This window comes from Bacillus sp. V26 (assembly GCF_034296245.1).
GTDB lineage: Bacteria > Bacillota > Bacilli > Bacillales > Bacillaceae > Bacillus > Bacillus halotolerans.
In genome coordinates this window covers 171,737-287,079 of sequence record NZ_JAXKQF010000001.1, presented here as the reverse complement: position 1 = coordinate 287,079, position 115,343 = coordinate 171,737, and the positions used below count along the sequence as shown (strand labels likewise).

Annotated in this window: 108 protein-coding genes, 1 tRNA gene, 2 pseudogenes, 1 riboswitch and 2 other annotated features (2 of these 114 running past the window's edge); of the genes and pseudogenes, 17 read left to right on the top strand and 94 right to left on the bottom strand. The window is 45.1% G+C overall.

Features of this window, described 5'->3' with window-relative positions:
- Window positions 1-144 carry the 3' portion of a hypothetical protein gene (locus tag UJ203_RS01490; RefSeq protein ID WP_024122364.1) on the top strand. 48 nt of this gene lie to the left of the window's left edge, so only the last 144 of its 192 coding nucleotides appear in the window; the start codon falls outside the window, past its left edge; it ends in the stop codon at window positions 142-144.
- 19 nt (window positions 145-163) lie between these two features.
- Here UJ203_RS01490 and cotN read toward each other — a convergent pair whose 3' ends face one another.
- From cotN to hemA, 8 genes are all read right to left on the bottom strand, one after another.
- Window positions 164-1,189: a spore coat protein CotN gene (gene cotN, locus UJ203_RS01485; RefSeq protein WP_322008459.1), complete on the bottom strand. Its 1,026-nt coding sequence runs from the start codon at window positions 1,187-1,189 to the stop codon at window positions 164-166.
- 32 nt (window positions 1,190-1,221) lie between these two features.
- A complete protein-coding gene (locus UJ203_RS01480) occupies window positions 1,222-3,426 on the bottom strand; it encodes a LysM peptidoglycan-binding domain-containing protein (protein WP_322008458.1) in 2,205 nt (734 codons plus the stop codon).
- Window positions 3,427-3,564: 138 nt separating this feature from the next.
- Window positions 3,565-4,857, bottom strand: coding sequence for a glutamate-1-semialdehyde 2,1-aminomutase (gene hemL, locus UJ203_RS01475; protein ID WP_059293481.1), 1,293 nt, complete (start codon window positions 4,855-4,857; stop codon window positions 3,565-3,567).
- Window positions 4,858-4,886: 29 nt separating this feature from the next.
- Complete coding sequence (gene hemB, locus UJ203_RS01470; protein ID WP_322008457.1) at window positions 4,887-5,861, bottom strand: porphobilinogen synthase; 975 nt, start codon at window positions 5,859-5,861, stop codon at window positions 4,887-4,889.
- Window positions 5,858-6,646, bottom strand: coding sequence for a uroporphyrinogen-III synthase (gene hemD, locus UJ203_RS01465; RefSeq protein ID WP_322008456.1), 789 nt, complete (start codon window positions 6,644-6,646; stop codon window positions 5,858-5,860). The genes hemB and hemD overlap by 4 nt, the downstream gene beginning before the upstream one ends.
- Window positions 6,636-7,577 (bottom strand): hydroxymethylbilane synthase, encoded by a 942-nt coding sequence (hemC, locus tag UJ203_RS01460; protein WP_095714283.1) that lies wholly within the window; start codon window positions 7,575-7,577, stop codon window positions 6,636-6,638. The genes hemD and hemC overlap by 11 nt, the downstream gene beginning before the upstream one ends.
- A 36-nt stretch (window positions 7,578-7,613) precedes the next feature.
- On the bottom strand, window positions 7,614-8,444 hold the full coding sequence (locus UJ203_RS01455) for a cytochrome c biogenesis protein (RefSeq protein WP_010335178.1): 831 nt from the start codon (window positions 8,442-8,444) through the stop codon (window positions 7,614-7,616).
- Window positions 8,445-8,451: 7 nt separating this feature from the next.
- Entirely contained in the window at window positions 8,452-9,819 is a 1,368-nt protein-coding gene (hemA, locus tag UJ203_RS01450) for a glutamyl-tRNA reductase (RefSeq protein ID WP_101863439.1), read from the bottom strand.
- A 230-nt stretch (window positions 9,820-10,049) separates the two neighbouring features.
- Between hemA and UJ203_RS01445 the strand changes: the two genes are divergently transcribed.
- Window positions 10,050-10,547: a hypothetical protein gene (locus UJ203_RS01445; protein ID WP_105953476.1), complete on the top strand. Its 498-nt coding sequence runs from the start codon at window positions 10,050-10,052 to the stop codon at window positions 10,545-10,547.
- Between the two features lie 23 nt (window positions 10,548-10,570).
- Here the strand turns inward: UJ203_RS01445 and yihA are convergent, their stop codons facing one another.
- The 13 genes from yihA to ilvB all read right to left on the bottom strand — a co-directional run bounded on the left by yihA (window position 10,571) and on the right by ilvB (window position 27,665).
- Window positions 10,571-11,158, bottom strand: a complete 588-nt coding sequence (gene yihA, locus UJ203_RS01440; protein ID WP_010335181.1) for a ribosome biogenesis GTP-binding protein YihA/YsxC — start codon at window positions 11,156-11,158, stop codon at window positions 10,571-10,573.
- Window positions 11,155-13,479 (bottom strand): endopeptidase La, encoded by a 2,325-nt coding sequence (gene lon, locus UJ203_RS01435; protein WP_322008455.1) that lies wholly within the window; start codon window positions 13,477-13,479, stop codon window positions 11,155-11,157. Before lon ends, yihA begins: the two co-directional genes overlap by 4 nt.
- Before the next feature lie 179 nt (window positions 13,480-13,658).
- Window positions 13,659-15,317 carry an ATP-dependent protease LonB gene (gene lonB, locus UJ203_RS01430; protein ID WP_268509628.1) on the bottom strand — a complete coding sequence of 553 codons (1,659 nt, stop codon included), beginning with the start codon at window positions 15,315-15,317 and terminating at the stop codon, window positions 13,659-13,661.
- A 151-nt stretch (window positions 15,318-15,468) separates the two neighbouring features.
- Window positions 15,469-16,731, bottom strand: a complete 1,263-nt coding sequence (clpX, locus tag UJ203_RS01425; RefSeq protein WP_024122377.1) for an ATP-dependent protease ATP-binding subunit ClpX — start codon at window positions 16,729-16,731, stop codon at window positions 15,469-15,471.
- A 271-nt stretch (window positions 16,732-17,002) separates the two neighbouring features.
- Window positions 17,003-18,277: a trigger factor gene (gene tig, locus UJ203_RS01420; RefSeq protein WP_059293478.1), complete on the bottom strand. Its 1,275-nt coding sequence runs from the start codon at window positions 18,275-18,277 to the stop codon at window positions 17,003-17,005.
- Window positions 18,278-18,504: 227 nt separating this feature from the next.
- Window positions 18,505-19,509 carry a DNA damage checkpoint antagonist DdcA gene (gene ddcA / locus UJ203_RS01415; protein ID WP_322008454.1) on the bottom strand — a complete coding sequence of 335 codons (1,005 nt, stop codon included), beginning with the start codon at window positions 19,507-19,509 and terminating at the stop codon, window positions 18,505-18,507.
- Between the two features lie 121 nt (window positions 19,510-19,630).
- Window positions 19,631-20,230: a 3-isopropylmalate dehydratase small subunit gene (gene leuD / locus UJ203_RS01410; RefSeq protein WP_101861315.1), complete on the bottom strand. Its 600-nt coding sequence runs from the start codon at window positions 20,228-20,230 to the stop codon at window positions 19,631-19,633.
- A gap of 12 nt (window positions 20,231-20,242) precedes the next feature.
- Window positions 20,243-21,661: a 3-isopropylmalate dehydratase large subunit gene (gene leuC, locus UJ203_RS01405; protein ID WP_202853728.1), complete on the bottom strand. Its 1,419-nt coding sequence runs from the start codon at window positions 21,659-21,661 to the stop codon at window positions 20,243-20,245.
- A 51-nt stretch (window positions 21,662-21,712) separates the two neighbouring features.
- A complete protein-coding gene (gene leuB, locus UJ203_RS01400) occupies window positions 21,713-22,810 on the bottom strand; it encodes a 3-isopropylmalate dehydrogenase (protein WP_024122382.1) in 1,098 nt (365 codons plus the stop codon).
- A 20-nt stretch (window positions 22,811-22,830) separates the two neighbouring features.
- The gene (locus tag UJ203_RS01395; RefSeq protein ID WP_024122383.1) at window positions 22,831-24,387 is read right to left on the bottom strand and encodes a 2-isopropylmalate synthase; all 1,557 of its coding nucleotides are present in this window, start codon (window positions 24,385-24,387) and stop codon (window positions 22,831-22,833) included.
- On the bottom strand, window positions 24,374-25,402 hold the full coding sequence (ilvC, locus tag UJ203_RS01390; protein WP_024122384.1) for a ketol-acid reductoisomerase: 1,029 nt from the start codon (window positions 25,400-25,402) through the stop codon (window positions 24,374-24,376). Before ilvC ends, UJ203_RS01395 begins: the two co-directional genes overlap by 14 nt.
- Before the next feature lie 23 nt (window positions 25,403-25,425).
- A complete protein-coding gene (gene ilvN / locus UJ203_RS01385; RefSeq protein ID WP_024122385.1) occupies window positions 25,426-25,944 on the bottom strand; it encodes an acetolactate synthase small subunit in 519 nt (172 codons plus the stop codon).
- Entirely contained in the window at window positions 25,941-27,665 is a 1,725-nt protein-coding gene (gene ilvB / locus UJ203_RS01380; protein ID WP_105990267.1) for an acetolactate synthase large subunit, read from the bottom strand. Before ilvB ends, ilvN begins: the two co-directional genes overlap by 4 nt.
- 121 nt (window positions 27,666-27,786) lie before the next feature.
- Window positions 27,787-28,036: a binding site (T-box leader), on the bottom strand.
- 450 nt (window positions 28,037-28,486) lie between these two features.
- Here ilvB and cotQ point away from each other — a divergent pair.
- From cotQ to UJ203_RS01365, 3 genes are all read left to right on the top strand, one after another.
- Window positions 28,487-28,813: an inner spore coat protein CotQ gene (gene cotQ / locus UJ203_RS01375; RefSeq protein WP_106022193.1), complete on the top strand. Its 327-nt coding sequence runs from the start codon at window positions 28,487-28,489 to the stop codon at window positions 28,811-28,813.
- A gap of 169 nt (window positions 28,814-28,982) precedes the next feature.
- Window positions 28,983-29,438, top strand: a complete 456-nt coding sequence (locus UJ203_RS01370; RefSeq protein WP_248337246.1) for a GNAT family N-acetyltransferase — start codon at window positions 28,983-28,985, stop codon at window positions 29,436-29,438.
- Window positions 29,439-29,624: 186 nt separating this feature from the next.
- Window positions 29,625-30,449 carry a YsnF/AvaK domain-containing protein gene (locus tag UJ203_RS01365; protein WP_322008453.1) on the top strand — a complete coding sequence of 275 codons (825 nt, stop codon included), beginning with the start codon at window positions 29,625-29,627 and terminating at the stop codon, window positions 30,447-30,449.
- A gap of 57 nt (window positions 30,450-30,506) precedes the next feature.
- Here the strand turns inward: UJ203_RS01365 and UJ203_RS01360 are convergent.
- The 12 genes from UJ203_RS01360 to sdhC all read right to left on the bottom strand — a co-directional run bounded on the left by UJ203_RS01360 (window position 30,507) and on the right by sdhC (window position 39,421).
- A tRNA-Arg gene (locus UJ203_RS01360) sits at window positions 30,507-30,580 on the bottom strand.
- Window positions 30,581-30,710: 130 nt separating this feature from the next.
- A complete protein-coding gene (locus UJ203_RS01355; protein ID WP_305934549.1) occupies window positions 30,711-31,220 on the bottom strand; it encodes a YfcE family phosphodiesterase in 510 nt (169 codons plus the stop codon).
- A 14-nt stretch (window positions 31,221-31,234) separates the two neighbouring features.
- Complete coding sequence (locus UJ203_RS01350) at window positions 31,235-31,831, bottom strand: XTP/dITP diphosphatase (RefSeq protein WP_101863450.1); 597 nt, start codon at window positions 31,829-31,831, stop codon at window positions 31,235-31,237.
- A 12-nt stretch (window positions 31,832-31,843) separates the two neighbouring features.
- A complete protein-coding gene (rph, locus tag UJ203_RS01345) occupies window positions 31,844-32,581 on the bottom strand; it encodes a ribonuclease PH (RefSeq protein ID WP_044154054.1) in 738 nt (245 codons plus the stop codon).
- A 110-nt stretch (window positions 32,582-32,691) separates the two neighbouring features.
- Entirely contained in the window at window positions 32,692-33,792 is a 1,101-nt protein-coding gene (locus UJ203_RS01340) for a GerMN domain-containing protein (RefSeq protein ID WP_024122394.1), read from the bottom strand.
- 114 nt (window positions 33,793-33,906) lie between these two features.
- On the bottom strand, window positions 33,907-34,725 hold the full coding sequence (gene racE, locus UJ203_RS01335; RefSeq protein WP_101863452.1) for a glutamate racemase: 819 nt from the start codon (window positions 34,723-34,725) through the stop codon (window positions 33,907-33,909).
- Window positions 34,726-34,732: 7 nt separating this feature from the next.
- Window positions 34,733-35,173 (bottom strand): MarR family winged helix-turn-helix transcriptional regulator, encoded by a 441-nt coding sequence (locus UJ203_RS01330; protein ID WP_003222521.1) that lies wholly within the window; start codon window positions 35,171-35,173, stop codon window positions 34,733-34,735.
- A gap of 239 nt (window positions 35,174-35,412) precedes the next feature.
- Window positions 35,413-35,637, bottom strand: coding sequence for a spore germination transcription factor GerE (gene gerE / locus UJ203_RS01325; RefSeq protein WP_003184172.1), 225 nt, complete (start codon window positions 35,635-35,637; stop codon window positions 35,413-35,415).
- 115 nt (window positions 35,638-35,752) lie between these two features.
- Entirely contained in the window at window positions 35,753-36,196 is a 444-nt protein-coding gene (locus UJ203_RS01320; RefSeq protein WP_305934552.1) for an acyl-CoA thioesterase, read from the bottom strand.
- A 58-nt stretch (window positions 36,197-36,254) separates the two neighbouring features.
- Complete coding sequence (gene sdhB / locus UJ203_RS01315; RefSeq protein ID WP_024122397.1) at window positions 36,255-37,016, bottom strand: succinate dehydrogenase iron-sulfur subunit; 762 nt, start codon at window positions 37,014-37,016, stop codon at window positions 36,255-36,257.
- A 2-nt stretch (window positions 37,017-37,018) separates the two neighbouring features.
- Window positions 37,019-38,779: a succinate dehydrogenase flavoprotein subunit gene (gene sdhA, locus UJ203_RS01310; protein ID WP_305934554.1), complete on the bottom strand. Its 1,761-nt coding sequence runs from the start codon at window positions 38,777-38,779 to the stop codon at window positions 37,019-37,021.
- Between the two features lie 33 nt (window positions 38,780-38,812).
- Window positions 38,813-39,421: a succinate dehydrogenase cytochrome B558 gene (gene sdhC / locus UJ203_RS01305; protein ID WP_003237652.1), complete on the bottom strand. Its 609-nt coding sequence runs from the start codon at window positions 39,419-39,421 to the stop codon at window positions 38,813-38,815.
- Window positions 39,422-39,713: 292 nt separating this feature from the next.
- On the opposite strand from sdhC, the gene UJ203_RS01300 reads away from it, so the two are divergent.
- Window positions 39,714-40,160: a YslB family protein gene (locus UJ203_RS01300; protein ID WP_059293467.1), complete on the top strand. Its 447-nt coding sequence runs from the start codon at window positions 39,714-39,716 to the stop codon at window positions 40,158-40,160.
- A 44-nt stretch (window positions 40,161-40,204) separates the two neighbouring features.
- Here UJ203_RS01300 and UJ203_RS01295 read toward each other — a convergent pair whose 3' ends face one another.
- The 14 genes from UJ203_RS01295 to zapA form a co-directional block, all read right to left on the bottom strand.
- Window positions 40,205-41,434 carry an aspartate kinase gene (locus tag UJ203_RS01295; protein ID WP_322008452.1) on the bottom strand — a complete coding sequence of 410 codons (1,230 nt, stop codon included), beginning with the start codon at window positions 41,432-41,434 and terminating at the stop codon, window positions 40,205-40,207.
- Between the two features lie 125 nt (window positions 41,435-41,559).
- Window positions 41,560-41,739: riboswitch (Lysine riboswitch) on the bottom strand.
- Between the two features lie 64 nt (window positions 41,740-41,803).
- The gene (gene uvrC / locus UJ203_RS01290; protein ID WP_024122401.1) at window positions 41,804-43,576 is read right to left on the bottom strand and encodes an excinuclease ABC subunit UvrC; all 1,773 of its coding nucleotides are present in this window, start codon (window positions 43,574-43,576) and stop codon (window positions 41,804-41,806) included.
- A 135-nt stretch (window positions 43,577-43,711) separates the two neighbouring features.
- Complete coding sequence (gene trxA, locus UJ203_RS01285; protein ID WP_003222500.1) at window positions 43,712-44,026, bottom strand: thioredoxin; 315 nt, start codon at window positions 44,024-44,026, stop codon at window positions 43,712-43,714.
- A gap of 305 nt (window positions 44,027-44,331) precedes the next feature.
- Window positions 44,332-45,819 carry an alpha-N-arabinofuranosidase gene (locus tag UJ203_RS01280; RefSeq protein WP_322008451.1) on the bottom strand — a complete coding sequence of 496 codons (1,488 nt, stop codon included), beginning with the start codon at window positions 45,817-45,819 and terminating at the stop codon, window positions 44,332-44,334.
- A 205-nt stretch (window positions 45,820-46,024) separates the two neighbouring features.
- Complete coding sequence (locus UJ203_RS01275; RefSeq protein ID WP_322008450.1) at window positions 46,025-47,002, bottom strand: electron transfer flavoprotein subunit alpha/FixB family protein; 978 nt, start codon at window positions 47,000-47,002, stop codon at window positions 46,025-46,027.
- Window positions 47,003-47,037: 35 nt separating this feature from the next.
- Window positions 47,038-47,811 carry an electron transfer flavoprotein subunit beta gene (gene etfB / locus UJ203_RS01270; protein ID WP_322008449.1) on the bottom strand — a complete coding sequence of 258 codons (774 nt, stop codon included), beginning with the start codon at window positions 47,809-47,811 and terminating at the stop codon, window positions 47,038-47,040.
- Window positions 47,812-47,825: 14 nt separating this feature from the next.
- A complete protein-coding gene (locus tag UJ203_RS01265) occupies window positions 47,826-48,602 on the bottom strand; it encodes an enoyl-CoA hydratase (RefSeq protein ID WP_322008448.1) in 777 nt (258 codons plus the stop codon).
- A gap of 14 nt (window positions 48,603-48,616) precedes the next feature.
- Complete coding sequence (fadR, locus tag UJ203_RS01260; protein WP_014477593.1) at window positions 48,617-49,201, bottom strand: fatty acid metabolism transcriptional regulator FadR; 585 nt, start codon at window positions 49,199-49,201, stop codon at window positions 48,617-48,619.
- Window positions 49,202-49,319: 118 nt separating this feature from the next.
- Entirely contained in the window at window positions 49,320-51,002 is a 1,683-nt protein-coding gene (locus tag UJ203_RS01255) for an AMP-binding protein (RefSeq protein WP_322008447.1), read from the bottom strand.
- Between the two features lie 187 nt (window positions 51,003-51,189).
- Window positions 51,190-51,594 carry a DUF350 domain-containing protein gene (locus UJ203_RS01250; protein WP_010335217.1) on the bottom strand — a complete coding sequence of 135 codons (405 nt, stop codon included), beginning with the start codon at window positions 51,592-51,594 and terminating at the stop codon, window positions 51,190-51,192.
- A 14-nt stretch (window positions 51,595-51,608) separates the two neighbouring features.
- Window positions 51,609-53,966 (bottom strand): endonuclease MutS2, encoded by a 2,358-nt coding sequence (locus UJ203_RS01245; RefSeq protein ID WP_322008446.1) that lies wholly within the window; start codon window positions 53,964-53,966, stop codon window positions 51,609-51,611.
- A 20-nt stretch (window positions 53,967-53,986) separates the two neighbouring features.
- On the bottom strand, window positions 53,987-55,699 hold the full coding sequence (polX, locus tag UJ203_RS01240; protein ID WP_105953454.1) for a DNA polymerase/3'-5' exonuclease PolX: 1,713 nt from the start codon (window positions 55,697-55,699) through the stop codon (window positions 53,987-53,989).
- A gap of 72 nt (window positions 55,700-55,771) precedes the next feature.
- Window positions 55,772-56,305 (bottom strand): CvpA family protein, encoded by a 534-nt coding sequence (locus UJ203_RS01235; protein WP_024122409.1) that lies wholly within the window; start codon window positions 56,303-56,305, stop codon window positions 55,772-55,774.
- Window positions 56,306-56,311: 6 nt separating this feature from the next.
- A complete protein-coding gene (gene zapA / locus UJ203_RS01230) occupies window positions 56,312-56,569 on the bottom strand; it encodes a cell division protein ZapA (RefSeq protein ID WP_322008445.1) in 258 nt (85 codons plus the stop codon).
- A gap of 133 nt (window positions 56,570-56,702) precedes the next feature.
- Here zapA and rnhC point away from each other — a divergent pair, with 133 nt between their 5' ends.
- Window positions 56,703-57,644 carry a ribonuclease HIII gene (gene rnhC / locus UJ203_RS01225; RefSeq protein ID WP_322008444.1) on the top strand — a complete coding sequence of 314 codons (942 nt, stop codon included), beginning with the start codon at window positions 56,703-56,705 and terminating at the stop codon, window positions 57,642-57,644.
- Between the two features lie 36 nt (window positions 57,645-57,680).
- Here rnhC and pheT read toward each other — a convergent pair whose 3' ends face one another.
- On the bottom strand, window positions 57,681-60,095 hold the full coding sequence (gene pheT / locus UJ203_RS01220) for a phenylalanine--tRNA ligase subunit beta (protein WP_322008443.1): 2,415 nt from the start codon (window positions 60,093-60,095) through the stop codon (window positions 57,681-57,683).
- A 15-nt stretch (window positions 60,096-60,110) separates the two neighbouring features.
- On the bottom strand, window positions 60,111-61,145 hold the full coding sequence (gene pheS, locus UJ203_RS01215; RefSeq protein ID WP_059335559.1) for a phenylalanine--tRNA ligase subunit alpha: 1,035 nt from the start codon (window positions 61,143-61,145) through the stop codon (window positions 60,111-60,113).
- Window positions 61,146-61,228: 83 nt separating this feature from the next.
- On the opposite strand from pheS, the gene UJ203_RS01210 reads away from it, so the two are divergent.
- Complete coding sequence (locus tag UJ203_RS01210) at window positions 61,229-61,477, top strand: hypothetical protein (RefSeq protein ID WP_322008442.1); 249 nt, start codon at window positions 61,229-61,231, stop codon at window positions 61,475-61,477.
- A gap of 24 nt (window positions 61,478-61,501) precedes the next feature.
- Here the strand turns inward: UJ203_RS01210 and UJ203_RS01205 are convergent, their stop codons facing one another.
- Window positions 61,502-62,248, bottom strand: coding sequence for an RNA methyltransferase (locus tag UJ203_RS01205; protein ID WP_322008441.1), 747 nt, complete (start codon window positions 62,246-62,248; stop codon window positions 61,502-61,504).
- 120 nt (window positions 62,249-62,368) lie between these two features.
- On the opposite strand from UJ203_RS01205, the gene sspI reads away from it, so the two are divergent.
- The 4 genes from sspI to UJ203_RS01185 all read left to right on the top strand — a co-directional run bounded on the left by sspI (window position 62,369) and on the right by UJ203_RS01185 (window position 66,607).
- Complete coding sequence (gene sspI, locus UJ203_RS01200) at window positions 62,369-62,584, top strand: small acid-soluble spore protein SspI (RefSeq protein ID WP_010335228.1); 216 nt, start codon at window positions 62,369-62,371, stop codon at window positions 62,582-62,584.
- Window positions 62,585-62,653: 69 nt separating this feature from the next.
- Window positions 62,654-63,760 (top strand): CdaR family transcriptional regulator, encoded by a 1,107-nt coding sequence (locus UJ203_RS01195; RefSeq protein WP_322008440.1) that lies wholly within the window; start codon window positions 62,654-62,656, stop codon window positions 63,758-63,760.
- Window positions 63,761-63,863: 103 nt separating this feature from the next.
- Window positions 63,864-65,276, top strand: coding sequence for a glycolate oxidase subunit GlcD (gene glcD / locus UJ203_RS01190; RefSeq protein ID WP_322008439.1), 1,413 nt, complete (start codon window positions 63,864-63,866; stop codon window positions 65,274-65,276).
- On the top strand, window positions 65,273-66,607 hold the full coding sequence (locus UJ203_RS01185; RefSeq protein WP_322008438.1) for a (Fe-S)-binding protein: 1,335 nt from the start codon (window positions 65,273-65,275) through the stop codon (window positions 66,605-66,607). The genes glcD and UJ203_RS01185 overlap by 4 nt, the downstream gene beginning before the upstream one ends.
- A gap of 37 nt (window positions 66,608-66,644) precedes the next feature.
- Here the strand turns inward: UJ203_RS01185 and UJ203_RS01180 are convergent, their stop codons facing one another.
- The 16 genes from UJ203_RS01180 to UJ203_RS01105 all read right to left on the bottom strand — a co-directional run bounded on the left by UJ203_RS01180 (window position 66,645) and on the right by UJ203_RS01105 (window position 83,867).
- A complete protein-coding gene (locus UJ203_RS01180; RefSeq protein ID WP_322008437.1) occupies window positions 66,645-67,028 on the bottom strand; it encodes a VOC family protein in 384 nt (127 codons plus the stop codon).
- Between the two features lie 33 nt (window positions 67,029-67,061).
- On the bottom strand, window positions 67,062-68,858 hold the full coding sequence (gene cstA / locus UJ203_RS01175; RefSeq protein WP_322008436.1) for a carbon starvation protein CstA: 1,797 nt from the start codon (window positions 68,856-68,858) through the stop codon (window positions 67,062-67,064).
- A gap of 111 nt (window positions 68,859-68,969) precedes the next feature.
- Window positions 68,970-69,860, bottom strand: a complete 891-nt coding sequence (locus UJ203_RS01170) for a DUF4097 family beta strand repeat-containing protein (protein WP_322008435.1) — start codon at window positions 69,858-69,860, stop codon at window positions 68,970-68,972.
- Complete coding sequence (locus UJ203_RS01165; protein ID WP_322008434.1) at window positions 69,857-70,411, bottom strand: HAAS signaling domain-containing protein; 555 nt, start codon at window positions 70,409-70,411, stop codon at window positions 69,857-69,859. The genes UJ203_RS01170 and UJ203_RS01165 overlap by 4 nt, the downstream gene beginning before the upstream one ends.
- Window positions 70,408-70,734 carry a PadR family transcriptional regulator gene (locus tag UJ203_RS01160; RefSeq protein ID WP_322008433.1) on the bottom strand — a complete coding sequence of 109 codons (327 nt, stop codon included), beginning with the start codon at window positions 70,732-70,734 and terminating at the stop codon, window positions 70,408-70,410. The genes UJ203_RS01165 and UJ203_RS01160 overlap by 4 nt, the downstream gene beginning before the upstream one ends.
- Before the next feature lie 150 nt (window positions 70,735-70,884).
- Window positions 70,885-72,387: an alpha-L-arabinofuranosidase AbfA gene (gene abfA, locus UJ203_RS01155; protein ID WP_105990242.1), complete on the bottom strand. Its 1,503-nt coding sequence runs from the start codon at window positions 72,385-72,387 to the stop codon at window positions 70,885-70,887.
- An 18-nt stretch (window positions 72,388-72,405) separates the two neighbouring features.
- The gene (gene araQ / locus UJ203_RS01150; RefSeq protein ID WP_026014752.1) at window positions 72,406-73,251 is read right to left on the bottom strand and encodes an arabinose ABC transporter permease AraQ; all 846 of its coding nucleotides are present in this window, start codon (window positions 73,249-73,251) and stop codon (window positions 72,406-72,408) included.
- A complete protein-coding gene (locus UJ203_RS01145) occupies window positions 73,252-74,193 on the bottom strand; it encodes a sugar ABC transporter permease (RefSeq protein WP_322008432.1) in 942 nt (313 codons plus the stop codon).
- Between the two features lie 35 nt (window positions 74,194-74,228).
- Complete coding sequence (locus UJ203_RS01140) at window positions 74,229-75,530, bottom strand: ABC transporter substrate-binding protein (protein WP_322008431.1); 1,302 nt, start codon at window positions 75,528-75,530, stop codon at window positions 74,229-74,231.
- Window positions 75,531-75,560: 30 nt separating this feature from the next.
- Window positions 75,561-76,745 carry a sn-glycerol-1-phosphate dehydrogenase gene (gene egsA / locus UJ203_RS01135; RefSeq protein ID WP_227598017.1) on the bottom strand — a complete coding sequence of 395 codons (1,185 nt, stop codon included), beginning with the start codon at window positions 76,743-76,745 and terminating at the stop codon, window positions 75,561-75,563.
- The gene (locus UJ203_RS01130; RefSeq protein WP_322008430.1) at window positions 76,742-77,560 is read right to left on the bottom strand and encodes an HAD-IIA family hydrolase; all 819 of its coding nucleotides are present in this window, start codon (window positions 77,558-77,560) and stop codon (window positions 76,742-76,744) included. Before UJ203_RS01130 ends, egsA begins: the two co-directional genes overlap by 4 nt.
- On the bottom strand, window positions 77,538-78,227 hold the full coding sequence (gene araD, locus UJ203_RS01125; protein ID WP_322008429.1) for an L-ribulose-5-phosphate 4-epimerase: 690 nt from the start codon (window positions 78,225-78,227) through the stop codon (window positions 77,538-77,540). Before araD ends, UJ203_RS01130 begins: the two co-directional genes overlap by 23 nt.
- A 12-nt stretch (window positions 78,228-78,239) precedes the next feature.
- Window positions 78,240-79,925 (bottom strand): ribulokinase, encoded by a 1,686-nt coding sequence (gene araB, locus UJ203_RS01120; RefSeq protein WP_322008428.1) that lies wholly within the window; start codon window positions 79,923-79,925, stop codon window positions 78,240-78,242.
- A 15-nt stretch (window positions 79,926-79,940) separates the two neighbouring features.
- Window positions 79,941-81,431: an L-arabinose isomerase gene (araA, locus tag UJ203_RS01115; protein WP_227598020.1), complete on the bottom strand. Its 1,491-nt coding sequence runs from the start codon at window positions 81,429-81,431 to the stop codon at window positions 79,941-79,943.
- Between the two features lie 181 nt (window positions 81,432-81,612).
- Complete coding sequence (gene abnA / locus UJ203_RS01110; RefSeq protein WP_105953437.1) at window positions 81,613-82,584, bottom strand: arabinan endo-1,5-alpha-L-arabinosidase AbnA; 972 nt, start codon at window positions 82,582-82,584, stop codon at window positions 81,613-81,615.
- 197 nt (window positions 82,585-82,781) lie between these two features.
- Window positions 82,782-83,867 (bottom strand): M42 family metallopeptidase, encoded by a 1,086-nt coding sequence (locus UJ203_RS01105; protein WP_024122431.1) that lies wholly within the window; start codon window positions 83,865-83,867, stop codon window positions 82,782-82,784.
- Window positions 83,868-84,054: 187 nt separating this feature from the next.
- On the opposite strand from UJ203_RS01105, the gene ysdB reads away from it, so the two are divergent.
- Entirely contained in the window at window positions 84,055-84,447 is a 393-nt protein-coding gene (gene ysdB, locus UJ203_RS01100; RefSeq protein ID WP_024122432.1) for a sigma W pathway protein YsdB, read from the top strand.
- Between the two features lie 16 nt (window positions 84,448-84,463).
- Here ysdB and UJ203_RS01095 read toward each other — a convergent pair whose 3' ends face one another.
- From UJ203_RS01095 to UJ203_RS01075, 5 genes are all read right to left on the bottom strand, one after another.
- Window positions 84,464-84,733: a DUF1294 domain-containing protein gene (locus tag UJ203_RS01095; RefSeq protein WP_105953435.1), complete on the bottom strand. Its 270-nt coding sequence runs from the start codon at window positions 84,731-84,733 to the stop codon at window positions 84,464-84,466.
- Window positions 84,734-84,786: 53 nt separating this feature from the next.
- Window positions 84,787-85,146: a 50S ribosomal protein L20 gene (gene rplT, locus UJ203_RS01090; protein ID WP_003222420.1), complete on the bottom strand. Its 360-nt coding sequence runs from the start codon at window positions 85,144-85,146 to the stop codon at window positions 84,787-84,789.
- A 31-nt stretch (window positions 85,147-85,177) separates the two neighbouring features.
- The gene (gene rpmI / locus UJ203_RS01085; protein ID WP_003222418.1) at window positions 85,178-85,378 is read right to left on the bottom strand and encodes a 50S ribosomal protein L35; all 201 of its coding nucleotides are present in this window, start codon (window positions 85,376-85,378) and stop codon (window positions 85,178-85,180) included.
- 12 nt (window positions 85,379-85,390) lie between these two features.
- The gene (gene infC, locus UJ203_RS01080; protein ID WP_071543361.1) at window positions 85,391-85,912 is read right to left on the bottom strand and encodes a translation initiation factor IF-3; all 522 of its coding nucleotides are present in this window, start codon (window positions 85,910-85,912) and stop codon (window positions 85,391-85,393) included.
- 57 nt (window positions 85,913-85,969) lie between these two features.
- Window positions 85,970-86,100 (bottom strand) — a sequence feature (ribosomal protein L20 leader region).
- A gap of 266 nt (window positions 86,101-86,366) precedes the next feature.
- Window positions 86,367-86,552: a hypothetical protein gene (locus UJ203_RS01075; RefSeq protein ID WP_322009495.1), complete on the bottom strand. Its 186-nt coding sequence runs from the start codon at window positions 86,550-86,552 to the stop codon at window positions 86,367-86,369.
- Window positions 86,553-86,578: 26 nt separating this feature from the next.
- Between UJ203_RS01075 and UJ203_RS01070 the strand changes: the two are divergent.
- Window positions 86,579-86,853: pseudogene (locus tag UJ203_RS01070) on the top strand (hypothetical protein); the annotation flags it as partial.
- Between the two features lie 30 nt (window positions 86,854-86,883).
- Here UJ203_RS01070 and lrgB read toward each other — a convergent pair.
- The 4 genes from lrgB to lytS all read right to left on the bottom strand — a co-directional run bounded on the left by lrgB (window position 86,884) and on the right by lytS (window position 90,660).
- Complete coding sequence (lrgB, locus tag UJ203_RS01065; protein WP_322008427.1) at window positions 86,884-87,579, bottom strand: antiholin-like protein LrgB; 696 nt, start codon at window positions 87,577-87,579, stop codon at window positions 86,884-86,886.
- Window positions 87,580-87,600: 21 nt separating this feature from the next.
- Window positions 87,601-88,041: an antiholin-like murein hydrolase modulator LrgA gene (gene lrgA, locus UJ203_RS01060; RefSeq protein WP_322008426.1), complete on the bottom strand. Its 441-nt coding sequence runs from the start codon at window positions 88,039-88,041 to the stop codon at window positions 87,601-87,603.
- Window positions 88,042-88,175: 134 nt separating this feature from the next.
- Window positions 88,176-88,901, bottom strand: a complete 726-nt coding sequence (locus tag UJ203_RS01055) for a LytR/AlgR family response regulator transcription factor (RefSeq protein WP_105990235.1) — start codon at window positions 88,899-88,901, stop codon at window positions 88,176-88,178.
- Complete coding sequence (lytS, locus tag UJ203_RS01050) at window positions 88,879-90,660, bottom strand: two-component system sensor histidine kinase LytS (protein ID WP_322008425.1); 1,782 nt, start codon at window positions 90,658-90,660, stop codon at window positions 88,879-88,881. The genes UJ203_RS01055 and lytS overlap by 23 nt, the downstream gene beginning before the upstream one ends.
- Window positions 90,661-90,833: 173 nt before the next feature.
- Between lytS and UJ203_RS01045 the strand changes: the two genes are divergently transcribed.
- Window positions 90,834-91,619: an HAD family hydrolase gene (locus tag UJ203_RS01045; RefSeq protein ID WP_044153932.1), complete on the top strand. Its 786-nt coding sequence runs from the start codon at window positions 90,834-90,836 to the stop codon at window positions 91,617-91,619.
- 39 nt (window positions 91,620-91,658) lie between these two features.
- Here UJ203_RS01045 and thrS read toward each other — a convergent pair whose 3' ends face one another.
- The 9 genes from thrS to UJ203_RS01000 all read right to left on the bottom strand — a co-directional run bounded on the left by thrS (window position 91,659) and on the right by UJ203_RS01000 (window position 101,043).
- Window positions 91,659-93,590, bottom strand: coding sequence for a threonine--tRNA ligase (gene thrS, locus UJ203_RS01040; RefSeq protein WP_010335257.1), 1,932 nt, complete (start codon window positions 93,588-93,590; stop codon window positions 91,659-91,661).
- A 396-nt stretch (window positions 93,591-93,986) separates the two neighbouring features.
- The gene (gene ytxC / locus UJ203_RS01035) at window positions 93,987-94,832 is read right to left on the bottom strand and encodes a putative sporulation protein YtxC (RefSeq protein WP_322008424.1); all 846 of its coding nucleotides are present in this window, start codon (window positions 94,830-94,832) and stop codon (window positions 93,987-93,989) included.
- 78 nt (window positions 94,833-94,910) lie between these two features.
- Window positions 94,911-95,552 (bottom strand): TVP38/TMEM64 family protein, encoded by a 642-nt coding sequence (locus UJ203_RS01030; protein ID WP_202852742.1) that lies wholly within the window; start codon window positions 95,550-95,552, stop codon window positions 94,911-94,913.
- 36 nt (window positions 95,553-95,588) lie between these two features.
- The gene (gene dnaI, locus UJ203_RS01025; protein ID WP_024122442.1) at window positions 95,589-96,521 is read right to left on the bottom strand and encodes a primosomal protein DnaI; all 933 of its coding nucleotides are present in this window, start codon (window positions 96,519-96,521) and stop codon (window positions 95,589-95,591) included.
- Window positions 96,522-96,548: 27 nt separating this feature from the next.
- The gene (gene dnaB / locus UJ203_RS01020) at window positions 96,549-97,970 is read right to left on the bottom strand and encodes a replication initiation membrane attachment protein DnaB (protein WP_322008423.1); all 1,422 of its coding nucleotides are present in this window, start codon (window positions 97,968-97,970) and stop codon (window positions 96,549-96,551) included.
- Between the two features lie 113 nt (window positions 97,971-98,083).
- Window positions 98,084-98,542 (bottom strand): transcriptional regulator NrdR, encoded by a 459-nt coding sequence (gene nrdR / locus UJ203_RS01015; RefSeq protein ID WP_010335260.1) that lies wholly within the window; start codon window positions 98,540-98,542, stop codon window positions 98,084-98,086.
- A 273-nt stretch (window positions 98,543-98,815) separates the two neighbouring features.
- Entirely contained in the window at window positions 98,816-99,196 is a 381-nt protein-coding gene (speD, locus tag UJ203_RS01010) for an adenosylmethionine decarboxylase (protein ID WP_003223584.1), read from the bottom strand.
- 237 nt (window positions 99,197-99,433) lie between these two features.
- Window positions 99,434-100,456: a glyceraldehyde-3-phosphate dehydrogenase gene (locus UJ203_RS01005; protein WP_059293437.1), complete on the bottom strand. Its 1,023-nt coding sequence runs from the start codon at window positions 100,454-100,456 to the stop codon at window positions 99,434-99,436.
- Between the two features lie 206 nt (window positions 100,457-100,662).
- On the bottom strand, window positions 100,663-101,043 hold the full coding sequence (locus UJ203_RS01000) for a winged helix-turn-helix transcriptional regulator (protein ID WP_024122445.1): 381 nt from the start codon (window positions 101,041-101,043) through the stop codon (window positions 100,663-100,665).
- A gap of 183 nt (window positions 101,044-101,226) precedes the next feature.
- Between UJ203_RS01000 and UJ203_RS00995 the strand changes: the two genes are divergently transcribed.
- Entirely contained in the window at window positions 101,227-102,417 is a 1,191-nt protein-coding gene (locus UJ203_RS00995) for an MFS transporter (RefSeq protein ID WP_322008422.1), read from the top strand.
- Window positions 102,418-102,441: 24 nt separating this feature from the next.
- Window positions 102,442-103,284, top strand: coding sequence for an aldo/keto reductase (locus tag UJ203_RS00990; RefSeq protein WP_322008421.1), 843 nt, complete (start codon window positions 102,442-102,444; stop codon window positions 103,282-103,284).
- 35 nt (window positions 103,285-103,319) lie between these two features.
- Here UJ203_RS00990 and coaE read toward each other — a convergent pair whose 3' ends face one another.
- The 10 genes and pseudogenes from coaE to UJ203_RS00940 all read right to left on the bottom strand — a co-directional run.
- Complete coding sequence (coaE, locus tag UJ203_RS00985; protein ID WP_095714231.1) at window positions 103,320-103,913, bottom strand: dephospho-CoA kinase; 594 nt, start codon at window positions 103,911-103,913, stop codon at window positions 103,320-103,322.
- Between the two features lie 15 nt (window positions 103,914-103,928).
- Window positions 103,929-104,579 (bottom strand): annotated as a pseudogene (gene ytaF, locus UJ203_RS00980) (sporulation membrane protein YtaF); the annotation flags it as partial.
- Window positions 104,580-104,732: 153 nt separating this feature from the next.
- Window positions 104,733-105,560 carry a DNA-formamidopyrimidine glycosylase gene (gene mutM / locus UJ203_RS00975; RefSeq protein ID WP_322008420.1) on the bottom strand — a complete coding sequence of 276 codons (828 nt, stop codon included), beginning with the start codon at window positions 105,558-105,560 and terminating at the stop codon, window positions 104,733-104,735.
- Between the two features lie 24 nt (window positions 105,561-105,584).
- Entirely contained in the window at window positions 105,585-108,227 is a 2,643-nt protein-coding gene (gene polA, locus UJ203_RS00970; protein WP_322008419.1) for a DNA polymerase I, read from the bottom strand.
- 243 nt (window positions 108,228-108,470) lie between these two features.
- Window positions 108,471-110,210, bottom strand: coding sequence for a two-component system histidine kinase PnpS (pnpS, locus tag UJ203_RS00965; protein ID WP_305934578.1), 1,740 nt, complete (start codon window positions 110,208-110,210; stop codon window positions 108,471-108,473).
- Window positions 110,203-110,925, bottom strand: coding sequence for a two-component system response regulator PhoP (gene phoP, locus UJ203_RS00960; protein WP_010335269.1), 723 nt, complete (start codon window positions 110,923-110,925; stop codon window positions 110,203-110,205). Before phoP ends, pnpS begins: the two co-directional genes overlap by 8 nt.
- Window positions 110,926-111,141: 216 nt before the next feature.
- Entirely contained in the window at window positions 111,142-112,080 is a 939-nt protein-coding gene (gene mdh / locus UJ203_RS00955) for a malate dehydrogenase (RefSeq protein ID WP_322008418.1), read from the bottom strand.
- Window positions 112,081-112,123: 43 nt separating this feature from the next.
- Window positions 112,124-113,395, bottom strand: a complete 1,272-nt coding sequence (gene icd / locus UJ203_RS00950; protein ID WP_024122455.1) for an NADP-dependent isocitrate dehydrogenase — start codon at window positions 113,393-113,395, stop codon at window positions 112,124-112,126.
- Window positions 113,396-113,555: 160 nt separating this feature from the next.
- Window positions 113,556-114,674, bottom strand: a complete 1,119-nt coding sequence (citZ, locus tag UJ203_RS00945) for a citrate synthase (RefSeq protein ID WP_010335272.1) — start codon at window positions 114,672-114,674, stop codon at window positions 113,556-113,558.
- Between the two features lie 330 nt (window positions 114,675-115,004).
- On the bottom strand, window positions 115,005-115,343 hold the 3' portion of the coding sequence (locus UJ203_RS00940) for a DUF441 domain-containing protein (protein WP_010335274.1). It continues 126 nt past the right edge of the window; the window shows 339 of its 465 coding nt (coding positions 127-465); its start codon lies off the right edge, out of view; its stop codon occupies window positions 115,005-115,007.

The window sequence follows — 115,343 nt, the reverse complement described above, 5'->3', positions numbered from 1 at the left end:
ATTCGGCTTGTATCCGCGCAAGTGATTATCCCGATTACGATTTTCCAAGGTATCAGAACCATTTTCTTTCCGACAACTTTTGATGTCTTGCTGCTCGCAATATTGATTCTGTTAGCCTGTGCGCTTCATTTAGAATGGATATAAACAAACAAGTCCGCGCCAATTAAGACGTGGACTCGTTTTCCGCCTGAAATTTTTTCTCTTGTTCAATTTGATGGATTTTCATCACAAACGGCTCAATATTTTTCATTTGCCAGTATGCCTTTAATAAGTGTGTACATTCATCTTTTTCACGCTGTCTTTTCCCGGTCTGATAGCGGTTCAGCACTTTGTACACTGCTGCCGGATAAGCCATGTAACTGAGAAAAAGACTGATTTCAGCCTCATGCAGAGGAAATGCTTTCGTATATGCATAAAACCAATCGACACACTCCGGACAAGCTTTTGGAAAACCGCTGAACATTCGTGTGTAAAAGCCGAGCAAGTCGTTATGCGGCGGCCCCACAGACGCTCTCTCAAAATTCGTAAAGTATCCGGTCCCTGCATCATTATACAGAAAATGGTGAATAGACAGGCTGCCGTGGGTAATGACAACCCTTGAGGAGCCTTTTTCTTTTGCCGCTTCATACCAGTCCTTAATCCGCTCAAGCGCAAAGTTTACGGCAGAAATGGTTTCTGAATAATAGGTTACAGCCTGCAATTCAAAGGGGGAAAGGTACCATTCTTTCTCAGCTCTTTCTACAAACTGTTCATAAATGATCTTTTCATTTTCCCATTTTTTTCTCGTTTGTTCATAGTGGCGTTCAATGTCTTCACGCCTGACCTTGATTTCCTGCGCAGTTCTCTCGTGAAGGCGGGCTGTTTCTCTAAATAGATAGGCATGTTTCTGATCCTGCTCTTCCTCTTGGTCAAATTGGAGCCAAGGCATTAAGTAAAAGGAGTCTCCAGTTTGTACGCCCCCGGAGAAAAACTCTCCCCCAATTGTTCTGTAAATGGGAACAAAGGAATGAAAGCCTTTTTCCTCAATTGCCACCATTTGATCTGTAAAATGTTTGCCGCGAACCGATTTCATTTTTTTCAGCGCAAATACCCCATAATCTGAATACACTTTCCACACACGAGAACTGACTGGCTCAATAAATTGAGCCGTCAGTCCGTATTCCTGAAGAACCGATTGGACATCTTCCATTCCATTCACCACATTTTCCGATCGCTTACGGCTTACGCATGGCTGCTGTTGTATTGAGGGATATAAAGAATCTGCCCTGCTTTCAATTCATCATCCAGCGCCAAAGAATTCATCCTGATCAGCTGCTGGGAGGTAATGTCGTACCGTTCGCATAAACGTTCAATGGTATCTTCCTGCTGAACAATACAGATTTTCATTCTAGAAAACTCATCTTCTTCTCTTGTAAAGAGTTTTGTTAAATAAAGAGAATTATGATTTTCCTTTGTTTCAGTTTCCTTTGTTTGAGCAGCAGGAACAGCCCCGGCAACAGCATCTGTTTCCTTCCTTTCAGGTTCGGAAGTGTCTGGCAGCTGGTAAGAATGAAAAGACGCCTCTTCCTCAGGTTCTTCAGGTGAAGGTGTTTTTCTCACTTCAATTTCAAAGCTTTCTTTCTTCTGCTCTTCTTCCTCCAGCAGCTTAGGCGCTGAATAAAAGGAATGCTCTTCTGAATCTTGTTCCGGCAGGAAGGTACGGTAGGCCGGCGTAAGCTCTTCTTCCTGAGATTCCCCTTCAGCACTTATCTTTTGATTAAAATGCAGGGTTGGAGCTGCTGCTTCTTCCTTTAAAAGTGCAGCTGGCGCTTCTTCCTGCTCTCTGCTTCCTTCTAAAGAAACAACGTCTTCACGTATAGTTTCCTGGACTTCCTCCAGTTGTTCTGCATCATGTCGGGGTGCAGGCTCTATGTGATCCGATAGCTCCGATTCTGTTTTTTGGGATTCTTGACGCAGAGCATGCTCAAGATTAGGAGAATCTGGATTTTCTGTTTTTTCTTCACCACGCTCAGCCTCTTGCTGAAGCTCAGCTTCTACAGCAGGTGATATTTCCGCCGCTGAAACAAGCGGTTCTGACAGTTCAGCCTGCTCTTCTTCCGTCTCTGCTTTTTCGCGGATCTCTATTCCTGAAGCAGCCTTTGGGGAATCTGCTTCTATTGTTTCCGCTTCCTCACGAAGCCTTGCCTCTGAAAGAATAAGCTCCGGCGGCTTCGCTTCTTCCGCATTTATATCTTTGCTGCCCTCTGGTTCTAAAGCAGCTGATTCTGATCGTACAGTTTCTTTCTCTTCATTCGCCTGCTCTTCACGAAGCCTCGCTTCCGAGACAACAAGCTCTGACGGCTCGGCTGGCGCTTCTTCCGCCTTTATATCTTCGCTGTCCTCTGCTTTTAAAGCCAATGGCTCTGACCGCTCAGCTTCTTCCTCTTCATCTGCTTGCTCTTCACGAAGCCCCGCTTCCGAGACAACAAGCTCTGGCGGCTCAACTGACGTTTCTTCTGCTTTTATACCGCCGCTTTCCTCTGCTTTTAAAGCCAATGGCTCTGACCGCTCAGCTTCTTCCTCTTCATTTTCCTGCTCTTCACGAAGCCTCGCTTCCGAGACAACAAGCTCTGGCGGCTCAGCTGGCGCTTCTTCCGCCTTTATACCTTCGCTGTCCTCTGCTTTTAAAGCCAATGGCTCTGACCGCTCAGCTTCTTCCTCTTCATTTTCCTGCTCTTCACGAAGCCCTGCTTCCGAGACAACAAGCTCCGGCGGCTCAGCTGACGCTTCTTCCGCTTTTATACCTTCGCTGTCCTCTGCTTTTAAAGCCAATGGCTCTGACCGCTCAGCTTCTTCCTCTTCATTTTCCTGCTCTTCACGAAGCCCTGCTTCCGAGACCAGAAGCTCCGGCGGCTCGGCTGGCGCTTCTTCTTCGCTGTCCTCTGCTTCTAAAGCAAATAGCTCTGGCGGCTCAGAAAAACCTTCATCAGGAGATTCATAGAAAGGAATGTCTTGCTCCCTGTCTGCTGTGTCATCAAGAAGGCCTTCTATTGCTAAATCAGCCTGGATCGTCAGGATGCGCGAGTCTGTTAGTTGATAGTCAAATGCATCAATAAACACAAAAACTTCATGTAGATGACTGACTTTATTTTTCGGGATGGTAATATCGACAGGGAAACAATGAGTCAGTTCCGCAGTTCCATCCTCTCTCGTTCTGACCTCTTCGACAAACCGCTTATCGGTATAAAACTCTTCAGTATTTTTGCTCTGATCTATGTTGTACTCACCTGTAAGTTCAAGCGATCCTCTGATTGAAACGTAATCATTTACTTCCTGAACCCTAATATCAGGATCTAATGAAATGGAAAGCAGTTCAGAAACTTCCTGTCCTTTTTGGAAACAGATCGATTCTTCTACAGAAAATTGCAATCGATGATTTTGCGGCAAGTTCATATCCTCCTTTCATCTAATCCTTAAAATTAGATGTCACTAAAGGTGTATGTATGAAATGGAGAAAATATGAATGGGGAAGCATAGAAAAACCGGTACAAGGATGTCCTTGATACCGGTTTTTATCGTACGTACTTATCCGCGGCTGATCTCAGCGAATACGTTCTCAGCTGCCTGAATTGTTTTTTCGATATCTTCATCAGTATGAGCCGTCGAGAGGAAAAGCCCTTCAAATTGAGACGGCGGAAGGAACACACCTTCGTTTGCCATTCCTTTATAATACTTGGCAAACAACTTCAAATCCGATGCTTTGGCTGTTTCATAATTGATGACAGGTTCATTTGTAAAGAAGAAACCGATCATTGAACCTGCGCGGTTAAAGGTATGCGGAATACCGTGCGCCTCTGCCGCTTTTGAAATGCCTTCTTCCAGCCTGTCGCCTTTTTTCATAAAGGTCTTGTATGATTCAGGCGTGAGCTGCTTTAATGTTTCGAGTCCAGCCGTCATCGCAAGCGGGTTGCCTGACAGCGTACCTGCCTGATAAATCGGACCGCTCGGAGCGATCCGCTCCATAATTTCGGCTTTACCGCCATAAGCGCCGACAGGCAGTCCGCCCCCGATCACTTTTCCTAAGCAAGTCAGATCAGGCGTTACGCCGAAATAGCCTTGGGCGCATTTGTAATCGACCCGGAAACCAGTCATGACTTCATCGAAAATCAGCAGCGTGCCGTACTGTTCAGTAATATCACGCAATCCTTGCAGGAAGCCTTCTTGCGGCGGAACTACTCCCATGTTTCCGGCAACCGGTTCTACGATGACGCCTGCAATATCTTCACCGAACTGTTGGAATGCAAGCTTTACACTTTCTAAATCATTGTACGGAACGGTGATGGTGTTTTTCGCTATTCCTTCAGGTACGCCCGGACTGTCAGGCAGACCGAGTGTTGCCACTCCTGAACCCGCTTTAATCAGCAGAGAATCTCCGTGTCCATGGTAACAGCCCTCAAATTTTAAAATCTTATTGCGGCCTGTATATCCTCTTGCCAAACGAAGCGCGCTCATGGTCGCCTCGGTTCCTGAGCTGACCATCCGTACAATTTCTACTGACGGCACTCGGTCAATGACGAGCTTCGCCAATTCATTTTCCACCTCAGTCGGAGCCCCGAAGCTTGTCCCGTATTCAGCCACTTTTTTGAGGCTCTCTACAACGCGGTCATTTGTGTGTCCTAAAATTAAAGGCCCCCATGACAAGACGTAATCAATATACTCATTTCCATCAATATCATAGATTTTAGAGCCTTTTCCGCGCTCCATAAAAATCGGGTCCATGTCTACCGATTTAAAGGCGCGAACGGGGCTGTTTACACCGCCCGGCATGAGTTTTTGCGCTTCTTTAAAAGCCGCTTTTGATTTTTCATAGCTTCTCATCTGCCTCAACTCCTGTCAACTGAATAAAATTACTCCGCAAGCCATTTTGCTGCGTCTTTTGCATGATACGTGATAATCAGGTCGGCACCCGCACGCTTCATGCTTGTCAAAATTTCTAAGACAATCTCTTTTTCCTTGATCCAGCCGTTCTGAGCTGCAGCCTTCACCATAGAATACTCTCCGCTTACATTATAAGCCACAAGCGGCAATGTAAACTCATTTTTCACATCCCGCATGATATCCATATAAGAAAGTGAAGGTTTCACAATCAGGAAGTCCGCGCCTTCCTCAACATCTGATTGGGCTTCACGGAGTGCCTCAAGACGGTTGGCAGGGTCCATTTGATACGTTTTGCGGTCGCCAAATTGAGGCGTGCTGTTTGCTGCATCACGGAACGGACCGTAAAACTCACTTGAATATTTCACAGCGTAAGACATGATCGGAATATTGATGAAGCCTTCTTTATCTAACGCTTCTCTGATAACCGTCACAAATCCGTCCATCATGTTAGAAGGCGCAATGATATCCGCTCCGGCTTTTGCTTGGCTGACAGCTGTCTGTGCCAATAGCTCCAAGGATTCATCATTCAAGATCTGTCCGTCTTTGACGAGACCGCAATGTCCGTGATCTGTATATTCACATAGGCATGTATCAGCGACGACAACCATCTCAGGGAAGTGCTTTTTAATTTCGGCAATTGCTTCTTGCACAATCCCATGGTCATGGTAAGCTTGCGTTCCGCAATCATCTTTTTCTTCAGGTATGCCGAAAACAATGACGGATTGAATTCCGAGACTGACCAGCTCAGCCACTTCATCCTTTAATAGATCTAAAGATACATGATAAACATCAGGCATTGAAGGAACAGCTTTTTTTCCTTCTAAACCTTCAACGACAAAGATCGGATAAATAAAATCAGATGGATGCAGACGAGTTTCTTTCACCATCTCTCTCATTGCTATTGATGACCGCAAACGGCGGTGTCTGTTAAATGATTGACTCATATTCTATCTTCCTTTCTAGACATGCGGCACATTAAATCAAGCATGCCGTCAATTGTAAATGTATCAGGCATATACGACGTGATTCCGTACGACAGCAGAGCGTCCCTCGTTAGCGGTCCGATGCTGATGCAGGCCGTCTGGTGTGCCGGCCATTTTTTTATTCCTTCTCCCAGAACATGCATAAATGTATGTACGGTTGATGAGCTTGTAAATGTCACATAATCAAATGAATACTGATTCGCGGCATTTTTTAATTCCTCGATGCCATCTTCATCAGGAACAGTTTTATATACGACCCATTCCTGCACTTCAAAGCCAAGAGGCGTAAGCTCTTTTTTTATCACATCGCGAGATAAATTGCCTTTTATGACTGAAATCCGTTCTGACGGTTCGGCATGCTGCTTAAGAGCGTCCGCCAATTGTTCTGCAATATAGTCATGAGGCATTACATCAACCGATACGTTGTACGATTCTAAACGGTGTGCGGTTTTTTCACCAACAGCCGCAATTTTTTTATGACCGGGAACAATAAGCTGATTTTCTTTCAGATAAGAAAAAAAGAAATCCGCTCCATTTACACTCGTAAACACAAGCCAGCCGGGTATGGTTAGATCTATTCGCACCTGTTCTGCCAGATCATTCGGCAGAGCTCGGCGAAACGTGATCAATGAAGCCAATACCGCTTTTCCACCAAGCTGCTCCACTTTCTGCCGAAACGATTTTGCCTGCGTCTTATTTCGGGTGACAAGCACTGTTTTTCCTTTCAAAGGAAAATCATTTACCATCCTCATCCAGCTCCCGTTTTACGCGATCAATTAAATCTTTAGCGCCTTTATCAGTCATGAGAGCCGCACAGCGCTTTCCGACTTCCTCCGGATCGTTTCCGGTGACGGTTTCTTTGAAAATGATTTTTCCATCAGGCGAAGCCACAAGCCCTGTCAGTTCAATTTCATCCTGGCCGTTTATCACCGAGTAGCCGGCGATCGGCACCTGACAGCCGCCCTCCATCGCGTTTAAGTAGGCACGTTCTGCCAGTACAGTCCGTTTTGTGTACTCATCCGTAAACTGAGAAAATAACGTTAAAAGCTCTCGATCGGATTCGCGGCACTCAATTGCAAGAGCGCCTTGGCCAACAGCCGGAAGACAGCGCTCAGGCTCAAGAAATTCAGTTACGACATCCTGCTTCCAGCCCATTCTGGAAAGCCCTGCTGCAGCTAAAATAATTGCGTCATAATCTTCGTTTTCCAGCTTTTGAAGTCTCGTATCTATATTACCTCTAATCCATTTAATTGTAATGTCAGGACGCTCAATCAAAAGCTGCGCGCTTCTTCTTAAACTGCTTGTGCCGATTACAGCACCTTCCTTCAATTCAGAAAGCTTTACACGATTCTTTGAAATAAGAGCGTCACGAGGATCTTCCCGTTCAGGAATACAGCCGATCACAAGGCCTTCAGGCAAAACGGCAGGCATATCCTTCATGCTGTGAACCGCCATATCAATGTCTTCGTTTAAAAGCGCTTGTTCGATTTCTTTGACAAACAGCCCTTTCCCTCCCACTTTTGACAGGGTAACATCAACAATCCGGTCACCCTTTGTGACGATTTCTTTTATGTCAAAAGCAAAAGAAGGATTGATTTCCTTCAGTTTGCGAATCACCCATTTTGTTTGGGTCATAGCGAGTTTGCTCCGTCTGGAACCTACTTTTATCGTTCTCATTTTTTCTTTCCTCCCGAATCTGCTTGGGCACATTATTTAACTGAACCAATGGAATTGAGACAGGCTTCCGAGCAGGAAATAATTGATCATCAGCACGAGAAAACAAGCCGTATTCCACAGTGCGGCGACCTTCCCCTGAAGCTCTTTAATCAGCCTGATATAGAGATAATAGCTGTAGAGAAGCAGGACGACAAACGAACCAAGCACTTTGGCGTCGAACCAATACAGCGTTTCTAGAGACACATACGCCCAAATGACGCCAAGAATCAAACTCAGCAAAAGCATCGGAACTCCGATGACATTCAGAACATACGCCATATAATCAAGCTTAGACAAATCTTCTATTCTCAACAGCCACTTTCCCCATTTTTTCTTTTTTAACAGATGATATTGAAACAAATAGAGCACAGAAAATACAAAAGAAAGGGAAAAAGCGCCGTAAGAAAGAATCGCCATTGTAATATGAATCACTAACAGCTCCGATACGAGCTGACCCGAAAAAGCCGCTGACTGCTGCTCCGTCGGTGAAAATGTATGAATGGCGATCATAGCAAACCCTATTACATTTGTAAAAAACACAATAAAATCAACACGCAGCAGCTTTGTCAGTACAAGTGACAGTGTGACAAGCACCCAAGCATAAAAATAAAGCGCCTCCGTCACATTTAATACCGGAAACCGCCCCGTCACCCACATAAAGTAGGCTAAATACACGGTTTGCAGAGTCCAGACAATAGAAAGCAACCAGAAGGCCATTTTCCCAGCCTTCCGGTTGTGTTGAAGAAAATCTATAAAATAAAAGAGTACACTTAATGCGTAAATGACGATTGTCCCTTCATTAAGTCTTGCCATTGCAGTATCAATCATTCAGCTTTCACTCACTTACAAGTGGGGCAAACCCCGCTCTTGATTCAGCCTTCTTATAAGAATGGACCTTTTGGCTGCCTTCAACGCTTTTGATCATTTGCCGGCCCGCAGCTTCTTCTATATCAAAAATCTGCATAAACAAAGCCAGCTTTTCTTCAGAATCAGCCTCTGCCGCAAGTTCTTTCACCTTTAATATCGGGTCGCGGAGCATTTGATTAATGATACTTTTCGTATGTTTATTCAAAAGTTTTTTCTCTCTTGTCGTCAAATGAGGCAGCTTCCGTTCGATGCTGTCCATCGTTTCAGACTGGATTGCCAGCGCCTTTTCACGCAATGCGGAAATGACGGGCACTACACCGAGTGTATTCAGCCATTGTTTAAATTCAACAATGGTTTCTTCAATTAACAGTTCAACCTTCTCAGCGGTTTCTCTCCGCTCTTTCAGGTTCGCTTCTACGATCCCTTCAAGATCGTCTATATCATAAAGGAAGACGCCTTCTAGATCGTTCAAAGCGGGATCCAAGTCTCTTGGCACGGCGATGTCCACCATAAATAAAGGACGGCCCTTGCGAAGCTTGTTCGCGTTTTCCATCATTTCTTTAGACACAACAAAATCACTCGCACCGGTAGAGCTGATTAAAATATCGGCTTCTGCAAGCGCGCTTTCAAGCTGATTTAAGCTTCGCGCTTCACCGGAGAAACGGTCTGCAAGTTCTTTCGCTTTCAAGTATGTTCTGTTAATGACGGTCACTTTTCCGATTCCCTGTCCGTGCAGATTTTCGGCTGCAAGCTCGCCCATCTTTCCTGCACCAAGGATCAATATATGCTTGCTTGAAAGGTTTCCGAAGATTTTTTTCGCAAGCTCAACGGCCGCATAGCTAACAGACACTGCATTAGAGCCAATGTCTGTTTCGGCATGAGTCCGTTTACCCACTGTAACCGCCTGCTTAAACAACTCATTAAAAATCGTGCCGATCGTTTTTTCTTGCTGAGCTGTTTTGAAGCTGTCGCGCACCTGGCCGAGAATTTGCGTTTCACCGATCACCATAGAATCCAATCCGCAGGCTACACGGAACAAATGCTCAACAGCCGCATCGCTTTCATAAAATCTTAAAAACGGCGACAGGTCTTCTTTGCTTAAGTGAAACCAGTCAGCTAAAAATTTCTTTATATAATAACGGCCGGTATGGAGCTGGTCGACTACCGCATAAATTTCAGTGCGGTTGCAGGTAGATACGATGATATTTTCGAGAATGCTTTTCTCTGCTTTTAGCTGCACCATCGCTTCTGCAAGCTCATTCGGCTGAAAACTTACTTTTTCACGTATCTCAATAGGGGCGGATTTATAATCTACTCCCACAACAAGTATATGCATAGCTTTCCTTACACCCCCAACACCCAAACTTTAATTTATAATCATTCTAACATAGAATTCATTATTTATAATAATTATAACATAGTTTCTTTCGCAAAATGTGAACAGATTTCAAAAATCTTGTGCTATATTAGAAAAAGCTTCACGAACAAAATATGTTCCTATTGACAATACCAAAAACAGCAGAAAATTACTCAAAATCAGCTCTAGAAAACAAGAAGGTGATATGCATGAAACAAAAATCAATTTTATTTCCTTGTCTGCTGCTCGCCGCATCCGTTTACGCATGGCTTGAAAGCGGCCAAGCCGAACTGTTTTCAGGACAGGATCAATGGCCTGTTCTTCTTATGCTGTTAGGCGCAGCCTTTATATACCAAGGAAAAAAAGAAGCTGTCTCCCCCCATTTCTTTATCGGCTTGCTTCTCTTCGGAATCGGTTTGCACTTTTTCGCTAAGCCAAAGTGGACATGGTGGCCGGATGATTTTGAAATGCTACTCTTCATGGTCGGCTTCTCACTGCTCGTTTCAACCGTTCAGAAAAAAGAATATGTATATGAAGCTGTTTCGATGATTTGTTTTTCCCTGTTTCTTTACTTTTTCAAACAGATTATGGCATGGCTCGAGTCTGCGCATATTCCCACGGCCCTGCTGAAAGAGTATTGGCCGTTTGTATTTATCGGAATCAGTTTATTGTTATTATTGATAAAACGAAAAAAATCTATACGATAAATAAAACCGGCAGAGAGTATTCTCTACCGGTTTATCATTTTTTTGATCACTCCCCAAGCTTCGTCTTTCCCCTTTTTCGTTTCTGAGGAGTAGAGAATCAGCTCGTCTTCCGGATCAATATTTAATGTCTGTCTTACAACCTTCGCGTGTTTGTCCCATTTTCCTTTCGGGATCTTATCGGCTTTTGTAGCGATAATAATAACAGGAATGCCGTAATACTTTAAGAATTCATACATCTGCACATCATCATTAGACGGTGCATGCCGCAAATCAACGATCTGCACCACTGCTTTCAATTCCTCGCGTGTCGTAATGTAGGTTTCAATCATTCTTCCCCAAGCTTCACGCTCGGATTTTGACACTTTGGCAAAACCGTAACCCGGTACATCAACAAAATGCAATTCGTCATTAATAATGTAGAAATTTAATGTTTGTGTTTTTCCCGGTTTTGATGATGTTCTCGCAAGATTTTTACGATTAATCAATGAATTGATAAAAGATGACTTTCCAACGTTCGATCTCCCGGCCAGTGCAATCTCCGGAAGCCCCCCTTCAGGGTACTGTTCAGGTTTAACTGCACTGATTACGATTTCTGACTTTGTGACTTTCATTTCTTCTCTCCTACTAAGGCATGTTCCAAAACGTCGTCTAAGTGGGATGCCAATATAAAGGTGAGCCCCTCTCTGACGCTTTCTGGAATATCCTCTATATCTTTTTCATTATCTTTAGGCGCAATAATGGTCGTCAATCCCGCTCTATGTGCCCCGAGTGCTTTTTCTTTCAGTCCGCCGATCGGAAGCACGCGTCCGCGAAGCGTAATTTCGCCAGTCATTCCGACTTTACGCGATACAGCCCGTCCTGTTAAAGCAGAAACAAGCGCAGTCGCCATTGTGATACCGGCAGACGGACCATCTTTAGGCACCGCACCCTCAGGAACGTGTATATGAATATCATACTTCTCATGAAAGTCAGGTTCAATGCCAAGTTCTTCTGTTTTTGAACGCACGTAGCTGAAAGCCGCCTGAGCAGACTCTCTCATGACATCACCAAGCTTACCCGTCAGGATCAATTTTCCTTTCCCTGGAGAAAGCGATACTTCAATCGACAGCGTATCTCCGCCGACAGTTGTATAAGCCAGCCCCGTGACGACGCCCACCTGATCTTCCGTTTCTGCTTGTCCGTATCTGAAAATTCGTTTTCCGATAAAGTCATGAAGATTTTTCTCCGTAACTGTAATCCGTTTTCTATCTTCAGAAACAATGGCTTTTGCGGCCTTGCGGCAGATGGCAGCAAGCTGGCGTTCGAGGTTTCTCACACCTGCTTCTCTCGTATAATAGCGAATAATATCAAGAATGGCCTGATCACGCAGCTGCAGGTTGCTCTTTTTGAGCCCATGCTCCTTGATCTGCTTCGGAAGAAGGTGATCTTTCACAATTTCAAGTTTTTCCACTTCCGTGTAGCCCGCAATATTAATGATTTCCATTCTGTCTCTAAGCGGTCCCGGGATTGTCGCTAAATTGTTAGCCGTAGCGATAAAGAGCACTTTTGACAGATCAAAGGTCTCCTCAATGTAGTGGTCGCTGAAGGTGCTGTTTTGCTCTGGATCAAGCACTTCAAGCATTGCGGATGACGGATCGCCTCTGAAATCAGAAGACATTTTGTCAATTTCGTCTAATAAGAAGACCGGATTCAGCTTGCCGGCTTTTTTCATGCCTTGAATAATACGTCCAGGCATTGCCCCGACATATGTCCGTCTGTGCCCGCGAATTTCTGATTCATCACGCACCCCGCCAAGTGAAATTCTGACAAATTTCCGATCCATACTTTTAGCAATCGATTTGGCCAAGGACGTTTTTCCGACCCCTGGAGGTCCAGCCAAACAGAGAATCGGACCTTTTAAGGATTTTGTCAGCTTCTGAACAGCCAAATACTCTAAAATACGCTCTTTCACTTTTTCAAGTCCGTGATGTTCTTTGTCCAAAAGATGTTCAGCCTCTTTTAAATTAAGCTTATCTTCTGTCTCATCCGTCCATGGGAGAGCGACCAGCCAGTCAATATAATTGCGGATAACAGAACTTTCGGCAGAACTGGACGGAATTTTTTCATATCTGTTTAATTCCTTAAGAGCCGTTTCCTTCACATGGTCAGGCATGCCCGCTTCTTCGATTTTTTCGGTCAGCGTTTGAACTTCACCTGTTTTGCCTTCTTTATCGCCAAGCTCTTTTTGGATCGCCTTCATCTGTTCGCGCAAATAGTATTCCTTTTGCGTACGCTCCATTGAACGTTTGACGCGCTGGCCGATTTTTTTCTCGATCTCAAGCACTTCTTTTTCATTGTTGATAAAATCAATGACCTTGTTCAGTCTGTCTTTGACATCAGCCGTTTCTAATATATCCTGCTTATCCTTTAGTTTAAGAGGCAGGTGAGAAGCAACAATGTCTGCCATTCTGCCCGGCTCTTCGATATCAGTAACCGCGGCATACGTTTCGGCTGAGATTTTTTTAGAAATTTTTATGTACTGATCAAAGTGGTCCAACAAAGTCCGCATCAGCGCTTCGTCTTCTGTATCTTTTGAATCATCTTCAGAGATCAGCTGAATGTCTACTGATGTATAATCTTCATGCTCATTGTATTCAATGATCTGGGCGCGCTGTATGCCCTCCACCAGCACACGAATCGTACCGTTCGGAAGCTTCAGCATTTGTTTAATTTTCGTATAGGTGCCGACAGTAAAAATTTCGTCTTCACCCGGTTCGTCTATCGAAATATCCTGCTGAGTAGCTAAAAATATCATATGATCATGCATCATTGCCTGTTCAAGGGCCTGAACCGACTTGTCACGTCCTACATCTAAGTGCAAAACCATTGTCGGGTACACTAATAAACCTCTTAAAGGGAGGAGCGGGATGCTGCGTTTTAATTCTTCTGCCATGTGACTGACACCTCCGTGACTTTAGTATGAACCATTATAATACAACTTTTTCATCCTTGTACAATAAACGGCATGGTTTCATTTTCTATAACACAGTCTCCTCGTAGTATACCCTTTCTTTCTGATCTGAAAAAGGAAAAGATGTCCTTCATGAAAAAAACCCTATTTTTAAAATAGGGTCAGACCGATTCTTTATTCATTTGCATGTTAAACGGTTTTTGTTCAGTAGGCGGGTTCACTAAAATTTCATCAAGCACTTCCTGGAACGTTTTCACCGCCACAATTTTGATCCCTTCAATCTGTTTTAAGATCGATTGCTGATTTTCATGCGGGATAATAACTTTTTTGGCACCGGACTGTTTTGCCGCTTTAATTTTCGGGATCACGCCTCCAATCGGTTTTACAAGTCCGTTTAGACTGATCTCGCCTGTCATGGCAACCGTGTTGTCAATCGGAATTTTATGAACGGCTGAAAAAATTCCCGCCGCCATGGCAATACCTGCCGACGGCCCGTCAATCGGAATGCCGCCGGGAAAATTAATGTGGATATCATAGTCTGAAGGCTTCATTCCCATTGTACGCAGTACGGTTAGCACATTCTCAACCGAGCCCTTTGCCATGCTTTTCCGGCGAATTGATTTTGATTGGCTGCCGATGCTCTCTTCTTCTGCTATTCCGGTAATGTTAATTGACCCTTTATCCTGAGCCGGTGTTACGTTCACTTCGATTTCCAGCAGCGAACCGCTGTTAGGGCCATACACTGCAAGCCCGTTTACGATGCCGATTTGCGGTGCAGAGCCGATTTTCTGCTCGTGTTTAGGGGTAAGCTGGCTGGAATGAATCACCCATTCTATATCCTCAATGGTGATGTCCTTCCGATCTTCGGTCACCGCCATTCCCGCCGCGATTTGAATCATATTGACGGCTTCCCGGCCGTTCCGCGTATAGCTGGTCAGCAAATCAAGCCCCTCTTCAGAAATATTCTTTTCAATCTTATCCACTGCTGTTTTGGCAACTGATTTCAGCTCATCTTTCTCAAGCTCGCGGAAAAATACCTCTAAACAGCGGGATCGGATTGCCGGAGGGATTTCATTAGGCATTCTTGTTGTCGCACCGATCAGACGAAAATCAGCCGGAAGCCCATTTTGAAAAATATCGTGAATATGGTTCGGTATTTGTGTATTTTCTTCGCTGTAATAAGCGCTGTCTAAAAAGACTTTCCGGTCCTCAAGCACCTTCAGCATTTTATTCATTTGAATCGGATGCAGCTCCCCAATTTCATCAATAAACAATACACCGCCGTGGGCATGCGTGACAGCCCCCTGCTTCGGCTGCGGAATACCCGCCTGTCCCATCGCTCCGGCCCCTTGGTATATCGGATCATGTACAGATCCAATGAGCGGATCGGCAATTCCTCTTTCATCAAATCGAGCCGTTGTCGCATCGAGTTCCACAAAAACAGCCTGCTCTTTAAAAGGTGATTGCTTATGTTTTTTGGCTTCCTCTAACACAAGCCTTGCAGCAGCTGTTTTTCCGACTCCCGGCGGTCCATAGACAATGACGTGCTGGGGATTCGGTCCGCACAATGCCGCTTTTAACGCTTTAATCCCGTCTTCCTGACCGACGATATCTTGAAAGCTTTTAGGGCGCACCTTTTCAGATAACGGTTCGGACAGGCTGATAGCCCGCATTTTGCGAAGCTGCTCCATTTCCTTCTTTGATTCCTTATCTATCGTGACTTTTTGTGTCCTTTGATTTTTAAGCAAATTCCAAAAATACAAACCAATGATAATCCCAAAAAACAGCTGAATAAATAATGCGATCCCTGTCCAACTCATGGTGGTCCCTCCTGAAAAACAATTTATGTATCCAATTCATTCCTCTGATTGCTAGTATCTCCCACAAAAGAGGGGAATAAACGTTTTCCGGAAGAGTTTACACAACAAAAAACCTCCTGAATGTTACCACTCAGGAGGTTCATTTTCATTTTTAAGCAGACGTTTTATCTTGGCTAACCTCAGTACCGTCCTTTAACAAAAGGCGAGGCGGTTCTCCATGCGTTACAGTCGCCCCAGTAATCACACATTTTTCAATGTCATCACGGGAAGGCAGGTCAAACATCACATCAAGCATAATGCCTTCAATGATGGAACGGAGTCCGCGTGCTCCTGTCTTACGCTCAATTGCTTTTTTAGCAATTTCAGACAGCGCTTCTTCTTCAAACTCAAGCTCAACATTATCAAGCTCAAGCATTTTCTTGAATTGCTTCACAAGAGCGTTTTTCGGTTTTGTTAAGATCGCAACCAACGCTTCTTCGTCAAGCTTTTCAAGGCTTGCAATAACCGGAAGACGTCCGATGAATTCCGGAATTAATCCGAAACGGAGCAAGTCTTCTGGAAGCACTTTTGAAAGAAGGTCTTCTTTCTCCAGATCTGCAGCCTTATTATCTGAACCGAAGCCAATCACTTTTTGTCCTAAACGGCGTTTGATGATTTGTTCGATACCATCGAAGGCACCGCCGCAAATGAACAAAATGTTTGTTGTATCAATTTGAATAAACTCTTGATGAGGGTGCTTACGTCCACCTTGAGGCGGCACGCTCGCCACAGTTCCTTCAAGAATTTTCAGCAATGCCTGCTGCACGCCTTCACCTGACACATCACGTGTAATAGACGGGTTTTCAGACTTTCTTGCCACTTTATCGATTTCATCAATATAAATAATGCCTTTTTCCGCTTTTTCCACGTCGTAGTCAGCAGCTTGGATGAGTTTCAAGAGAATATTCTCTACATCTTCACCTACATATCCAGCTTCTGTCAGGGACGTAGCGTCAGCAATCGCAAACGGCACATTTAAAATACGGGCTAAAGTTTGCGCAAGAAGGGTTTTACCGCTTCCTGTCGGGCCGATTAATGAAATGTTACTTTTCGAAAGCTCGACATCGTCCACTTTGCTGTTGGAGTTGATGCGTTTGTAGTGGTTATACACCGCAACAGCAAGTGATTTCTTCGCCTGATCCTGACCGATTACATATTCATTCAGAATTTCACGAATTTCCTGCGGCTTCGGCACATCTTTAAATTCTACTTCTTCTTCTGTTCCGAGTTCTTCCTCCACAATTTCAGTGCAGAGTTCGATACATTCGTCACATATATATACACCAGGTCCAGCTACAAGCTTACGAACCTGATCTTGTGTTTTTCCACAGAACGAGCATTTTAATTGTCCTTTTTCCTCGTTGAATTTAAACATTCTTTCACCCCTTAATCTTGTCTCACTTTTTCTTTTACCGGCAGAGCAAAAGAAAATGATTCTTGAAACGAAACGAGTATGTATTGCATTTTACCATACTTTCCAAAAAGACGGTAACATTGTGTTTCTGACTTGCACATTCTATATGTATGACAAAAAACAGCCTGCATTAACTATATTGCCCCAAGAAAAAGAGATATATCATAATTGTACAAAACAAGGCACGAATCATTCGCGCCCTGTTTTATTATTACTATTATTATGCACCATATTAACGGTTTTCTACAAGAAAATCAATTGCTTTGCGAACTTTTAAATCTTCTTTCATCGCGTCAGTAGAACCGATGGCTTGTTTGATATTTTCAACAGGCATGTTGTATGCTTCAGCCATTTTAGAAAGCTCAGCATCAACTTCCTCATCTGTTACTTCAAGGTTTTCCGCTTTCGCAATCGCCTCAAGAGTCAGGTTTGATTTTACGCGTTTTGCAGCATCTTCTTTCATTTGCTCTTTTAACGCAGCTTCATCTTGGCCTGAGAATTGAGTGTAAAGCTCAAGGTTCATGCCTTGCATTTGAAGACGCTGTTCGAATTCTTTCAGCATGCGGTCAAGCTCAGTGTCGATCATCGCTTGAGGAACATCGATTTCAGCGTTTTCAGAAGCTTTCAGAACAAGCTCTTCACGCAATTTAGCGTCAGCTTCGTTTTCTTTTGCTTCTTCTAAACGTTTCTTCGTTTTTTCAGTCAATTCAGCAAGTGTTTCCACTTCTTCATCGATATCTTTTGCGAATTCATCATCAAGCTCAGGAAGCTCTTTCGCTTTGATTTCGTGAATTTTCACTTTGAAGACAGCTGGTTTGCCGGCAAGATCTTCAGCGTGGTACTCTTCAGGGAATGTTACTTCAACATCCTTCTCAGCACCTGCTTCAAGGCCAACTAACTGATCTTCGAAGCCAGGGATGAATGAACCTGAACCCACTTCAAGTGAATAGTTTTCAGCTTTTCCGCCTTCGAATGCTTCGCCGTCAACGAATCCTTCGAAGTCAAGAACAACTGTGTTTCCTTCTTCAACAGCGCCTTCTTCTTTTACAACAAGCTCAGCTTGACGCTCTTGAAGCGCTTTTAGTTCGTTTTGAACATCTTCGTCAGTTACAGCTGTGTCGTCTTTTTCGACGCCTAAGCCTTTGTATTCGCCAAGCTTCACTTCAGGTTTCACTGTTACTTTTGCAGTGAAGATTAAGCTTTCGCCTTTTTCGATTTTTTCAACATCGATTTCAGGACGGTCTACAGGCTCGATTCCAGCTTCTTCAACCGCTTTAGGGTATTCTACAGGAAGAAGAATATCCAAAGCATCTTGGTAAAGAGCTTCTACGCCAAAGCGCTGTTCGAATAAACCGCGTGGAATTTTCCCTTTACGGAATCCAGGAATTGAAACTTGCTTAACTACTTTTTTAAATGCATCATCAAGTGCCGTTTTAAATGTTTCAGCATCAACTTCAACCGTTAAAACGCCTTCGTTGCCTTCTTGTTTTTCCCATTTTACAGACATGTGTTTCCCTCCAAAAATCTATTCAGGTTGTGTCGGTCTTCCATTCTAAAGCAATCATTCGGCTTCGTCCATCAAAAACGAAGCTGCCAAAGATCAGAATCATTATGTATACATTTTAATAATGAACTGTAAAGCCTGTCCAACCGTATTTCTTATAACCCGTTATACACAAATACAACCATTATATTATAACATAACACATACCGCTTTCAACTATATGGCGTGATTTACAAATAAGAAATTTCTTCAATATCTTTAATCATTGTGCACGCTTCATCAAGTTCTCTGTCGGTAAACTCATACATCATATGCAGCTCTTCTCTTTCAATCTCAATCCCATGCATTTCATAGCCGACTTTATGCAGGGCCGCCGCCCAAAGATTGGCAGACAGCAATTTTGGCTGAAATGGATATAAAACATACAAATGTCTTCTCCACAGTTCTTCTACCGCTGCATACAGGGTTGGATTTTCATTCCCAAGCGTTTCATCCAGCACACGGAGAACGCGGTGCAAAATCGGGGAGGCGTCAGGCGGGACAGTCTCGCTCGGCTCGATTGTCATGGAGTCGCCGAATTTTGTAATGTGGACCGGTTTGCTGTAGTCGTGTTCCGCCATTAACATCACGATCATCGTCTTAATAATCGGGTGAGCAGCGGGATCTTCAAGAATTGTTTTTAACAGCCCCGTATACTTTGCTACATTGCGGTCTTTCAATGAATGGATCAAATTCATTTGTTCCTCTGGGCTGGCTAACACTTTCTCCGTGTCGATCACATCTTCATACTCTTCGGCCCAAGCCTCGTCTTCTCGCTCCGGGTCGGTCATTTTGCGGCTGAAATCAAGCAGCTTATAAAATTGCTCGGCGCTTTCCGCAGGCAGCTGATTTTCCTCCAGGACGGCTTCAATCGTGCTTTTTACTTCTTCGTATTTCTTAAGCTGAATTAAGATCGTCATGTATACTTGTAAAACTGTAAAATACTGGCCGTATCCTTCTTTCAGCATCTTTTCGCATACACGTTTTGCCTCTTCCAATTCGCCCAGCTCCAAAAAGCAAATGGCCATGCCCAAGTGAAGATCTGATTCAGTATCATCATATTTCATTGCTTCTGAAAACAGTTCCAGTGCCTCTTGATACTTTTTCTCCTTCAGCGAGGACATTCCTTTTTCCACCAGACGGTCTTTCAAATGAGGAAAAGGAATAATTTTTGCGTTTTTCTTGTCATGCGTCATACCTATATTCCTTTCAGGCATTTATTTTGTTCAAGTGTATCAACACCTGTACACAAAAACAAGAAAGGAAAGGTTCTGCCAGGCAAAAAAAGCTGCCGGACAAATTGCCGGGCAGCTTTTTTTAAGCTTGAAGCCAAGAGCTTCTCTGCGACTCAAATTGCTTAATTTCATCTTCAAGTAAAAGCGTTAATGAAATTTCATCATAGCCGTTGATCAGCATTTCTTTCCAATGCGGATCGACTTCGAATGAGATCTGATTGCTTTCGCTGTCGTGAATAAGCTGATTTTCAAGATCGACTGTCATTTGCAGTGACTGATTTTCGTATTGTCCGACAAGCTTTTTCCAATTGTCATACGGCATGCGAATCGGCAGCATACCGTTTTTAAAGCAGTTTTGGTGGAAAATATCAGCAAATGACGGTGCGATAATGATTTTAAAGCCGTAGTCATCAAGCGCCCACGGTGCGTGTTCACGCGATGACCCGCAGCCGAAGTTTTCTCCCGCTATTAAAATGGACGCCCCTTCATAAGCCGGCTGGTTCAGTTCAAATTCCGGGTTCGGTTCACCATTCGCATCGTATCTCCAGTCAAAAAATGCAAAACGGCCGTAGCCCGTTCTTTCAATTCTCTTTAGAAATTGTTTCGGAATGATCTGGTCTGTATCAACATTAATACGATTTAATACGGCCGCTTTCCCCGTATGTGTTTTCAAAGGTTCCATCTCGTGCACTCCTTACACAACTGTTTTTTCCTGATAAAACTTTCTGACATCCACGAAATGGCCGTGAATGGCGGCCATCGCAGCCATCGCAGGGCTGACGAGATGTGTTTTCGCGCCTTTTCCTTGTCTGCCCTCAAAGTTACGGTTAGAGGTTGACGCACAGCGCTCTCCTTCAGGAACAACGTCATTATTCATGCTCAAACACATGCTGCAGCCTGATTCTCTCCATTCAAATCCAGCGTCTAAGAAGATCTGATGAAGCCCTTCCTTTTCAGCCTGAAGTTTTACGCTCTGAGATCCAGGCACGACGATTGCTCTAACACTTTCAGCCACCTTTTTCCCTTTGATCATATCGGCAGCCTGGCGGAGGTCAGTCATGCGTGAATTTGTACAGGAACCGATAAATACGTGCTCCACTTTAATGTCTTCAATTTTCTGATGAGGAGTCAGCCCCATATATTCATAAGCGCGTATCGCTTCTTTTTTGTCGTCTTCCGCTGAAAAGCTGTCCGGCGCCGGAACTTCAGAATCGACAGGAAGAACCATCCCCGGGTTGATCCCCCATGTCACCATAGGAGAAATTTCATTGCCGTCAAGCACAATTGATTTATCGTAAACAGCGCCTGGATCAGTGCGAAGTGCTTTCCATTCTGCTACGGCTTTATCAAATTCTTCTCCTTTTGGCGTATACTTGCGGTTTTTGCAATATTCAAATGTCACTTCGTCAGGCGCAATCAAACCTGCTCTTGCTCCGGCCTCAATTGACATGTTGCAAACGGTCATCCGCTCATCCATCGTCATGTTTCTGAATACTTCCCCAGTGTATTCAATAACGTAACCGGTGCCGAATTTCACGCCGTATTTACCGATAACAGCAAGAATGACATCCTTTGCCGTTACCCCTTTTTGCAGTGTCCCGTCTACACGCACCTCAAGCGTTTTCGGACGCTGCTGCCAGAGTGTCTGTGTAGAAAGAACATGCTCAACCTCACTCGTTCCGATTCCAAATGCCAGGGCGCCGAATGCACCGTGAGTGGAAGTATGGCTGTCGCCGCATACGATCGTTTTTCCCGGAAGCGTTAAGCCAAGCTCGGGCCCGACTACATGGACAATCCCCTGATCTACGCTGTGAAGATCGGCAAGGCGTACGCCAAACTCTTCGCAGTTCCGCTCAAGCGCTGTCACTTGGCGTTTCGCAACTTCATCCGTTATCTCAAAGCGATTGACGGTTGGAATGTTGTGATCCATCGTTGCGAATGTATTTTGCGGTCTTCTGACCTTTCTTCCCTTTTGTCTCAACCCTTCAAATGCCTGAGGGGATGTCACCTCATGGATGAGATGCAAATCAATATAGAGAAGATCCGGTTTTCCCTCACCATGTTTTACAATATGCTGATCCCAAATCTTTTCGATGATCGTTCGAGGCATCATCTTTATTTCCTCCCTCTACCTATGAACTAAGACCGCTTACACCATAAGCTGTCATACGTTAGAAATTGTATTTTCACTCATTAATGCCGTCTTTACTTCCTCTGTAATGGCCTGAGTGCTGCTGTATTCTTCGCCTCTTGCCAAGTCTCTTGTTCTTTTTCCGGAAGTAAGAACCTGATTGACTGCATCTTCTACAGCTTTCGCTTCTTCTTCAAGCCCGAAAGATGTTCTCAAAAGCATTGCCGCTGATAATATCGCCGCGAATGGATTTGCCATCCCTTTCCCTGCTATGTCAGGTGCTGAGCCGTGTACAGGCTCGAACAGATGGAGTCCTGAGCTTGATAAGCTGGCTGACGGAAGCATCCCGAGAGAACCTGTTAGCATGGACGCTTCGTCGCTTAAAATGTCACCAAACATATTTTCAGTCACCACGACATCAAATTGATTCGGTGCATAAATCAGCTGCATAGCCGCGTTATCAACGAGCATATGCTCAAGTTTCACATCAGGATAGTCTTTTGCGACGTCTTCAGCCACTTCCCGCCACAGCCTGCTTGATTCAAGAACGTTCGCTTTATCAACAGAGGTAACCTTGCCTTTTCTGGCAGCCGCCATTTTAAAGCCCTCTCTGATCACGCGTTCAATTTCTTCCCTCTTATAAAACAGTGTGTCTACCGCTTCTTGCTCACCTTCACTGTTTACATAGCGTTTGCTCGGCTGGCCGAAATACAAACCGCCTGTCAGTTCACGAACGATAACGAAATCAACGTTATCAATATATTCTTTTTTCAAAGGCGAAGCGTCAGAAAGGCTTTCAAACACTTTCACAGGCCGTAAATTCGCAAACAGGTCAAGCTGTTTTCTAATGCTGAGCAAACCTTTTTCGGGTCTCAGCTCCGAAGGGTTTTGATCCCATTTCGGGCCGCCGACAGCACCAAGCAAAATAGCATCAGCCTTTTTACAAATCGCAATGGTTTCCTCTGGGAGAGGGTCGTTGTGTTCGTCAATTGCCGCTCCTCCAATAAGGCCGTATTCAAATTCAAATTCATGGCTGAAGCGTTCGGCAACACTTTTCAGCACGTCTGTCGCTGATTCTAATACTTCAGGGCCGATCCCGTCTCCGGGCAATAGAGCAATCCGTTTCTTCAAATTAACCGTTCTCCTTTCTTTTATGATCCGACAGCTGTATGGTTTTGCAGTCCGTTCATATTAGACTGGAAAACCAATTGACGGTTGACTGCGTTCAGATAGGCTTTCGCCGAAGCTTCTAATACGTCTTGCGCTATGCCCCGCCCTGCTGATTCTTTTCCGTTTACTACTACTCTTACATAAACCTGGGCAAATGCGTCTTCGCCTTTTCTATTGGACTGAATGCGGTAGTCTAAGAGCTCCACATCTTTATCAATACAGCGTTCAAGGGTATTGTATATCGCTTCCACGCTTCCGGCTCCTGTTGCCGCTTCCTGAATAAGCTGGGCGTTTTCTTGATTTTTCAAAGAAACCGTAGCCGTAGGGACCTGAGATGTTCCATAATGAACTTGCAGAGAAAGAAATTCATACCCAATCTTGCGGTCTGTTACTTTTTCTTCTAAAATAAGAGAGACAAGATCCTCATCAGTGATTTCTTTTTTCTTCTCAGTCAACTCTTTAAACATCGTAAAGAACTTATTAATCTCTTCACTATCAAATTGGAATCCCAATGCAGTCAGCCGGTCTTTAAATGCATGGCGTCCTGAATGCTTGCCTAGGACAAGCGCATCTGCCGTTACACCGACAAGCTCTGGTGAAATAATTTCGTATGTTGATTTTTCTTTTAAGAAGCCGTCCTGGTGGATGCCTGATTCATGAGCAAATGCATTGTCGCCCACTACCGCTTTATTTCGAGGAACAGCCATACCTGTGAACTTGCTTACTAAATCACTAGTGCGTTTTATTTCATTTAGCGTAATGCCTGTTTCGACTTGATAGAAATCTTTTCTGATATGAAGGGCAACTGCAATTTCCTCTAATGCAGCATTTCCGGCTCTTTCACCAATTCCGTTAATCGCACATTCAATTTGATCAGCGCCATTTTCGATCGCTGAGAGAGAATTGGCGACTGCCATTCCCAAATCATCGTGGCAGTGAGCTGACAGCTTTGCTTGATGAATGTTTGGAACGTTCTCTTTCATATATTTAAAGATATTCCCGTATTCTGCCGGAGCCAAATAGCCGACTGTATCCGGAAGGTTGATGACACTAGCCCCTGCGTCAATCACTTTTTCTACGATTTCCGCTAAAAACGGCAGTTCAGTTCGGCAGGCATCTTCAGCAGACCATTGAACAATTGGGAAACGCTCTTTTGCGTATTTCACCATTTCAACCGCTCTTTCGATCACCTGTTCACGCGTCATTTTCAGCTTGTGTTTTAAATGAATGTCCGATGTGGCAATGAATACGTGAATCCTTGGCTGAGCACCGTCTTTTAACGCTTCCCATGCAGCATCAATATCACCTTTTACACAGCGGGCAAGACCTGTCACAGAACAATTTTTTATGGTTCTTGCGATTTCCTGCACAGCTAAAAAGTCACCTCGGGACGAAGCGGGAAATCCCGCTTCAATGATATCTGCCCCGAGTCTTTCGAGCTGCTTTGCTATGGCAAGTTTCTCCTGTGTATTTAAGTTTACTCCAGGGGATTGTTCACCATCACGAAGCGTCGTATCGAAAAAATTAATTTTGCGCAACGGAGACCACCGCTTCCTTCTTCTTGCCTTGTTTGACAAACGGCATCATTTCACGAAGCTTTCTTCCCACCACTTCGATTTGATGTTCGTTTTCGCTCGTATTGATTGCGTTGAAACGAGGACGGTTTACTTGGTTTTCTACGATCCATTCTTTAGCAAATGTTCCGTCTTGGATGTCTTTTAAGACTTCTTTCATTGATTCTTTTACTTTTGCGTCTACAACACGCGGCCCGGATACGAAATCTCCCCATTGAGCAGTGTCAGAAATAGAGTATCTCATGCCTTCCAAGCCTTCTTCATACATAAGGTCAACGATCAATTTCAGCTCATGAAGACATTCAAAGTATGCAAGTTCCGGCTGATAACCAGCTTCAGTTAATGTTTCAAATCCAGCTTTTACAAGGGAAGTTAATCCTCCGCAAAGTACAGCTTGCTCACCGAACAGATCCGTTTCTGTTTCTTCTTTAAATGTCGTTTCCAAAACGCCTGCTCTTGCTCCGCCGATTCCTTTTGCGTATGCCAAAGCTTTATCTTTCGCTTCACCTGTCACATCCTGATAGATCGCGAACAACGCCGGTACGCCTGCTCCTTGTTCGTAGGTTCTTCTGACCAAATGTCCAGGACCTTTAGGCGCTACCAAGAATACGTCAACATCTGCCGGTGGAACAATTTGGTGGAAATGAACGTTAAATCCGTGAGCGAAGACCAATGATTTGCCTGCAGTCAGCTCATCTTTGATTTCAGCTTCATATACTTTTTGCTGCTGTTCATCCGGAAGAAGAACCATAATGATCTCAGCTTGAGCCGCAGCTTCTTTTACTGAAAATACTCGATGTCCGTCTTCTTGCGCCTGAGTGAAAGATTTTCCTTGTCTGACACCGACAATCACGTCAATTCCGCTTTCTTTCAGGTTCAGCGCGTGTGCATGCCCTTGTGAGCCATAACCGATAATCGCTACTGTTTTCCCAGCCAATACGTTCTCTTTGATATCACCGTTATAATATACTTTTACCATTTCAATCTCTCCCTTGTTTTGTTTTATACAATAGATATTGTTTTATTGGATGACGACTTTTGCTGAGTGCCTCTCGCAAAAGCCGTTGTACCTGTTCTCGCAATTTCTTTGATTCCATACGGTTTTAGTAATTCAATCAGCGCTTCAATTTTGTTAGATTCGCCAGTCACCTGTACAACGATGCTGTCTCTGCTGACATCAACGACAGAAGCTCTGAACGGCTCTATCATTCCGTGAATCTCTGTCCTCGTTGACGGTGCGGAAACGACCTTGATTAAGGCCAGCTCCCTTTGGACAATTGATTGATTTGTGATGTCAGTGACTTTCAGCACATCAATTTGTTTGTTAAGCTGTTTTGTCAGCTGTTCAACATCATTTTCTCCTTCAACGTGAACGACAAAGGTAATTCTGGAGACGCCGCTTGTTTCTGTGTGTCCAACTGTAATGCTTTCAATGTTGTAGTGTCTTTTTGTAAATAGACCGGTGATTCGGTTTAACACGCCGGAGCGGTTCACCACCGTCAATGTGATAATTCTTTTCAAGGTTTCACCCCCACCATTTCATGCAGCCCTTTCCCCGGAGCCACCATCGGGAATACTTTTTCTTCGCTGGCGACCCGAACGTCAATGACAACCGGTTCTTTTGATGTCAATGCCTCTTCCAGCTTTTCCTTCGCTTCTGCATCAGAGGAGATTCTGATGCCTTTAATGCCGTATGCTTCTGACAATTTGACAAAGTCCGGCTGCGAAGCGAATTTAGACTCTGAATAACGCTCTTCATAGAAAATTTCCTGCCACTGTCTTACCATTCCGAGACAAGCGTTATTCAAGATCACAACCTTAACCGGCAGATTCAATTCGCGAATAACATCAAGTTCCTGTAGCGTCATTTGAAAACCGCCGTCTCCAAGCACCGCCACCACGGTTGCATCTTTATCGGCCAGCTGTGCGCCGATCGCTGCCGGAAGGCCGAAACCCATTGTTCCAAGACCGCCTGATGTCACCCATTTATCTGCCTTTTGGAACGGATAAAATTGCGCTGACCACATTTGATGCTGGCCGACATCCGTTGCGACAATGGCTTCCCCCTTTGTAAATTGATGAATGTATTCAATCAGTTTTTGAGGTTTAAAGCCTTCTTCTTCATTGTCTACATACCAGAGCGGATACTCTTCTTTCCACTCGGCAAGCTGTTTTTTCCATTCGCTTGAGTCGCCTTGTTTGCCGTTTTGTTTGATCAGCTCTTGCAGGACAACTTTGCTGTCGCCGACAACCGGAATTTGTGTTTTCATGATTTTTCCGATTTCAGCCGGATCAATATCAATGTGGGCAATCTTTGCGTTTCTCGCAAAATGTTTCAGGTTTCCTGTGACGCGGTCATCAAAACGGGCGCCGATACTGATTAAAAGATCACAGTCATGAAGGGCCATGTTCGCTGTATAAGTGCCGTGCATACCCGCCATCCCCAAGAAAAGCGGATGGTCTGCCGGGAAACCCCCAAGTCCTAAAAGCGTGTGTACAACTGGAATTTGCTGCTGCTCGGCATAATTTTTTAATTCTTCTGACGCTTTTCCGTGCAATACGCCCGCACCGGCTAGGATAACCGGTTTCTTTGCGCTGCTTACGGCTTCCACAAGCTTGCGGATCTGCAAATAATTCGGCTCCGTTGTCGGCTGATATCCCGGGAGATTCATCTCGTGATCATAACTGAATTCCCCTTCAATTGCTGCAACATCTTTCGGAATATCGATTAGTACAGGTCCCGGTCTTCCCGTTGTCGCAATATGAAATGCTTCTTTAATGATGCGCGGCAGATCTTCCGGCTGGCGGACCTGATAGCTGTGTTTTGTAACCGGCATTGTAATTCCTAAAATGTCCGCTTCCTGAAAAGCGTCGCTGCCGATAACGGAGGTTGCCACCTGCCCTGTAAAGACGACTAAAGGCAGTGAATCAATCATGGCATCCGCAAGTCCAGTAACAAGGTTTGTCGCTCCCGGTCCTGATGTCGCAATAACGACCCCTGGTTTTCCAGAAACTCTCGCGTATCCTTCTGCTGCATGAATGGCGCCTTGCTCGTGTCGGGGAAGGATATGTACCATTCCTGAATTGTACAGTTTATCGTAGATTGGAAGTACAGCTCCGCCCGGATAACCGAATATCATTTCTACTTTTTCTTTCTTTAATGATTCAATCAGCATTAACGCTCCGCTCATCGTCTGTGTACATTTGGCAGATGCTGAATCCACCTGTACATTAGTCCCCATTTTTAGTTCCTCCTTTTGGATTTTCATCCTCTAAAGATCATCATTTATTAGCTTTACAGCTGATTATTCAATAAAAAAAGCCCTTCCGCCCACAATCAGCCGCGCAGTGAATGCGATAGCCAAAAGGGGCGAAAAGGCTCTTCTTTCCGCGGTACCACCCTTGTTTACGGCCTTTTATACGGCCGTCTCATGGATATTCCTATCCGTTTTAATAACGAGTAAACATCATCGTTCACCCGGCCAAGTCCTACTATGATTTCAGACTGGCACTCTGAGGCGAGTTCACCTTGTAAAGCTTCGCCGGTTCTCAGCTAATCCGGTTCTCTGTGGAAAGCTTTTTCAAGGCTACTTATCCTCATCTGCGCTTTTCATATTCAGTCTCTTGAACAGCTTTTCTGCCGTCCAAGAAGATCGTTTGTTTTTCATTTTTCAGAATCATATTGCAATCATTTGTGCTTGTGAAACTTGTGTTTATCTTTTGTTGAACTCATATTACGCCGCTTTGGACGCAGTGTCAACAGCATTTTTTAAAATTATTAGACAATTTAGATTAATCAAACTATACTGTATACGCTTTCATTATTGGTATATAAGGCATTTCAAAAGATAAAAGTTTTTGTAATTTTTTTATTAATCTATCAAGTTTACACTCGAATTTTTCATTTTCATATAAACATGTCATATAATATGACGTGTTTTTGTTTCGATGAGACGTATATATGAAAGATCTTCTGGCAAAAAAACAATTTCAGTTCGGATAGGCTCTTTCATTATTTTTCGTCATACACTGGTGTTATCTTGCAAAGAAAAGGTGATACGAGATGAATAAATCATTAGCAGACATCCAAGGATTCCCCGGGGGTTTTCCAAGCTTTCCCCAGCCATTTTATCCGGCAGCTCCCAGCTTTTATCAGCAAGGCCATCAGCCATTTGGAGGCTTTGGATACGGACAGCCGTACAGCCAGGCATACAGCCCGCTAAGCACCCCCTCTGCTATGTACTCCTCATTTCCATATGCTTCAGGATTTTACGGACAGCAATTTTCAGGTGCCGGCTATAGCGGCCATGGCGGCGGTTTCAGTATTCCCGCAACGCACGCCGGAGGATTCAGCGGAGCATCTGGTGTACACGGAGGATTTCGATATTAAATATCATCAGGTGCCGAACATCTATGTTCGGCACTTGTTAATTTATTCATCTTAAATAATGTTAATAGACTGTGAGGTTTCCTATCTAACTATTTGGAAGCAAAAAGGATATATTTTAAGATAAATGATAAGTATGTTCAGAGTTACGGTTTTTGAGGAGGAATTCATTTTGCATATTAAAGTAGATGATTTGACCGGACATCAAGTGATCGAATTAGTCAGTGAGCATTTACATAGCATGACTCTCATGTCTCCGGCTGAAAGTATTCATGCCCTGGACATAGAAAGGCTGAAAAAACCTGAGATTACATTTTGGAGCGCATGGGACGGCAATGAATTGGCCGGCTGCGGAGCACTAAAAGAACTGGACAGCCGGCATGGAGAAATTAAGTCGATGCGAACCTCTTCTTCCCATTTAAGAAAGGGCGTTGCCAGCAAGGTTCTTCAGCACATTATAGAAGAAGCCAAGCGGCGCGGCTATCAGCGATTGAGTTTGGAAACGGGGTCGATGACTTCTTTCGAGCCGGCAAGAAAACTTTATGAAAGCTTCGGTTTCCGGTATTGCCAGCCGTTTGCAGACTATATGGAAGATCCGAACAGCGTGTTTATGACAAAGGAATTGTGAAATATAAAGGATAGATAAGTGCGGGATTATGTTTCTGTCTTATCTATCTTTTTTATTTCCTCCTGTCTTTCGCCTGAATGCTGTTGGCTGCACCAAGTGTTTTCTATTTTGTTTATTTTAAAACGTAACGGGAATTAAAGACGACAAGAACGATAAAATTTTATTTTTACAGAGGAGGAGATTAATATGACAAAAAGTGTAGTTGGTGTATACGAAACTCCACAAGAGACCATTGCAGTGATTGAAGGCTTACTAACAAAGGGGTATGATTCTGACGATATTTCTGTTGTCACAAATCGCCGGGATACCGATTATCTCGAATCCCGTACAGGGACAGAAGTAAATCAAGCCCTTGAAGCAAATGATAGCGATTCTGAATCCTTTTTCGATAAACTGAAAGATTATTTCACAATGGATGATACTGGCGCGCACAGCAAAGCATTATCAGACCTGGATATCTCAAATGATGAAATAGACAAGTATCAAGAGGATCTGGATGACGGAAAGCTTCTCGTAGCCGTCGATACAGACGCAGACTTAGATGCGACTATTGATAACGGCAATGCCCTTTCAGGCGGCTTTGCCAATACAAATGAGACAGTAGATTATACAACAAAAGAAGAAAAAACCATGCCGCTTCGAGAAGAACAGCTGAACGTGGATAAAGAAGATATCCAAACCGGAGAAGTGGAAATCGGAAAAGAAGTCAAAACAGAACAAAGAGATATGGACATTCCGGTAAGACATGATGAAATTTACGTTGAACGCCGTCCGGTGGATGAAAACACGGCAGACGCTTCTCCCGTAAATGACTCAGAAACGGTCAGAGTTCCTATCGTTGAGGAAAAGCTTGAAGTGACAAAAAAACCCGTTGTTACGGATGAAGTGGTTGTCGGAAAACGGACTGTCGAAGAAAACGAACATATTTCCGAAACTGTGAAAAAAGAAGAACCTCGTCTGAATAAAGAAGGAAATGTCCGCGACCTGGATGATGACACGTTAAATAAATAAAAATCATCATAAACAAAAACCTCAAATCCTTTAAGGATTTGAGGTTTTTTCTTGGTACGTCCCAGGAGAGATTCGAACTCCCGACCGACGGCTTAGAAGGCCGTTGCTCTATCCAGCTGAGCTACTGGGACACGTTTTGTTTTTTTGTTTTCGCTTTAACTATCAGCGACAAGATTTATTATATATGGGATACAATGATAAGTCAACGGTTTTTTAGAATTTTTTTCATGAGGAAGAAAATTTTCTTCCTCATGTGATATTTCATAGGGTTACCCGGTGTTGCAAATCAATGATTTCATCGCCTGCTTGGTTATAAAAACGCACTGTTGCTGTATCATTTTCTAAAGACAGTATAGCATAGCTTTCTGTGCTGCGCACTCTTGGAAGGCGGATGCTGCCGGGATTAATCAGCAGTTTTCCGCGCAGCATTTCGCTTCCTGCGATGTGTGAATGCCCGAAGCAAATGATATCCGCTCCGAGCTCCTCTGCACGATAGTATACGTTTAGTAAGGTCTGTTTAATACCATGAAGGTGACCGTGCGTAACCAATATTTTTTTGGAACCGGCCGTCAGCAGGAGCTCGTCCTTAAAATCGCCGAAAAAATCACAATTGCCTTTTACAACGGAATAAGGCTCTAACGCCGGATGGCCGGTTTCAAGCTCAGAGTCTCCGCAATGAATCATGAGATCAACATCCGCTTCATGACGTTTCGCTATGGTCTGAAGCTCCTCTTCAAGCCCATGGCTGTCACTGATAATCAGCACGTTCATATATAAGCTCCCCCTTATGCCTCCAACAGCTTCGACAGCTTTTTAAGTGCGTCAGCCCTGTGGCTGATTTTATTTTTTTCATCACTTGTCAGCTCAGCCATAGTTTTATCTTTATCTTTGACGATAAAGATCGGGTCATAGCCAAATCCGTATTCCCCTCTCGGCTCTTCGGCAATATACCCTTCAACATGACCTTCGACTGTTTTTGTTTCCTCTCCCGGAATACTTACGGCAAGCGCGCAGCGAAAACGTGCCGTACGCTGTTCTTTTTCGATGCCTCTCAGCTCGCTCAGCACTTTATCGATATTCGCCTGGTCATCTTTCTGTTCCCCTGCATAGCGTGCTGAATAGACGCCGGGACGGCCTCCTAAATTATCAACGGACAAGCCGGAGTCGTCTGCAATCACCATTTTGTTCACTGCTTTCGCCACCGCTTCCGCTTTTAGAATCGCATTTTCTTCAAACGTATGGCCTGTCTCTTCAATTTCATCTGTAAACCCGATTTCAGCTAATGATTTTACCTCGTACCCTTTCGGCTCAAGGATTTCTTTAAATTCCTTCACTTTTCCCGGATTGTGAGTTGCAATAATTGCTTCTTTCATGATGATCAAGCCTTTCTGTCATTATTTCAGTTCTGGAAGAGAATCGCCCAGTACTTCTTTTTGCTTGTCAATCAGTTCCTGAATGCCTTTTTCTGCAAGACCGAGAAGCCCATTCAGATCCTCACGTGAAAAGGTTGCCTCTTCCCCTGTTCCCTGAAGCTCCACAAAGCGGCCGCTGCCTGTCATGATGACATTCATATCAACTTCAGCAGCAGAATCTTCTTCATAATTTAAATCTAACAAAATTCCCTGCTCTTTATCAATTCCGACAGAGATCGCTGCCAGGTAATCAGTGAGCGGGTTTGTTTTAATCGTTCCTGCTTTAAGAAGCTTGCCAACCGCAATCGCCATGGCAAGAAATGCTCCGGTAATGGAAGCCGTTCTCGTTCCTCCGTCCGCCTGAATGACGTCACAGTCAATCCAAATCGTACGTTCGCCCAGTTTCTCTAAATCAACGACTGCCCGAAGCGCGCGGCCGATCAAACGCTGAATTTCCATCGTTCTGCCGGAAATTTTCCCTTTGGAAGATTCTCTGATCGTTCTTTGATTTGTAGCCCGCGGCAGCATGCTGTATTCAGCTGTAATCCAGCCTTTGCCTCCACCCCGCAAAAACGGCGGTACGCGATCCTCTACAGATGCGTTGCAGATTACTTTTGTATTCCCCGCTGTTATTAGAACAGACCCTTCCGGATGGCTGATAAAGTCCAAATCAAACGTGATTGGACGCAGCTCATCATGTTGTCTTCCATCATGTCTCATGTTTTACCTCCGATTGTATGTACATAAACCATTTTTGTCCCGGAATTGAATAAAGAAAGAGGCAGCCGGAACGCTAACCTCTTTCTTTCTAGTATATCAAAAATTCCAATTTAAAAACTACCCGTATTCACTTGAGACGGTCTGGATACCGCTTCTGAAAGCTTTTCGCCTTTTTCGTTCACAAGCTCGGCTTTTCCGTTCACTTTAACGGATACGCTTTTTACATCCGGCTGCTCTGTTAAAGTCAGCACAATGCTGTTGAGCACTTCTGAAGAAATCATTTTCGTCTTTTCATCGGCGCTTCCGAAAATGGATTGATTAAAATCTAGCGTTACACGTCCATCTTTGATTTTCGGCTTACTGACCAATTTCACATCTTCGCTGAAATCCGTTAACAGGCCGCTCGCCTTGCTCGGGCCCTCAGCCAGTTCATTAATAGCCGCTGTAATGTCGTCTGTTTTAGAATTGTCAATTCGTTTCGTTACCGGCACGTAATACTCACTGTCATCGGTTTCCGCTAAATAGTAGACTGTCAGCGGATGTGTAGCAGTGAGATCATTGACGCCTGCTGTTTCCAAATTAATCCCGTCCTTACGACTTAAATCGTCTGAGATCGGCGTGCCGCCTACAGGCATCTCCTTAAGTTCGTGCCCGTTGATTCTCAGCTTCACTTTGTCTATTGAACTGAATTGAGTCAGCGTCCACGTCACCGATTGAACGATTTTCTGTTCATCTTCCTTCTTATAGTTTTTAAATTCCTTTGAGAAGTCCGCTATAGCAGTGCCATCTTTTTTGATGTCTACGTTAACAGTTGTGTCAGCCGGCAAAACGGCTCTGAAGCCATTCGGCAGAATCTCTGACACAGGTCCGCCCTGCACAAGGTATTCAAGCGCCTGCTTAGCCGTTCCTTCACTTTTCGGAAGAGGCATCGTTTGCGCAACGACATAACCGTTTTTATCAATAAGATAAAGCTCCCTCATCACTGTAGAAGAGTCCTGATTCGCTTTTTCGGTATCACTTTTTTCATTTTTTGTTTTTTCGGCTGCTGTTGTATTTGAATCGGTCCCCGCTTCATCATTTACGTATGTAACGTCTTGAGGCGGATCGATTTCCTCGGCTGTCTTATCGGATTGAAATAAACCGCACCCGGATAAAAGCAAGGCAGAGGTGAGACAAGTGGCACCAATGACTGCAGGTCCTTTTTTCAGCATACTTTTCCCTCCTAAGGCTGTTTGTACTACTATGTATACGAGCCTCAGCGGGAAATAGACCGATGAATTCCATTAAAAACACAAAAAACCCGCAACACGCCGTTGCGGGCAAAACTATCTTCTAATTGGTTCTCGCAAAGAGATGCATTCTACGTGACCTACTTCATGGCCAAACCAGTCATCTGCTATTTTCGCAAACTGATCCCGTTCTCCTGTAGTCAGGAATTGATGATCTGGGGTAAACGGAGATTGATTCAGCAGTCCTTTATACGATAGAATCGTACTCACTTCCCGGGCTGTTTCATCGCCTGACGAAATAATATTCACATGCTCCCCCATATATCTTTGAATTGCGTCTTTTAAAATAGGATAATGGGTGCAGCCTAAAATCAGCGAGTCAATCGATGTATCTTTTAACGGAGATAATGATGTTTTGACAATCTCGTCTGCTGTTTTGTCCAGAAACTTTCCGCTTTCCACAAACGGCACAAGCAGCGGACAGGCAAGATTTTCGACCTTCAGTTCGGCATTTAATGCCAGAAGGGCTTCTTCATAAGCATTGCTCTTAATGGTGTTTTCTGTGCCGATTACACCGATATGCTGATTTTCCGTCACTTTTATCGCAGCCCGAGCACCAGGCTGGATCACCCCGACCACCGGAATATCAACGTCGCGCTGGATGTCTTCCAGTGCAATTGCTGTCGCGGTGTTGCAGGCGATCACCAGCATCTTAATGTGGTGGTTTTTCAACAGATAATGTGTCAGCTCCCGCGTGTATTGAAGCACTTCTTCTTCAGGACGCGGCCCGTACGGACACCGTTTTGTATCCCCTACGTAGATTATATTTTCTTTTGGTAGCTGTCTCATGATTTCCTTTGCAACGGTTAACCCGCCAACCCCGGAATCAATGACTCCTATTGGTTGTTCCAACAAAATCGCCTCATTTTCTCTTCATTTCATGCTGCAGTTTCATCAATGATTTTTCGAAGATGGCTATTTCTTCATCTGTAAACGTTTCGAACATATCACGCAGGTATTCCTGCCTTTTTGTAATGACCTCTTGGATAATGCGTTCCCCTTCAGGCAGAAGGTGTATCCTGACGACACGTCTGTCCGCCGGATCCTTTACCCGCTCGACAAGCTCATTTTTTTGCATACGGTCGATGAGATCCGTCGTCGTGCTGCATGCCAGATACATTTTCCCCGATAGTTCGCCGATTGTCATGTCTCCTAATTCATAAAGCCATTGCAGACCGACAAATTGCGGCGGCGTGATCGCGTATTGGTTTAGGATTTCTCTTCCTTTTTGTTTAATGATCGCGGCAATGTGGCGGAGCGACTTTTCAATGTCCGCAACATGCTCCAAAGGTTTTGATGTCATTTGTCCATCCCTCACTCAAGGATCTCTTACGCACAAAAGCGTTCCGTGTCTATTTTCCTTCTTTTTTAAAGAAAATGCAAGACTCGCGGGACGAGAAATAGAGGGACATTAGGCAAATGAAAGCAAATTGAAAATCTCGTTTTATATCGTATCATCCTGGTTTAATATAGGAATTTGGAACTTTTCAAACAAACAGCAATAACCGGCTCCCTCCTGAAAAGAAGGAATACCGGCAAGGATTAAAGCTCTAGCTCACCCATTCTAAGAAGCTCAACAACGGCTTGCGAACGCCCTTTCACACCTAATTTCTGCATGGCATTTGAAATATGGTTTCGAACGGTTTTCTCACTGATAAATAGCTCGCTTGCAATCTCCTTTGTTGTCTTATCTTGAACGAGCAATTCGAACACTTCTCTTTCTCTTTTCGTTAGCAGCGGCTTCGATTGAAATTCTTTCTCCTTCAAGTATTGTAACCCTCCTTGCTAAGGTGAGAGCGAATCTGAAACGAATGGGTTTTGATATAGTCAAGATATCATATGTCAGGAGGGCGCAGGAGGTGACGTTTACAGAAGAATTAGTTTATGGTGTATGGAGAAGCTTTTCTTTCTCCTCATTCGTCCAGCTGACAGCCTTTCCGCTTTCCTTTGACACTTGAACCATGACAACAGCTCCGGTGAAGCAAGGCTCCCCTACGCTATTTTCTCCGAGGTAATGCAAGGTGAGGGATGAACTGCCGACAGCGCTTGTTTTTACATAAATACGCAAGTCTTCATAAGGCATAACTTGGCGCAGATAATCACATTGCTGACTGGCGACGACTGTCATGGTGTGCTTATGTTGTTTCATCATATTCAGATTTTTAAAATAAGATATCCTCGCTTCTTCAAAATAGATGAAAGGGATTACATTATTCATATGCCCAAACATATCTGTCTCAGAAAATCGTACAGATACTTCATTAAAAAAAGAAAAAGATTCTTTCCATTTTTGAAACGGCATGTCAATGTAAGCAGGAAGCTTCATTTCACTCATCTCCTTATTGTTAAAAAAACCTCTCCCATGCGGAAGAGGTTTTTTCATCTTATACTCTGTCGCTTCCGAAGAAATTGCGGAATGCTTGTAAGTTTGTATCCCTGTTTAAGGCAGCGATAGAAGTGGTAAGCGGAATGCCTTTCGGGCAGGATTGAACGCAGTTTTGCGAGTTGCCGCAATCTGCAAGGCCTCCTTCATCCATCAGCGCTTCCAGCCGGTCGGATTTGTTCATGGCTCCTGTCGGATGGGCGTTAAACAGACGGACCTGAGACATCGGAGCAGGCCCCATGAATTTCGATTTGCTGTTTACATTCGGGCAGGCTTCCAGGCAGACACCGCACGTCATGCATTTTGATAATTCATATGCCCACTGGCGGCGTTTTTCCGGCATTCTCGGTCCCGGTCCTAAATCGTACGTGCCGTCGATCGGTATCCACGCTTTTACTTTTTTCAGAGAATTAAACATTCTGCTGCGGTCAACCTGCAGATCACGCACGACCGGGAATGTTTTCATCGGTTTTAAGCGGATCGGCTGTTCAAGCTGGTCAACAAGCGCCGTACAAGACTGGCGGGGCTTTCCGTTTATAACCATTGAACATGCGCCGCATACTTCTTCAAGACAGTTCATATCCCATGTGACAGGAGTTGTCTTTTCACCTTTCACGTTAACCGGATTCCGGCGGATTTCCATTAATGCGGAAATGACGTTCAGGTTCGGGCGGTATGGTATTTCAAATTCTTCATCGTAAGGCGTGCTGTCGGGTGTATCTTGACGTGTAATAATAAATCGTATGGTCTTTTTCTCACTCATGATTATTTCGCCACCTTCTTCTTCGAGTAATCCCGTTTCCGAGGCGTTATCAGTGATACATCGACATCCTGATACTCAAACTCAGGCGCTTCATACGGGCTTACATGTTTAGCCATTGTTGTTTTGAGCCATTCATCGTCATTACGCTCAGGGAAATCCGGTTTATAATGGGCGCCCCTGCTTTCATTACGGTTGTAAGCACCCAGTGTAATCACCCTGGCAAGCTGAAGCATGTTTGAAAGCTGGCGTGTAAACATAGCTCCCTGGTTGCTCCATTTTGTCGTGTCATTGATGTTAATCTTTTGATACCGCTCCATTAACTCCTGAATTTTGTCATCTGTTTTCAACAGCTTGTCGTTATGGCGGACAACCGTCACATTCGCCGTCATCCATTCCCCGAGCTCTCTATGGAGGACGTACGCATTTTCGTTTCCGTCCATATTCATAATCTCAGCCCATTTTTCTTCTTCTTTTTTCACGTGGGCATCGAATATCGATGAAGACATATCCTCTGCGGAAGATTCTAAGCCGTTTACATATTTCACAGCATTCGGTCCGGCTACCATTCCTCCGTAAATCGCGGAGAGCAGGGAGTTTGCTCCCAAGCGGTTGCCGCCGTGCATGGAGTAATCACATTCTCCAGCGGCAAACAGCCCCGGGATATTTGTCATTTGATCGTAATCTACCCATAAGCCGCCCATTGAATAATGAACCGCAGGGAAGATTTTCATCGGAAGTTTGCGCGGGTCGTCTCCCATAAACTTCTCATAAATTTCAATGATGCCGCCGAGCTTAATATCAAGCTCTTTAGGATCTTTATGAGACAGATCGAGATACACCATGTTCTCGCCGTTGATGCCGAGCTTCTGATTCACACACACATCAAATATTTCGCGTGTCGCAATATCACGCGGCACCAAGTTTCCATATGCGGGATATTTTTCCTCAAGGAAATACCACGGCTTACCGTCTTTGTATGTCCACACACGTCCGCCTTCACCGCGTGCCGATTCACTCATCAGCCTTAATTTATCATCCCCCGGTATAGCTGTCGGGTGGATTTGAATGAATTCTCCATTTGCATAATACGCTCCCTGCTGATAAACGATCGATGCAGCAGACCCTGTATTAATCATGGAGTTTGTGGATTTACCGAAAATGATTCCCGGTCCGCCTGTCGCCATAATGACAGCGTCAGAACGGAAGGATTCAATTTGCATGTTTGTCAGGTTTTGCGCGACAATTCCGCGGCAGGTTCTGTCATCATCTAATATAGCGCCAAGGAATTCCCAGCCTTCGTATTTTGTGACCAGACCGGCCACCTCGTATCTGCGCACTTGCTCGTCCAAAGCGTAAAGTAGCTGCTGGCCAGTCGTCGCACCTGCATAAGCTGTTCTGTGGTGCTGTGTACCCCCAAATCGGCGGAAATCAAGCAGCCCCTCAGGCGTCCGGTTAAACATGACGCCCATCCGGTCTAATAAGTGGATAATTGATGGCGCCGCTTCACACATCGCCTTAACCGGCGGCTGATTGGCAAGAAAGTCTCCCCCGTATACAGTATCGTCAAAATGTTCCCACGGAGAGTCGCCTTCCCCTTTTGTATTGACTGCTCCGTTGATGCCGCCTTGGGCACAAACCGAATGAGAACGTTTCACAGGAACGATGGAAAACAGCTTAACCGCCATTCCTGATTCCGCTGCTTTGATTGTCGCCATGAGGCCGGCAAGACCCCCGCCGACTACAATAATGCTTGTTTGACTCATGATAGCCCCTCTCCCTCTAGTAATCTAGTACTCTTATACAAATGCAAAAATCGCTTTTAAGCCTACGTATGACAGTGCAACAAAGATAATCAGCGTAACGTACGTCGAAATTCTTTGAGAACGTGGCGTTACAGTGATGCCCCACGTGACAGCAAAAGACCATAAACCGTTCGAGAAGTGGAAAATTGTCGATAAAACACCTACAATGTAAAAGCCCAGCATAGCCGGCGAGCTCAAGATATTCGCCATCATGTCGAAATTGACCTCAGCGCCCATCTGTGCAGCAATGCGGGTTTCCCACACATGCCAGCTCACAAAAATGAGAGTGATGATACCGGTTACACGCTGCAGGACGAAGAGCCAGTTTCGCATATAGCTATATTGTCCCGCGTTATTTTTCGCAGTAAACGCTATGTACACACCATAAACTGCATGATAAATTAAAGGTAAGAAGATAATAAAGATTTCCAGAGCATACCTGAAAGGCAGACTATCCATAAAATGAGCAGCATTATTGAATGCTTCCGCGCCCCTTGCGGCAAACTGGTTGACGACTAAATGCTGAATCAAAAAGATGCCGACCGGTATGACGCCAAGCAAGGAATGCAATCTTCGAAAATAAAACTCTCTGTTCCCAGACATTACTTTACCCCCTGTTTGATAAGTGCGAAATGTGCTAAATCTCTTCCCCCACTTCTTTCAATTGTAAGCACTTTATTAAGATTTATTGACAATTTCATTTTACTCCTACCACAAAAGGGCGTCAAGAAAACGCGTACATAAATTCTAATTTTCCGAATTGATTAGTTGATTCAAAAATTTTATTTTATCAATATATAATTCTTTCTTAATTTTTCATAAGAAATACAGGATCATTCTGTAATCCTCCCCCCTGTTTGGGCTATAATATACGAAGGAGAGAGGGGAGACAGATATGAAGTCTAAATATGAAGCATCTATACACAATTTAAAAGAAATTGAAATGAACGCCTATGCCTATGAACTGATACGAGAGATTGTTCTCCCAGACATGCTTGGCCAAGATTACTCTTCCATGATGTATTGGGCAGGGAAACATCTCGCCCGTAAGTTTCCTCTTGAATCATGGGAGGAATTTCCGGCTTTCTTTGAAGAAGCAGGCTGGGGAACCCTCACAAACGTTAGCGCAAAAAAACAGGAACTGGAATTCGAGCTCGAAGGGCAGGTTATTTCCAATCGGCTTAAATATCAGAAAGAACCGTGCTTTCAGCTGGAAGCTGGCTTCATCGCCGAGCAAATTCAATTGATGAATGATCAGATTGCCGAATCATATGAACAAGTAAAAAAGAGAGCCGATAAAGTGGTTTTGACTGTCAAATGGGATATGAAAGACCCGGTGTAATGAAAAAGGCGGTGACTGCAGGAGTCCCGCCTTTTTGGTTGTCATCACACAGCTGAAGGGTGTTTCGAGAGCTCGAATGCATCGTGCAGTGCTTCCACCGCTTTTACCATGTCATTTTCGCTCACTACTGTTGAAACTTTGATTTCAGATGTGCTGACCATTTTGATTAATATGTTTTTTTCCGCCAGTACAGCAAACATTTCAGCCGCTACACCAGGGTTTGATACCATGCCTGATCCGACAATGGATACTTTGGCCAATTTGCTTTCTGTCTCGATTTTTTCGAATTCCAGCGCATCTTTGTACTCTTCAAGTACGGCAACAGTCTGGTCCGCATCTTCGGATTTAACAGAGAAGGAAATTCCGGTCTCATGGTCTCCCGCCTGCGTTTGGATAATGATATCCACGTTAATGTTTCTTTTTGCAAGAGTTGTAAAAATAGTAGACAAAGTGGTCAGGCCGCTTGTCAGCCCGTAGATGGTTACTCTTGTGATTTGATCTTCGAACGCGATGCCTCTGACGATAAGATTCTGCTCCATGGATGATTCCTCCTCAATTAATGTTCCCGCTTCTGTTTCTGTACTTGAACGCACTTCTAACGGCACTTGGTAATTTTTCGCGAATTCAACCGCTCTCGGATGAAGAACACCCGCGCCTAAGTTGGCAAGCTCCAGCATTTCATCGTAAGAGATGCCGGCAAGTTTTCTCGCTGATTTCACATAGCGTGGATCGGTTGTAAACACGCCGGGCACGTCCGTATAAATATCACATTTATCCGCTTTTAATGCGGCAGCCAAAGCCACTGCTGTTGTGTCTGAACCGCCTCTGCCCAATGTCGTGATTTCACTGTCGTCTGTCATGCCTTGAAACCCTGCCACAACAACGACTTTTCCTTCCTGAAGCTGGCCTTCTAACACGGATGTGTTCATATCCGTAATTCTGGCGTTGCCATGGACGGCCTCCGTGCGGATCCCCGCCTGCCATCCTGTATAGGAAACGGCGTCATAGCCTTTTTCCTGCAGCGCCATGGAAAGCAAGGAAATGGTGACCTGCTCGCCTGTTGCCAGCAGCATATCCATTTCACGTTTGCTCGGCTGATCAGTGATGTCTTTTGCAAGGCTGACCAATGCGTCAGTGGATTTCCCCATAGCTGATACGACAACAACGACTTGATGGCCTTTCTGTTTTTCCGCAATGACGCGATTTGCTGCATTTTGAATTTTTTCGACTGAGCCGACGGAAGTACCTCCGAATTTTTGTACAATGAGACCCATGTATAACCACCCTTTACATTTTGGTTCGTGCGGGCGAGGAGAAAGAGTGCTTTGTCCACAATAAAAAAAGCAATGAGAGGAATTGCTCTCATTGCTTATCAATTAATCATCACGATGATTATGAACAACGAGATAGCCCTCCAAGAAAATGATTTCTTGACAGCCTTACATTTATTCAATGCACGGCCAGCAAATAATACCGATGGGGTTTTATTTACTTCGGCGACGCTCCCCTTTCAGCCTTTTTCTCAGAATCCATCTTTCTCCAAAGGCTTACTCTTGAAGTTCGCACCTCTATCTTCACCATATTACACGATCTAATTATGAAATTAGTTCACATTTTATCAGAACTTTTTCAAAAGGACAACATTATTTTTGCAATTTATCATAAAGCAGCTGTGCCGCCGCCGCGGGTACACCCGCTTTTTTGATGTCCTCGAGGCTTGCTTCCTTCATTTTTTTGACGGAACCGAAATGCTTTAACAGCATTTTCTTTCTTTTTTCTCCAATTCCGGGTATATCGTCTAGCACAGACTGGAACGCGCTTTTCCCGCGGATTTGCCTGTGGAAGCTGATCGCAAACCGGTGCACCTCATCCTGAATGCGCTGAAGCAGGTAAAATTCCTGGCTGTTTCGTTCAAGATAAACCGTCTCCAGCGGATCGCCGATTAATAAATTGGAGGTTCTGTGTTTATCATCCTTCGCCAAGCCGGCGATTGGGATATCCAAGCCCAGTTCGTTTTCTATGACGTCACGGGCCGCGTTGATCTGGCCTTTCCCTCCGTCTATAATAATCAGATCAGGGAGCGGCAGATTTTCGCGAAGCACTCTCGTATATCTTCGTCTGACAACCTCTCTCATTGAGCCGTAATCATCAGGCCCTGTGACAGTTTTGATTTTGTATTTGCGGTATTCCTTTTTGTATGGTTTGCCGTCGATGAAGACAATCATCGCCGAAACCGGGTTTGTCCCTTGTATATTCGAGTTATCGAACGCTTCGATTCTGTGCGGGGTATAAATATTTAAGGCGTCACCAAGTTTCTGCACAGCACCGATTGAACGCTCCTCGTCACGTTCGATTAAAGAGAATTTTTCTTTAAGCGCGATTTTTGCGTTTTTATGTGCCAGCATAAGCAATTCTTTCTTCGACCCTTTTTTCGGCTGATGGACGTTTGTTTCCAGCAGCTGCTCAATCATCGATTGATCGACGCTGTCCGGCACTAAAATCTCCTTCGGCAGAAAATGGTTGTTTTTTGAATAAAACTGACCGATGAAGGTAAGGAACTCTTCATCTGCTTCCTGATAAAGCGGAAACATACTGACGTCACGTTCGATGAGCTTTCCTTGCCGTACGAAAAAGACCTGTACGCACATCCAGCCTTTATCATAAGCGTAAGCGAATACGTCACGGTCGACTAAGTCGTTCATCGTCATTTTTTGTTTTTCCATCGTTGATTCGATATGGGCAATTTGGTCACGAAGCTCCTTTGCCCGTTCAAATTCAAGGTTCTCAGCCGCCTCAAGCATTTTCTCTTCAAGCTCTTTTTTAACATCGTTATAGCCGCCCTTTAAGAAACGGGTAATATTCTCAACCAGCTCTCTGTTTGTCTCTTCAGAAATGTCCTTTACACACGGAGCAAGACATTGTCCGAGGTGATAATAAAGACACACTCTGTCGGGGAGCTTTGAGCATTTTCTGAGAGGGTAGAGACGGTCGAGCAGCTTTTTCGTCTCCCTTGCGGCCTGCACATTCGGATACGGTCCGAAATAGCGCCCTTTGTCTTTTTTGACATTGCGGGTGACAATCAGCCTTGGGTGGCGTTCATGGGTGAGTTTTATAAAAGGATAGGTTTTATCATCTTTCAGCATGACGTTATATTTCGGATCATGCTTTTTAATCAAGTTCATTTCTAAAATTAGCGCTTCAAGATTGGAGGACGTCACGATATATTCAAAATCCTCGATTTCCGTCACAAGCCTCTGTGTTTTTGCGTCATGGGACCCGGTAAAGTAGGAGCGCACTCTGTTTTTCAGCACTTTTGCTTTTCCTACGTAGATCACTGTCTGCTGACGGTCCTTCATTAAATAACACCCGGGCTGATCGGGAAGGAGGGCGAGTTTTTCTTTCAGTTGTTTGTTCATATGTTACCCTTCCTTATATTTAGTCCTTTGTTTCCAGTTTAACACGAACAGGTGTTTTTCTCCATGGTTCACGATTGGCGAATAAAAAAAGCGATCCCTCAATTGGAATCGCTCTGGCATGTAAGCAGCCGAAAATTAAAGATGTTTGTTTACAAGCTCTTGAAGCGCTTCTTTCGGTTTGAAGCCTACAGATGTTTCAACAACTTCTCCATCTTTTAAAACAAGAAGTGTCGGGATGCTCATAACGCCGTATTTGCCTGCTGTTTCTTGGTTCTCATCTACATCGATTTTTACGATTTTCAGTTTGTCGCCCATTTCTTGATCCAATTCTTCAAGAACAGGTGCAATCATTTTACAAGGTCCGCACCAAGGAGCCCAGAAATCAGCAAGTACGACGCCTTCGCTTGTTTCAGCTGAGAAAGATTGATCAGTTGCTTTTACGATAGCCATTATTGAATTCCTCCAATTGTGAAATGATGATTTTTAGTATAGCATCTCCCATTCGTTCACGCTATTTAAATGCTTATAAATTATTTTTTCCTGATCACAATCGGTTTACTCATAGAATGGGGCATTAAAACACGAATCTGATAATCGCTCCGATCACCACGATTGCGCCGATGATCATTAAAATTGTACGAAGCATAGGACAACATCCCTTCTATAACCGTCATATACTTTACCATGCCCTTTTGGAGCTGTTTCAAAACAAAAAAGAGCGCTGTCCTCTAGTGGATCGGCGCTCCTTTTTTTGGTTAAGAATCAGTCCGTAATGTGAGTAAGACAACTGCCATTGGCGGCAGCTTTGCTTTCAATTTGTTTTTATTTACAGAATAACGGCTGAACGATTCAGGTTTTACGTGCTCCGGATCATCAAACGTGTTATGGGCGTTCATCTTTTCAGCAGTCAGGATAACGCCGGAATGATCCACAGTCTTGTCAAGACCTCTCAGCTCGATCTCCACCTCTGCTTTATTTTGATGATCAATGTTACAGATGCTGACGTTTATATCGCCCTCAGCATTTCTTGATGCTGACACACTGATTTGAGGCAGCGTTTCTCCCTTCCATTCATAGTTAGCGGACGTTGTTTCAGTATCTAAAAAAGAGGCATCCTGATGTACCTTAAACATATCAAACACATGGTATGTCGGCGTTAATAGCATCCGTTCTCCCTCAGTCAGAATCATAGCTTGAAGAACGTTTACCGTCTGCGCGATGTTGGTCATTTGCACCCGGCGGCAATGCTGATGGAAAATGTGAAAGTGAGAAGCTGCGACCAGCGCGTCACGAATCGTGTTTTGCTGATACAAAAAGCCTGGGTTCGTTCCTGGCTCAGGGTCAAACCATGTGCCCCATTCGTCAATAATCAGTCCGACCCGCTGTTCCGGATCATACCGGTCCATAATTGTGCCGTGTTTTTCAATCAATTTATCAATGTATTTGGCCTTTTTCATCGTGATGAACCATTCGTCCTCTGTAAATTCTGTGGCCGATCCTTTGCCCTTCCAGAAATCTCCCGGAATCGTGTAGTAATGAAGGCTTAGCCCATCCATCAGGCCAGCTGCTTTTTTCATAAGCACGTCCGTCCAATTAAAATCATCGACGTTTGCACCGCCGGCAATTTTATAAATTTCATTGCCGCTGTAATTGCGGACATAAGTTTGAAAACGGCGGTATAGATCGGCATAGTACTCAGGGTGCATGTTGCCGCCGCAGCCCCAATTTTCATTGCCCACCCCAAAATATTTCAGCTTCCAAGGCTCTTCTTTTCCGTTTTGTTTTCTCCAATCCGACATTGGCGTGCCTTCTTTAAAGGTCATATATTCGATCCATTCCGCCATTTCCTGAACTGTTCCGCTTCCTACATTGCCGCAAATGTAAGGTTCGCACTCAAGCAGCTCGCACAGCATCATAAATTCATGTGTCCCGAATTCATTCGATTCAACTGTGCCGCCCCAATGAGTATTGAGCATCGTCTTGCGGTCACCCACACCGTTAGCCCAATGATATTCATCCGCAAAGCAGCCCCCCGGCCATCGGAGGACAGGAATACGCAGCTGTTTCAGCGCTTCTAACACATCTTTTCTTATACCGTTTATATGAGGAATGCTTGATTCCGTTCCGACCCAAATCCCTTCATAAATCCCTCTTCCTAAATGCTCAGCAAAATGACCGTATATATTTTTGTTGATCGTTCCTTTTACAATATCCGTTTGAATCACTGCTGTATGTTCAGACATGCTTGATCATTCCTTTCATACAAATATGAAAAGCACCACAGTCAAATATAGGATCTGTGTTTTGTCTGAGGAGCCAGCATGAATGTAAGCGCTTTTAAAGTAACCTTATTATATATGTCCGTACATGTCAACGAATTTTTTTGTTACTTATTATTTGTACGTATGTATTCAAAAACCCCGAACTTTTGCAGTCCGGGGCTTCCCTTTATGAGTGAATATTCAGCTGTTTGAATTCTTCAGTCAGTAATGGGACGACTTCAAATAAATCGCCTACAATACCGTAATCAGCTATTTTAAAAATATCGGCTTCAGGATCTTTATTGATGGCGACAATTACCTTGCTGTTCGACATACCCGCCAAATGCTGGATGGCACCGGAAATTCCGCAGGCGATATACAAATCGGGAGTGACAACTTTTCCGGTCTGTCCGATTTGAAGAGCATAGTCACAATAATCAGCGTCACACGCCCCGCGTGAAGCGCCGACTGCTGCGCCCAGCACCTCGGCAAGCTCCTGCAGCGGCTGAAAACCTTCTTTGCTTTTTACTCCGCGGCCGCCCGCAACAATGATTTTCGCTTCAGAGAGATCAACGCCGTCCGCTGTTTTTTTGACGATCTCTTGTATGACGGTACGGAGATCCGTAAGGGAAACTTCGATGCTTTCAATGCTGCCTGCCCGGCTGGCGTCTTTTTCTAAGGCTTGAATGTTGTTTGGACGAATCGTCACAAGCGTCATCGGATCCGTTGAAATGACACGTTCAAATGCCTTCCCTGAGTAAATCGGTCTTGTGAAAACAACGTTCTCTCCGGCAACGCTTACATCTGTAGCGTCAGAAATCAATCCCGTTTGGAGCCGGGCTGCAAGCTTCGGCGACAGATCCTTCCCCATTGCAGTGTGTCCGCATACGACCGCACCAGGTTTTTCCTTTTCAATAATGGTTCGCATCACTTGGCTGTATCCGTCTGCCGTATATGCCTTGAGTTTTGGGTCCTCAGCTGTGAGAACTTTGTCTGCACCGTAGTGGATCAGCTCCTCTGCATGCTGTGATATGTTTTCTCCTATAAGAACACCGATCACTTCTCCATCACCTGAAATGGTTCTTCCAGCGGAGATCGCTTCAAAGGTGACATTTCGCAGTTCTCCGTCACGAATTTCTCCGAGTACGATCACTTTTTTTCCCATCCTAACATCCCCCTGTTTCTTTGAATGTGCAAGCGCTAAATGACTTTCGCCTCGCTGCGGAGCAATGATAAGAGCTCTTTTGCCTGTTCGGCAGGCTCACCCTGCAGAAGCTTCCCGGCTTCTTTTTTCGGCGGCAGAAAACGTTCAATTGTTTTCATTTTTGGTTCAGCATCTTCTTCATCCAAGTCCAGATCATCCAGCTCAAGCTCTTCAAGCGGTTTTTTCTTGGCTTTCATGATTCCCGGAAGCGATGGATAGCGCGGTTCATTTAAGCCTTGCTGAGCTGTGACCAGCAAAGGAAGAGTCGTTTTGATTTTTTCAACATCCCCTTCAACGTCCCTTTCCGCTTCTGCGTCACTTCCATTGATGTCGAGTTTGGTGATCGTCGTGATGCACGGAATGTCCAAAAGCTCTGCCAGGCGAGGCGCCACTTGTCCTGAGCCTCCATCGATCGCGACATTTCCGCCGAGAATAAGGTCAAACTCCTGTTCCTTCATATAGTGGTATAAAACTTGAGAAATGGAATACTGGTCGGGTTCTTCGAGATCATCTTCTATGTTGATTAAAACGGCTTGGTCACACCCCATGGCAAGCGCTGTACGCAGCTCCTTTTCCGCTTCTTCGCCGCCGACAGTGACAACGGTGATGGTGCCGCCGTGTTTTTCCTTCAGCTGAATGGCTTCTTCAATCGCGTATTCATCGTACGGATTGATAATCCATTCAGCCCCGTCATCCTGAATCTTCCCTGCGTCAATGACGATTTTTTCTTCTGTGTCAAACGTCCGTTTCATCAGTACAAATAGATTCATGATCATATCCCCTTTTATTCGCCTTTGAACTGAGGCTTTCTTTTTTCGAGAAATGCCTGAATGCCTTCCTTGGCGTCCTCCGACTCAAACGCTTCTCCAAACCGCTTTGCTTCAAGCTTTAAGCTGCCTTCATAGGAATACACCTTGTTTGTATAGAGAAGCTCAAGCAGAGACGCCATCGTTTGCGGACTTTTTTCTGCAAATTTGCCAGCAAGCGTTTTCGCTTTTTCAAGCACTTCTCCTTCATCTTTTGCTCCGATTGTCACAAGTCCGAGGTCAAGCGCTTCTTTCCCCGATATCGGTTCTCCTGATCCAATGAGCTCCAATGCTTTTGCTGTACCAACGTATCGCGGGAGCCGCTGTGTACCTGCAAAACCGGGAATAATGCCGAGGTTAAGCTCAGGAAGCCCCAGCTTGGCATCTTCTGCCGCAATTCTGATATGGCAGGCCATTGCAAGCTCCAGCCCGCCGCCGAGGGCAGCTCCGTGAATCGCTGCGATAATCGGTTTTGGAAAGCTCTCCATTCTCTCCATCAGCTGCTGGCCGCGTTCAGCCAGCATTGAGGAATCCTCACTGTTTCTCAGTGATGTAAATTCTTTAATATCAGCGCCTGCGGAGAAGAACCTTCCTTCCCCGTGTATAATAATGCACCGCACGCCGGCATCTGTCTCACACTGATCAAGACAGGAGGACAGCTCTTCTAATATCCGGCTGGAAAGCGCGTTTGCCGGCGGATTGTGAATCGTCATAACTGCAACAAATTGATCAACTGCGAGTGATATTGCATTCATAGGACAGAACTCCTTTACTTATTGTGAATTCCGGACACCAGTAATTCTAAAACACTGTCTGACAAAGCAGCCAGATCATACTTTTGATCATTCATCACCCAGGTCGTCACGGTTTCGTCAATCGTTCCAAAAATCATTTGCCGGGCGAGGCGGACATCGAGGCCTTCTTTTAACTCGCCTGATTGTATTCCTTCCGTCAGAATGCCGTCTAAAATATTTAAGTAGCCTTTTAATATTTCATTAATTTTCTGCCGCAGCTCCAAATTGGATTGGCGGAGCTCAAGCTGAGTGACAATGGCGAGGTTATGGTCGCCCGCCAAAAGTGAGAAATGTTTTGAAATCACGAGCGCCAATTTCTCTTTTGCTGTTGCCTTTTCTTTTATGTCCTCTTCCATCCGCTCAATGAATTGGCCCATTTTTTCTTTAAACAGAGAAATTAAAATGTCTTCTTTATTTTTAAAATAAAGATAGATGGTGCCGTCCGCTACTCCGGCTTGTTTGGCGATTTTAGATACCTGTGACTGGTGGTAGCCGTTTTCCGCAATTACTTCAACTGCTGCATCAATAATCTGCATATACTTTGGCCGTTTTTGCTTCAATTTTCATCGTTCCTTCCTATAGAAATGAATGACTATTCATTCATAATTTTATGATAAGAAGGATTTTCCGGTTTGTCAAGTTTATTCATAAATGTTCTCTTTTTCTGGCTCTAATTTGTTACTTGATATGATGATTTTCGGTTTCTTCTTCAAGTAAACGCCTTCTTAAAATTTTCCCAACCGCTGTTTTCGGAAGCTCTTTTCTGAATTCATAGGCTTTCGGCACTTTATAGGGTGCGAGACGGGCTCTGGCGAAAGCGTCCAGTTCTGCTGCGTCGGCTTGTGCGCCTTTCTTTAACACGACAAACGCTTTTACCGTTTCCCCTCTGTACGAATCAGGCACGCCTGCAACGACAATTTCCTGAATCGCTTCATGTTCGTACAGCGCTTCTTCAACTTCCCGCGGGTAAATATTATAGCCGCCTGCGATAATGATGTCCTTCTTCCTGTCGGCAATATAGAAAAATCCATCTTCATCCATATAGCCCATGTCTCCGGTGAAGAGCCATCCGTCCTTTAAGACAGCAGCCGTTTCCTCCGGCTTGTTCCAGTACCCCTTCATGACCTGCGGGCCTTTTACGACGATCTCACCATGCTCATACGGGGCGGCAAAATGGCCAGTCTCGTCAGAGTAAATGGCTGCGTCTGTATTAGGCCAGGGACAGCCGATACTGCCGGGTTTGTTTTTTCCCCAGATAAAATTAGCGTGTGTCACCGGAGATGCCTCGGATAAACCATATCCCTCCACAAGCTTTCCGCCAGTCACCTTTTCAAATTGCTGCTTCACCTCGACAGGGAGAGCGGCTGATCCGCTGAGGCAGCTTTTAATGGATGACAGATCGTATTGCTGTAATTGGGGATGATGCAAGAGGCCAATGTAAATCGTCGGCGCGCCGGGAAACAGTGTCGGTTTTTGTTTATCGATGATTTTGAGCGTGTGCAGTGGATCAAACTTGGGAAGCAGGATCATTTCAAATCCTAGTTTAATCGAATAATTCATCACTGCTGTCAGCCCATAGACGTGAAAAAATGGGACAATGCCAAGCACTTTTTCATCGCCTTCCTTTACGTTGTACATCCAAGCCGCACACATTTCAGTATTGGCTAAAATATTTCTGTGCGTGAGCATGACTCCTTTGGGCGCTCCCGTCGTTCCTCCGGTGTATTGCAGAACGGCGATATCATGCTCAGGGTCAATGTCCGGAATTGTGATCAGCTCTGTTTTTTCCCGCTTCATGCTCGAAGCAAAGGTATGAATATTGTCGTTTTCATCATAGTCAATGTGCACTTTTTGTTTTTGCGTAAGCGGATAGAGAATATTTTTTGGAAACGGCAAATAGTCTTTTATACTCGTCACCACTATCTGATCTACGATTGATAACGTTTTCATTTTTATTGCCTTCGGGAAAAGCAAATCTAAGGTGATGATCACCCTGGCCTCTGCGTCTCTCAGCTGATATTCGAGCTCATGCTCAGTGTAGAGCGGGTTTGTCTGCACCACGATACCGCCGGCAAACAGCACCCCGTAATAAGAAATGATGGATTGCGGACAGTTGGGCAGCATGACAGCCACTCTGTCTCCTTTTTGCAGGCCATTTTGCTGCAAAAAAGCTGCGAGTTTAAGAGCATCGGTCAAAATATCATGAAAGGTGAGTTTTTTTCCGAAAAAAGATACGGCTGTTTTGTCAGGGAATCGTGCGGCGGAGTCTGTCAGGATGGATTGCAGGGTTTGGTTCGGCAACGGAAGCTCATGCGGGATATCGTCGGGATACTCGGCAAGCCACGGCTTTTGAGACTGCATAAAACCTCCCCTTTCGATTTTAGCGTTCACCCTATTATTATAGCAGATGGACGGCAAAAAAAAGAAAAAGAAAGGAAAATCTTTCTTTTTCTCATCATACGAACAGATATATAAGACCAATCAACAAAAAGATTCCCGCCGCGGCGAGCAGTATTTTTGCAAGCTTTTCCATCTATTCTCCGTCCCCTTATATTCCGGCTGCCACAACAAATGAGAGCCCGACAGAAATGACAAATGAAATAAAGCCGACAGCCCGGTTATCATTTTCAATTTCTTGATCAATTTTAAACCGCGGTGTCAAAAACTCAAAAATGAAGTAGCTGATCAAAAGCATAACAAACCCGTACACACCCCAGCCGATCATTTGCAGCAGAGAATTGTGCTGAGAGATGGAGTGCTGGAACACATTTGCTATTCCTAAAATTTTCCCGCCTGTTGCCATTGCCACAGCGAGATTTCCATTTTGAATCTCTTCCCAGTTTTTATAAGCTGTCACCAGCTCAAACACAGTCAAAAAGAGGACGAGGCAGAGAACCGCGACACTGTAATACGCCGCGATTTCCACAAGCTCGTTTTCCCAAAAATCACTCATGGCCATACTCCCTTTTATTTTAGTTCAACAATTGTAACGCCTGATCCTCCCTCACCAGCTTCACCGAAACGGGAGTTTTTAACGCTGCGGTGATTTTTCAGAAGATCCTGCACGCCTTTTCTTAAAGCGCCGGTACCTTTGCCGTGGATAATGGACACTCTTGGATATCCCGCTAACACCGCGTCATCCAAGTATTTTTCAACACGGCTGAGGGCATTTTCATAGCGCTCGCCGCGAAGATCAAGTTCAAGCGATACGTGGTAATCTTTGCCCTTAACCGCTGTAATGAGTTTTTCTTTTTTTGGTTCCGGAGCCGATTTGATAAATTCCAGGTCTTTTTCTTTCACTTTCATTTTTAAAATGCCGATTTGAACATTCCATTCATTGCCGCCGGTTTTTTCAAGCAATGTTCCTTTCTGCCCGAAAGTAAGGACTTTTACTTCATCCCCCGGCTTCAAGACGCGTTTTTGCGTTTTCGGTTTTTCCGGTTTTTTGGACTTTTCAAAGGTCGGCATAGCGCCTTCTAACCGTTTCTTCGCGTTAATCAGCTCGTGATCCTTGAAGGACTTGTGTTCTTCTTTAATCGAGCGTAATTCGTGAATGATGTCTTCAGCTTCTTTTGTGGCCGCTTTAACTTTTTCAGCCGCCTGCTGTTCGGCCTCTTCCATCAATTTGTCTTTTTTGCTGTTCAGTTCAATGATTTGCTGCTGCAGCTCTTTATGCAGCTTTTCGGCTTCTTTTCTGAACGCCTCTGTTTCAGAAAGCTCTTCTTCCGCCCGTTTTTTGCTTCGTTCAAGAGACGCAATCATCGTATCGACCTCATTATGCTCGGCCGTCATTTCTGATTTCGCCTGCCCGATAATATGGTCCGGAAGCCCGAGCCGTCTAGAAATTTCAAAGGCGTTGCTTCGTCCCGGCACACCGATTAAGAGCCTATAGGTTGGTGAAAGGGTCTCAATGTCAAATTCGACACTGGCGTTCATGACGCCTTCTCTGTTATAGCCATACGCCTTTAACTCAGGATAATGCGTCGTCGCTAATACTCTGGCATTGGTGCGGTGGACTTCATCCAAGATGCTCATGGCGAGTGCCGCGCCTTCTTGCGGGTCTGTACCCGCTCCCAGTTCATCAAAGAGCACAAGGCTGTTTTCGTTGACTTGTTTTAAAATGCCGACAATGTTCACCATATGGGAAGAAAATGTACTTAAGCTTTGCTCGATCGACTGTTCATCGCCGATATCAGCGAACACATGCTCAAATACAGCGGCTTCCGATCCTTCATCTGCCGGAATATGAAGACCCGATTGCGCCATTAAGGTCAACAGCCCCAGTGTTTTTAATGTAACTGTTTTCCCCCCGGTATTCGGTCCTGTAATCACGATCGTTGAAAAATCGCCGCCCAGCTCGATGTCATTGGCGACCACCTGATCAGACGGAAGCAATGGATGGCGCGCTTTTTTCAGACGGACAAATCCGCTGTCATTCATGGTCGGTTTTGTAGCTTTGACCGCTTTTGCGTATTTCGCTTTTGCAAAAATGAAGTCAAGCGTCTGCAGGACTTGCAAATCTTGAAAAAGCTCCTCTGTGTGCTCCGCCGTATGCTCTGTCAGCACGCGTAAAATCCGTTCAATTTCTTGCTTTTCTTTTACTTTCGCCTGCTGCAGCGAGTTGTTCATATCTACAATCGCCTGCGGTTCAATGAACAGGGTTGCACCAGAAGAGGAGGTGTCATGCACAATGCCTCCGTAGCTTGATCTGTACTCTTGTTTGACCGGGATCACAAAGCGGTCATTTCGGATTGTAACAATCGTATCAGACAGCATTTTCGAAGCAGAGGAGGAACGCAGAATGGACTCTAACCGGTCTCTGATTCTCGATTCGAGCGTTCTGAGCTGCGTGCGGATTCCTCTTAACGTTTCTGACGCGTGATCAAGCACTTCGCCGTGATCATCTATGCAGGAATTAATTTCTCGTTCTAAATCGGGCAGTGTAATGAGCTGTTCAGTATATTGCTGCATCAGCGGAATGTCGACTCCGTCTTCAGCCATTTGTCCGAGAAAGTGTTTCATTTGTTTGACTGCGTAAAGCAGCGCTGATATTTCAGTGAATTCCGAGGGACTGAGAACGCTGCCGATTTCCGCCCGTCTTAATGCCCCTCTGATATCGGTAAGGCCGCCAAACGGTGCCTGGCCTCGCAGCCGGATGATCGCAGAGGCTTCATCTACCTCATCCAGCTGTTTTTTGATTTCGTCAATCGAAGCAGAAGGCTTTAGCTGGAGAAGCATTTCTTTTCCGAGCGATGAAGCGGCGTGCTCGATTACCTGTTCTTTCACTTTATGGAATTCAAGAGATGATAATACTTTTTGCTGCACGGTTGTGTGAGCCTCCTTACTTAATCGTTGCGCTTCAGGAATGCCTGTACGTCTTCAAGCGACCGGGCATTCAGGACGTTTTTCGTTTCCGTCCAGCCTTTGCGCGCGGCAGTGACGCCGGTTTTCATATCGTTTAACATCTCGATGTTATGGGCATCGGTATTAATGACCAATGTAACCCCTTGTTCATTTGCTTTGATTAAATGCTCTGTCCGCAGGTCGAGACGCGCAGGGTTAGAGTTGAGTTCAAGCGCCGTATTTGTTTTCTTCGCGAGCTCAATCAGATTGTCGATATCGATTTCGTAACCGGCACGTCTGCCGATGAGGCGTCCGGTCGGATGGGCGATAATGTCAACATGCTTGTTGGTCAGTGCCGTCTCAAGCCGCTTCATAATGACGTGCTCCGGCTGATTAAAGCTTGAATGGATGGATGCAATGACCAGATCCATTTCCGCCAGCACATCGTCATCATAATCAAGTGTGCCGTCAGGAAGAATATCCATCTCAACGCCTTTAAAAATACGGAAGTTCTCAAACTCAGCATTCAGCGCGTCAATTTCTTTCGCCTGCTGCTTGAGCCTTTCAGCAGTCAGCCCGTTGGCGACCTTTAAATATTGCGAGTGATCAGTGATGGCCATGTACTGATAGCCTTTTTCCATGCATGCTTCAGCCATTTCCCTGATCGAAAAGGCGCCATCGCTCCATGTGGAGTGCATGTGAAGATCACCCTTGATTTGATCGTGCTCTATGAGTTCAATGCTGTCGTTGTAGGTTTCCACCTCTTGCCCGCTTTCACGGAGTTCCGGCGGGATCAGCGGCAAGCCGAAGTGTGCGTAAAATTCCCGTTCGCTCGGGAAGGTTTTGATTTCTCCTGTTTCAACCGTCTCGACGCCGTACTCACTGATCCGTTCACCGCGTTCTTTTGCAATTTGCCGCATTTTGATATTGTGGTCCTTCGATCCCGTAAAATGATGAAGAGTTGTCGGGAATTGTTCTTCCGTCACGAGACGGAAATCGACACTTGTTTCATATTCAAAGGAAAGAATGACCGATACCTTCGTGTCCCCGCTGGCAATGACGCTTTTGATGTTTGGCAGCGCAAGCAGCTGCTCTCTTACTTCAGCGGGATGATCCGTCGCAATAATATAATCCAGATCTTTGACGGTTTCGCGTGCTCTGCGGAGACTTCCGGCACGGGAATATTTGATGATGTCTGTCAATTGAGAAAGATGCTCTTCAATTTCCCGCGCGACCCGGAGCGCATAGCCGATCGGAAAACGTTCAGGCTGTTTTCCGGCTTCTCCGAGCGCCTGTAATATTTTTTCTTCTGATTTCTTGCCGAATCCCGCAAGCCCTTGGACTTTCTGCTGTTCGCAGGCTTCCTTCAATGATTCTGCATCATGTACGCCAAGCTCTTTATACAGCTTTGCGATTTTTTTGCCGCCGAGCCCCGGAAGCTTCAATAAAGGCACCAGCCCTTCCGGCACCTCCTGCTGCAGTGATTCGAGCGTACTTGACTTTCCTTCATCTATATATTCTTTTATGACGCTGTACGTGCCTTTTCCGATACCGGACAGTGACATCATGTCGTCCATTTCTGATAAACTGCGGTCGTCCTGTTCAAGGGCTGCCGCTGCTTTTCGGAATGCGGAAACTTTAAACGGGTTGTCCCCTTTCAGTTCCATGTAGACTGCAATGGTTTCCAGCAGCCGGATAATATCTTTTTTATGCATAGAATACCCCCCAGACGTTCACATATGTTTCCATCATACTTGAAAAAAACTTCTCCGGACAAGAGAAGTTTTTTATCCTCCGTATTGCGTCCAAAGCTCCTGTAAAAGCCCTGATAAATACGGTGTATGGTTGATCATGACATTTGCGAGAGACGATTGCCCCATCATTTGCTGTAAGCCGTCTATCGGAAGTACGGAAGCAACATACAGCAGCACAAATGTAAATAAATAGACTTCCAGAAAACCGAGAACGGCGCCGAGCATTTGGTTGATTTGTTTAATCACAGGAATGCCCGCTACAATACTTAGGAATGAGCCGATGATTCTCAGTAAGATTTTAGCGATAATAAATAGAACGACAAACGCAATCGCATTATAGTAGGCTGCTTCCAGATTTCCCGAGAAAAAAGAAAACGCCGGCTGTCCCGCTGAAAAATCGGGCGCAGGAATCCACTTCAAATGCGGTGCGACATTTTTATAGAATAAAGACGCAAACGCGATCGAAAGAATAAAGCTCGTCAAGCGGATAAACTGGAGGATAAAACCGCGTTTTAATCCCAGTAAAGTCCCCATCAGGAGCAAGATTAAGATGATGATATCTAGCATAGTTGTTCAATCCTTTTCTTTAAGCTGATGCTCCAGTTTTTCATATTGCTCTTTTAATTTCACATAGTCGTGCACCACATTTACCGCTGTCAGCACTGCAAGTTTATTTATATCAAGATATGGATTTTTTTGATTGATTTCTCTCATTTTATCATCAACAATTCCGGCCACATATCTCATATGGGCTCTGCTTTCTTCACCGATAATCGTGAAGTGCTGGCCGTAAATGTCAACGGTTGTTTTTGTTTTTTTGCCGTCAGACAACGTTTCTCCTCCATTCCGTGAGAATCCTAGTTCCTATCATAACACGTTTATTAAATGAATGGAAAGACGAGCCTCCCGCTGTTATGATACACTGGTAGATACAGCGAAACGTGTAAAAAAAGGAGATTATTACGTGTCCCATTCTGTGATAAAAGTACCAATGTCTGCTATTGACCAAATGAAAACAGCGTATAACAGTTCACTTACTGCATCTGTGCCGCAGGGTGCCATTTTCCAGGCAAAACCGGCAGGCTGTACCATTACAGCTTATAAGTCAGGGAAGGTATTGTTTCAGGGCAAAAACGCAGAGGCAGAATCTGCCCGCTGGGGAACTGCTGAGCCGCAGGAAAAGAAAAAAACGGCAAAAAAGCCGGCTGATTTACGCTACGCCCCTCCAACAGACATCGCAGGCATGTCTGTCATCGGCTCTGACGAAGTCGGAACCGGAGATTACTTTGGCCCAATGACGGTTGTCTGCGCATACGTTGACAAAACAAAGCTTCCTTTAATGAAGGAACTCGGTGTGAAGGATTCTAAACACCTAAAGGATCCGCAAATCATTGAGATCGCCCGAAGCCTGATCAAAACCATTCCGTACAGCCTGCTCGTTTTAAAAAACGAAAAGTACAACAGCATGCAGGAACGAGGCATGAGTCAGGGAAAAATGAAAGCTCTCTTGCATAATCAGGCCATAACCCATCTTTTACGAAAAATGGACGGAGTAAAGCCTGAGGCGATTCTGATCGACCAATTCGCCGAGCCCGGCGTCTACTACAACCATTTAAAGGGAAGAGACATTGTACAGGAGCGCACCTATTTCAGCACAAAAGCCGAAGGCATTCACCTGTCAGTCGCTGCTGCATCGATTATTGCAAGATATTCCTTTTTAATGGAAATGGATAAGCTTTCGCGCGAGGCAGGAATGACACTGCCGAAAGGGGCCGGCCCTCATGTAGATGAAGCGGCCGCCAAACTGATCATCAGAAAAGGGGCATCCGCTCTCCGAACCTTTACAAAACTCCATTTTGCCAATACGCAGAAAGCGCAGCGCCTGGCGGATAAAAAACGTTCATAGAAAAAAGCTTGCAGAGAATATCTGCAAGCTTTTTTATTAGCCTCTCAATACGGCCTGATAAGTGTTTTCTAACGCTTTCAGCACTTTGTCGTGCGCTTTTGCCACTTCTTCTTCAGTCAGCGTTTGCTCTGGGTTTACATATTGGAGTGAGAAAGCGACTGACTTTTTGCCTTCCTCCATATGCTCTCCTTCGTAGACGTCAAAGACGGTTACTTCTTTCAGCAGTTTGCCGCCCGCCTCTTTGATGACGCTCTCGAGCTGGCCGCTTGTCACTGATTGATCTGTCACAAGCGCGATATCACGTGTCACAGACGGATATTTCGGAATCGCCGTGTACACGAGCGGCGCCGTGTCTGCTGTGAGCAGCGTGTGAAGATCAAGTTCGAACACGTACGTTTCTTTAATATCCAGTTCTTTTTCCAGTGAAGGGTGGACTTGGCCAATAAAGCCGATAAGAGAGCCGTTTAAAAGAATGTTCGCAGTTCTGCCCGGGTGCAGCTGTTTTCTTTCTGATTGCACAAATTCAATGCTGTCCAGGACGTTCAGTTTATCTAACAGCCCTTCAACAATTCCTTTTGCGACAAAGAAATCGACCGGTTTTTTCTCGCCCTGCCATAAATGCTTGCGCCATAAACCGGTTACCGCACCTGCCACGCGCTCCGTTTCAACAGGTTTTGTATCCTCTTCCTTCGTCAGGAAAACGGAACCGACTTCGTACAATGCAACCGAATCAGTTTGTCTTGCCAGGTTGTAAGAAACGGATTCAAGCAGATTCGGAACAAGGCTGTGTCTGAGAATGCTTCTTTCTTCACTCATCGGAAGCGCAAGAACAGTATTAAACGATTTTTCAATCGCAAATGCCGCCGCTTTTTTCTCGTTTGTTAAAGAGTAGGTAATCGCTTGTGATAAGCCGGCTCCTTCAAGGAAACGTCTGACTTTACGGCGTTTTGTCTGGTAAGGCGTCAATCCGCCTGTTGTTCCCGCTGTATCAGGAAGTGTGGACGGAATGTTGTCGTAGCCATACAATCTTGCTGCTTCTTCAATCAAATCCTCTTCGATGCGGATGTCACCGCGGCGTGACGGAACAGTCACAACAAGTAAGTCATTTGCTTCTCCGACAGCAAAGCCAAGACGCTGATAAATGCTGATCAGTTCTTCTTTGCTGATCGTCATGCCGAGAACGCTGTTCACCTTTTCAGCCGATACATGAACGTTGTTCGCTTCGATTGTGAGATGGTCTTCTTCAACAGTTCCGGCAAGCACTTCACCGCCGGCATACAGGTGGATCAGCTGTGCCGCACGTTCTGCCGCAAGGCGCACACGCGCAGGATCAATGCCTTTTTCGAATCTTGCACTCGATTCACTTCTCAAACCAAGATCTTTTGAAGCCTTGCGAACCGTCTGCCCGTTGAAGAACGCAGCTTCAAGCAAAATCGTTGTTGTGTCTTCCCGAACTTCTGATTCTGCTCCTCCCATAACACCAGCAACGGCTTGTGCTTTCGACCCGTTTGTAATGACAAGGTGATCGGCAGACAGTTTTCGTTCCTGATCGTCGAGTGTTAAGATTGTTTCATTTTCAACAGCTTTTCTGACTACAACTTCCTTAGAGCCGAATCTGTCATAATCAAACGCGTGAAGCGGCTGTCCGTACTCTAATAAAACAAAGTTTGTGATATCCACGACGTTGTTGTGCGGGCGAATGCCTGCATTCATCAGTTTCGTCTGCATCCAAAGCGGTGACGGAGCAATTTTTACGTTTTTAATGATTTTTGCTGCATACAGCGGATTTGCTTCCTGGTCTTCAACTTTGACAGAAATGTAGTCTGACGCTTGTTCTGAAGCGACTGGGTAATCCGTTTGCGGAAGCTTTACCTCTGTGTCTAAAATCGCTGCAACCTCATAAGCAACACCAAGCATGTTCATCGCATCGGCGCGGTTCGGTGTTAAACCGAGCTCTAAGACAGCATCGTCAAGCTGTAAAGCAGCTAACGCATCACTTCCTGCTTCAACCTCATTTGGGAAAACGAAAATGCCTTCCGCATATTCCTTCGCCACAAGCTTGCTCTCAATACCGAGCTCTTGTAAAGAACAAATCATGCCGTTTGATTCTTCACCGCGAAGCTTGGCTTTTTTGATTTTGAAATTGCCCGGCAGCACCGCTCCGACTGTAGCGACTGCAACTTTTTGCCCTTTATCCACGTTTGGCGCGCCGCAAATGATTTGTACGGGTGCCTCAGCTCCGATATCTACAAGGCACTTATTCAGCTTATCGGCGTTTGGATGCTGTTCGCGCTCCAGCACATGGCCGATGACAACGCCTTTAATGCCTTCTCCCTTATACTCAATTCCTTCAACTTCAATACCGGCTCTTGTTATTTTCTCAGCAAGAACAGCCGGATCCATACCTTTTAAATCAACATAATCCTCTAACCATTTATAAGAAACAAACATTCTAGCATCCTCCTCTTACGCCTGTTTAAACTGCGAAATAAATCTGACATCGTTTGTGTAGAAGTGGCGGATATCATCGATGCCGTATTTCAGCATCGCGATGCGCTCAACACCCATTCCGAACGCAAAGCCCTGATATTCCTTCGGATCAAAGCCGGCCATTTCCAGCACATTTGGGTGAACCATGCCGGCGCCGAGGATTTCAATCCAGCCTGTTCCTTTACATACAGAGCAGCCATTTCCTCCGCACTTAAAGCACGTTACGTCTACTTCTACTGAAGGCTCGGTAAACGGGAAGAAGCTTGGGCGAAGTCTGATTTCACGGTCTTGCCCGAACATTTTTTTCGCAACCAGTTCAAGTGTTCCTTTTAAATCACTCATGCTGATGTTTTTATCAACAACAAGCCCTTCAATCTGCATAAATTGGTGAGAGTGCGTCGCGTCATCATTATCGCGGCGGTATACTTTTCCAGGACAAATAATTTTAACAGGTCCTTTACCTTTGTGCTTTTCCATCGTCCGCGTCTGAACAGGAGAGGTTTGCGTTCTCATCAGCATTTCCTCTGTGATGTAAAAGCTGTCCTGCATATCGCGGGCAGGGTGTTCTTTCGGCAGATTGAGCGCTTCGAAGTTGTAGTAGTCCGTCTCGACCTCAGGGCCTTCTTCAACGGTATAACCCATGCCGATAAATAGATCTTCAATTTCTTCAATGACAACAGTGAGCGGATGGCGTCCTCCGATTGCGACAGGATTACCCGGGAGCGTGACGTCAATTGTCTGTCCCGCAAGCTTCTGTTTCATTTCTTCTTCCTCAAGCTTTTCATTTTTAGCTGCAATCGCATTGGCGATTCGTTCTCTTACCTCATTGGCAAGAGCGCCCATTTTCGGACGCTCCTCCGCAGAAAGCTTGCCCATTCCGCGCAGCACTTCTGTGATCGGCCCTTTTTTTCCGAGATATTGAACCCGAATATCATTGACAACCTTCAATGAGCTTGCCGCTTCTACTTGATCTAAAGCTTCTTGTTCCAGCTGTTTTAGCTTTTCTTCCATTTTGCATCCTCCTTTTATGTAAACAAACCGTTATATGTCTTTGGAAAACAAAAAAACCCGCCCCTTATAGGACAAGGGACGAGTTGTGGCCGCGGTACCACCCTTATTTCAGACAGACTGATGCTGTCGTCAGCTTCATTGACATAACGGAATCAGATTCCGGTTCACCTTTACGCGCAACGTGCGCGGTCCCGGTGACAACTCGAGAGGTGAAACCAATTTCCGGCTGCATTAAAAATGCTCTCAGTCTGCGGCATTTTCTCCCTGGAAGGCAGTTGATGAGAAATCGAGATCCTCTGTCACGGTTTTTCAAATATTATGTTCTATTATAGAGAAATCCAACGCTTCGCGCAACACTATCCTCGCAAGTGGTACATCAGGATAGCCGCCGCAATTGCAACGTTCAGTGATTCAGCCTGCCCGTACAGCGGGACGTACAGGTTTAAATCTGTTTTTTCCAGCAATCCGGCATCCACCCCTGCACCTTCATTGCCGACGATTAAAGCAAATGAACCGGATGGTGAGATGTCCTGGTAAGGCGCCCCGTTTTGCAGTGCTGTGCCGTACACTTTTACGCCCTCTGCTTTTAATTCATCCACGTATGATTGTAAATTTCTTCTCACAACAGGAATGTGAAAATGGGAGCCTTGCGCGGATCGCAGCGTTTTTCCGTTAAACGCATCCGCCGTGCCGTCACCGAGCACAACCGCATCCAAACCGGCTGCGTCCGCCGTGCGAATCATCGTGCCGAGATTCCCCGGATCTTGAACAGCGTCAATCAGCAGCACACGTTTAGGCGGCGCGAGATATTCTTCCGGCATATTGCAAACAGCGGCGATCCGCTGCGGTGTTTCCGTTTCTGTAACAGCTGAAAACGCGTCTTCGCTCAGCACGTAGCACTGGATGCCCATATCAAGATTCGGCGGGATGTCCGCTTCATCCTTGACAAGAATTTCTTTCACCGCGCCCGGGCTCTTTAAGGCTTCTTCAACAAGATGTTCTCCTTCAATCAAATAGGTATTCGTTTTTGTTCGTTCTTTTTTTGTGTGAAGTTTTTTCCAATCCTTCACTTTTTGGTTTTTTGCCGATTCTATTTGTTTCACTGTCTGTGTGGCTCTCCTTTTTTTAACATGATGTTATTATATCGCAAGAACAGCACATAATAAACCGGGTGCAGGGTTAGAATATACGTATTACATTTTAGAAAAAAAGGAGCGCTTCATATGGATCTTAATTTACGTCATGCCGTCATTGCCAATGTAACCGGCAATGATCAGGAGCAGCTTGAGCACACAATTGTGGACGCGATTCAAAGCGGTGAAGAAAAAATGCTTCCGGGACTCGGCGTTTTGTTTGAAGTCATTTGGCAGCACGCATCTGAGAGTGAGAAACAAGAAATGTTAAAGACGCTGGAAGGCGGATTAAAACCTGCCCAATAGCACATCAAAACCGGGTGACAGCGCCCGGTTTTTTTCTTATATAATAAAAACATGAGGGGGGTCGCCGCCATGTTTTTACAACCGCTGTTAGCGAAAAAAATCATTGCCGAAGTGAAAAAAATGTACGAACGTGAAGTCATTATTGTCAGCACAGACGGCCTCATTATCGCAAGCACAAATGATGAGCGAGTCGGGCTATTTCATGAAGGAGCGCTTATCTGCGCGAAAGAGAAACGCAATGTGATCATTACAAAAGAAGATGAAAAGAGGCTCAAAGGGGTAAAGGCGGGGTTAAACCTCCCCGTATTTTCTGAGCGTGATGTCATCGCCGTGTTCGGACTGACGGGAGAACCTGCTGAGATTCAGCCGTACGGGGAGCTGCTCAGGAAAATGACAGAGCTGTTTATTAAAGAATCGTGGCATTTGGAGCAGACCCAGTGGCGCGAGAGAATGCTGGAATCCTTTATGATCGACTGGCTGCAATTAAAAGAATGGTCTCCGGGTTTTCTCGAAAAAGCGCAGCTTCTTGGCGTTGACCTTACCTCCCTCCGCCAGATGATCCTCATTCAAGGGCACGAATGGTCACCCGGCGATATTGATCAAATGACACGCGCCTGGAAATCAGTGTTTCCATCCGATTTATTCATCAGATGGGGAAATGAACGTATTCTGATTAATCACGAAGTGCCGAAACATGAACAAAAGGAGCAGCTTTTGCGGCAAATTCAGCTTATTTGTTCATTGGCTGAACGCCTCGGAAACAGCCGCGCAGCTGCCGGCGTTGGGAGGGCTGTCAGCGGCTCCGGCCTGCCGCAGTCATACGAACAGGCAGAAAAAGCGCTGGCCGTCAGCCTCAAACGCAAAACCGCCGTATGCGAGGAAGACCTGAAGCTTGACATGTGCCTGACTGAGATCAGCCCGGGGACACGACATGAATTTCCGCAAAGAGTGTTTCAGGAAGCGCTCCGAAACGAAGAGCTTATGATTACGATACGAACTCTCTTCCATTACGATTTGTCCCTGAAAAAAACGGCTGAAGAGATGCATATTCATATCAATACGCTCCGCTATCGCCTGTCAAAGGCTGAACAGCTGACGGGTTTAAGTTTTCAGCGCACAGAGGACATCGTCACGATGTACGTTGCGCTCTATTTTTTAGATCAAGATACAAAATAGAGAGAGTTTCAGTTTCATATTTTGTATGTTTCTCCATAGAAGGCTTCTCTTTTTTTCTTTTACAATAGATTGAAAGCGTTTTTTGACAGGGGGATGGGTGAACATGATCACCAAAGATGTAAAAGAACAGCTGATCCAAATCGTCGGACCGGAAAACTATGATGACTCGAAAGCCGGCCGTCTCGTGTATTCATATGACGCGACACCGCAATTTCAGTCTATGCCGGATGCAGTGATTGCGCCGAGAGATCCACATGAAGTATCACGTATTTTAAACATTTGCAGTGAGCACCGTGTACCGATTGTTCCGAGAGGATCGGGGACAAACCTGTGCGGGGGCACGTGCCCTACTGAAGGCGGGCTTGTTCTTCTCTTTAAGCATATGAATCAGATCCTTGAGATTGATGAAGAAAATTTGACGGCCACAGTCCAGCCTGGCGTTATTACCTTGGATATAATCCGTGCGGTTGAAAGCAAGGGGTTGTTCTATCCGCCTGATCCGAGTTCTATGAAAATATCAACCATCGGAGGAAACATCAACGAAAATTCCGGCGGTCTCCGCGGCTTAAAATACGGCGTCACCCGTGACTACGTCATCGGGCTGGAGGTTGTTTTGGCAAACGGAGATATGATCCGCACTGGGGGAAAACTTGCAAAGGATGTAGCCGGGTATGATCTCACGCGCCTTTTTGTCGGCTCAGAAGGGACACTCGGCATTGTGACAGAAGCGATTCTCAAACTCGTGCCGAAGCCAGAAACAAAGAAGACGCTGCTCGCCCTTTATGAAAATATTGATGCCGCTGCTCAAACAGTGTCAGCCATTATTTCCGGTAAAATCATACCGGCTACGCTTGAATTTCTCGATCAGCCTACCCTTTTGGTGATTGAGGATTATGCCAAAATCGGCCTTCCGACAAATGCGAAAGCAGTTCTTTTGATCGAACAGGACGGGACAGCTGAGACCGTGGCTCGTGACATGGAAAAAATTGAGGCAATTTGCAAAAAAGGCGCTGCCGTCTCCGTTCAAACTGCGCAAACAGATGAGGAAGCATTCGCCCTCACTGAAGCCCGGCGTTCAGCGCTTTCTGCACTTGCCCGCTTAAAGCCGACCACCATTTTGGAGGATGCGACTGTACCGCGGTCAGAAATCGCGAATATGGTAAAAGCCATTAATGACATTGCCGCAAAATACGATATTTCGATCTGCACCTTTGGCCATGCCGGGGATGGAAACCTTCATCCGACATGCACCACAGACATAAGAAATAAAGATGAAATGCAGCGAGTCGAGCAGGCTTTTGCCGAGATTTTTGAAAAAGCGATTGAGCTTGGCGGCACAATTACCGGGGAGCACGGAGTCGGGGCCATGAAAGCGCCTTACTTGGAAATGAAGCTGAAAAAAGAAGGCATCGCCGCGATGAAAGCAATGAAAGCGGCATTTGATCCCAAAAATATCTTAAACCCGGGCAAAGTGTTTGCGAAAGATGCCAGAAAACGTGTGGTGACGGAAAGATGACAACAGAAAAAGAAATGAAACAGATCCAACATGAGTTTAAAGAGCGTATGGATGAAAGCGAACTTTTGAATTGTATGCGCTGCGGTTTCTGTCTGCCTTCTTGCCCGACCTATATCGAATCCGGTTTTCAGGAATCTCACTCGCCGCGCGGGCGAATCGCCTTAATGAAAGCAGTCGCCGACGGTGTGATTGAACCGGATGAAGATGTCGAGCGTTCACTGTCTCTTTGCCTCGGCTGCCGCGCGTGTGAACCGGTATGCCCATCAGGCGTTAAATACGGACAGCTGCTGGAGGAAGCAAGAGATATTATCCACCAAAATAAAAAGCACTCGCTCAGCGCGCGTGTTATGAGAAAAGCGGCTTTTCAGGAGCTCTTTCCGCATCAAAACCGCATGCGTTCGGCTGTGAGTCTCATTGGTTTGTACCAGCGGTCAGGGCTGCAGACGGCTGTGCGAAAAACCGGCATGCTCCGCATTCTGCCTGAGCATTTGCGCACGATGGAAGCCGTTCTTCCGGATGTGCCTAAACGTGAAGAAATGAAGCATCGGCCGCGTTTACTGCCGGCGGCCGGCCCAGCTAAAAAAAGGGTTGCCTTTTTTTCAGGCTGTTTAATGGATACGATGTTTTTGCCGACAAACAATGCCACGCTGAAACTGCTGCAGCTGGCAGGCTGTGAAATTGTCATCCCGCCTGAGCAGGCATGCTGCGGCGCACTGCATGGACACAGCGGCGAAAAAAATGCGGGAAAAGAGCTTGCGAAACAAAACATCGCCGCGTTTGAAGCGTTAGACGTAGATGCTGTCATTACAAACGCGGGCGGATGCGGAGCTTTTCTCACTGAATACGGCCATTTGCTGAAGGATGATCCCGAGTGGTCGGAGCGGGCTGTTTCATTTGTGCAGAAGCTAAAAGATTTTTCATCGGTTTTGATTGAGCTTGATTTTCACCAAAAAGACTTGCAGCTTGAAACACCTAAGCTGATTACCTATCAAGATTCATGCCACTTGAGAAATGTAATGCATACATCTTCGGAGCCCAGAAAGCTTCTTCAAAGCATCAAGGGAGCTGAATTCAGAGAAATGGATAAAGCGGACAGCTGCTGCGGATCAGCGGGAATTTACAATATTGTTGAAGCAGACATGTCAATGAAGATACTGGACAGTAAAATGGCTGCTGTCAAAGCAACCGAAGCAGCGGTCATTGTAACCGCCAATCCAGGATGTCTTTTGCAGATGAAGCTCGGCATTGAACGAGAGGGATTAAACGGCAGGGTCCGAGCTGTTCACCTTGCTGATTTGCTATTAGAAGCCGCCGGATCGCTAACATCATAAGAAAGCCCAAAACAATTTCTGTTTTGGGCTTTGTGCTTTATTCCATCGGACTGCAAATTTCAATATAATGTCCATCAGGATCGGCGATATAAGCGACCGTCTGTCCCCATGGCTTCACTTTAGGCTCCGCGATAATGGTTACGCCGTGTTCTCTTACTTTTTTGATGACCGCTTCTACACTTTCAGTGACAAACCCGATTTCAAATGTTTGTGAAGAAACGGGTGTTTCCGGTATATCTAACGGCGTCATTTCCTTGACACTTTCTCGTGTATTGAGCGCCAAAATGGTGGAGCCGGTATCAAACTCTACATATGTGCCGTGTTCCGCGCGGATCGGCAGCCCCAAAATATGCTGATAAAAATGAATCGAGCGCTGGCTGTCCAATACATACAGGATGATATACTTCATTGATAAATTCATTTCTTTTCCTCCTTAAGGTTTCCATTTTTCCTTTTATCCCGGTATAGAGGCTTCCATTCTTAAGCTGGGATCTCTCCACATCTGCGCCCATTTTTTCACTGCCGCCACGATAATGATGAAGCCTAACAGCAGCATGATGATAGACAAAACGCCATTCAGGACACTGTAACCTGCAGCGTCTGGATTGAGATACACATAGCGCACCATCCAATAGCCCGCGTAATTCACAGTCACATATAAATAGGCGAGCGGAATGAGGCAGGTGAGGATGTAACGGCGTTTGTCGGCGATTTTCAGCACAATGGTTGCTCCGATAATCAGACCCACTGAAGCCATCAGCTGATTAGAAACACCAAACAGCGCCCAAATGGATCCGATATCACCTGAGTAAAGCAAATAGCCCCACATAAAGCAGGCAAGCGCACTGGCAAATACAGATCCGGGAATCCAGTCCGTTTTCTTCAGCGGCTTATACGCCTCTCCGAAGAAGTCCTGAATCAAATAGCGTGCCACACGCGTGCCGGCGTCGATCGCCGTTAAAATAAACACCGCTTCAAACATAATGACAAATTGGAAAAAGTATGAGGCCAGATGGCTGAAAAACGGAATTCCGGTAAAGATATAAGTCATTCCTACCGCAAGCGTGACGGCTCCCCCTGTTCTGCCTTCTAAGTCCAAACCGATTTCCCTGCTCAGTTCAGGCAAATGCACAACATCCATGCCGAGCGTACGGAAAACCTCAGGCGTGCTGTTGATCGCAAAGTAATCTGCAGGCTGCAAAGCAGTCGCCGCAATCAGCGCCATAATGCCGACAAGGCACTCAACAAGCATTGCACCGAAAGCAACCGGCTTCATATCACTCCATTTATTAAGCATTTTCGGCGTGGTGCCGGAACCGACAAAGGCATGGAACCCCGAGATCGCGCCGCAGGCTATCGTGATCGAGATGAATGGCCAGACAGGACCCGCAAGCACAGGCCCGCCGCCTTTTACAAACTCCGTAAAAGCCGGAAATGGAATGGACGGATTCACAGCAAACACACCCGCAATTAAAGCGACAAACACACCGATTTTCATAAAACTGCTTAAATAATCGCGCGGTGCGAGCAGCAGCCAGACCGGCAGTGCCGCTGCAAAAAAAGCGTAAATCGGCAACGCGATTGCAAACGTTTTCGTATCAAGGGTTAACAGATCACCAAATGCGGTAGTCTGCACCCAAGGGCCAATAAACACTCCGGCCATTAAAAATAGAAAACCGATAGAAGACGCCAGCTTTAAATTCCCTGTTTTCTTATAAAACAAGCCGACGCCCATCGCTATCGGAATCGTAATCCCTACAGCAAATGTCCCCCACGGATTCCGTTCAAGCGCGTGCAGCACAACCATCGACAGTCCCGCCATCGTTATGGTAATAATAAATAGCATGGACAGTCCCGTACAAAAGCCGGCAACAGGACCAAGCTCATCCTTCGCCACTTCCGACAGCGACTTTCCGTTTTGACGCATTGACGCGAACAGCACAACAATATCATGGACGGCTCCCCCTATCACCGCCCCGATTAACAGCCATAATAATCCCGGCAAATAACCGAACTGCGCCGCGAGAATCGGTCCGACCAGCGGCCCGGCCGCCGCAATGGCCGCGAAATGATGACCGAATGAGACCCATTTATTCGTAGGCACATAGTCTTTTCCATCCTCAAGCGCATGTGCAGGCGTTGGCTTATCATCAGTCACTTTGAGAACCTTCACCATCATAAATGTTCCGTATAAACGATAGGCGATAGCCAATATACACATTGACGCTATCACAATTGTAACCGCATTCATTTCTCCCCAACCCCTTTGCTGTTTTTCATAAATATATCATAATTTCAGAGCAAAAAGCGGTCATTTTTTCCTATTCAAAAAAGCCGGCTGGAATGGGCCGGCTTGAGGCAGTTAGTTTAGTTCAATGTCTCCAGAGGTTGTACGAACTTTTAAACGGTTAGAGGGGCTATCACCTACATAACCTACAACACGGTGCTCTGTCTTTTCTTTATACAGGATGTGGTCGAGATTGACCGTAGCATCACCTGAGTCAGCCTGAAAATCCACTGCCAAAGATGCAGGTTCTTTCTGATACCCTACTGACACACTTCCGCTCGTAGTGACGATGTCGACCTCTTCGTTCTGATGATCCTGAAGAAGATCAATATCCCCGGAAGTTGTCTTATAGTTCACCTTTTCAGCTGTTGTGTGGCTGCTTTTTATTGATCCGCTTGTTGTCTTTACCTCACCTTGGCCGAATGAATTTTGATCAGCTTGAACATCTCCGCTCGTTGTTTTTAGCGTCAGCTCGTTTTCGATGCGTGTATGCTTCAGCTCAATATTTCCTGATGTAGAGTCAGCAGCTGATTGATCCGTTTGCACATTTTCTATCAGAATATCGCCAGAGGTTGTCGTTACGGTTATCTCATCATACTTCTTTTTCGGAATCGTGATTGTGATTTTCATATCCTTTTCGCTGCCCCACGGTATAAAAGAGATGATATTCTCGCGTGCTATTTGATTGATTGTTAATGATTTGCCATCTTGGGTCACATCGAACAGCTTTTTGCTTTTATCACTGACTTGTCCTTCAGCAGCTACCTGAATATCATCCGTTTGCCCGCTTTTGACCTCTGCATTCATCGAGCTTGTTGCTACCTCAATTTTTTTAATATCTGCAGGATCATAAGTTTCGGCAGCTTTCACCTCTTCTTTTGTAAAATCCGAGGCAGCTGCAGAGATGACAGCTCCGATTGCCCCGACTGCAAATACTGCGATCAATCCTATTATGATTTTTTTCATGTCTGCGCCCCCGTCACCAGCTTTAAATTATATCTGACATATCGTAAACTCACGCTATACAGGAGCTTTCCTATATGCCACAGCCCTATACAAGATAGCAGTCCCAGACTGCCAAACATGAGTGATATAAAGAACTCCAGCATCATGTGCGTATTCATTTGAAACATCACCATGCCGACAAACATAATTGGTGATACAGAGAGTGCAAGCGCTGCCCCGCAGAAACCTACGTACACTCCAAAAATGCCAATAGCTGGTCCCAGCACAAAAATCAAATTCAAGATGCTTATCGCTGCTGCTGAACATGCCATCTGGAAGAGGTTCTTCTTAGGGCGCTGCACTGCTGGAGCAGTTTCCGTCACATTTGGCATCAATTCCTTTGCAATTTGTTTTGGGGAGCCGAGTTCCCTGATAATGTTCGCTTCCGGCCTGCCTTCTTTCATTCCTTCGGTAATATGTTCCTCAAAATCAAATAAGATCTCATTCCGCTCTTCTTGAGAAAGCGGCTGTAACGCTTTACTTAACTCCTGTAAAAACTGTTCTTGATTCATCGTTCTCCTCCCCTTGCCGCATCAATGATTTGGTTGACGGATGCTGTGAACTGATCCCATTCTGCCAGCAGCAATTTCATTCGCATGACACCAAGCTTTGACAACGTGTAATATTTTCTGGCAGGCCCTTCAGAAGACGGAGCCATATATGTTTCTAAATACTCCTCTTTCGTCAGTCTTCTTAGAAGAGGATATAAGGTGCCTTCAGCAATAGCCATATACCGGGAAATGTTTTGAGACAGCTCATATCCGTATTGGTCTTTTTCAGTAATACATACAAGCACACATAACTCTAATGCTCCCTTTTTAAATTGAGCATTCATGATCAAATCCTCCCTGCGGCCCTTAATTTTGTTTATATTTTCCACCATCCCTCACATGGTAACATCCGCTACTGAACATTACAAGGTACTGAATCATATTTACTAAGAAAAAATAAAAAACCGGAGACAGATCTCCGGCTCATGTTGTTATTATGATTGTTTTTGCAGACGGATCACATTCCATGAAAGCGGCGTGAAATGTGCGGTTAAGCCGTTTTCGCTGACAGACGATGTTCCGTTGGAATGCGGGACGACATTTTTTCTGTTATGCTGGTTTGTCGCTTTAATATCCTGATGCTCAAGTACGATATGCTCTGCGATTTGATACGATTCAAAGCCTCTGAGCGAAATCTCCGTCTCCATCTGATCCTCAGCTTTGTTTACCGCAAAAATGGTGAGTGTTTCTTCCTCTTCAGAATATACGACAGCGGCGTCAACATACGGCACATCAGTAAAATCAGAGCAGTCATACTTCGGTGAAGAAATAAGCGGTTTTAGCGACTCTCCTCGACCGTAGACAGAAGCATGCATGTACGGATAGAAAATCGGCTGCCTCCATGCTTCTCCGCCTTTTTCCGTCATGATTGGCGCGATGACATTTACAAGCTGTGCAAGACACGCGATTTTCACACGGTCTGCGTGCTGCAGCATCGTAATGAGCAGAGAGCCGACCAATAAGGCATCTTCAAAGTTATAAATATCTTCTAAAATAGGCCGCGCAGTAATCCACGGTTCTACTTTTTTATCAGCTTCATTTGAGTGATACCATACATTCCATTCGTCCAGAGAGAGATTGATTGTTTTCTTGCTGCGTGTTTTTGCTTTTACATAGTCACAGGTTGCAGCAACAGATTTAATAAAATGATCGAGATCCATGGAACGGGCCAGATAGTTTGGCAGATTGTTATCCCGGTTTCCGTAATACGTATGGAGAGAAATATAGTCGACATGCTCGTACGTATGCTCCAGCACCTTTGCTTCCCAATCGATAAACGTCGGCATGCCGCTGTTTGAGCTGCCGCAGGCAACAAGTTCAATTGATGGGTCAACCCATTTCATGACCTTTGCCGTCTCCGCTGCAAGCCGTCCGTATTCGTCAGCTGTTTTGTGGCCGATCTGCCACGGGCCATCCATTTCGTTACCCAGGCACCACGTTTTGATGCCGTACGGCTGCTCATAGCCATGCGATCTTCTCAAATCACTCCAGTAAGAGCCTTTCGGATGGTTGCAGTATTCTACGAGATTGCGGGCAGCATCTATCCCTCTCGTGCCGAGGTTAACAGCCATATTGACTTCTGTGTTCACCTTTTTTGCCCAAGTTAAAAATTCATTCGTTCCCACTTCATTGGTTTCTGTCGTTTGCCATGCCAAGTCAAGGCGTCTCGGGCGGTTCTCGACAGGTCCGACGCCGTCCTCCCAATTATACCCTGATAAAAAGTTTCCGCCCGGATAGCGGATGATCGGAACCTGCAATTCCTTGATTAACGCCTGAACATCCTTGCGAAACCCGTTTTCATCAGCCTGAGGATGATCAGGTTCATATATGCCTTCGTATACAGCACGCCCCATGTGCTCGATGAACGACCCGTAAATCCGTTTGTCGACTTCACCAATTTTATATTCTTTGTCCACAATCACTCTCGCTTTTTTCATTACACGTTTCCTCCTTCATTATCCTTTGACTCCGCCTACTGTCAGGCCGGAGATAAAGTACTTTTGGAAAAACAAAAAAATGATAATCACCGGCAAAATGGCAAATACTGAGCCGGATATGAGCATGTCATAGTTATTTCCGTAAGGGCTAAGCAAGCTGGACAGCCCGATTGGAAGCGTAAACATTTCTTTCGACCGAAGCACAATCAAGGGCCATAAGAAGTTGTTCCAGCTGTTTAAAGACTGGAGAATAATCATCGCACCGAATGCCGGTTTCATCAGAGGCGCCATAATCCTGAAAAAAATGCCGAATTCCGTACATCCGTCCATCCTTGCTGAATCCAGCAGGTCTTTCGGAAGGCCGAGTGCATATTGCCGGAAAAAGAAAACAGCTACAGGCGAAACGATAAACGGCAAAATGACACCCGTATACGAATCGATCAAATGCAGTCCGACTGTAAGCTTAAACAACGGGAGCATCATCACTTCCAGCGGAACCATCATAATAATCAGCACAAGAACAAAAATGATATTTCTGCCTTTAAATTCATAAACCGCTAGCCCGTATCCGATCATCGACGAGAAAAACAAGGTTAGCACTGTCGTTAATAGACCAAGCACAAGGCTGTTAAAAAACCATTTAAAATAAATGCTGCCGCCGTTAAACAAAAATGTATAGTTATCAAGACTCATCACTTTTGGATCAATGTCAACATTCAGCCCCACCCGTAAAAGCTCAGATGATGGCTTTAATGATCCTAAAAGCAGACAGAAAATCGGGAAAATATACAACAGGCTCAGCATGATAAAAAATAGAGTAAGCGCGATTCTGTACACCCGAAACTGAGGACTGTGCCGCAACATTTACCCCTCCCCCTTAAACGAGCCTGACAGTTTTAATGAAATCAGGCTGACAACAAGTATGACAATCAAAAGCACAATGCCAATGGCCGCCCCGTAACCCATTTCATTGTAAGCAAGGCCCTGCTGATACAAATATCCGACAAGCGTCAGTCCGATATTACCCGGGGAATTATTTTGCCAAAGGACGTAGCTTTCCTCAAACATCCTGAACCCGCCAATGATGCTGATGGTTAAAACATAGACGGATACAGGCTTCAGAAACGGCAGCGTAATGTGCATAAATTTTTTCATCGTATTTGCTCCGTCAATATCAGCGGCTTCGTACAGCTCTTTCGGCACATTTTGCAGTCCGGCCAAAAAGTAAAGGATGTTGATTCCCATCCATCTCCACGAAGCAAGCAGCACCATCAAAAACATGCCGGTATGTTCATTGTTCATCCAGTTCTGCGGTGAAAAGCCGAGTTTCAATAAAATCGAATTGGCTAAAGATGTTTCCATCTCTCCAAAGATCAGCCGGAAAATGATACCAGCCACAATGGTAGAAGTCAGTGCAGGTATAAATAACGCTGATTTGAAAATGTTTCTGAATTTGACCAGTTTCGAATTCAAGAATATGGCTAACAGTAATGGAACTGGAATCAGCACAATCAGCGTCCAACACGTATATTCCAGCGTATTAAAAAGGGCTGTATAAAACGTCGGGTTGTTAAGAGCGGTGTAATTGGATAACCCGACAAACGTCACCTCTCCAGGCAATATTCTTTGAAAGCTCATGATGAAGACACTAATGATGGGGTATAGAAAAAAAACAAGAAAGGATAAAACAAATGGCGCTGTAAACAGATAAGGCGCCGCTTTTTTCGAATAAAAAATACCTCGCCAGCCTGATTCTTTCGCAGCCGAAGGAACGGGATGAGCCGTTCCCGTTTTCACAGGTTTCATGAGAACCTCCCCGCTTTCACTTTTTGAATGGGATTCTATTTCTGTTTCAGTTCACCTGCCGCTCTGTCCAAGGCTTGTTTTGGCGTCTTTTGCTGAGATTTGAGCGCGTCGAATAATACGCTTCTGTTGACAAGGTCTGAAGCCTTGGCAAAATCCTCATGTAAATAAATCGGATTGATTTCATCCTTGATATCGAGCAGCATTGAAAAAATGCCTGTTCCGTTTTGGAAGTAATCCGTGTATTTGTTTTTCTCTTTCAATTCCTTGGAGCTCCAGACATCCCAGCGAAGCGGATCGAACCCGAGCACACTCCACAGCTTTTTGTTTCCTTCTTCAGAACCCTTCGCAAAGGCGAGAAACTCTTTCGCTAATTCGACATGTTTGGCCTGCTTTGGCACAACGGTGGCTGTGCCGCCCAAACCTGCTGAACGGTCGCCTCCTTCTTTCCATGCCGGAAGCGGCCGAATGGCAATCTTCCCTTTCAGATCAGGCATATAATCTATGAATCTTCCCATATACCAAATCGGCATCAGAACAGAAGCCGCTCCGCCTTGGTTCATAAAACCGTAATATTCTTCACTGTGATGCCCGCCGCCTGGTGCAGCGATCATTGTTTTATCATTAATCAGGTCTTTTAAATACTGAAGCGTTTTTACGTTGGTGTCATTATTCAGAATCAGCTTTCCATTTTTATCAAAATACCCTGAGTTTTGCTGTGAAATCATTGATAAAAATGTTGCTGAATCATTTGTTTCCACCGTTCCCATTGGCTTTCCGGTCGCTTTGCGCACTTTCTGTCCGGCTTTGCGGTAATCATCCCATGTTTTAATATCATCCGGGTTGATGCCGGCTTTTTTCATAATATCCATGTTATAGAACATAACTGTCGTTCCTACATGAGTATCCAGTCCGTATAGCTTGCCATTTTTGCTGTACAGCGTAAGACGCGCCTCTACGAATTTATCCCGGTCCTTTTCAATAAGCGGGGACAAATCGGCAAGCGGTACATCGGTGCCCTTCAGAAAGTTTGAAAACCGGGCCAATTCTACATCTGCAATGTCAGGCACGCCTTCCCCGGCGATTAAGGAAATCGACAGATTATCGTGCATTTGGCCATACGGATAGACGACCGTATTCAGTTTAATTTGACGGTCAGGATATTTCTTATTCCACTCTTTCACCATTTCCACATAAAACTGCTCATGAAGTCCGTTAAATGTCCAAAAAGTCAGCTCCGTTTCACCCGGTTTACCGGATGACCGTTCCGCTGAACACCCAGCGATAAATAATGTCAAAACCATCATGAGCGCAAGAAAACAGACAGTCATCTTTTTCATCTATGTTACCCCTTCCATTCGAGGTGCGGGCTATTCATAAAGACCATGATTGACAAGCGTTTTGTTTTCATTGATGAGTCTTAATCCGGTGCAGCGGTCTCTTAAGGTGTGTGCGTGTCTGAAGGCATTTTTGACGGAATCCTGCCCGACACCGATTTCGTCAAAATACGCAGGACCTCCGGCAGATTTCAGCCAGCCGGCCAGCTTTTTTCCTTCCGGCAGCGTTTCATAAGCCGATTGAATGACTTCCCGCTGACGCGGAGAAAACTCGTTCAGCCCTTCAGCCTGGATGAGCTTTCTGTACGTGTCAGTCAATAAAACGGCCGCACAGCCCACTTTTGCCCCATGGAGAATCTGAGGCCGTTTTTTCTCCATTAATTCCATCTCAATCCAATGGGAAATATGATGCTCCCCTCCTGAAGCAGGACGGGAATGATCCAAAGCCAGCATGACAAGTCCTGATACAATCAAGGACTCCATCAGGACCCGGATGCCCGTTTCCGTTTTCATCGCAATGTCTTCGGCGTGTTCGATACAGGCATCAAGTGCTTCTTGTACGAGCTTTGCGCCTGTTGGTGAATATGGCTCACCAGCGAGCTGATGAGAAATGTTCCAATCAGCCAGAGACGTCATTTTGCCTAGCATATCCCCAAATCCAGCCGCCACCATAGGCTGCGGCGCCGATTTTAAGATGTCAAGATCAGCGAACAGCGCGGACGGGGCCTTCGTTTGGATGGTGGTTTTCGTACCGTATAAAATAATGGGCGCACCGGCTGATGTAAATCCGTCAACGGATGGGGCGGTCGGATAAGAAATAAACGGCAGACCCCTCTGGAAGGCGGCAAAACGCACGATATCATGGATAGTCCCCGAACCGACTGCGATCATGATATCTGTTGATTTTTTCGTATGGACCAGCACATGAATGAGTGACCGTTCATCTGCCGCCACATCTCCTGCTTCATTTTCCGGAATGATCAGACACTCCGCCTGAAGCCCTTCCTTTATCAAGCGGTCTTCTAACTCGATCCCCGCTATGCGGTGCGTATTCCGATCACAGACAAGGACGATACGCTGATCATTCTTTCTTTTTACATAATCCAACAACCGATCGGCTGCTTGTTTTTCTAGAACAATTTCTTCTACTTCTACAGGAAATGTCATCTCCCCCGCGTGTTCAAAAGCACGCTGAACGTCAGCTGCGATATGATTCATAGCAGAATCCCCTCCTCAGCCAGTTTGGTTACATCCTTAATGGACTCCAGTACATAATCCGGCGTATACAAACGCTGTTCACCCGGTTTCGCTGAACCAGTCAGCACTAAAGCGTTCTTCATGCCATACAGCTTTCCCATTGCGATATCAGATTCAATGCTGTCCCCTATAATCATACATTCATGTGCAGAAAGCCCCAGCGCAGTACAGGCAGCCTCCGCCATCAGCCACGATGGCTTTCCGACGACAAGCTCCGTCTTCGCCTGAGCAGAAGCTTCTATCGCCCCAATCATTCCGGCGACGTCGATGGCATTCCCGTCCTCATTAGGAAAATAGCGGTCTTTGTTCGTGGCAATTATACGAGCGCCTGCGGCGGCCGCTTTAAAGGCTTGATTCAAGTCTTCGTAGGTGAGTGTTTCATGAAGCGAGATGACAAGCCAATCCGCCTCCTTCGGTTCATCTGCTGTCTGGACGCCTGCCAGCCTCAGTTCGTCAATCAAGCCCTGTTCTCCAAGCACCCATACCTTTGAAAAACGATAGTTCCTTTTTAAAAAGGCTGCTGTCACACTTGATGACAGGACAATTTCGTTTACATCTGCATCTATTCCGGCACCAAGCAGTTTTTTTCTGCACATGGCACGGGAGATATTTCCCCGGTTGCTCAAAAAGACGATTTTCTTTCCCATATTTCGAAGTGTACTGATGGCTTCTCTTGCTCCATCGATCAGTTCGTTTCCTCTGAATACGGTACCGTCCAAGTCAATCAGAAAACCGGCCGGTGATACTGCGGGATTATGACTGGCCATAATACGCATTTGCTCCGTGTTTTCGATAAAAGTGCTTTTCGTGGAGAACAGTATTGATCGGGTTGACATTCTTGTTCAGCATCATAGAGTGATACGCCATTTCCGCAACCGTTTCTAACACCACCGCGTTATGAATGGCGTTTAAGGCATCTGTGCCCCAGCAGAACGGGCCGTGGTTATTAACGAGCACGCCCGGCACCTGCTCGTATTTATGATGCTGAAAGGTCTCCGCGATCACTTTGCCTGTATTCAGTTCGTAGTCATGAATGATTTCTTCATCGTACATTTCACGTGTACACGGAATCGCACTGTCGAAATAATCGGCATGTGTCGTTCCTAAAGGGGGTATGTCCCTTCCGGCTTGCGCCCAGCTTGTCGCCCATTGAGAATGGGTATGGACAATCCCGCCGATATTTGGAAACGCGTTATACAAATAAACATGAGTGGGTGTATCAGAAGAAGGTTTGAGCGAGCCTTCTACGACCTCACCTTCCAAATTCAAAACAACCAAGTCATTGGCTGTCAGCTCGCTGTATTCGACTCCGCTCGGTTTAATGACGATTAACTCTTTTTCACGGTCAATACCGCTCACATTTCCCCACGTAAAGGTCACCAGCTGATGCTCTTGAAGCTTCAGGTTGGCAGCCAGCACCTCTTTTTTTAACGTTTCAAGCATGCTCATCACCCTTTATGAATTCTTTTGTGCGGCAGATGAAAATTGAAGATTTTTTATCGTTTTCAGACGCTTCATGACATGATTCTCTTTTCCGAAATATTGAACCAGCTCTTTATATTCAGCGTATAGATTTTCATATACGGCGGCATGCTCAGCATTTGGCGTATAGGAAATATCTTTCAGTTTCCCCATGTACGCCGCTGCCTCTGTGACGTCATCATAGCCGCCGTTTTCTTTACCGGCCGCAAGCGCGCCGAAAATGGCAGATCCTAAAGCAGGGGCTTGCGGTGAACCTGAGATTTTAATATCCATGTTTGTGACATCCGCATAAATCTGCATGACAAACGGGTTTTTCTCAGCAATACCGCCAGCTGCGTAAAGCTCTTCAATTGGCACTCCGCTTTCTCTAAATGTTTCAATAATCATCCTTGTGCCGTATGCTGTTGCTTCAACTAACGCACGGTAAAGCTCTTCGGGTTTCGTCAGCAGCGTCATGCCAAGCAGCATCCCCGTTAGATCAGCATCAACAAGGGTTGAACGGTTTCCATTCCACCAATCCAGGGCAAGCAGGCCGCTCTCCCCCGGCGCCTGCATGTTTGCCTTCTCGCTCAGCAGCTCGTGAATGCTGACATTTTTTTTCTCCGCTTCGTCTTTATAGGCTTGCGGGACACACGTTTTCACGAACCATTCAAAATGATCGCCCACACAGGACTGTCCGGCTTCATACCCCGCAAATCCCGGAAGAATGCCGTTGTCCACAACCCCGCACATGCCGGGCACAATGTTTACCTCGTCTCCTAAGAGAACGTGGCATGTTGAGGTTCCCATAATCATCAGCATTTTTCCTGGTTCTGTGATACCGACAGCAGGAACAGAAACATGAGCGTCAACATTCGCAACAGCAACTGCTGTGCCCGGAAGGAGACCCGTCAGCTGTGCCATTTTTTCCGTCAGTCCGCCTGCTTTTTCCCCTACTGAGTGAATCGATCCCGCTAACTTGTCTTTTGTAATCGTTTTCATTATAGGGTGAAGTTTTTCAAAGAAATTCTCTGAAGGATATCCCGCTTTTTCACTCCAGATCGCTTTATAACCGGCTGTGCAGTTGCTTCGCTTCAGCGAGCCGCACAGCTGATACACGATCCAGTCAGCTGCTTCGATTATCCGATCAGCTGCTTCATAAATGTGCGGCGCTTCTTCGGCAATTTGCATCACCTTCGGAATCATCCATTCTGATGAAATCTTTCCTCCGTAGCGCTGTAAAAAAGCTTCCCCTTCTTCTTCGGCGATTTGATTGAGCCGATCAGCATGCTTTTGGGCGGCGTGATGCTTCCAAAGCTTCACATAGCTGTGCGGCTCCTCTTCAAATTCCGGCAGCATACATAATGGCTGTCCTTCACTGTCGACAGGCAAGATCGTACATGCCGTAAAATCAATTCCGATCCCGATGATCTCTTTTGGATCAACACCAGTCTGTTCAAGTAATGACGGAATCGTTGTTTCCAAGACTTCCAGATAATCTTCCGGATGCTGAAGCGCCCAGTCCCGCGGCAGCTTTTGACCCGTTTTGGGAAGGACGGTATCAATGACGGCGTGTGGATATTCTTTGACAGCCGCCGCCAGCTCTTCTCCAGTTTTGACGTGAACGAGCACCGCTCTTCCTGATAATGTTCCGAAATCAACACCTATTGTGTAAGCCAAGTGACATCCTCCTCTCTACTTTTGAAGCCTGTAAAGCGCCTCGTTCCATTTCAATTCATGTTTCAGCTTGTGAATCGATGTATCGCGAGAAATCAAGATACTTTCAACCCCCGCCATTTCCGCCCAATCCATCAATTGCTCCGCTGTCAATTCGTAAGACAAGCAGGTATGGTGTGCGCCGCCGGCTAAAATCCATGCCTCCGCCGCTGTTTTTAATGAAGGCTCAGGCTTCCAGAGAACGCGGGCGACAGGCAGATTCGGCATATCTTTCTCAATTTCCTGTCCGTTTACCTCATTGAGCACAAGACGGAAACGTCCTCCTATATCAACCAGACTCGCTTGAATGGCTGATCCGCTGATGCCATTGAATACAAACCGCGCCGGGTCATCCTTGCCTCCGATAGACAGCGGATGAACTTCAATTTTCGGCTGATCCAAAGCAACTGTCGGGCACACCTCAAGCATGTGTGAGCCAAGAATCATTTCATTTCCAGGTTCAAAATGGTACGTATAGTCTTCCATGAAGGATGTTCTTTTACCTTCAGCCATGATCTTCATCATCCGGACGAGAGCAGCCGTCTTCCAATCACCTTCTCCAGCGAACCCGTAGCCTTTTTCCATCAGCCTCTGAACGGCCAGCCCAGGCAGCTGTTTCATTCCGTGCAGCACTTCAAATGAAGTCGTAAAAGCCGTGTATCCGCCTTGTTCAAGAAAAGCAGTTAGGCCAAGTTCAATTTTCGCCTGTTCTTTAATGGACGCTATCTTTGCTTCGTCTCGTTTCGTTTCCTCGCTGATGACATAAAGCTTGTCATACGCTGCATAAAGTGTTTCGACCTCATCGTCAGTAATTCCATTCATCACTTCGACAAGATCCCCGATGCCATAGCCGTCAACCTGCCAGCCGAATTGAATATGCGCTCCCACCTTGTCTCCGTCCGTTACTGCAACATAGCGCATGTTATCTCCGAATCTGGCAACCTTGATATGTCTGCTTTCATTTAGCGCAGCCGCCGTATTCATCCACTGAGAAATTTCTTTCTTTACCTCTTCATCATCCCAATAGCCCGCGACAACTTTACGGCTCAGCCCCATACGAGAATTGATGTACCCGTACTCACGGTCGCCATGTGCGGATTGGTTGCTGTTCATAAAATCCATGTCAATCGTACCCCATGGAATATCGCGATTATATTGAGTATGCAGATGCATAAGCGGTTTTTGATAAGAGGAAAGGCCTTCTATCCACATTTTTGCAGGAGAAAATGTGTGCATCCATGTAATAATACCGGCGCATGTCTCACTGTACTCCGCTTCTCTTAACAGCTGTCTGATGGTTTCCGATGAAGTTACAACAGGTTTATGCTTCATTTTATATCTGGAAGAAATGCCGCTAAGCCCCTCACAAATGCTTTTTGCATGCTGGTCTACCAGCTGCAGCGTTTCTTCTCCGTATAGGTGTTGGCTTCCTGTTACAAACCAAAATTCATAATCTCTTGTCTGAAGCATGTTAACTGCCCCTTTCTTATAAAATAAAACGCTTCCAATTCTAGATTTATAGATACGTACTAATAAACAAAAACTAGTTAATTATTATTAATTTGTACGAACAACTTCATTATAGTAATTCAGTAGGATACTGTCAATCTTTTCTTTTAAAAAAAGCCAGGTGTTCACCCGGCTTATCAGTTTAATAGGACGGCCAGCCCGAACTCCAATTCAAATCATTGATTAGTAGCTTGGGAATGCCATTATCTTTCGCGTCATAGGCATGGCGCACAAGTATGTTTCCATTTACAATATCCTGACCTCCAGGCCCTTTCCATTGATCATTGCCGGAATCTAAGATGGTGCCCCCTCCTTCCAGCATGCTTTTTCCGCTTTTATCAAGATAAGGCCCTGTTATGCTTTTAGATCTCCCATAAGCAATTTTGTACGTACTATTTACCCCGTCACAGCATTTATCAAATGAAACCATTAAATAGTAGTAACCATTTTGGTACGTGAGGGTAGGAGCCTCCAGCGCTCCGCTATTACTCGGTCTCGACGCAATGGAATAAAGCGATCCGGTAGGCTTCATCGTGTTCTTATCCAGCTTGGTCAGCTTGATTCCGCTCCAAAATGAGCCGAACGCAAGCCACGGGTTGCCATCCTTGTCAAAGGTGAGTTCCGGGTCGATGGCGTTATAATTATTGGAGCTTGTCGACCGGATTACCAGGCCTTCGTCTTTCCAGCTTCCCGAGCTGATACTTGTTGAAGAAGCAAGGCCTATGGCAGAGACATTTTTTCCGAAAGAAGAAACTGAATAATACAGCCAGTACTTTCCGTTATAATATTGAATGTCCGGTGCCCACTGGTTTTGGCCGTAATTCGGCACATAAGTGGACCACCATGATAAAGGTGTGCTGAAAATCGATTTTTGCACGGTCCAATTTTTAGCATCCGACGATTTGAGAACCCGCAGCCCCCTTTCTTCCGTAAGGCCTGTTCCAAACGCGTACCACGAGCTTCCCTCTTTGATCATCGTTGGATCATGAAGCAGTTCATTAGACGCTCCCCAAAATGCAGCGGATGCCGGAGAAGCGGAAGTCAATAACAAACCCGCTGTCAGAGCAGCACTCGAAAAGTGAAAGAACCGTTTCCATGCTTTTTTCTTTTTCAATTTTTTCAAACCTCCCTTATTTTAGAAAGCGCTTACAAAACGTGAAATTGAATCCTCCTTTCCTTACAAATGAGCTGCATCTCGTACGTGATCAGATTCAGGAATTTTTCGGTATCTCCTTTATTGTAGTCACTCCGCCAAAATTTGTACAGACAAAAAAATAGAATCCGCCTCACAAGGCGGATTCTTCCGTATCTTTATTGGTACGTAATATCGTCAACCGTTTGCCGGTCTAACTTCTTAATGACTTCGGTGATTAATTTTACCGCGTTTTCATAATCGTCACGATGCAGCATGGCAGCGTGCGTATGAATGTATCGTGTTGCAATGGTAATGGACAGCGCCGGAACACCGTTTGCCGTCAAATGAATAGACCCGGAATCAGTTCCTCCGCCGGCGATCGCATCAAATTGATATGGAATGCCTGCTTCTTCTGCTGTATTGACAACTAAGTCACGAAGTCCTTTGTGGGAGACCATAGATGCATCGTACAGAATAATCTGCGGCCCTTCTCCCATTTTGCTTTGCGCTTCCTTCTCAGAAATGCCTGGTGTATCTCCGGCTATCCCTACATCAACACCAAAAGCAATATCAGGCTGTATCGTGTGCGCAGAGGTCTTCGCTCCTCTTAGGCCAACTTCTTCCTGGACAGTTCCAACGCCATACACAACGTTTGGATGATCTGTGTCTTTTAAATTCCTCAAAACATCAATGGCGATCGCACAGCCGATACGGTTGTCCCACGCCTTTGCTAAAAGAAATTTTTCATTGTTCATGACCGTAAATTCAAAATGCGGAACGATCATATCACCTGGGAGTACGCCCCATTCCAATGCTTCCTCACGGCTTGAAGCCCCGATATCAACGAACATCTCTTTGATATCGACCGGTTTTTTTCTCGCTTCAGCAGATAAAATGTGCGGTGGCTTAGATCCGATAACACCTGTGACCTCTCCCTTTTTCGTTACGATGGTGACACGCTGAGCCAGCATGACTTGAGACCACCAGCCGCCGACAGTTTGAAAACGGATAAAGCCTTTATCGGTGATTTGTGTCACCATAAAGCCGACTTCGTCCAAATGCCCGGCAATCATAATTTTCGGACCATTTTCCGCACCTGTTTTTTTCGCAATTAAACTGCCAAGCCGGTCAGTTGTCACTTCATCAGCAAATGGTTCTATGTATGATTTCATCACTTGCCTGACTTCTCTTTCATTTCCCGGAATGCCTTTTGCATCAGTTAATTCCTTCAGCATGGTTAACGTTTCATCCAATTTTGCCATGATTCCAAAAACCTCCTTCATCTGTCCTGCATTATTATTATACAAAACCTGACGGTAACCATACGACTATTTCACTTAAAAAGCGGGTATATCTTTTTTAACAAACTTCTTTTAGAAAAAGTGAAACCTTTTTCTATGCTCTACGTATTACATCAGATCATCACAATGAGGGAGGTGCCTTCACACAATGTTTATCATGGTTCTCCGGATTTTATTGCTTGCTTTATTTGCTTACTGTATTTATGCCTTGGTCAAATATGTCGCAAATCCAAAGAGAAGACTGAAGCTGGCCCAATCAAAAGAACTTTTTTATATTATCGATGAACAGAACAATACCCGAAAGAACTTTCAATTGACGTATAAAGGCGTGCTTTTTGAAGGAGAAAAGCATATTCCTTCCAAGGATCATCCGCTGTTCATCCACACCATCTTTGTATGGACGGAGTCTCCTGAGAAGCTAAAAAACTTTTCCGCAAAAGATTTTGAGAATATTGAAGAAAAAGTACTGGAGCGATATCCGGATTGTAAAATTGACTGGGATCTGCCCATTAAACTTGCAAAAAAAGCAGAAGAGCGGTAAACGCTTTTCTGCTTTTTTATAAATCAAACGGACTGTAATAGATGCCGATCAACACCGCTTCAATCACCAAAAGAAACGGCACACCGTATTGAAATGATGCGTGCTTCGTTTTATGTCTGAAGGTCTGCATGCCGAGCCAGACACCAAGTGCCCCAAACACGATGGCGATCAGCCACAGCCGGTCTTCAGAAATTCTCCATTTGTGGTGCTGCGCTCTTCGTTTATCTGCGCCCATCACCCAAAAACCGCACAGATTGATCAGAACTAGATATACAGCAATTATCATGTTGCCTCATCCTTTATATAAAAAAGCCGCTCTCTAAGAGCGGCTCTATATCATTATTTGTTTAATTGAGCTTTAGCAGCATCAGCAAGCTGATTGAATGCAGTAAGATCGTTTACAGCAAGATCAGCAAGCATTTTACGGTTTACTTCGATACCAGAAAGCTTAAGACCGTGCATTAAACGGCTGTAAGAAAGACCGTTCATGCGAGCAGCTGCGTTGATACGAGTGATCCAAAGCTTACGGAAATCACGTTTTTTCTGACGACGGTCACGGAAAGCATAGTTTCCAGATTTCATGACCTGCTGGTTAGCTACTTTGTATAATGTATGTTTTGAACCGAAATAACCTTTTGCTAATTTAAGAACCTTTTTACGACGCTTACGTGTAACAGTTCCGCCTTTTACTCTTGGCATTAAATTTCCCTCCTAATTGTTCCTTGTCCGATTACTTGATATTAGCAAGCATTTGTTTGATACGTTTGAAGTCTCCTGCGCTTACAACAGCACTCTTGCGAAGCTTACGCTTTTGCTTTTGAGATTTGTTGGCGAATAAGTGACTTGTGTATGCATGAGAACGTTTTAACTTCCCAGAACCTGTCTTTTTAAAACGTTTAGCAGATCCGCGGTGAGTTTTCATTTTTGGCATGGGATTTCCTCCTTATTGCTTTTCGTTTTTCGGCGCGAGCATTAAGAACATGCTGCGGCCGTCCATTTTTGGTTTTGTTTCGACTGTCGCAACCTCAGCACATGCTTCAGAAAAACGGTCTAGTACACGCTGGCCGATTTCTTTATGAGTGATTGCGCGTCCTTTAAAGCGGATAGAAGCTTTCACTTTATCGCCTTTTTCAAGGAATTTAATCGCATTGCGCAACTTCGTGTTAAAGTCGTGCTCATCGATTGTCGGGCTTAATCTAACTTCTTTTAAGTTAATGATTTTTTGATTTTTGCGTGCTTCTTTGTCCTTTTTCTGCTGCTCGAATCTGAACTTTCCGTAGTCCATGATGCGGCAGACAGGCGGTTTTGCATTTGCTGCAACTAACACAAGGTCAAGATTTGCGCGGCCGGCTATTTCAAGTGCTTCCTGACGGGACTTGATTCCAAGCTGGTCGCCATTTTGTCCGATTAAGCGGACCTCACGTGCACGGATACCCTCATTAACCAATTGATCTTTGCTAATAATGAGCCACCTCCATAGTTTCTTCGAATTGATTCACAACTCTTTTGACTGCATTCTGCAGGCAAACAAAAAGTGCGGGCATTATAAAACACCCACACTACGAACATCTGTATCAATAAAAATGTACGGTCAACCTGCCAACTACATGAATGTGTCAATCAGGTGAGAAGCGGGTGCTTCTGCTTGTGATTTATATTCAATTCAATAACTATTCTACACAATGCCGGATGTTTAGTCAAGGATGACTTACCCGGAACAACTTTCTCATTGTAACATGGGTTATTTATGAGTGCAAGAGAGAAAAAGAAAATCTTTTATTCTTATCCAGAATGCAAGGTTCTGAACCCTCCAGCCCATCATGCAGGATTTTGTTAAACAGCATCGGCTGAGCCAGCGGCGCTCCATGCCGATCACTGGAAACATAACGGTTCTCGAATTTTCATTCATCTTTGCGATTTCAGCTGCCGATGCATTCATCACTTTTTTTCTTTTTCCCGACCGTCACCAGCAGGCTGGCACTGGTTTGTCTTAACGAATCGGGTATCGTGCATGTCATATTAGTATTTGATAAAGCATATCTGCACTCAATTGACTGCTTTCTTTTATAGTATGTTTCGAATCGGCTGGCACGAAGATAAAGCATTTTTTCCTGCCGCCTGGAAAAGATCAGAAAGGCAGCGTCAGGCAGCACTCCAAAAACAGCAGGAAGCGAACGCCGAAAAAAACGGCAAGCGCAGGCACAGCGTCAGCAGAATGAGGCATCCTCATCTAACAGCCATAATGCGCCATCTTCACCGAGCCAGACAGATGATGCCATTCAACAGCCGGCTTCAGAGCTTTCTGATGACGACGGCTATGGTTATGAAGAACGAAAAAAGTGGCATGACGATCAAGTGGAATGGGGCATTAAACAGGGATATATCGATCCGGAAGACGCACCATAAAATAGAAAAAGCCAAGGGTTCAACCTTGGCTTAACCTCCGATCAGCTGCACGAACACAGGAATGACCAGAACCGTTACGACCCCGACAACGACAACAGCAATACTTGCCATCGCGGCTTCGACTTCACCCATCTCGATCCCGACAGCTACACCGAGTGCGTGTCCGGACGTTCCGAGAGCCAACCCTTTCGAAATGGGATTCTTCACTTTAAATACTTTTAAGAACAAAGCGCCGAGCGCATACACAATGACGGCGTTAAAGATAACAGCAAAAGCTGTGATATCGCTGATGCCGCCAATATCTTTTGATAAAGGAAGCGCAATCGCCGTTGTTGCCGCCTGCGGAAGCATACTTTTCATCACTGCCGCATCAAGGTGAATCCCTTTTGCAAGCAAATAGACAATCGTGACAGAGCAGATAGAGCCTACGATAATGGAGGACATAATTTGCCACCAGTATTGTTTCAGTTTATCTCTTTGTTTGTACAATGGAATGGCAAAGGCAATCGTCGCGGGTTCCAAGAAAAACTTAATGATTTCTCCCCCGTTATTATAGTCAGCGTAAGAGAAACCGCCGATTTTCAAAAATGCAATCCCTAGCACCATCGCAACAAACAATGGAGTGAAAAGGAAGAACCCTTTTGTTTTTTTAAATAAAAAGGTGCCGATGCCGAAAGCGGCCAGTGATACGACAATTCCGAAATAAGGACTCATTGTGCTTTCCATATCATGAACCTCCTGCTTCTCTTAATGATGAACAAGTTCGTTTTTCTTCTGCGGGGGCTGTACTGTTTTTGCTTTTATGTCATCAGCAGTCTTGCGTTTTCCGCTCAGTGTAAGAATAAGCTGAGAAAACAATCCTGTTGCCCCCAATAAAATAATCGTTGCGAGAAGAATGACAAGGACGATTTGCAGGCCGTATTGCTGCATCACACCAAGAGAATTCATAACAGATATACCTGATGGAACAAATAAAAATCCGATCAATGAGGTTAAAGACGCTCCGAGCGTTTCTACTTGTTCCAGTTTAATCACTTTCAAACATAATAGGAGAAATAATAAGACCAAACCTACAACCGACGCCGGTATAGGAATTGGGACAAAAGCGGCAATCATATTGGAAACCAGCATAATGACGGCAAAAATAAATGCTTGTGTTAAAAATCCGTACACTTTTTCAGCACTCATTTTCTTCACCTCTTTCTCTTTTGTACCCTCATTATAAATAAGAATCCCTCTCTATTAAGCGCTTACATGATAACTTGCCGAATATTAAAGATGAGTTGCAGCATAAAAAGGATGAAATACAAAAAGCCGCCCCTTCAAATATGGAGCAGCTTTTTTAATTCCTTGGCATATGTCCGGCTGACCGGTATTTTCGATCCGTCTTTCATGATCAGATTATAGGTGGAATTAAACCATGGCTGTATCTCTTTGATGTACTCAGTATTAACGACAAAGCTTCGATGGACGCGGAGAAAATCAGTTTCCGGCAGCTTTTTTTCAATGACAACGAGCGTATCATTGACTGAATAAGATGCATCAAAGGTTTTTACATGGACATGGCCGTCTTCGGTTCCCGCAAAGATTATATCCTTCGTATCCACAATCACAATCGATTCACCGACAGATAAGGCTAATTTATGCTGGCTGGCATGGCTGATCTGTTCTGGTTCATCAATCTCCCGCTTTACCTTTTTATACTTTTTCATTGTTTGCCTAACCCTTTCTTCATCGAAAGGTTTGGTTAAGTAATCAAGAGCGTCTACTTCAAAAGCTTTAAGTGCATACTGGTCATAGGCCGTCGCAAACACAATAGCCGGGGGGTTCTTCATATTCTTCAATCGTTTTGCGATATCAAAACCATTCTCTCCGGATAAGTCAACGTCTAAAAACAGCAAATCAGGCTTTTGATCCATCATTTGGTCAAACGCTGATTCAATATTTTCCGCTTCATTGATTTCTAATTCCTCATTTGTCCTTTTGAGTAAATAAGCCAGTTCATCTCTTGCCAGAATCTCATCATCAACTATTAACACCCTGAGCATGTTCTTCTCCCTCTTTCATTTGTTGCATAGGTACTTGAAAGGAAACCTCTGTCCCTTTATGTACCTCACTCTTGATATGTAATGCAGCCTGCTGGCCGAATAAACCGACCAGCCGCTGATTCAGATTATAAAGCGCAGTCCCTGTTCCTTCCTTAGAAGGCAGCGGTTTATTCCCCAGTTCCGGCAAGACGTCAGGCGGAATTCCGCGCCCATTGTCCGTGACCTTCATATAGACGAATGACTCATCAGATAAGACACAAACCGTTACCTTGCACATGTCTTGTTTTTTTGGAAATGCGTGCCGTAATGCGTTTTCAACAAGCACCTGCAAGACAAACGGAGGAATCTCAATTTGTTCCAGCCTGCTGTCAATATCAAGCTCAATCTTATATTTCCCGGGAAAACGCGCCTGTTCTAATGACAGATAGGCTTGAAGATGGTTCAGCTCCTTTGAAAGCGGGATCAGCAGCTGTCTTGCTCCCTGGAGATTAGAACGAAAGTACACGCTAAGCTGCAGCAAAAGCTTACGGGTTTTTTCAACATCTGTCCGGCATAAAGCAGAAATCGTATTGATGGCGTTAAATAAAAAATGCGGGTTAACCTGTGCTTGAAGCGCTTTGATTTCCGCATCCTTCAGAAGCTTGCTTTGCAGCTCGGCTTCACCGAGCTCAAGCTGTGTCGAAAACAGCATGGCCAGCCCCTCGGCAAGCTCCTCCTCTACCTGACTGAGACCGGCCGGGCTTTTAAAATACATTTTTAACGTTCCGATTGTGTTGCCGTTTGATGTCAAAGGCAGTACAATCGCTGCGTGCAAAGGGCATTCCGAATGGGTGCATTCAATCTCTTCCTGTGAAGTAGCCTTCATGATACGCCCTGTTTTAATTACCTTTTTAGACAGGCCTGTGATCAGGCTTTTAGATGGGATATGATGGTCCATTCCCGCGCCGACATGCGCAAGTATTTTCTCATTGTCCGTCAGAGATACCGCATCCGTTCCGGTCATCTTATGGATGATGGCCGCTACACTTTTACAAGAGCTTTCATTTAACCCTTGACGGAAAAAAGGAAGCGTCTGATCGGCAATGGTCAGCACCCTGTGCGTTTCAAGCGCCCTTGCCTGTTCTTCCTTGCGAATAATGGCTTGAATAATCGACAGGAAAATAAAGCTGCCTGTTCCGTTAATGAGGATCATCGGAATCCCGATCATGCTGACAAGCTCCCAAGCGTCATTGAACGGCTTTGCCATCAGCAAAATAATGACCATTTGCAAGGTCTCCATACCGATCCCGACGAGGGCTGCGATACGCGGTGTCGGCATACGATAGCGCTTCGTAAAATACCTGCCGATCCATCCCGCAAGAAACCCTGCTAAAACGGATGAGACCGCACAGCTTAAAGCCGTGCTGCCGCCGAGCGAAAAACGATGAAGGCCTGCTAATAAACCGATTCCCGCTCCTACAAACGGCCCGCCCAAAAGCCCGCCTATTTCAACGCCCAAAATACGGGTATTGGCAATAGAGCCCGACGGATCTATTGTAAACACCCAATCATTATTCACAATCATATGTTTTTGAATTTCGATGCCGGTATAATTGCTGATGATGCTGAAAAGAGAAAAAATAGAAATCAATACGACTTTTCCTTTGTAGCCCTCCGGATTTTGAAGTGCCTGTCTGAAAAGTTTAGTGTGGGCCAGAATAAATCCCAATATAACAATAATCCCTACCCTTTCCAGCATCATGATCATTAATTGAATCATCTGTGTCACCTGTTCTTTCCCATTTCATTTTATCATTTTTTCGGCAAATCGTTTCATGGCTGACTGTTTTTTTAAAATCATCTGAAAACATATTTCACAAGGCTTTTATCTATTGTAGAATAAACATGAGCCTTTTGGCAGAAAGAATTGAATCTGAAGCAGAGGAGAAGATCATGAAAGCCGTATTTTTTGATTTAGACGATACACTACTTTGGGATGAGAAAAGCGTCAGAACAACATTTGCTGAAACATGTTTACAGGCCGAGAAAAAATATGGTCTTGACCCTGAGGAATTCGAAGCAGCTGTTCGGGAAGCGGCGAGAGAATTGTACATGTCTTACGAGACATACCCTTATACGGTGATGATCGGCATTAACCCGTTTGAAGGGCTGTGGTCGAATTTCTCCGAGCCGATCAGTGAAGGATTTCAGAAGCTGAATAAGATTGTGCCGGAGTACAGACGAAACGCATGGACAAACGGCCTGAAAGCGCTTGGTGTCGACGATCCGGCATATGGTGAATATTTGGGAGAGTTTTTTGCAGCGGAACGCCGAAAACGCCCGTTTGTTTACGATGAAACATTTGATGTGCTTGATCAATTAAAAGGAAAGTATGAGTTGCTGCTTTTGACTAACGGCGATCCGAGTCTGCAAAAGGAGAAGCTCGCCGGCGTGCCTGAGCTCGCCCCTTATTTCAATGAAATTGTCATCTCAGGCGCTTTTGGCAAAGGGAAACCTGATGCTTCTATTTTCGAGCATTGCCTGCAGCTGATGAAGATCCAGAAAGAGGATGCCATCATGGTCGGCGATAACCTGAATACAGACATTTTAGGCGCTTCCAGAGCCGGTATCAAAACCGTATGGATCAACCGGACGGATAAGAAAAATGAAACAGAAGTGACGCCTGATCACATCATCAGCAGCCTTCATGATTTGTTTCCTATTTTAGAACATAAATAAAAAAGCATGATCTCTTTCATGAGATCATGCTTTTTTGTATTATTTCTTCGCTTCAGCTACAGCCTTTTTCACAAAATCATCAAGTGAAATGGTTTCAGACTTCTGCTCTCCGTATTTACGGACGTTTACCGCACCGTTTTCTGCTTCTTGGTCACCGACCACAAGCATGTACGGAATTTTTTGCATTTGCGCTTCGCGGATTTTGTAGCCAATTTTTTCATCACGACTGTCGACTTCTACACGCAGGCCTTCACGCTGCAGGCGCTCTTGTACTTGTTTCGCATAATCCAAATGCACAGCCGGAGAAACCGGGATAACTTGGAACTGAACCGGTGCAAGCCATGTTGGAAGTGCGCCTTTATGCTCTTCGATTAGGAATGCAACAAAGCGTTCCATTGTTGATACCACACCTCTGTGAATAACAACCGGACGATGCTGCTTGCCGTCTTCACCGATATATGTCAGATCGAAGCGTTCAGGCAGCAAGAAGTCCAGCTGAACAGTAGACAATGTTTCTTCCTTGCCGATCGCTGTTTTCACCTGAACATCAAGTTTAGGGCCGTAGAATGCAGCTTCGCCTTCTGCTTCGTAATAGTCATGGCCAATTTCGTCCATTGCCGCTTTCAGCATAGATTGCGCTTTGTTCCACATTTCATCGTCATCAAAGTATTTCTCTGTGTCTTCCGGATCACGATAAGACAGACGGAATGTGTAATCGTGCAAGCCGAAATCTTCATATACGTCCTGAATCAAACGAACTGTCCGGATAAACTCATCCTTAATCTGATCCGGGCGGACAAAGATGTGGGCATCATTCAGTGTCATGCCGCGCACCCGCTGAAGACCTGACAGCGCACCTGACATTTCGTAGCGGTGCATTGTGCCGAGTTCAGCGATACGAATCGGAAGCTCACGGTAGCTGTGAATATCGTTTTTATAAATCATCATATGGTGCGGGCAGTTCATCGGACGGAGCACAAGTGTTTCATTATCCATTTCCATCGGAGGGAACATGCCTTCTTGATAATGATCCCAGTGTCCTGATGTTTCATACAGCTCTTTGCTTCCAAGCACTGGTGTATAGACGTGTTCATAGCCGAGGCTGATTTCTTTATCGACGATGTAGCGTTCGATTGTGCGGCGGATTGTCGCGCCTTTTGGCAGCCAAAGCGGCAGACCTTGTCCGACTTTTTGAGAATTCGCAAACAGCTTTAATTCTTTGCCAAGTTTTCTGTGGTCACGCTCTTTTGCTTCTTCAAGCATGCGAAGATGCTCGTCAAGATCAGCTTTTTTGAAGAAAGCTGTTCCGTATACACGCTGAAGCATTTGATTATTGCTGTCACCGCGCCAATATGCACCTGCAAGGCTTAACAGCTTAAACTCTTTAATTTTTCCTGTTGATGGAACGTGTACGCCGCGGCACAGGTCAAAGAATTCGCCCTGCTCGTAAATCGATACGGTTTCTCCCTCAGGAATCGCATCCAGCAGTTCAAGCTTCAGGTCATCGCCGATTTCCGCAAAGCGGGCTTTCGCTTCTTCACGGCTGACTTCTTTTCGAACGATCGGAAGGTTCGCATTGACGATTTTTTTCATTTCTTTCTCGATTTTCGGCAGATCCTCCGGCGTAATCGCTTCTTCCATTTCTACATCATAGTAAAAACCGTTTTCGATAACAGGACCGACACCGAATTTCACGTCTTTGTAAATGCGTTTAATCGCTTGTGCCAGCAAGTGAGCCGTACTGTGGCGCATAATCTCAAGACCCTCTTCTGATCCTTCAGTAATGATTTCCACAGTGCCGTCTTCGTTGATCGGCGTTTTCAAATCGATTTCTTTTCCGTTCAGTTTTCCGGCTAATGATTTCTTTTTTAATCCCGGACTGATGGATGCCGCGATATCTTCTGTTGTTGTTCCTTTCGCAAACTCCTTGACTGCTCCATCAGGAAATGTGATTTTTACCATATCTGACATCATTGTCACTCCTTTTTTTGCATATAAAAACCCCGCCCCCTATGAAAGGGACGAGGTTGAATAAACGGAATCGTGGTTCCACCCTTTTTTCCGCAAGCCAATACACCGGCACCTGCGGCTCTAAACTCTGTAACGGGAGTTCCCGTCAGCTATTACTGTTCCTTATAAAGGGGTTCACAGCTGAGGTTCAAAGGCGGTAAAGCGAATGGTCCTTAGCTGGGAAGCTTGCAGCCGTGACTTCCCTCTCTTTAAGCCGGTTTCATTCCTTCATGTCCTTATCAGTACGTGTGTCAATCTTAATCTCCTATGTATTATAAATTGTTCGTTCCAAAAAATCAACACGATTGTATTTCCTTTTTTTCAAGCGGCAGCCTTATGTTTACAGGCTGCCGGCACTTATCCCTCTGAGTGCTTGACCGGTGTTTCAGCGTTTGAAAACGCCTGAAGCGGAAGCATTTGCACACGCTCTTGAAATACGTTTTGAATCGTCCTTACCATCATATGCTCGGGCTGGTCTGTATAGAGAATCACCTCATCAGGCGCGATGGAGATCAGCGGCGCAAGCAAATGGGAGTCAATGTACATGGGATGATCCCGGACAAATCGCCTGTCTATGTATTTCATTTTTTCCCGTTCCGGCACATAGCGCATCTCCCACAGTATAAATGAACCATCATGGACAATGTGCACCTTTTTGATTCGCGGCGGTTTAGCCATTACATAATCTCTGAGTGTCTGAATAAAGTTTTGGTACTCCTGCTCCATCTTATATTCGTCTATTGCCGCTTCCACAGTTTCTCTAAGCTGTTCGTAGTACTTTCCGAGGCGAAAGGTTTGAAAGGAACGAATTGAAAATACCCCTTCCTCTAAACAAATCGTTTGGAGCTCATCTAAAATACACTGCTTACGCGGCGGCTTCATCGGTTCAAACGGAAGAACATCAGCTTCTCCTTCTATAATACTGTGTGCGAGCTGAAGGATTTGCTGCTGCTCATCCTGGTCCGTGAAACAATACGTCTCTTCAATCAACGACAGCATATGCTCGTCTTCTTTGCAATCTAAAAAAAACTTGACCAGAATCGGCTCCATAAAACCCTGAATAGAGAAAGCCGGCTCAGCTTTTTCAATCCCGATTTTTCGTATGCCTTCACGGACAATGATGTTTTTCCGATCGTCCGAATGCTGAATGAGATGTAAAAAAGCGGCTGTATCATGGTCATCTTCAAAGATTATTTCAAGCATGTTTGTCCCCCCTTACGGCATCTGTTACAAGTATATGGGGGATGTTTTTAAAATAGACGTAAAGGTCACCGGCAAATCTTAATTTGATTCTTGAAACAGGCTTTGCATTTTCCTTCTGAAGATAAATGGCAGCGCCATAAAAATGAGATAGAATCCGAGGACGAGAAAGAAGGCGGGCAAATTGCCCGTGAAAAAGCTTGCTCCCAGCACGTTCAGTGCAACGGTCCCAGGGATGATTCCCGCAGCCGTCGCCGCAAAATATGGGAGCGGCTTGACATTAGAAAGTCCTGCCGCATAGCTGACAAAGTCAAAATTAATCGGAAGGATCCGCAGAAGAAAGATATAGAAAAAACCGTTTTCCTCCATCTGTTTCTGGATGTTTTCCAGCCTTTCGTGACGGCTGTTGGTTTTTGCCGCCAACAGACCGGCTGCAAAAAATGAGACAGCCGAAGCGCACATCGACCCGAATAGTGTGTAAAGCGTGCCGAGAATCGGGCCAAAGGCCAGACCGCCCGCAATAGAAATAACTGATACCGGAAATAATACAAGCGGCCTGACGATCGATATCCCGATAAAGATAAGCGGCGCAAAGATGCCGAATGATAAAACCCATATCCGGATTTCTTTCGGAGATAGATTTAAATACCTTTTATTTGCCCAAAAAATCAAGCCTGCTCCCGCAAGCACTGCCAGCCATTTAACAGCCGTTTTAAGTTTCATACCCTCAGTTCCTTCCCCTTTGAACCGCAGCGGTTATTAATGGCGGCGGTTTTCTCCGTCAAGACGGATGGGAGCAGCCAGATATAAAATCCGCTCCATTAATCTTGCCGCTTTCACTTCTTCCTTTTCTCCCCTTTGCGAATACGTAAAATGATGCTTCAGCTCATCAGGCGAGAAATTAGAAGAGAAGAAAGTCGGCAGCTGCTGGGACATTCTGTGCTGAAGCACTGTTCCGATAACTTCATCCCTGACCCAGCTCGTCATCGATTCTGCTCCGATGTCGTCGAGCATCAATACAGGCGTGGTTTTTACCATGTTCAGCTTTTCTTCCAACGAATGATCTTGAAGCGAATTTTTCAGCTCTCTGACAAATTCGGGCACATAGACGATCATGGAGGAATACTCTTTTTCCGCCAGCTCATTGGCAATAGCGGCGAGCATAAAGGTTTTTCCTACACCGAACTTGCCGTACAAATATAATCCTTTCCCTTTTCCCGTCTCATTATAGCTTTTCAGAAAATCCGTGACATGCTGGAACATTGCAAGTCTGCTCGGATCATTAATATCGACCTGCTGGAAGGTCGCTCCGAGAAGGTCCTGCTGAATATACATGCTTTTCATGAGAGACTTCTGTTTTTTCTGCTGATCGAGCTTTCGTTTGACCGGGCATTCGTAATACTCGATATCAATAGAGCGGCCGGTCATCACAAGCTTCGGATGGTAGCCCTCCAACAGATTATTGCTGTTTTCGTCTTCTGAACAATAAGAGCAGTGCTTGCTCTGTCCAATATATTCATAAAGCTTATTTAAGCTTCTTTCAATCATTTTTTGATCGATGACGTCTTCATTTTCCTTTAAAAATGCCTGAACGTCTTGATCCTTCATCACTTTTTCTTTCATTTGTTCAAGACGCTTTTGGAAATCCGGTCTGCCGGTTACGCCCTGCAGGGAACGGCTGATTGGTTCCATGTATTACTTCACCCCGCATCTCTGCTCTTAATAGGCAGAGTATTTTTTCAGTTTTTTCATTTCTTCCATCATCTTTTTCTTCTGTTCTTCCAAGTCCTGTTCATGCAGCATGTGCTGTCCGGTTTCAGAATCGGAAGCCGTTTTCTTTTCTTTCATCCAGTCAGGAAGTTTTTCCTCGCGAATCACTTTTTGATTTCGTTTAGAAGATTGGCTCGTTTTCCCTTCAGCCCATTCGAGATACTGGCGGTTTTCTTCTATGGCAAGCTTCATCGCTTCTCTGACCGTTTTGACTTTTTTGCGCGCCCAATGGGAGGCAATTTTTTGTATATAATTTTTCGACAGCTTCATGTCGGTTTTCAGCATGACGTAATAAATCAATACATTTGTGACGCCTGGCTCCAGCTTCTGTTCAAACATAATTTCTTCTATAATTTTTAGATCTGCTTTTGACGGTTCGGTTCCGTCCGCGATATCCTGAAGAAGCTTTTTCGGTGAGATGACCTCCAGCAATGCGATCAGCTCACTATCCAGCGAATCCTCTTCTGCCGGTTTTCCGCCTTCGCGCAGATGTACCGGCTGTGTTTTCTCCACTAAGTCTGGCAGCTGTCCGTTCCTCTCAATTTGGTACCAGTCGCTTGCTGCTTTTCTTAAAGCTTCGGTGGTAATCACTTCATGCTCATCGATCGCGCTCATGACGACGTTTTGCATCTGCAAAGGATCAATGCCGTACAAATAAGAAAGCTTTTTAATCGTTTCCCGCACCTGCTGTGTCATTGCTTTTCTTGGAATCATCGTCTCCGAAAGCCCCGCTAAAAACAAATCAAAATCGAACACATCCTCTGTAACGGTATAGGACGGAGCCTGTCCGACAGTTGTATACTCCCTTCCCGTCGCAAGTCTCACCGTTTCCTCCATATCGGATGTGAGCTTCCATTCACTCGGCTGCAGTGATTCAAACGCATGATTAAACGGCCTTGTAATTTCTTTGGCGTCTTCTGAAATCGCCGGATGCGTAAAAAATTGTTTTAACTGCTGATATTTTGTTTTTCCGACTCTGTTATACAGAAAAACGTTCAGCATGCCGTCTTCGAAAAATTCATTCGGCCGCAGCGGCGGCAGCAGTTCATATATAAAGAGGCGCTCCTGCCGCTCGGATTCTTTCATATATACTTTTACCAATCCGATGCCCTCGAGCTTCCCCTGTTCCTGATGGATCGTTTTCAAATTGGACTGGGTCATTCCCATCAGCTGTCTATGTGTGGATTCTCCGCCCCACAGACGGTTTTGTTCAAGTTCTCCCCACAATGTCATATAAAGAGAGAATGCAACAGGGCCGATTAAGGGCTGGTACAGTTGTGTAATAATTTGTCTGTCAATATCCTGCAGCATTGATTTGCTCTTCACCACATAAGGGTCTACAGGCAGTACATCTTTCCAATAGTCAGCCATACATTCTCAAACCTTCCGATTATGTTTCTACCTCTCATTTTACACCGTTTCGAATATCTATCAAATGCCAATTTTGCACATGAGAAAAGAGCTAGAAGAATCCTTTTAGCTCTTTAACGCTCTTTCTTTATTAAATCTTTTAATTCATCGATAAAGACATTAATATCTTTAAACTGCCTATAGACGGACGCGAACCGCACGTATGCGACTTCATCAACCTTAGCCAGGCGGTCCATGACCATTTCTCCGACGAACTCGCTTTTCACTTCGGAACAGCCTTGATTGCGCAGTTCTTTTTCAATGTCAAAACACATATCTTCCAGCGTTTTGAGTGAAACAGGCCTTTTTTCACACGCTTTAATAAGGCCGCGCAGCATTTTTTCCCTGCTGAATTCCTCTCGCACGCCTTCTTTTTTTACAACGATGAGCGGGGTTTCCTCCACTTTCTCAAAGGTAGTAAAGCGGTAATGGCAGGCTTCGCATTCCCGTCTTCTGCGAATGGATTTTCCGTCATCCACAGGCCGTGAATCGAGGACTCGCGTTCCGTTATGCTGGCATGAAGGACATTTCAATAAAATCAGCTCCCAACTATTTCGTTCCCTGCAATGTATATTCGGCAGCCTCCGGCTATAAAGTGATGTGACAGGCATCTGTCGGGAGAGCCGTTGTTTAGGCTGTATCTAACAGCATCAGGCGGTTTATGACATATCTCTTTCTTATTTTACAAAAAAAACGGAAAAAGAAAAAGCTAGCCGCCCCTGTTTGTTCATAAAAATAAAAGGAGCATAAGCTAAAAAGCGCGTAACGGCTTTCTAGCTCCAGCTCCCTTTGTGTTCGTGTTTACTTTATAGGACTTTCGCTTGCGCCTGTTTAATCTGCACAGGCCCCATTCCTCTTGGTATTTCAATGTTTTCTCTTGTATCAGCATGTAATGCCTCTGCAATGTAGTCAGCAGCGACATTAGGATCTAAGTCTCCACAAGTATAAACATCAATGCTTGCATATCCGTGCTCAGGAAAACTGTGAATCGTTAAATGTGATTCAGAAATAATAACGACTCCGCTTACGCCCTGCGGTGCAAATTTGTGAAATGCAACCTCGCGCACCTCAGCTCCTGATTTTAAAGCAGCATTTACAAACGTTTTTTCAATAAAATCCATGTCATTCAGCTTATCAAAATCGCATCCCCATAGCTCGGAGATAACGTGACGCCCCATTGTTTCCATAGTCATGGACCCCCCTTAACAAGAATTAAAAAGTGAAGTTCCAACAACTGGGTCGGCTATTTACCACGGGGGAAAGTTAGTCCGGAGAGGTCCTAACCCTTTAAGTAATCCCGAAACAGTCTCAAGCAAGAAGTTCACGAAAAATAGTATACTGTGTTTAAGTCTAATTTGCAAGAAGCGTTTTTTCAGAAATATGCTGTTAAGGGTTTTTTCTTAAATTGTGTCCATGACCTTATTCTATACAGCAGATGGATGTTTCATTCGTGCCGCCACATGGCGGATGAGATCAACTACTCTGCATGAGTAGCCCCATTCATTGTCATACCATGCGAGAACCTTTACTTTCCTGTCTTCCATCACCATTGTCGTAAGCCCGTCAATAACCGCCGAATGCGGATTCGTATTATAATCTGTCGACACGAGCGGTTCATCCGAATAATCAAGCACTCCGTACATTGACGTTTTGGCAGCCTGTTTGAATGCTTCGTTTACCTCTTCTGCCGTTACATCCGTTTTCAAGTCGACAACAAGATCAACTAATGAGACGTTCGGTACAGGCACACGCAATGCGAGACCGTGAAGCTTTCCTTTCAGGTGAGGCAGAACAAGCGAAAGCGCCTTTGCCGCTCCTGTTGTCGTCGGAATGATGGATTCACCGCATGCCCGGGCGCGGCGCAAATCTTTGTGCGGATTATCAATATTTTTTTGATCGTTCGTATAAGCGTGCACTGTCGTCATTAGACCGCTCTCAATGCCAAATTCATCATCAAGCACTTTCACAACCGGTGCAAGGCAATTTGTCGTGCATGACGCGTTTGAAATAATGACGTGGCGTTCAGCATCAAATTGGTCTTCATTAACACCCATCACAATGGTAACGTCTTCATTTTTCCCCGGAGCGGTCAGAATGACTTTTTTCGCGCCCGCTTCAATATGTCCCATCGCTTTTTCTTTTGAATTAAACTTCCCTGTTGCTTCAACGACAATGTCAATATCATATTCCCGCCAAGGCAGCTGTTGCGGATCACGGCTATTTAACAAGAGTACTTTTTTTCCATTCACAATCAGACTGTCTTCTCCAGCCTCAACCTCTTTGTCGTACCGTCCGTGATTTGTGTCATACTTTATTAAATGAGCCAGCGTTTCAGCCGAATAGCTGGCGTTAATAGCCACTACTTGAATTTGATCGTCTAACATTGCTTTTCTAAAGACCATTCTTCCGATTCTTCCAAACCCGTTTATCGCTACTTTTACCTTCACGTTGGTCACCCCTCATCAATTATGTCATTCTAAATTGTTGTCATCTGAAATTAGTATAACACATTAAAAAGAATTCGCCAGTACATATTGATAAAAATCAACGATTATAACGCTAATTTATGATGTATCATACGTTTTCTTGCACACAATATGAGGATAAAGAATCAAAAAAGCAGCCAGCGCTACGCACTGCCTGCTTTATTTTCTTATGATTCCTGTTTCAATTTATCATTGAGCACACTTTCTTCTAATACAGAGAAAGTATCGCCGTATACCTTGTTGATATGATTCGCTCCCCAATCGCAGAGCATATCTAAAATGCCTTCTAAGCTGCGGCCGTATTCACTCAGTTCGTATTCCACTTTCGGAGGAACCTGATTGTACACGATACGGTTAATGACACCGTCAGCTTCCAGCTCACGCAGCTGCTGGGTCAGCATTTTTTGAGTGATATTCGGCATTAAACGCTTTAACTCACTTGTTCGTTTTTTTCCGTGTGTCAGGTGGCATAAAATCACGCATTTCCATTTCCCGCCTATTACTTCAAGAGTCGCTTCAACTGAAATGTTATATTTTTTCTTCTCCATGAGGTTCACTCTCCTTACAGGCACCAAAAAGTGACTATAGCACTTAAAAGTACGTACTTTTCTTTTTTGATGATATCTTTCATAATCACATTTGCCGGCTGAATTGAATCTGCTCTTTTATTTATATAGCTTGTTCGGCAGAATTTCAATCATACAACACATAACAGAAAAGGAGGAACTTGAATGACTTCAGCCAATAAAAGCAGCATTCCTGCACTTCTGGCTCTCGCCATTAGTGCATTCGCGATAGGGACAACCGAATTTATCAGCGTCGGCCTTTTGCCGTTAATATCTGATGATTTACACATTCCTGTAACAACAGCGGGATTGACCGTTTCGCTATACGCACTGGGTGTTACGTTCGGCGCGCCTATTTTAACGTCATTGACCTCAAGCATGTCACGAAAGACGCTATTGCTTTGGATCATGATCATTTTTATCGCCGGGAATACGATGGCCGCGTCGGCCTCAAGCATCGGGATTCTTTTAGCAGCACGTGTGATATCCGCTTTTTCACACGGTGTGTTTATGTCGATCGGCTCGACGATCGCAGCTGATCTTGTCCCTGAAAATAAAAGGGCGAGTGCGATTTCCATTATGTTTACAGGACTCACCGTCGCAACAGTAACCGGAGTTCCTTTCGGCACGTTGATCGGCCAGCAGCTCGGCTGGCGGTTTGCCTTTATGGTTATTATCGCCGTCGGCATTATCGCTGGCATTGCAAATGGCATTCTTGTCCCTTCCAATTTACGAAAAGGGACGAAAACAACGATGCGGGACCAATTGAAGCTTGTGACAAACGGCCGTTTACTGCTTTTATTTGTCATAACAGCTTTAGGATACGGAGGAACATTTGTTGTGTTCACTTACCTATCTCCCCTGCTTCAGGAAGTGACGGGCTTTAAGGCCGGCACTGTAGCCATTATCCTGCTCGTATACGGAATTGCCATTGCCATCGGCAATATGATTGGCGGGAAACTGTCCAATCGAAATCCGATCGCCGCGCTGTTTTATATGTTTATCGTACAGGCGCTCGTCCTGTTTACGTTAACATTTACGGCTCCTTATAAAATTGCTGGCCTCATTACGATTCTCTTTATGGGCTTGCTGGCCTTTATGAATGTGCCCGGCCTGCAAGTATATGTCGTCATGCTGGCTGAACGTTTTGTACCGAGCGCAGTAGATGTAGCATCCGCGATTAATATTGCAGCATTTAACGCAGGAATTGCCCTAGGATCTTTTTTGGGAGGCGTGATTACCGATTCCATCGGACTGATTCATACCGCGTGGATTGGAGCTTTAATGGTAGCAGGAGCCGTCATCTTAACAGGCTGGAGCCGTCTTCTGGAAAAACAGGATCGGCAGGCAGCCTAACATTTCAATAAGGAGGAAACAAACATGACAACACATTTACAAGCAGCAGCAACACTTCATAACGGGGTGAAAATGCCGTGGTTCGGCCTCGGTGTATTCCAAGTGGAAGAAGGATCGGAACTCGTCAATGCGGTGAAAACCGCCATTGTTCACGGTTACCGCAGTATTGATACTGCCGCTATCTACGGAAATGAAGCGGGAGTCGGGGAAGGCTTGCGGCACGGAATTGAAGAAGCCGGCATCTCCAGAGAGGATCTATTTGTCACATCAAAAGTGTGGAATGCGGATTTAGGGTATGAGGAAACATTGGCGGCATTTGAAACAAGCCTGTCAAAACTCGGTTTGGAATATTTAGATCTATACCTCATTCACTGGCCTGTGGAAGGCAAATATAAAGAAGCTTGGAGAGCACTTGAAACATTGTATAAAGAAGGCCGTGTCAAAGCGATCGGTGTGAGCAATTTCCAAATCCACCACCTGGAGGATCTGCTGAAGGGTGCTGAAATGAAGCCTATGATCAACCAAGTGGAATTCCACCCGCGCCTCACGCAAAAAGAGCTGATGGCTTATTGCGAGAAGCAAGGCATTCAAATGGAAGCATGGTCACCTTTAATGCAGGGACAATTGCTTGATCATCCCGAACTGACAGACATTGCAACATCATATAACAAGTCCGTCGCGCAAATCATTTTACGCTGGGATTTACAGCACGGCGTCATCACCATTCCTAAATCAACAAAGGAACATCGAATTAAAGCGAACGCGAACATATTTGATTTTGAATTATCACAGGATGACATGAACCGAATTGATGCGTTAAATGAAAATCTGCGCGTCGGTCCTGATCCGGACAATTTTGATTTTTAATCACAAAAACACCGTTCATAATGAACGGTGTTTTGTTATGCCCAGCAGCTGAGAATTTCCTCAAGCTGCTGTTTTGTCTCTTCGAGTGTGCCGCTATTGTCTATTACGTTATCCGCTCTTGACACTTTTTCCTCTAATGGAATTTGGGAGCGGATCCGGCTAAGCGCTTCTTCCTCCGTTAATTGGTTGCGCTTGGTCAGGCGTTCAAGCTGAAGCTCTTTTGTCACACTGACCACAATAATTTTATCCACTAAAGACTCCAATTTGCTTTCGAACAAAAGCGGGATATCTAATACTACAAATGTCTCCTGATTTGCAATGGACTCATCACGCCGCTTGAGCATTTCCTCTCTGACCGCAGGATGAACAATTGAATTCAAAGCAAGACGCTTCTGTTCATTTGTAAAGACCAGCGCCCCAAGCTTTCTTCTGTCTATATCACCATTTTCGAGCAGAATGTCTTCACCAAATTCGTCAATGATCTGCCGGTAGGCCGGCATCCCTTTTTCTACCGCTTGTTTTGCAATGATATCCGCATCTATGACAGTGATTCCTTTATCTATCAGCATATTGGCAACCGTACTTTTGCCGCTTGCTATTCCTCCCGTTAAACCAATGACTAAGGTCAAGAGATCCACTCCTTTTTACAATTTCCAGAGCCCGATCGTGATCAGCAGAAGCCCCGGCAAAAACGCCATTTTATCGATCCATCTCCATTTAGACAGAATATGGCCGGCATTGATGCCGACTGACACAAACAGCGAACTCATAATCGCGACGATTATGCTCATTGCAATGGGAGAAAAACCGAGAATGGCAGCTCCCATACCTGCCCCGAAGGCATCAATCGACAGGGCGAATCCCAATAACACCGCTTCAATTCCATTAATCACACCAGATTTGTCGATATCCGCACTCATCGGTTTTCTCAAAATATGGATCACAATGCCCAATGACCGAACCTCTAAATTAAGCAGCGTTTTTTCATGCAATAAGTAGTCTTTGTCTTTTGCCGGCCTGAAAACTTGATATAAAACCCACACGCCGATTCCAACCAATATTAACCCGCCGAGCTTCTCAGTCACATATACGGGGAAAAACTTGGTGAGAAAGCTTCCGATCAGCATGGATATAAACATAACAGTGCCGGAACAGAAGGCAATGACAATAATGGCTTTTAGCGGTATCTTCATTTTTCGCAATCCATACGTAAATCCGACTGAAAAACTGTCCAAGCTGACAGCTAACGCCAGCAGCAGTATAGAAACCATTTGCATATCCGTTTCTTCCTTTCTGTTGGTGCTCTTGTATCAGATGTTTAATGCCCGGAGATTCATCACAATCATGTATATGGAAAAGTGAAAAATCCGTGTTTCCGAAAAACGGCACTTCCTCTATTACAGAGTTACTGATATATGCACCGACAGCTTGGACGATGAAGCATTCCTCTATTTTTTCTGGCACTTGGCGCAAAAATGTGTGCCTCTGCCTCCGACGACAATTTTGGTAATCATGGTGCCGCAATTTTTGCAGGGCTCATCTTTTTTCCCGTACACAAAATGCTGCAGCTGAAACATTCCGATTTCTCCTTGGGAATTGATATACGACCGGACAGTGCTTCCACCGGCATCAATCGCTTCCTGAAGGGTATTTTTAATTTCAGCATGAAGTTTTTTGATTTTTTTATCTGATAGCTGGTTTGCTTTTGTCTCGGGATGGACGCCCGCTCTGAACAGAGCCTCGTCCACATAAATGTTCCCGAGTCCGACGACCGTTTTCTGATCCAGAAGAGCGGTTTTGACAGCTCGGTTTGTTTTCTCCAGCCGTTCTTTCAAATACGCACTCGTAAATTCTTCTGCATCCGGTTCGGGCCCGAGCTGAGAAAGCGGCAGCTCCCCTGCTTCCTCTCCCGGTTTAAATAAATGCATGGTTCCGAATTTCCGAACGTCCCTGTAACGCAGCTGGGTTCCGTCCGTCATCGTAAATATGACATGCACGTGTTTATCGTCCGGCTCCTCCTCTTGGTGAAGCCCGTACTTCCCTTCCATACGAAGGTGGGAGACCATGACGTAATGATCTAAGTAAAACAGCAAAAACTTTCCCCGTCTCCCGATGGACTGGATGGTTTCTCCTGCTAAGTTTCGCGCAAATTCCTCCGGTTCGGCAGGCCGTTTGATGATATTCGGCCATCTGATCTCTACCGATTTGATTGTTTTTCCTCTTACAAGCCCGGTCAGAGTGCGCCGGACGGTTTCAACCTCTGGTAATTCCGGCACATCCATCACTTCCTTTATCTCTGTTTATTTCGCATCGTACCAGGATGGGCCTGAAGCAAAGTCCACCTTTAACGGCACATCTAATGCAAGCGCATGCTCCATCACTTCTGGAACAAGCTTTTCAAGTATTTCAATTTCTTCCTTCGGCGCTTCAAAAATCAATTCATCGTGCACTTGAAGCAGCAATCTTGTCTTCAGCTGCTTTTCTTTCAGCTTGGCTGCCATATCAATCATGGCTTTTTTAATAATATCCGCGGCACTTCCTTGAATCGGCGTATTCATTGCCGTCCGCTCCGCAAAGCTGCGGATATTAAAGTTTCGGCTCGTCAGTTCAGGGATGTAGCGGCGGCGATGCAGCAGCGTGGTTACGTAGCCTTTTTGCTTCGCGTCCTGCACCGAGTCCTCCATATACGCTTTGACGCCCTGGAAGCTTTCCAAATATCGGTCGATGAATGCCCCAGCTTCTTTCCTCGTAATGCCGAGATTCTGTGATAGACCGTAATCACTGATGCCGTATACAATCCCGAAGTTGACCGCTTTCGCCTGGCGTCTCATCGCCGATGTCACTTCATCCTCAGCGACATGGAACACATCCATTGCTGTTTTTGTATGAATATCCATGTCGTTTGTAAAGGCTTCGATCAAATTTTCATCCTTTGAAATGTGGGCAAGCACCCGCAGCTCGATTTGCGAGTAATCAGCCGCAAAAATGAGCCAGTCTTTTTCAGACGGAACAAAGGCCTGGCGGATCTTGCGCCCTTCCTCAAGCCTGATCGGTATGTTTTGCAGGTTCGGATCGGTCGAGCTGAGGCGCCCTGTTTGCGTTAAGGCTTGGTTAAAGCGCGTATGCACCTTGTGTGTATCTTTTCTTGTCACCTTTAAAAGCCCTTCGATGTATGTCGATTGCAGCTTGCCGATTTGTCTGTACTGCAAAATATAGTCAACAATATCATGTTTGTCAGCCAGCTTTTCAAGCACATCAGCAGACGTTGAATAGCCTGTTTTCGTTTTCTTCACAACTGGCAGGCCGATCTTTTCAAACAGGATGACGCCGAGCTGTTTAGGAGAATTGATATTAAACGGCTCTCCTGCAATATCATGAATTTTTTCTTCATATTCCTTCAGCTTGGCGCTCAGTTCTTCTCCCATTCGTTTTAAGCGGTCAACATCAACCTTAACGCCTGTTGATTCCATTTCTCCGAGAATAAGCGACAGCGGCATTTCCAGCTCCTCAAACAATTCAAGCTGATCGTTGTTCTCCAGCTCCTGAACGAGCTTTTCCCGGAGGCTTTGAATAGCTAAAGCCTTTCTGACGAGATGCTCAGACAGTTCGCCCTCTGCCGGCACTGCGCGTTTTGCTCCCTTGCCGTAAACTGATTCATCGCTTGAAGCGATGTGCAAGCCGTAATCCTTAGCCACACTGGCAACGTCGTCATACGAATTGCCCGGATTTATGATATAAGCGGCAAGAAGCGTATCAAACTCCGCACCTTTCAGCTCAATGCCCTGCCAGCGCAAAGCCACGACAGCCCGCTTGCTGTCAAAGACCCATTTTTTCTGATCGTCATTTTCCACCCATTCTTTAAACACATCAGACTCGACAGCAGCGTCTTTTGGAATAAAGTAGGCTCCCGTTTCGTTCACTATCGAAAAACCGAGAATCGGCACTTCATGATAATTATCGCCAATCTGTTCAACGACAAATGCAGATGGAGAAACCAATATATCGCTAGTCACGTCGGTGACTGTTTTGACATCAATTTCTTCTAACGACTGATCCTGCTCCGCCTCTACACCGTCTTCCCCGAGCCGTTCAAGAAGCGTATTGAACCCAAGGTCCTTAAAGATGGCAATGACCTGTTCACGATTAAAGCCTTGATATTCCAGACCCGAAACGGATACCTCAATCGGCGCATCGGTCATAATCGTCGCCAATTCCTTGCTCATCAAGGCCTGATCCTTAAATTCTTCCAGCTTTTCCTTGAGTTTTTTTCCGCTTACCTCATCAATTGATTCGAGCAGCTTTTCAACAGAATGGAATTGCTTTAACAGCTTAATCGCGGTTTTTTCCCCGACACCAGGCACACCCGGGATGTTGTCAGAAGAATCCCCCATTAAACCCTTCATATCAATAATTTGGTCAGGCGTGAGTCCGTATTTCTCCTGGACGTGCTCTGGTGTGTAAAACTCAACATCGGTAATTCCTTTTCTCGTAATGGCAACCGTCGTCTGGTCTGTTGCCAGCTGTGTTAAATCCTTATCGCCCGAGAAAACCTTTACCTCAAAGCCGTCTTTTTCAGCCGATTTGGCGAGTGTGCCGATAATGTCGTCAGCTTCGTATTGTTCCAGTTCGTAACGGCTGATTTGATAGGCATCAAGCAGTTCGCGGATAAACGGCATTTGTTCTGAAAGCTCAGGCGGGGTTTTCTGTCTTCCGCCTTTATACTCTTTAAATGTGCCGTGACGAAACGTCGTTTTCCCGGCATCAAACGCAACCAGCATATGCGTCGGCTTTTCATCCTCAAGCATTTTCATCAAAATCATCGCAAAACCGTAAACCGCATTTGTATGAATTCCTTTATCATTGCTTAACAGCGGCAATGCGAAAAACGCCCGGTAAGCCAGACTGTTTCCGTCTACAAGCACTAATTTTTTTCGTTCCGTCATTCAATATCCTCCTAAGAAGCAGCAGCTTCCATTCATCTCATAATAATAGTCTTTAGCTTCTCTTATTTTAACAAAGTTCAATTTGAAAGGAAAATACGCGAACCGATGAGAACACACAAAAAAGGACGGGAACACAAAAAGGTTCCCGCCGTCAAAATTGGCTCCTTGGATGAAGGGGTTCTACTACATCCTACCAGCATAGGTTTAACAGTGCATAAAGATATTGTTAAAGCTTTGTAAACATTAAACAGGCTTTTCAGCAGCCCGCTTCAGCGTCACTGTAAACATAGTGCCTCTGCCCGGCTCGCTTGTCACATCGATTTTGCCTTCATGAGCCTCTATTAAATGCTTTACAATCGCAAGACCGAGACCGGTCCCGCCTGAGTTTCTGCTTCTGTCTTTATCAACGCGGTAAAACCGTTCAAAGATGCGGGGAATTTCTTCTTTCTGGATGCCAATCCCGGTATCGGAAACTTCGATTTGAATTTCTGTTTCTCCCGGTTTGACATTGATAGCTACCGAACCCTTCTCCGGTGTATAGGTTAATGCATTGTTTACGAGATTTAAAAACACCTGTTTCAGCCGGTACGGGTCGCCCGCTACATAGAGAGGGTCTTTCGGAACGTTCAGCTGTAAAGAGATACCTCTCTCCGTCGCTTTATGCTTAAGTAGCGTTTCAATATCAGCCAGCATTTTCGCTGCATCGAACGTTTCGATGCTGAGCGTAAAGTTTTGCTGCTCAATCTTAGAAAGATCAAGCAAATCCTGCACCAATGACTGAAGCCTTTTGCTTTCCTTTAAAATAATCGAGAGAAATTCTGAAAGCGCCTCTTTGTCCTCCATTGCCCCGTCTAATAGTGTTTCCGTAAACCCTTTGATCGATGTAATCGGCGTTTTCAGCTCGTGGGAAACATTGGCCACAAAATCTTTTCTCATCTGCTCTAATTTTTTCGTTTCCGTCATGTCATGAAAAACGAGCACGATCCCTTTCCATTCATCATCCGGCCCCATAATAGGAACGCCGTCCACTTCAAAATAACGCCTTTCAATTTTGATCGGAAGCCTTAATAGCTTGCATTTCTTCGTCTCAGTCATAAAAATCTCTTCGACAAGCTGGATCACTTCTTCATGTTCAAATGCATCATGATAAAGACGGCGCAGCATCTGATTCGGATTGACATGAAACTGCTTCGCGTAAGACCTGTTGACGAGATTGATAAAACCTCTTCCATCAATCATAATCAGCCCGGAGCCGATGTTTTCAATGACAGTCAGCAGGCGGTCGCGCTGCATTTCCTGCGTCCTCGTCATTTCCATCAGATCAACGGCAAGGCTGTTCATGGCCCGGCCAAGCTTGTCAGAACGCCTGATATAACCGCCGTATGTACGGGCATCGTAATTCCCCTTGGACAGCTCTGTTGCCATGTTTGTGGCTGCTTCAATAGATCTTTTGTAGCGAGAGGTCATATTAGAATAAAAGAAAACAATAATAATAAAAGCGGTACAAAGACTGGCTGTCAGCATGCCCCACATCTCGCCATTCAGACCCGAGCTTTCTTCACGGGAAGTAAGCAGCACATACCCCGTTTTTTCGCCTTTGCTCCTAAGCGAAAGCCCATAATAAAGCATGTTCTCCTCTTTCGCGAGAACTCCCTCATGACCGGAGACAAGCGCCTGAATCTGTGAAGAATCCTCCGCGCTGCCGTCAGACCCGTACAGCACCTTTCCTTCTGTATCGATCACGGACGCTTCTACATCAAGCGCACTGCCTGCATCTTTAATGACTTTCTCATTTGCCTGGTCATTCAGATTGCCGGCATCAAGCAGCGAAGCCATGTATTTGGCTTCCTTTTCAATGTGTTCCTCCGATTTTTTTTGATCAGAAGATTCAAAGAGCTGCTGTAAAAACAGCCCGAGTACACTAAACACCACAATCATACAGACAACGAGCACAGAAAAAAGGCGCACACGATATTTAATCATTCATTTTTGGCTCCTCCAATTTATACCCCAATCCCCTAATGGTTTTAATATAGATCGGTTTTTTTGTATTCGTTTCAATTTTGTCTCGAAGATGACTGATATGCACATCAACAATTCTCGTATCTCCGGCAAAATCGTAGTTCCAGACAGCACTTAAAAGCAAATCTCTCGTCAGCACTCTGCCTTTATGTCTGCCTAAATACAAAAGCAGCTCAAATTCTTTCGGTGTCAGCTCAAGCTGATTTTCTTTAAAATAAGCTTCATAATGATCGGGCAGAATCTTCAAATCGCCGATAACAATTTGTCCTTCTGTTTCCTCGTTTTTCATATCATTAGAGGGCGCAGCCATTTCAGAACGCCTTAAAATAGCTTTTACTCTTGCATTGACTTCTCGAGGGCTGAACGGCTTGGTCATATAATCATCAGCACCAAGCTCAAGCCCTAATACTTTGTCAAATTCTTCATCCTTCGCTGTCAGCATCAAAATAGGAAACATGAGTTTTTGCTGTCTCAGCTGCTTGCATACTTCAATTCCATCCAGCTTTGGAAGCATCACATCAAGCACAATTAAATCAGGATTTTCTGTTTCCGCCCTTTTGAGTGCTTCTTCTCCATCCGAAGCAGTAATAACCTCATAGCCTGATCGCTCCAAATTGTACTGCAAAAGTGTAACGATAGATTCTTCATCATCCACAACTAAAATTTTCTTGTTCATGCTGTGCCTCCAGTATCTTAATTCCCCGACATCCTATTTCTCTATTTTATGTCATCTTACCATGTTTCATGATTTTATTTTAACGAAAGCCGGACATTCCGACAATTCGCCTTTTACATCATTTTAACAAGAGGCAGCTGAGGAATAGGAGGAAGCGCTTTCATTTTGTAATAAAAAGAGAAAGGCTTCGATTAAACCAGCCTTTCTCTTTTTATTTTAGGATAATACTTTCATCACATTTTTGACAGATTCAACTGATTTATTCAGCTGTTCTTTCTCGTATTCTGTCAATTCAAGCTCAATGATTTGTTCAAGCCCGTTTCCGCCGACAATTGTAGGAACACCAAGGTAGATGCCTTCATAGCCGTATTCTCCTTCAAGATAAGCAATTGTAGGAAGGACGCGGCGCTGATCTTTTAAGATTGCTTCGATCATTTCTGTCAGTGAAGCCGCAGGCGCATAATACGCGCTTCCGTTTCCTAAGAGATTCACGATCTCGCCGCCGCCTTTTCTTGTGCGCTCCACAATTGCGTCAATCCGGTCTTTTGGAATGAGGGTTTCAAGCGGGATACCGCCAGCATAAGAATAACGTACAAGCGGCACCATATCGTCACCGTGTCCGCCGAGAACAAAACCAGTCACATCTTTCACTGACAAGTTTAATTCCTCCGCCACAAACGTTCTGAATCTTGCCGTATCAAGCACACCTGATTGGCCGATCACGCGCTCTTTCGGGAAGCCAGACTCTTTGTATACTGCGTATGTCATTGCATCAACAGGGTTTGTCAAAACCACAATGATAGAGTCAGGAGAATATTTCACGATTTCTTGTGTGACGCTTCTCATAATTTTTTCGTTTGTAGAGACTAGATCATCCCTGCTCATACCAGGTTTTCTTGCAATACCGGCTGTAATGACAACAATGTCAGAACCCGCCGTATCCTCATAATTAGATGTACCCGTAATTTTCGCGTCAAAGCCTTGAACCGGGCTGGCTTCCAGCATATCAAGGGCTTTTCCTTTCGTCGGGTTCTCCAATTGAGGGATATCAACGAGAACAACGTCCGCCAGCTCTTTTTGAGCGGTTAAGAAAGCTGTTGTCGCTCCGGTAAAACCTGCTCCGATAACAGAAACTTTTTTACGAGTATTTCCCATGTCTCTCTTCTCCTTTATGGCTAATTTTAGGCTGTTTCCTTGCTTAGTCCATGTTTTTAATCAGTTCTTCTCCGAACTCTGAACATTTAACTTCAGTCGCGCCGTCCATTAATCTGGCAAAATCGTAAGTTACGACTTTAGAAGCGATTGTTTTTTCCATAGATTTAATGATTAAATCAGCCGCTTCATTCCATCCTAAATGCTCAAGCAGCAGCACACCTGAAAGAATAACTGAAGATGGGTTTACTTTATCAAGTCCGGCGTATTTAGGAGCCGTTCCGTGTGTTGCCTCGAAAATCGCATGTCCTGTTTCGTAGTTGATGTTCGCTCCTGGAGCAATACCGATTCCGCCTACTTGCGCCGCAAGAGCGTCAGAAATATAGTCTCCGTTAAGGTTCATTGTTGCAACAACATCAAATTCGCTTGGACGTGTCAGAATCTGCTGAAGGAAAATATCAGCAATGCTGTCTTTGATAATGATTTTGCCTGCTGCTTCTGCTTCGCTTTGCGCTTTATTAGCGGCGTCTTTTCCGTCTTTTTCAGCAATACGGTCATATTCAGCCCATGTGAAGACTTTTTCGCCGTATTCTCTCTCTGCAAGCTCATAGCCCCAGTTTTTGAAGGCGCCTTCCGTGAACTTCATGATGTTTCCTTTGTGTACAAGCGTTACAGACTTGCGGCCGTGCTCAATCGCATATTCAATTGCCGCTCTGACCAGACGGCTTGTTCCTTCTTCAGAAACAGGCTTAATGCCGATACCTGATGTTTCAGGGAAACGGATTTTGTTAACATTCAATTCATTTTGCAGGAAGCTGATGAGCTTTTGCACTTCTTCAGAGCCTTTTGCGTACTCGATGCCTGCGTAAATATCTTCTGTATTTTCACGGAAGATGACCATGTCAGTATCCTCAGGACGTTTTACCGGTGACGGCACTCCAGTAAAATATCTTACCGGTCTCAAGCAAACGAATAGGTCAAGCTCTTGTCTGAGCGCTACGTTCAAAGAACGGATACCACCGCCGACAGGTGTCGTTAACGGGCCTTTAATCGCGATGAAATATTCGCGGATAACATCTAATGTTTCAGCAGGAAGCCACTCACCTGTTTTATTATAAGCCTTTTCTCCGGCATAAACTTCTTTCCAAGTAATTTTCTTTTCACCTTTATATGCTTTTTCTACTGCGGCTTCCAAAACTTTTGAAGCCGCATTCCAAATATCAGGACCGGTTCCGTCTCCTTCAATAAACGGGATAATCGGGTTGTTTGGTACGTTTAATACTCCATTAGAGACTGTAATTTTTTCACCTTGTGCCACAATAAAAACCTCCCAGTATGTAATTCATATTTAGAAAACATTTTATTTTTCTTATATAGAAAACAAAATGATTTTTCTTAACATTCTAAAGTGTAAACCATCTTTGATGTTCTGAACAAGAGGCTAACTTCATTAACATAAGCCAGCCTCCCATGGTTCTTTAGGCTCTTTCTTCAATCGGAACAAAAGTTTGTTTGTCAGGGCCTGTGTAATCTGCACGCGGGCGGATCAGGCGGTTATTGTCATACTGCTCAAGGATATGAGCGAGCCAGCCTGACATTCTGCTTACAGCAAAAATCGGTGTGAACAGGTCATGGTCTATTCCGAGGCTGTGATAAACAGAAGCGGAATAGAAATCAACGTTAGGCGGAAGCTTTTTTTCTGATGTCACGATTTCTTCGATGCGAATCGACATGTCATACCATTTGCTTTCGCCGGTCAGGTTAGTCAGACGTTTGCTCATTTCTTTTAAATGTTTGGCGCGCGGATCGCCATGCTTATAAACGCGATGGCCGAATCCCATTATTTTTTCTTTCTTTTCCATCTTGGCGCGAACGAAAGGCTCGACATTCTCCACTTCGCCGATCTCTGTCAGCATTTTCATGACGCCTTCGTTTGCACCGCCGTGAAGCGGGCCCTTCAGTGCGCCGATCGCTGCAGTAATTCCTGAGTAGATATCCGAAAGTGTTGCCACACAGACCCTCGCTGTAAACGTTGACGCGTTCAGCTCGTGATCAGCATGTAAGATCAGTGCTTTGTTGAAGGCTTCAACCTCAATCGGTGAAGGCTCTTCTCCATTTAATGTGTAGAGAAAATTCTCGGCAATGCCGTAGTCTTCTCTTGGCTCAACGGGTTCAAGACCCTTGCGGATTCTGGAAAATGCTGCAACCAGACCAGGCACCTTTGCCTGAAGGCGGATCGCCTTTCTGTAGTTGGCTTCCGGGTTCATGGTATCAGCCTCGCTGTCAAGCAGGCCTAGTAAAGAAATCGCTGTCCGAAGAGCAGCCATGGGATGAACATTTTCGAGGGAATAAGATTTGAAGTGCTCAATAATTTCTTGCGGAACGGCAGCTTCTTTTGCTAACTGCTGTTTTAACTCATCAAGCTCTTTTTTGTTTGGCAGCCTTAAGTGCCAAAGCAAGTAAATGATTTCTTCAAAGCTCGCATTCTCTGTCAAATCATCGATATCATACCCCACATATGTAAGGGTATCATCAATAATCGAACTAACAGATGATGTTGTTGCTACAACCCCTTCAAGACCGCGTGTCGCTGTCATATATAACATCTCCTTTTCAATAAATTTCCCCTTTAAGAGTGTTGTAAAAACATGAGGCTAACTTAAAAAGCACGTTGTAAGTATTTCTCCCCCCAAAAGAAAATGCTTACATTTTACTGCCTGCTGGTGCTGAAACCCTTTGCTTATGAAAGAACATAACAAATTCTTATAAGCTTTTTTAAGTTTGTGCCTATTCCTATTATAAACAATAATCAGACATTTGTTAAATGTTTACCTATAATTTTTTTTTTCATTCTATGATTTTCCCGAAAAAACGCCTTTATTTGCGGGTTTTTGGCATTAAAAAAAAGCGGCAGCAAGCCGCTTTTTTTATGAAGTGAACAGTTTTACGAGCTGCATCGCGATATAAGCTATCCCTGCTCCGATCAGCGGACCCACTGCGACTCCGCCGAAAAGCGCGACGGCGAGAATGGTACCGATGACAAGAGCAGTGGTGATGTGAGGATCGTTTTCCAGCAGGGTCAGGCCATTTTTGGCAATCAGCGCAACGGCGATTCCCGCCCCCAATGCAATCCATGCGTAAGAAGAACGCATTGCCTCACCAAGCTGTTTAAATCCAATCTCGCCTGTGGCGATTGGAACAAGAACAGCAATTGTGATGACGGTCACGCCCCAGTTGATGCCTTTTGACTGGATAGTCGGAAAAAA

What these genes read in the sequence shown, in the direction of transcription:
- cotN (WP_322008459.1), bottom strand. Translation starts at nt 1,189, where the DNA reads ATGGAAGATGTCCAATCGGTTCTTCAGGAATACGGACTGACGGCTCAA.
- hemL (WP_059293481.1), bottom strand. Translation starts at nt 4,857, where the DNA reads ATGAGAAGCTATGAAAAATCAAAAGCGGCTTTTAAAGAAGCGCAAAAA.
- hemB (WP_322008457.1), bottom strand. Translation starts at nt 5,861, where the DNA reads ATGAGTCAATCATTTAACAGACACCGCCGTTTGCGGTCATCAATAGCA.
- hemD (WP_322008456.1), bottom strand. Translation starts at nt 6,646, where the DNA reads ATGGTAAATGATTTTCCTTTGAAAGGAAAAACAGTGCTTGTCACCCGA.
- hemC (WP_095714283.1), bottom strand. Translation starts at nt 7,577, where the DNA reads ATGAGAACGATAAAAGTAGGTTCCAGACGGAGCAAACTCGCTATGACC.
- UJ203_RS01455 (WP_010335178.1), bottom strand. Translation starts at nt 8,444, where the DNA reads ATGATTGATACTGCAATGGCAAGACTTAATGAAGGGACAATCGTCATT.
- hemA (WP_101863439.1), bottom strand. Translation starts at nt 9,819, where the DNA reads ATGCATATACTTGTTGTGGGAGTAGATTATAAATCCGCCCCTATTGAG.
- UJ203_RS01445 (WP_105953476.1), top strand. Translation starts at nt 10,050, where the DNA reads ATGAAACAAAAATCAATTTTATTTCCTTGTCTGCTGCTCGCCGCATCC.
- yihA (WP_010335181.1), bottom strand. Translation starts at nt 11,158, where the DNA reads ATGAAAGTCACAAAGTCAGAAATCGTAATCAGTGCAGTTAAACCTGAA.
- lon (WP_322008455.1), bottom strand. Translation starts at nt 13,479, where the DNA reads ATGGCAGAAGAATTAAAACGCAGCATCCCGCTCCTCCCTTTAAGAGGT.
- lonB (WP_268509628.1), bottom strand. Translation starts at nt 15,317, where the DNA reads ATGAGTTGGACAGGGATCGCATTATTTATTCAGCTGTTTTTTGGGATT.
- clpX (WP_024122377.1), bottom strand. Translation starts at nt 16,731, where the DNA reads ATGTTTAAATTCAACGAGGAAAAAGGACAATTAAAATGCTCGTTCTGT.
- tig (WP_059293478.1), bottom strand. Translation starts at nt 18,277, where the DNA reads ATGTCTGTAAAATGGGAAAAACAAGAAGGCAACGAAGGCGTTTTAACG.
- ddcA (WP_322008454.1), bottom strand. Translation starts at nt 19,509, where the DNA reads ATGACGCATGACAAGAAAAACGCAAAAATTATTCCTTTTCCTCATTTG.
- leuD (WP_101861315.1), bottom strand. Translation starts at nt 20,230, where the DNA reads ATGGAACCTTTGAAAACACATACGGGGAAAGCGGCCGTATTAAATCGT.
- leuC (WP_202853728.1), bottom strand. Translation starts at nt 21,661, where the DNA reads ATGATGCCTCGAACGATCATCGAAAAGATTTGGGATCAGCATATTGTA.
- ilvC (WP_024122384.1), bottom strand. Translation starts at nt 25,402, where the DNA reads ATGGTAAAAGTATATTATAACGGTGATATCAAAGAGAACGTATTGGCT.
- ilvB (WP_105990267.1), bottom strand. Translation starts at nt 27,665, where the DNA reads ATGGGGACTAATGTACAGGTGGATTCAGCATCTGCCAAATGTACACAG.
- cotQ (WP_106022193.1), top strand. Translation starts at nt 28,487, where the DNA reads ATGAATAAATCATTAGCAGACATCCAAGGATTCCCCGGGGGTTTTCCA.
- UJ203_RS01365 (WP_322008453.1), top strand. Translation starts at nt 29,625, where the DNA reads ATGACAAAAAGTGTAGTTGGTGTATACGAAACTCCACAAGAGACCATT.
- UJ203_RS01355 (WP_305934549.1), bottom strand. Translation starts at nt 31,220, where the DNA reads ATGAACGTGCTGATTATCAGTGACAGCCATGGGCTTGAAGAGGAGCTT.
- rph (WP_044154054.1), bottom strand. Translation starts at nt 32,581, where the DNA reads ATGAGACATGATGGAAGACAACATGATGAGCTGCGTCCAATCACGTTT.
- UJ203_RS01340 (WP_024122394.1), bottom strand. Translation starts at nt 33,792, where the DNA reads ATGCTGAAAAAAGGACCTGCAGTCATTGGTGCCACTTGTCTCACCTCT.
- UJ203_RS01330 (WP_003222521.1), bottom strand. Translation starts at nt 35,173, where the DNA reads ATGACATCAAAACCTTTGGAGCATGTTGCGGACATTGAAAAGTCGCTC.
- UJ203_RS01320 (WP_305934552.1), bottom strand. Translation starts at nt 36,196, where the DNA reads ATGAAGCTTCCTGCTTACATTGACATGCCGTTTCAAAAATGGAAAGAA.
- sdhB (WP_024122397.1), bottom strand. Translation starts at nt 37,016, where the DNA reads ATGAGTGAGAAAAAGACCATACGATTTATTATTACACGTCAAGATACA.
- sdhA (WP_305934554.1), bottom strand. Translation starts at nt 38,779, where the DNA reads ATGAGTCAAACAAGCATTATTGTAGTCGGCGGGGGTCTTGCCGGCCTC.
- sdhC (WP_003237652.1), bottom strand. Translation starts at nt 39,421, where the DNA reads ATGTCTGGGAACAGAGAGTTTTATTTTCGAAGATTGCATTCCTTGCTT.
- UJ203_RS01300 (WP_059293467.1), top strand. Translation starts at nt 39,714, where the DNA reads ATGAAGTCTAAATATGAAGCATCTATACACAATTTAAAAGAAATTGAA.
- UJ203_RS01295 (WP_322008452.1), bottom strand. Translation starts at nt 41,434, where the DNA reads ATGGGTCTCATTGTACAAAAATTCGGAGGTACTTCCGTCGGCTCAGTC.
- uvrC (WP_024122401.1), bottom strand. Translation starts at nt 43,576, where the DNA reads ATGAACAAACAACTGAAAGAAAAACTCGCCCTCCTTCCCGATCAGCCC.
- trxA (WP_003222500.1), bottom strand. Translation starts at nt 44,026, where the DNA reads ATGGCTATCGTAAAAGCAACTGATCAATCTTTCTCAGCTGAAACAAGC.
- UJ203_RS01280 (WP_322008451.1), bottom strand. Translation starts at nt 45,819, where the DNA reads ATGTCTGAACATACAGCAGTGATTCAAACGGATATTGTAAAAGGAACG.
- UJ203_RS01275 (WP_322008450.1), bottom strand. Translation starts at nt 47,002, where the DNA reads ATGGGAAAAAAAGTGATCGTACTCGGAGAAATTCGTGACGGAGAACTG.
- etfB (WP_322008449.1), bottom strand. Translation starts at nt 47,811, where the DNA reads ATGAATCTATTTGTACTGATGAAACGGACGTTTGACACAGAAGAAAAA.
- UJ203_RS01265 (WP_322008448.1), bottom strand. Translation starts at nt 48,602, where the DNA reads ATGAATGCAATATCACTCGCAGTTGATCAATTTGTTGCAGTTATGACG.
- UJ203_RS01255 (WP_322008447.1), bottom strand. Translation starts at nt 51,002, where the DNA reads ATGCAGTCTCAAAAGCCGTGGCTTGCCGAGTATCCCGACGATATCCCG.
- UJ203_RS01250 (WP_010335217.1), bottom strand. Translation starts at nt 51,594, where the DNA reads ATGAGTGATTTTTGGGAAAACGAGCTTGTGGAAATCGCGGCGTATTAC.
- polX (WP_105953454.1), bottom strand. Translation starts at nt 55,699, where the DNA reads ATGCATAAAAAAGATATTATCCGGCTGCTGGAAACCATTGCAGTCTAC.
- UJ203_RS01235 (WP_024122409.1), bottom strand. Translation starts at nt 56,305, where the DNA reads ATGCTAGATATCATCATCTTAATCTTGCTCCTGATGGGGACTTTACTG.
- pheT (WP_322008443.1), bottom strand. Translation starts at nt 60,095, where the DNA reads ATGTTTGTTTCTTATAAATGGTTAGAGGATTATGTTGATTTAAAAGGT.
- pheS (WP_059335559.1), bottom strand. Translation starts at nt 61,145, where the DNA reads ATGGAAGAAAAGCTAAAACAGCTGGAACAAGAAGCTTTAGATCAAGTA.
- sspI (WP_010335228.1), top strand. Translation starts at nt 62,369, where the DNA reads ATGGATCTTAATTTACGTCATGCCGTCATTGCCAATGTAACCGGCAAT.
- UJ203_RS01195 (WP_322008440.1), top strand. Translation starts at nt 62,654, where the DNA reads ATGTTTTTACAACCGCTGTTAGCGAAAAAAATCATTGCCGAAGTGAAA.
- glcD (WP_322008439.1), top strand. Translation starts at nt 63,864, where the DNA reads ATGATCACCAAAGATGTAAAAGAACAGCTGATCCAAATCGTCGGACCG.
- UJ203_RS01185 (WP_322008438.1), top strand. Translation starts at nt 65,273, where the DNA reads ATGACAACAGAAAAAGAAATGAAACAGATCCAACATGAGTTTAAAGAG.
- UJ203_RS01180 (WP_322008437.1), bottom strand. Translation starts at nt 67,028, where the DNA reads ATGAATTTATCAATGAAGTATATCATCCTGTATGTATTGGACAGCCAG.
- cstA (WP_322008436.1), bottom strand. Translation starts at nt 68,858, where the DNA reads ATGAATGCGGTTACAATTGTGATAGCGTCAATGTGTATATTGGCTATC.
- UJ203_RS01170 (WP_322008435.1), bottom strand. Translation starts at nt 69,860, where the DNA reads ATGAAAAAAATCATAATAGGATTGATCGCAGTATTTGCAGTCGGGGCA.
- UJ203_RS01165 (WP_322008434.1), bottom strand. Translation starts at nt 70,411, where the DNA reads ATGAATCAAGAACAGTTTTTACAGGAGTTAAGTAAAGCGTTACAGCCG.
- UJ203_RS01160 (WP_322008433.1), bottom strand. Translation starts at nt 70,734, where the DNA reads ATGAATGCTCAATTTAAAAAGGGAGCATTAGAGTTATGTGTGCTTGTA.
- abfA (WP_105990242.1), bottom strand. Translation starts at nt 72,387, where the DNA reads ATGAAAAAAGCGAGAGTGATTGTGGACAAAGAATATAAAATTGGTGAA.
- araQ (WP_026014752.1), bottom strand. Translation starts at nt 73,251, where the DNA reads ATGTTGCGGCACAGTCCTCAGTTTCGGGTGTACAGAATCGCGCTTACT.
- UJ203_RS01145 (WP_322008432.1), bottom strand. Translation starts at nt 74,193, where the DNA reads ATGAAACCTGTGAAAACGGGAACGGCTCATCCCGTTCCTTCGGCTGCG.
- UJ203_RS01140 (WP_322008431.1), bottom strand. Translation starts at nt 75,530, where the DNA reads ATGAAAAAGATGACTGTCTGTTTTCTTGCGCTCATGATGGTTTTGACA.
- egsA (WP_227598017.1), bottom strand. Translation starts at nt 76,745, where the DNA reads ATGAATCATATCGCAGCTGACGTTCAGCGTGCTTTTGAACACGCGGGG.
- UJ203_RS01130 (WP_322008430.1), bottom strand. Translation starts at nt 77,560, where the DNA reads ATGCGTATTATGGCCAGTCATAATCCCGCAGTATCACCGGCCGGTTTT.
- araD (WP_322008429.1), bottom strand. Translation starts at nt 78,227, where the DNA reads ATGCTTGAAACGTTAAAAAAAGAGGTGCTGGCTGCCAACCTGAAGCTT.
- araA (WP_227598020.1), bottom strand. Translation starts at nt 81,431, where the DNA reads ATGCTTCAGACAAGAGATTATGAATTTTGGTTTGTAACAGGAAGCCAA.
- UJ203_RS01105 (WP_024122431.1), bottom strand. Translation starts at nt 83,867, where the DNA reads ATGGCAAAATTGGATGAAACGTTAACCATGCTGAAGGAATTAACTGAT.
- ysdB (WP_024122432.1), top strand. Translation starts at nt 84,055, where the DNA reads ATGTTTATCATGGTTCTCCGGATTTTATTGCTTGCTTTATTTGCTTAC.
- UJ203_RS01095 (WP_105953435.1), bottom strand. Translation starts at nt 84,733, where the DNA reads ATGATAATTGCTGTATATCTAGTTCTGATCAATCTGTGCGGTTTTTGG.
- rplT (WP_003222420.1), bottom strand. Translation starts at nt 85,146, where the DNA reads ATGCCAAGAGTAAAAGGCGGAACTGTTACACGTAAGCGTCGTAAAAAG.
- rpmI (WP_003222418.1), bottom strand. Translation starts at nt 85,378, where the DNA reads ATGCCAAAAATGAAAACTCACCGCGGATCTGCTAAACGTTTTAAAAAG.
- UJ203_RS01075 (WP_322009495.1), bottom strand. Translation starts at nt 86,552, where the DNA reads ATGCTTTATCTTCGTGCCAGCCGATTCGAAACATACTATAAAAGAAAG.
- lrgB (WP_322008427.1), bottom strand. Translation starts at nt 87,579, where the DNA reads ATGGAAAGCACAATGAGTCCTTATTTCGGAATTGTCGTATCACTGGCC.
- lrgA (WP_322008426.1), bottom strand. Translation starts at nt 88,041, where the DNA reads ATGAGTGCTGAAAAAGTGTACGGATTTTTAACACAAGCATTTATTTTT.
- UJ203_RS01055 (WP_105990235.1), bottom strand. Translation starts at nt 88,901, where the DNA reads ATGCTCAGGGTGTTAATAGTTGATGATGAGATTCTGGCAAGAGATGAA.
- lytS (WP_322008425.1), bottom strand. Translation starts at nt 90,660, where the DNA reads ATGATTCAATTAATGATCATGATGCTGGAAAGGGTAGGGATTATTGTT.
- UJ203_RS01045 (WP_044153932.1), top strand. Translation starts at nt 90,834, where the DNA reads ATGAAAGCCGTATTTTTTGATTTAGACGATACACTACTTTGGGATGAG.
- thrS (WP_010335257.1), bottom strand. Translation starts at nt 93,590, where the DNA reads ATGTCAGATATGGTAAAAATCACATTTCCTGATGGAGCAGTCAAGGAG.
- ytxC (WP_322008424.1), bottom strand. Translation starts at nt 94,832, where the DNA reads ATGCTTGAAATAATCTTTGAAGATGACCATGATACAGCCGCTTTTTTA.
- UJ203_RS01030 (WP_202852742.1), bottom strand. Translation starts at nt 95,552, where the DNA reads ATGAAACTTAAAACGGCTGTTAAATGGCTGGCAGTGCTTGCGGGAGCA.
- dnaI (WP_024122442.1), bottom strand. Translation starts at nt 96,521, where the DNA reads ATGGAACCAATCAGCCGTTCCCTGCAGGGCGTAACCGGCAGACCGGAT.
- dnaB (WP_322008423.1), bottom strand. Translation starts at nt 97,970, where the DNA reads ATGGCTGACTATTGGAAAGATGTACTGCCTGTAGACCCTTATGTGGTG.
- speD (WP_003223584.1), bottom strand. Translation starts at nt 99,196, where the DNA reads ATGGAAACAATGGGGCGTCACGTTATCTCCGAGCTATGGGGATGCGAT.
- UJ203_RS01000 (WP_024122445.1), bottom strand. Translation starts at nt 101,043, where the DNA reads ATGGAGAAGAAAAAATATAACATTTCAGTTGAAGCGACTCTTGAAGTA.
- UJ203_RS00995 (WP_322008422.1), top strand. Translation starts at nt 101,227, where the DNA reads ATGACTTCAGCCAATAAAAGCAGCATTCCTGCACTTCTGGCTCTCGCC.
- UJ203_RS00990 (WP_322008421.1), top strand. Translation starts at nt 102,442, where the DNA reads ATGACAACACATTTACAAGCAGCAGCAACACTTCATAACGGGGTGAAA.
- polA (WP_322008419.1), bottom strand. Translation starts at nt 108,227, where the DNA reads ATGACGGAACGAAAAAAATTAGTGCTTGTAGACGGAAACAGTCTGGCT.
- pnpS (WP_305934578.1), bottom strand. Translation starts at nt 110,210, where the DNA reads ATGATTAAATATCGTGTGCGCCTTTTTTCTGTGCTCGTTGTCTGTATG.
- phoP (WP_010335269.1), bottom strand. Translation starts at nt 110,925, where the DNA reads ATGAACAAGAAAATTTTAGTTGTGGATGATGAAGAATCTATCGTTACA.
- mdh (WP_322008418.1), bottom strand. Translation starts at nt 112,080, where the DNA reads ATGGGAAATACTCGTAAAAAAGTTTCTGTTATCGGAGCAGGTTTTACC.
- citZ (WP_010335272.1), bottom strand. Translation starts at nt 114,674, where the DNA reads ATGACAGCGACACGCGGTCTTGAAGGGGTTGTAGCAACAACATCATCT.